Genomic DNA, 110,913 nt, shown 5'->3' with positions numbered 1-110,913 from the left:
TTGACCAGGAAGAGCCAGCTGCGGTCGCCGGCCGGGGAGTGGCGGCGGACGGCCTCGACACCCGGGGGGACGGGGGCCTCGGGCCGCACGCCGGACTCGCTGAGCAGACGGGCGGTGAGGGCCGCGTACGAGGGGTCGTCGAGGCGGGTGGAGGCGTACCAGGCGGTGCCGGCGCCGTACGCGTGGCGGGTCAGGGCGGGCTCGCCCGCCAGTGCCCCCTCGGTGTAGCGGGCGACGGCCTCGGCGGGGTCGGTGAGGCGCAGCAGCTCGCTCCACTCGGTGCCGTGCGAGCCGTCGGAGAGGACGGCCACGGCGTCCGCGGCGAGCGGGCGGTACTCCTCGACCCGTACGCCCAGTGCGACGCGCAGCGGCTCGGCCGGGTAGCCGCCCAGGCGCGCGTGGTGGCGCTCGTCGACGACGCCCGCGAAGTGCTGGACGAGCAGTGTGCCGCCGCCGTGGACGTACGCCCGCAGGCGCTCGGCGGCCGCGTCGGAGAGCAGGAACAGCGCGGGGGCGACGAGGAGGGGGTAGCGCCCGAGGTCCGGGTCGTCGGGGTGCGCCAGGTCCGCGGTGACCCCGGCGTCCCACAACGCGCGGTGCGCGCGGCGCAGTTCGCGGTGGTAGTCGAGGGCTGCCGACGGAAGGCCCTGGCCGTCGAGCGCCCACCAGCAGTCGGAGTCGTGCAGCACGGCGGCGCGCGGCCGTACGACGGAGCCGGCCAGCTCGCCGAGCCGGGACACCACCGCGCCCGCGTCGGTGACCTCGCGGAAGACACGGGAGTCGGGCCCGGCGTGCGGGACCATCGCGGAGTGCCAGATCTCCGCCCCCGCGCGGGACTGGCGCCACTGGAAGAAGAGCGCGCCCTCCGAACCGCGGGCGATGTGCGCCAGGGTGTGCCGCAGCAGGTCGCCGGGCTCCTTCGGCAGCGTGCGGCCCTCGGTGTAGACGGTGTTGGCGCCCTGCTCGATCAGCAGCCACGGCCTGCCGCCGCCGAAGGAGCGGGCGCGGTCCGCGCCGAAGGCGGTGTCGGCGGCGGCGTCGACACCGGGAGCCGCCGGGTAGTGGTCGATGCCGACGACGTCGACCTCGCGGCCGAACGCCCACAGGTCCAGGACCTGGTAGCCGGGCAGCATGAGGTTGGTGGTGACGGGGCGGTCGGCCGGGGTGTGCGCACGGATCGCGTCGCGCTGCTCGCGGTAGGCGTCGAGGGCGAGGTCGGACCAGAACCGGCGGTAGTCCAGGGCGAGTGCGGGGTTGCGGTGCCACTGGGTGGCGCGCGGCGGCTCGATCTGCTCCCAGGAGCCGTAGCGCTGGCTCCAGAAGGCCGTGCCCCAGGCGTCGTTGAGGGCGTCCAGGGTGCCGTGCCGGGCGCGCAGCCAGACCCGGAAGGCGGCAGCGGCGTGGTCGCAGTGGCAGACGGTGGCGTATTCGTTGTGGACGTGCCACATGGCGACGGCCGGGTGGTCGCCGTACCGCTGCGCGAGCGCCGTCGCGATGCGCACGCAGGCCTGCCGGTAGGCGGGCGCGGCCAGGCAGTACGTGTCCCGGCTGCCGTGCGTGAGGCGTACGCCCTCGGCGGTGACGGGCATCGCGTCGGGGTGCGCGAGGGTGAACCACGGCGGGGGCGACGCGGTCGGGGTGGCGAGGTCGACGGCGACGCCCCCGGCGTGCAGCCGGTCGAGGTGGGCGTCGAGCCACCCGAAGTCGTAGCGGCCCTCCTCGGGTTCGAGCAGCGCCCAGGAGAAGACCCCGACGGTGACGAGGTTGACGTGCGCCCAGCGCATCAGGAGGTCGTCCTCCTTCCACACGGCCTCGTCCCACTGCTCGGGGTTGTAGTCGCCGCCGAAGGCGAGCCGCCCGCCGAGCCGGCGCACGAGGCCGGTCACGGGGCTTTCCGCCGTGCTGTCCTTGCCGCGCTTCACGGCCTCGGCTCCCTCACGGCGGCGTGCGGTTCGGCGCCGGGCGGACGGCAGGTGGGCATGGCGGAGCCTTTCGGGGACGGAGTCCATCGGGGGCGGGAGGAGGCGGGCGGGAAGGGATCAGCGCAACGGTGCGGGGCCCGTGCTCTCGCGCGCGGTGAGCACCGGCGTCAGCAGGCTGACCTCGGCGGTGGCCCGGTCCTCCAGCCGGTTCATCACCAACTGCACCGCCTGGCGTCCGAGTTCGTGCGCGGGGCCGGTCACGGCGGTCAGCCGCGGCGAGTACTGCTCGGCCAGCGGCTCGGGGCACAGCGCCACCACCGACGCGTCCTCCGGCACGACCCGGCCGCTGGTGCGCAGCAGACTCAGCAGCGGGCCGATGGCGCCCTCGTTCTGCACCACGAAGCCCGTGGTGTCGGGGCGGTCGGCGAGGATACGGGACAGCGCGCCCGCGGTGGATTCGTAACTGCCCTCGCAGGGGCGGTGCAGCACCCGCAGACCGCGCTCGGCGGCGCGCTCGCGGAAGCCGCTGAGGGTGCGCTCGGCGTAGCCGGCATGCCGCTGGTAGACGGCCGGGGCGTAGCCGATGAAGGCGATGTCCTGGTGCCCGAGGTCGGCGAGGTGCTCGGCGCACAGCGCGCCCGCCCCCGCGAAGTCGTGGTCCACGCACGCCAGTCCGGTGGTGTCGGCGGGCAGTCCGATGAGCGCGGCGTGCGTGCCGGTCTCGCGCAGCACGGGGATGCGTGCGTCGTCGAGTTCGACGTCCATCAGGATCACCCCGTCCGCGAGCCCGCTCGCGGCGACCCGGCGCAGCCCCTCGGGACCCTCGTCGTTGGTGATCAGCAGCACGTCGTAGCCGAAGCTGCGGGCCGCGACGGTCACGGAGATCGCTATCTCCATCATGACCGGCACGTAGACGTCGGTGCGCAGCGGGACGACCAGGGCGATGATGTGCGAGCGCTTGCCGGCCAGCGCCCGGGCACCCGCGTTGGGGTGGTACCCCAGGTCGCTGATCGCCTTCTCCACCCGCGCCCTGGTCGGGGTCGAGATGGAGCGCTTGCCGCTGAGGACGTAGCTGACGGTGCTCGCGGAGACGCCCGCGTGCTTGGCCACCTCGGCCAAAGTCACCATGCTGGTGGACCCTTCGTGTCGTGCCGCTGGTTGTCCATGGTGTCGCCCGGGGGCCGGTCCCGTCACGCAGCGGGGGATGGGCGCGCGGGACCGGCCCTGTCTGGGGTGGGCGGCGTCAGCCCTTGATCGCGCCGGTGAGCATGCCCTTGGCGAAGTGCTTCTGCATGAACGGGAAGACGATGGTGATGGGGAGCAGAGTGAGGACCACCACCGCCATCTGGAGGGACAGCGGGGCCGTCTGCGAGTGGCCGGCGACACCGAAGCCGCTGTTCACCTGACCTGGCATGTTCATACCCCGGTTGACGTACTCGTAGAGGACCATCTGCAGCGGCCACTTCTGGTTGTCGGCCGGCATGTACAGCATGGCGTTGAAGAAGGTGTTCCAGTAGCCGACCGCGTAGAAGAGGGAGATCACGGCGGTGACGGCGCGCGAGGTGGGCAGCACGACCGACCACAGGATGCGCCACTCGTTCGCGCCGTCCATCCGCGCCGCGTCGATGAGCTCGCCGGCGGTGTTGGAGTAGAAGCTGCGCAGCACCAGGATGTTGAAGACGCTCACCGCGCTCGGCAGGATCAGCGACCAGTACTGGCCGAGCCCGCCGAGGCCGTTGATGACCAGGAAGGTCGGGATCAGGCCGCCGTTGACGAACATGGTGACGACGAGCAGCAGCAGCAGGAAGCGGTGGCCGAGCGAGCGCGCGCGGGACAGGCCGTAGGCGCACAGGATCGACACGGCCATCGAGATCGCGGTGCCGACGACGGTGATGCCCAGCGTCACGAACAGCGACCGGCGTACCGTGCCGTCGCTGAGCATCGTGGTGTAGGCGTCGAACGTGAGGCCGTCCGGCACGATGACCAGGCCGCCCGCCCGGTTGATCGCACCGGGCGTGGAGAAGCTGGTGAGGATCACGCAGTAGAGCGGCAGCAGGATGAGCAGCACCACGGCGCCGAGGGTGAGGCCCTTGGCGCCCTGGCCGGCCGCGGACGGGGCCTCCTCCCAGGCGGGGCGGTTCGGGTTGCGCCGGCGGGCGGGCACCCGCGCGGGGGGTGCGGTGAGAGTCGTCATTTCCGGTACAGTCCGTCCTCGCCGAAGCGGTGGGCCAGCTTGTTGGCGCCCCAGATCAGCAGCAGCGAGATGACGCTCTTGAAGATGCCCGCGGCAGCGCCGTAGCTGTAGTTCTGGGTCCCGATGCCGTAGTAGAAGGAGAAGGTGTCGAGGACGTCGGCCGCGTCGTGGCCCACGGCGAAGCGCTGGACGAGCAGCTGCTCGAAGCCGACCGACAGCGTGTTGCCGAGCCGCAGGACGAGCATCAGCACGATGACGCTGCGCATGCCGGGCAGCGTGATGTGCCACATCCGCCGCCAGCGGCCCGCGCCGTCGGACGCGGCGGCCTCGTACAGGTTCTGGTCGATGGCCGACAGCGCCGCGAGGAAGACGATGATGCCCCAGCCCGCGTCCTTCCACACCACCTGCGAGGTCACCAGCAGCGAGAACGTGTGGGGGTTGGTCATCACGTCCCACGTGCCCAGGTCGTGCTGGCGCAGGAAGTGGTTGAGCAGGCCGGCGCCGCCCAGCATCTGCTGGAAGAGCGTGACGACCAGCACCCACGAGTAGAAGTGCGGCAGGAAGGTGATGGCCTGGATGACCGAGCGCAGGCGGGAGTTGAGGACGGAGTTGAGCAGCAGCGCCAGCAGGATCGGGATCGGGAAGAACAGCACGAGCTGCACGGCGCTGATGTAGAGGGTGTTCTCCAGCGCGTGCCAGAACAGCGGGTCGCCGAAGAGCTGGCGGAACTGGTAGAGCCCCACCCACTCGCTGTTCCGGATGCCGTCCAGCGGGTCGTAGTACTGGAAGGCGGTGATGGTGCCGAACAGCGGCAGGTAGTTGAAGACGAGCAGCAGCGCGATCGCCGGCAGCGTCATCAGGATCAGCGACTTGTCGCGGCGCAGCCGGATGCGCCAGGTCAGCCGGTTCTGGTCGGGCAGGGCCGCGAGGGCCTGCCGGGCCTGCCGCCGGGCGGCGCGCCGGGAGGGCTTCCCGGCGCCGCCGCCCTCGGGACCGTCGCCCGGGTGCTGCTGTTCGTCCTCGCCCTGGTCGGCGACGGTCGAGGCCATGGTCCGACTCCCCTTACTGGCCCGTGCCGAGCTTGTCGAGGACGTTCGACTGGTACCAGGCGACCATCGCGTCGCCGCCGCCGCTGCCCTTCCAGGTGCTGACGGCGTCCTGGAAGGCCGAGACCGGCTTGATGCCGTGGTAGACGTCCTTGATGGTGTCCTCGACGGCCTGCCCGGCGTCCGCGGTGGCGTAGCGCTGCGGCACGGTGATGTTCATGTTCCAGAACACCGGCTTGTAGGCGTACTTGGCCGCCTCGGCGTTCCACGCGCAGCGGTCCTTGGTGACCTGCGGGAAGTCAGGGTTGTTGATGACGTTCACGCCGGTGGCCAGGAAGGGGTACGTCTGCGCCTGGACGTTGGCGAGACCCGACTTGGTGGGTGTCGGGCCGTTGGCGCCCTTCGTGAAGTCGGTGCCCTCGACGCCGAAGTTCACCAGCTGGTACTCCAGCGTGCCGTACGGCGCCGCCAGGTAGTTGGCGATCCGCAGGCACTCCTCGATCTGCGCCGGCTTGAGCTTGATGTTGAGGTAGCTGAACTCGCCCGCCGAGGGGCTGAGGAAGAGCCGCGGTGCCTTGGTGCCGTCCGCCGAGAAGGGCTTGAAGGAGCCCCGGCGGTAGGTCTTGTTCGCCGCGACGCCCGCCTGCGCGTCGCCCTCGTTCCAGGCGCCGGTGCCGTCACCGTTGATGAGGGCCTTGCCCGCGTAGAAGCGGGTCTTGGCGTCGTTGTTGTTGCCGGCCAGCGCGTCCGGGTGCATGTAGCCCGACTTGGCGAGCTTGTAGCACCAGTTGAGGGCCTCCAGCAGCTCCGGCTGCTCGTACTTGTGCACCAGCTTGCCGTCGGTGACGGTGAACTTCCACGAGAAGTCGAAGATCTGGAACATGTACTGCCACACGTCGTCGAACGCCCACACGTTGCTCTTGGCGTGGGTGAGCTCCTTGCCGAGGGCCATGAAGTCGTCCGCCGACTTCACGTCGTCGGGGTTGATGCCCTTGGCCTCGAAGATGTCCGCCCGGTAGTAGTACTGGCCGGGCAGGCCGAAGCCGGTGGAGAAGCTCGGTATGCCGTAGAGCTTGTCCTGCCACATGCCGGCCGTCCACGCGCCGGTCGGCAGCGCCGCGAGGTTGGGGTACTTCTTGACCTTGTCGCCGGCGAGGTAGGGGGTGAGGTCCGCGAGCTGGGTGCCGCACAGCTCGCCGACCTTGAAGTTGGAGTTCCACCAGCCCGGCAGCTGCACCCAGTCCGGCAGCTTGCTGGCGGCGGTGAGCGTCGTGATCGTGGTGTCGTACGTGACGCCGTTGGCCGGCTTCATGGTGAGGGTGGCGCCGAGCGCCTTGTTCATGGCCTTGTAGAAGGAGTTGCTCGCCGACGGGATGGTGCCCCACAGCGGCGTCAGCGTGGTGTACGAGCCGCCCGCGCCGGGCACCTCGGCGACCGACTTCGTGGGGCTGGCCGGGTACTTGAGGAAGCCGGGGTCGGTGACGGCCCCGGCGGCGCCGGTCACCGAGGGGATGTCGGCCTGGACGGCGTTGCTCGGCACGTACGCCGGGAGGGCCGCGGCGGCGCCCTTCTTGGTGTTCGTGCCGCCCTTGCGCTTGGTCTCGCTGTTCTTGCCGCCGCCGCCGCACGCGGCCAGCAGCGGGGAGAGTGCGGCGGTTCCGGCGACGGCGACCGCGCCGTTCACAAAGGATCTGCGGTTCAACTCGATGCTCATGATGGGGCGGCCCTTCGCCTGAGAGGTTCCGTGACGAGCGTCGTGCAAGGCAGGTGGGAGAAATCCTGGGCGTCGCAGCGAGAGGGGATGCCGTCCGCATCAATCGAAGCGCTTCGACGTTGCGGTGAGAGTAACGACGGCATACACGTTCGACAAGTGGTTGCGCAAAAACTTTTCTGCGTTCGGCTCTTCATCCACGTCAGGACAATTGGCACTGGTCAGGGCCGGTGAACCGGGCACAGTAACGGCTTTCCCGGCCCCTCGTGATCATTCGCGGTGACATGGTTGACACGGCACCGACCCGCATGTCAGCGTCGAAGCGTTTCACCTCGGGTGTGTGTCCGCGTGCCGCCGGGCGCGTCCGCGACGCCCGGTGGCCCGCCCGTCCCGGAGCCGCCCTGGACCGCGCACCCGCGGGCTCCTTCCCCCCGCCGTCCACGTGCTGCCCGGCCCGCCGACGGCACCCGCACCGCTTACGTACGGCCTGCCCTCTCCTCCTCCAGACGCGGCCCAACGCCGCACTTCTCAAGGGGTTTTCCGCTGTGAGTACCGTCTCCGTGCCCGCCGAGCTGCCCGCCGAGCCGCCCGCGGACCCGCCCGTGGACCCCGCTGTGCGGCAACTGCCCTTCCGCGACCCGTCGCTGCCGATCGGCGAGCGCGTCGACGACCTGCTCGGCCGGCTCACCCCCGGCGAGCGCGTCGCGATGCTGCACCAGTACGCCCCCGGCGTCCCGCGGCTGGGCGTCGGCGCCTTCCGGACCGGCACCGAGGCGCTCCACGGCGTCGGCTGGCTCGGCCCCGCGACCGTCTTCCCGCAGGCCGTCGGCCTCGGCGCCACCTGGGACGACGAGCTGCTGCACGCGGTCGCCACCGCGACCGGCACCGAGCTGCGCGCCTACCACCACCACCGCGCCCCCTCCATCGGCGAGGGCCGCACCAGCCTCCAGGCCTGGGCGCCCGTCGTGAACCTGCTGCGCGACCCGCGCTGGGGCCGCAACGAGGAGGGCTACTCCGAGGACCCGCTGCTGTCCGCGCGGCTCGGCCACGCCTTCTGCCGCGGCCTGGCCGGCGACGACCCGCAGCGGCTGCGCACCGCGCCCGTCCTCAAGCACTTCCTCGCCTACAACAACGAGGACGGCCGCACCACCACCTCCTCCGGCGTGCGCCCGCGCGTGCTGCACGAGTACGACCTCGCGGCCTTCCGGCAGCCGGTCGCCGAAGGGTCGGCGACCGGCGTGATGGCCGCGTACAACCTGGTCAACGGCCGCCCCTGCCACGTCACTCCGCTGCTGGAGAACGAGCTGCGGCGATGGGCCGAGCCGACGGGGCGGGAACTGTACGTCGTCAGCGACGCCGAGGCGCCCTCCAACCTCGTCGAGGACGAGCACTACTTCGACGACCACGCCGTCTCGCACGCCGCCGCGCTGCTCGCGGGCATCGACAGCTTCACCGACCACGCCGACGACTCCTCCGTGACCGTCGCCCGCATCACCGAGGCCCTCGACCGCGGGCTGCTCACCGCGTCAGACGTCGACCGCGCCGTGCGCCGGCAGCTGTCGATCCGCTTCCGGCTCGGCGAGTTCGACCCGGACGGCGGCCCGTACGCGGACACGCCCTGGGAGGTCGTCGACTCCGCCGAGCACCGGGCGCTCGCCCTGCGGGCGGCCACGGAGGCGGTCGTGCTGCTCAAGAACGCCGCGGCCGAGGGGGACGCGGGCGCGCTGCTGCCGCTGGCCGCGGAGGGCCGGCGCGTCGCCGTCGTCGGGCCGCTCGCGGACAGCCTCTTCGAGGACTGGTACAGCGGCACGATGCCGTACCGGGTGACGGCCGCGGACGGACTGCGCGAGGCCGTCGAGGCGGTCGGCGGCAGCACCGAGGCGGTCGAGGGCGTCGACCGTGTCGTGCTGCGGTCCGCCTCGACGGGCGGTCTGCTCGGCGCCTTCGGCGCGGACGCCCGGCTGTCGGTGGGGGCGGCCGGAAACGATGACGAGGCGGCTCCCGCCGAAGAGGCGGCGCTCTTCGACCTCTTCGACTGGGACCTCGGCGTGCTCACCCTGCGGAACGTGCGCACCGGGCGCTACGCCGGGCTCGTCGACGCGGACGCCTCGCTCGCCGCCGACCGCGTGCAGCCCGCGGGATGGGACGTGCACGAGACCTTCCGGCTCGAACCGGCCGGCGACGGCGGGGCGCTGGCGCTGCGCGCGGTGCACGGCGGGCGGTACGCGGTCGTGGACCCGGCCACCGGCGAGGTCACCATGACCGCCGAACACGCGCAGGACGCCGAGCACTTCACGCTCACCGTCGTCCGGGACGGCGTCGGGCAGGCGGTCGCCGCGGCGGCCCGGGCGGACGTGGCCGTCGTCGTCCTCGGCAACGACCCCATCATCAACGGCCGCGAGACCCAGGACCGCGCCGGTATCACCCTCCCGCCCGCGCAGGAGCGGCTGCTGAAGGCCGTCGCCGCCGTGCGCCCCGAGACGGTGCTCGTCGTCATGAGCAGCTACCCCTACGCCGTGGACTGGGCCGAGGCCCGCGTCCCCGCGGTGCTGTGGACCTCGCACGCCGGGCAGGAGACCGGGCACGCCCTCGCCGCCGTCCTGCTCGGCGCGGCCGACCCCGCCGGGCGCCTCCCGCAGACCTGGTACCGCGCGGACGACCCGCTGCCCGAGCGCCTCGACTACGACATCATCAAGGCCGGCTGGACGTACCAGTACCACCGGGCCGCGCCGCTCTACCCGTTCGGGCACGGGCTGTCCTACACGGACTTCACGCTCTCCGGGCTCAGCCTGTCCGCGGACACCGTCGGCCCCGACGGCACCCTCACCGCGAGCGTCACCGTCACCAACTCCGGCACGCGCGCGGGCGTCGAGACCGTGCAGCTGTACGTACGGGCGTGCGCCGCCGGGACGTACGAGGCGCCGCGGCTCAGGCTCGCCGCCTACGCCAAGGCCCGGCTCGCCGCGGGCGGGTCCACGCGGCTCACCTTCCCGCTGGCCGCGGCGGAGGCACTCGCGCACTGGTCGGTACGGGAGGGCCGCTTCACCGTCGAGCCCGGCGCGTACGAGGTGCTCGCCGGGCGGTCGGCGGGCTCGCTCCCGCTGGCCGCGCCGCTCACCGTCGCCGGACCCGCACCGGCGCCCCGCGCCGTCGTCGGCCGCCGGATCGCGGCGGTGGACTTCGACGACCACGAGGGGGTGCAGCTCGTGGACGCGACACGGTCCGCGGGCGACGCGGTCTGCCCCGCCGGGGAAGCGGCCGAACTCCTCTACCGCGCCGCGGACCTGGACGGCGCCCGCCGCTTCTCCGCGGAGGTCGCCCGCGAGGCGCCCGGCGACGCGGCCCTGGAGGTACGCGCCGGCGGCTCGCTCCTCGCGGCCCTCGCGATCCCCTCGACCGGCTCCCGCTACCACTGGACCTCGGTCTCGGCAGACCTCCCCGCCCTGCCGGGCGGCGTCCACGACCTGACCCTCACCGTGCGCGGCGCGGCCCGTCTGCGGGCCTTCACCTTCGAGGGCTGACCGTTCGGAGCCCGCCCCGCCGGGCGGGCCTGCCCAGGGGCGCGGGGACCGGCCGTCCGCGCGCGGGGCGTCACCGGCCCGAGGGGGCGGCTCGCTCCGTGCCGGACCACCGGCCGGCGGGCCGTCGCCCGCGCGGTGCCCCGCGCCGCCGTGAACGCTCGCCCCCCGCGCGGGGGGCGAGCCCGGATCCCCCGGGCGCGAGGGGAAACCGACCGCACCTGGTCAGGACGTGTTCACGTCATGGACAGGGAGTGCCATGATGCTGGCGCACGGAGACTACCCGCCGGTAAGCGGGGGGTGAGGACGACATTCCGACCGCGTCAGGAGAGTTCGGCATGGCCTCTTACAGCAGGCGCAGGTTCCTCGGTGGTGCCGCGGCGGTGGCCGCGGGACTGGGGCTCGCGGACAGCCCGTACGCCTCCGCCGCCGCGTACGACCGCGCGCTCGCCACCACGGCGGCGCGGGCCGTGCAGGTGGCGGGCACCACGCTGGAGCAGGTGGCGGCCCCGGTGGGGACGGGGCCCTACGTGCGGCTGGGCGCCGGGCCGGGGTGGCCGGTCGTCGTGCGGACCGAGCTGGCCGCGGGCGCCGCGGGCCGGGACGACCGCCGCACCGGCCTCGCCTCCTTCGTGCAGTTCACCGACCTGCACCTCGCGGACACCGAGTCACCGGTGCGGTTCGAGTACCTGGCGCCCTTCATCGACTCGGCCCACCGCCCGCACGAGACGCTGACGGTACGCGGCGCCGCGTCCCTCGTGGAGCGGGTGAACGCGCTGGCGGGCGGCCCGTACACGGGCCGGCCCTTCTCGCTCGTGATGGCCACCGGCGACAACACCGACAACCACGAACTCGTCGAGCTGGACTGGTACCTGTCGGTGATGAGCGGCGGCGCCGTCACCCCGTCCACCGGCGACACCAGCCGCTACGAGGGCGTGCAGAACTCCGGCTCCTCCGCCTACTGGAACCCCGAGTCGGGATTCCGGGACGACTACAAGGCCAAGGGCTTCCCGCAGGTGCCCGGCTTCCTGAGCGCCGCGGGGCGCCCGTTCACCGCCACCGGCCTGCGCACCCCCTGGTACACGACGGTCGGCAACCACGACGACAGCATCGAGGGCACCCTCCCGGACCTCGGCCTGCTGGGCTCGCTCTACACCGGCGGCAACAAGATCGAGGGCCTGGACTCCGCGACCGCCGCCAAGCTCGCCGACGCCATCCAGCACGACCCGGCGAGCGCCGTCGTGCTGCTCGGCCAACTGCTCGCCACCGGCCCCGTCCGCAAGGTCACCCCGGACGCGCGCCGCGCACCCTTCACCCCCAAGCAGTTCGCGGCCGCGCACCTCAACTCCGCCTACACCGGTGCGGGCCCGTACGGCCACGGCTTCACGCAGTCGGCGGCCGACAGCGGCAAGCTCTACTACACCTTCCCCGTCGCCCCCGGCGTGCTGGGCATCAGCCTGGACACCACCAACCGGGCGGGCTGGGCGGACGGTTCGATCGGCACCGCGCAGCTGAAGTGGCTGGAGTCGGTGCTCCAGAGCGTCGCCACCCACTGGTACGACACGGACGGCAACGTGGTGCGGCGCGGCTCGCAGGACCAGTACGTGCTGGTCTTCAGCCACCACACGAGCACGACGATGGGCAACACGCTGCCCGACCCGTACAACCTCTTCGAGGCCCGGCACAGCGGCGCCGAGCTGGTGTCCCTGCTCCAGCGCTACCCGAACGTGCTCGCGTGGATCAACGGCCACACGCACGCCAACCAGATCACCCCGCACGCGCACGCGGTCGCGGAGCGGTCCTTCTGGGAGATCAACACCGCCTCGCACGTGGACTTCCCGCAGCACGCCCGCGTCATCGAGGTGGCCGACAACGGCGACGGCACGCTGTCGCTCTTCACCACCCTCATCGAGTCCGCCGCGCCCTACACCACCGACTTCGGCGACACCTCCGAGCGCGGCCTCGCGGCCCTCTACCGCGAGCTGTCCTACAACGACCCCTACGCGACGCCCGCCGCCAAGCTCGGCGCCGCCGGGGACCACAACACCGAGCTGCTGCTCGCCCGTCCGGGCGCCTGAGCAGCGCGCCGCCGGTCCCGGCGGGGGTTCCGCCATGGCCCCCGCCGGGACCGCGGAGGTAGGCTCACCCGCGGCTGGGGAGCTGACGTGAGCAGGGGTTTGCCGTGTACGTGACGCCGGAGCCGTCCTCGCCGGTCTGGTACGACCGCCCCGCCGCGCGCTGGGTCGACGGGCTGCCCGTCGGCAACGGGCGGCTGGGCGCGATGGTCTGGGGTCCGCCGGAGGACCAGCGGCTCTCCCTCAACGAGGACACCTTCTGGTCGGGGCCGCCGCCCGCGGGGCGTCCCGCCGTGCCCGCGGGGCTGCTCGACGACGTCCGCGCCGACCTGCGCGCCGGGCGCCACACCGCCGCGGGGGAGCGGCTCAAGGCCGCGCAGGGCCGGGGCGCGGAGGCGTACCAGCCCGTCGGCGACCTGGTGCTGCGCGTCACCGGGCAGGACGGCGCGGCCCTGCCCTTCCGCTTCCGCGAACTGGACCTCGGCACGGGCGTGGCCCGGTACGTCGCGGACGGCGCCGAGCAGACCGTCTTCGCCGACACCGCCACCGGGCTCCTCGTCATCGGCCTGCGCGCCCCCGGCGGCGGCCGCCTGTCCGCCGAGCTGAGCTGGCGCACACCGCACCTGCGGCACTCCGTACGGACGGTGGGAGGCGACGGGATCGCACTGCTGCTGCACGCCCCCTCGCACGTCGGCGACGACGAAGGGCACCGCCCGGTCGTCGAGCACGGCGACGGCGGCATGGCCGCGGCCGCGCTCGCCCGCGTGCACTGCCACCGCGAAGGCGGCGGCCAGGACGGCGGCGGTGGCGACGGCGGCACGGTCGAGGCCGCGGACGGCTGCCTGCGGGTGCGCGACGCCCCGGGGTGCACCATCCTCGTCGACGTCCGCACCGGCTTCACCGCCTGGAACCGCGCCCCGCGCACGGACCCGGAGGAGTGCCTCGCCCGCGCCGCCGAAGCCGTCGCCCTCGCCCGCGGCCGGGCGGCGGACCTGCTGCCCGCGCACGCCGCCGGGCACGCGGCCGCGATGGGCCGGGTACGGCTGCGGATCGGATCCGGCGAGCACGCGCCCGCCCCGCTCGACGTACGGCTGCGCGCCTCGCAGGCCGGGCCGAGGGACGAGCAACTCGCCGCCGTCCTCTTCGACTTCGGCCGCTACCTGCTGCTGGCGAGCTCCCGCCCCGGCACGCAGGCCGCGCACCTCCAGGGGCTGTGGAACGACTCCGTCACCCCGCCCTGGCACTGCGACTACACCGTCAACATCAACACCCAGATGAACTACTGGCCCGCGGAGTCCACCGCGCTCCCCGAATGCCACGGCCCGCTGCTCGACCTGGTCGCCGACCTCGCGGACGCCGGACAGGGCGTCGCCCGCGAGCTGTACGGGACGGACGGCTGGACGTGCCACCACAACACCGACCTGTGGCGGGCCACCTGGCCGGTCGGCGACGGCAACGACGACCCCGTGTGGTCCAGCTGGCCACTCGGCGGTGCCTGGCTCAGCCTCCACCTCGCCGAGCACTGGCGCTACGGCCGCGACCGCCGCTTCCTGCGCGAGCACGCCTGGCCCGTCGCCGCCGGAGCCGCCCGCTTCCTGCTCGGGCTGCTGCACGAGGACCCCGACGACCCCGCGGGGCACCTGGTCACGGCGCCCGCCACCTCACCCGAGAACCGCTTCGCGACCCCGGACGGACCCGCGTCCGTGGACCGCTCCACCACAATGGACCTCACCCTCGCCCGCGAACTCTTCGGCTTCCTCACCGAATCCGCCGCCGAGGCCGGACCCGCCGCCGATCCCGGACTGGTCGCCGAGATCGCCGCCGCCCTGCCCCGGCTGCGGCCGCCCGGCGTGGGCAGCCGCGGCGAACTGCTCGAATGGCACACCGAACGCCCCGAGACCGAGCCGCACCACCGGCACGTCTCGCACCTCGTCGGCCTCCACCCCGGCCGCACCCTCACCGACCCCCGGCTGCGCGCCGCCGCCCGCCGCAGCCTGGAGCTGCGCGGTGACGAGGGCACCGGCTGGTCCACCGCGTGGAAGACCGCCCTGTGGGCGCGGCTCGGCGACGGGGCCGCCGCGCACCGGCTGCTCGGCGTGATGCTGCGGCCCGTCGGGGACGACACGGACGGCGGCGGGGTCTACCCCTCGCTGCTGTGCGCGCACCCGCCCTTCCAGATCGACGGCAACCTCGGGGCGGCGGCGGCGATCGCCGAGATGCTCGTCCAGAACCGCGGCCCCGAACTGCTGCTGCTCCCCGCGCTGCCGCCCGCGTGGCCGGAGGGCGCGGTCAGCGGGCTGCGCGCGCACGGCGCGGTCACCGTCGAGCGGCTGACGTGGGCGGACGGCGTGCTGGCGGCGGCGACGCTGCGGGCCGCGCGCGACACCACCCTCACCGTCCGCTGGCCCGGCGCCCACCGCACCCTCGGCCTGCGCGCGGGCACCGCCCACCACCTCACCCCGTGAACGTCAGGCAGCATCGGCGTTGTTGCCCACCCGGCCCTGACGGCGGCGCCAACTCGCGTACGGTGGTGGCGATGTGACGGCTCAGCAGTGACGGCGGCGCCGCCGTTCAGCGCGGCCCTCCCGGATCAGGCCGGGAGGGGCGGGCGGTGCCCGGCAGCGAAGGGATGCAACGCATGTCCGAGGACCTGGCCCGGCCCGACGCCGACGCAGCGGACGGCGAACCGCCCCTGATCGACACGAGCGTCGCCCACTCCGCGCGCGTCTACGACTTCATCCTCGGCGGCAAGGACAACTACCAGGTCGACCGCGAGGCGGCCGAGCAGATGCTCGCCGGCTGGCCGAACCTGCGCACCTCGATGCGGGAGAACCGCAGGTTCATGCACCGCTCGGTGCGGTACGCCGCCGAGCAGGGCATCGACCAGTTCCTCGACATCGGCACCGGCATCCCGACGTCGCCCAACCTGCACGAGATCGCCCAGGAGGTGAACCCGGCCGCACGCGTCGTCTACGTCGACAAGGACCCGATCGTCTTCGTGCACGCCGCGGCCCGGCTCACCGGCACCCCCGAGGGGAGGATCGCCTACCTGCGGGCGGACATGCACGACCCCGAGGCGATCCTCTCCTCGCCCGAGGTGACCGGCACGCTCGACCTCGGCCGCCCGGTGTCGCTGTCGCTCATCGCCGTCCTCCAGTTCGTGCTGGACAAGGAGGAGGCGTACGCGCTCGTCCGCGGCTACCTCGACCGGCTCGCCCCCGGCAGCATGCTCACCATCACCACGGTGACCACCCACACCGACCCGGAGGACGCGAGCACCGTCACCGCCGAGTACACCAAGCGCGGCCTCCCGGTCCGCGACAGCACCCGCGCCGACGTCGAACCGTTCTTCGAGGGCCTGGAGCTGACCGAGCCGGGCGTCACCCTCATCCACCGCTGGCGCCCCGAGCCCGGCACGGAGGACTCCGTCAGGGACGACGAGGTCGCGATGTACGCGGGCGTGGCCCGCAAGCCCTGACCCGCCCTCGCGCCGGCCGCCCCGCGTTCCGTGCGCGGGGCGGGCGCGTCCCTACCGGCCCGGGACGATCTCGGCGCTCACGACCCGCCCCCCGCACGGCGCCTCGGCGACACCCCACCGCGCGCAGAGCGCGTCCACGAGCAGCAGACCCCGCCCGTCCACGTCCCCCGGCCCCGGCTCCCGCCGCTCCGGCCGGTCCGGCGTCCCGCCCTGGTCCTCGATCTCCAGCCGCACCCTGACCCCGTCGAAGTGCACCCGGCACTCGAAGACCGGACTCGCGGTGTGCCGCACGGCGTTCGTCGTCAGCTCACTCACCAGCAGCGCCGCCGTCTCCACGGTGTCGGAGTCGCACCCCGCCCCGCCCAGGTACGCCCGCACCCGCCGCCGCGCCACGGCGATCGCCTCCCCGCGCGCGGGAAGCGCGAACCCCAGCCCCGCCGTCATCGCGCCCCCCGGCCGGAAAGCGGACGCCGTCGCCGTACCGGACGATCCGATACCGGACCGCCGTGGGATGTCGTTGCTCGGTAAGGCCACGGTGTGCGTTCCTCTCAACGGGAGGCGTACGTGCCAGGCGTTCAGGCGGACCGCGGTGACGCCACGTCACAATATGCCCATGGGCAACGCAAGTTGGCAAGGAACACTGTGTAATTTGCAGATCCGGAAGTCCAGGATGTGTCCCGGCAGGCGGCCGCGTGACCGTTTCCGCCCGGAGTGGGCGGACCCGGCGCCCGCCGCCCGGGCCGGGTCACCTGCCGGCGGGGTGTCCCGGGGCCCGCGGGCGGGCCGGTGGGCGGCCCGTCCCGCGGGAGCTGCCGTCGTTCTCAGGCCGTGAGGATGAGCATGATGCATTTGTCCTCGTGCATCGTCGGCGCGGCGTGCGGCACCTCCTTGGGTGTCCGGCTCCGGTCGGACGGGGGGGAAAGGGGGGAAAGCGCGGAAAGGGACGCCTCCGGGATTTGACGTGCCGCTGGCATATGCTCCATGCTTGCCGTTGCCGGGGTGGAGAGCCCGGGAGTCGCTGCTTCCGCGGTGCCGATTGCGGCCGCCCATGCCAGGCAGCCGACGAAGGCCGCGATGGTTATGTGCGTACGTGTCTTGCGCATGTATTTCCTGAGGGCTGGTGATCCATGGGAGTGGATCACGGTACCCCTGTGCTATTCCGGCGTGCAAAACCGCTGCCGCCGCCGTTCGTTATGGCCGAATTGCCCTCGGCCAGTGACCGCCGGAAGCGTTTACGCGCGTGGCGGTCAGGTGGGCCGTCGGCCCCGCAGTTCCGCCAGGCGATGGCCAATGCTCTGCGTCTCGCGGTGCTTGTGCGCACGCGCGACATCGAAAGCACGTTGCAATAGCGCGGCCGCCTCGGACAGCGCCCCCGAGGCGCGGTGGACGTCGGCGAGCAGGACGTGCGTCTCGACGACCTCGTCCGAATCCTGCGTCCTGACGGCCGTTGCGAGGGCCGCCCGCGCGTGGTGCGCGGCGGTGCCGAGCCGGCCCGCTTCCAGCTCCAGTTGGGCGAGACCCCGCAGGGCCTGCGTCTCCTGGTGCGCTGCGCCGATGTCCTGCGCGAGGCGGAGGGCCTCGGCGAAGCTCTCCGCGGCCGGGCCGTGCTCGCCCTGGGCGCGGAATGCTCCGCCCATGCTGATGAGGGTGTCCGCCTCGCCTTTGCTGTCTATCAGGGACCGGAAGACGGAAAGTGCTTCCCGGCACAATTCCATGGCGGCCGAGGGCTGCCCCAGCTCCGTGAGGACATCCGCCAGACTGCAGCGCACGGTCGCCTGGGCGTGGCGGTTTCCCGAGTCGTCCAGCCGGCGCACCGATTCCTGGAACGCGCGCCGGGCCTTCTCGAATTCCCCCTTTCGCTGGAACAGGTCCCCGACGTTGTTCTGTGCCACCGCCGCGAATTCCATGTCGCCGGTCTCGGTGAATCCGTCCGTGGCACTCTGGAAGTGCTCCAGCGCCATGTCGTAGTCGCCCAGATAGAGGTGTGTGACCCCGGCGTTGTTGTGCAGGCGGGAAATCAGCCTCCTGTCGCCGGACTTCGCTGCGGCGGTGAAGGCCCGCTCGAAGCTCCGGAGGGCCAGGTGGTGATCCCCCCTGTGCCAGCACAGGGTCCCCGCCACGCGAAGCGCCTCCGCCTCGGCGGTGGGGTCGGCGAGGGCGACCGCCAGGTCGAGGGCACGGGAGGCGGTGTCGGCCGCGCGGTCGTACCGGCCCATGCTGGCCAGGGCGTCGGACAGGCGGACGAGGGCGTGGGGCAGGCGCGGGGTGGGGGTACCGGTGTCCCAGTGGGACACCGCCCGGGTGAGGAGGTCGACGGCGGGCGGCCAGAAGCACTCGGCGTTGAGGTATCCCGATACGGCGAAGGCGAGTTGGGCTGCAAGCCCGGTGTGGCCGCGGGCGTGCGCCATGCGTTCCACCGCGAGCACGTTTTCGCGCTCCGCCGCCAGCCAGGCAATTGCTGAGGGTGCGTCAGTAAACGGTGCCGGGGTCGCGTCGGCGTCGCCGGAATCGCGGGGCCGGCGACGATAGGCCACGCGATCTGCCTGGTCCACGGTGTGGACGTAGTAGTGGATCAGCCGCAGGGTGATGTGCTCGCGCAGCGCCTCGCCGTCCTCGCCCGTCGCCAATTGCACGGCGTATTCGTGCAGAAGATCATGAAACGTGCAGCGATCCGCCACCGGCTCGCGCAGCATATGCGCCGCCAGAAGCTGCTCCAGTATTTCCTCCGCCGCCCCCGGCGTGATGTTCAGGATCGCCGCGGCCGCGGGGGCGGTGATGTCGGGGCCGGGGTGGAGGCTCAGGCGGCGGAAGGCCTGGCGCTGGGGGAGAGGGAGGCCCAGGTAGGAGAGCTGGAAGGCCGTGCGCAGGGCGGTGCCGCTGGTGTCGCGGATCTGGTCCAGGCGGTCGGGGCCGGTGAGGCGGTCGTGGAGGGCGGCCAGGGTCCAGGCGGGGCGTGCCTGGAAGCGGTTGGCCACCAGCTCTATCGCGAGGGGCAGGTATCCGACGAGGTGGACGATCCGGGCGACCCCCTCCTCGTCGGCGGTGCGGTCGTCGCCTGCGAAGCGGCGGAAGAGGGCGCTCGCGTCGGCGGCGGGGAGGACGTCGAGGTGGAGGGCGCGCGCGGCGGGCAGGCCGGTGAGGTGGCGGCGGCTGGTCAGGATGACGAGGGAGGGCGTGCCGTGCGGCAGCAGCGGGCGGACCTGCTCGGCGTCGGCGACGTCGTCGAGGACGATGACCGCCCGCCGCCGTGCGAGCGTCGTGCGCCACAGCTCGGCGAGTTCGCCCGCGTCGAGGGGTAACTCCGCGGAGGGTGTGCCGAACTCCCGCAGTAGCCGGGTGAGCGCGTCCGCGGGCGTCATGGGCTCCTGCACGGCGGAGTGGCCGCGCAGGTCGAGGCACACGCAGCCGTCCGGGTAGCTCGCGGCGAGAGCCGCCGCGCTCTGGACCGCGAGCGCGGTTTTGCCGATTCCGCCCATCCCGCTCACGGACTCCAGCGCCACCACCGCGCCGGTCGCAGGGTCGGCCGGGGTGGCGAACGCGGCGGTGAGAAGGCGGAGTTCGTCGTGCCGGCCGATGAGCGGCAGTTGGTTCGGGAGACTGCGGGGCGCGTGCCGTGCCGCGGTCTCCGGGGGCGGGGCGGGAGGTGCGGTGGCCGGCGCCGCGGGGCGGGGTGCGACCGTCTCGCGGATCAGCTCGTCCACCGGCTGCTGGCGCAGCACGCCCGTGTAGATGCGCCTGAGGGCGTCTCCCGGCCGCGTCCCGTACTGCTCCATCAGCAGCCGCCGCGCCCGGTCGTAGACGCGCAGGGCGTCGGTGTACCGCTCGCTGCCGTAGTAGGCGAGGGTGAGGAGGCCGAGGAGGGTCTCGTCGTCCGGGTGCTCGGCGACGAGGAGGTCGAGGTCCGGCACGAGTTCGCGGTAGTGGCCCAGGCGCAGCTCCAGGGAGATGCGGGAGACGGCGGCGGCCAGCCGGCGTTCGGCGAGGGAGCGCCGTACGGTCTCGGCCCACAGGCCCGTCAGCCCGGTGAGGGCCTCGCCCTGCCAGAGGCCTTCGGCCTCACGGAAGAGGCGCAGCGCGGTGGTGTCGTCGGCCTGCGCGGCCAGGCGCAGCAGCTGCTGGAAACGGTGCCAGTCGACGGCGCCGGGGTCGGCTTCGAGGACGTACGCGTGGTCCTGGCGGGTGATGCGCGGGGCGTCCGGGGTGCGGGCGGCCCTGCGGAGCCGGCCGCGCAGCCGGGAGACGTACGTGTGGGTGCTCTCCCGGGCGTGGCCGGGGGCCGCACCGTCCCAGAGACGGCCGATGAGGGTGTGCATCGGGACCGGGCGGCCGACGTCGAGCGCCAGCGCGGCGAGGACGGTGCGCTCCTTGGGTGAGCCGAGCGCGAGGCGTTGACCGCCGGCGTGCACCGCCACCGGACCGAGCAGTCGGAAATCCACCAGCGCCCGCCTTCCCCCGGCTGGCCGTCCTTCATTCCCCGCTGGTCTTCCTTGATGATGAGCATGACACGAACGTGCGAATGGTCACCAGGGACCGTGGACGGGCTGGCCGATTCGGTGCGGGGGGCCGCCCGGCGTGCGTCTCCCGTGCGCCGTACGCGCGTTTGGCATATGCGTGCGGCACGGGCCGCGCGGGCCGGATCCCCGGCGGGCCGACTAGGGGGCGCAGATGGACCGTTCGCCGTACGAGAGCCATCGCAACAGCATCGCGGGAGACGCGCACCTCGCCGGCCCCACGATCCAGGCCAGGGACATCCACGGCGGGGTGCACCTGCACGCGCCGGCGCCGCGCACGGTGCCGCAGCAGCTACCACCTGTTCCCGGCCATTTCGTGAACCGGCGAGCAGAACTCGCCGACCTGGACGCTCTGGCCGGCCGTCGTGGTGACGCGGCCGCGGGGGCCGTCCCGCTGATCGTCGTCAACGGGCCCGCGGGCATCGGCAAGACCACCCTCGTCGCCCGTTGGCTCCGCGGGCGGGCCGCGGACTTCCCGGACGGGCTGCTCTACGCCGACCTGCGCGGCCACACCCCGGACGGGGCGGCGGCGCCCGGCGAGGTCCTGGGCCGTTTCCTGCGGGCGCTGGGCGCCGTGTCCGTACCGGCGGATCTCGCCGAGCAGACGTCCGAGTGGCGCACGCGCTCGGCGGGCCTGAAGGTCGCCGTGCTGCTCGACAACGCCTTCACCGCGGCGCAGGTCCGCCCGCTGCTACCCGTGGGGCCGGGCAGCGTCACCGTCGTCACCAGCCGCAGCCGGCTCACCGGACTCGTTCTGGACGGCGCCGCCTTCCACCGCCTGCACGGCATCGGTCCGGCGGACGCCGTGGAGCTGCTCTCCCACGGCATCGGGGCCGCGCGTGTCAGCGGCGAACTGGCTGACGCGCGAAGAATCGTGGACCTGTGTGCGGGCCTGCCGCTCGCCGTCTGCCTCGCGGCCGCACGGCTCGCCTCGCGCCCGCGGCAGCGCGTCGCGGCGCTCGCCGAGGCGCTCGCGCCCGACGCGGACGGGCTCGCGGCCCTCGACATCGAAGGAGAGACCACCGTGCGCAAGGCCCTGGACGCCACCTACGCAACCCTCGCCCCGGACGCCGCGCTCCTCTACCGCCGGCTCGGCCCGCTCCCGCTCACCGCCTTCGACCCGCTCACCGCCGCTGCCGCCTGCGCCCGCCCGGCGCGCTGGGCCGAGGACCGCCTCGACCAGCTCACGGAGGCCAACCTGCTGGAGGCCACCGGGCCCGACAACGGCGGCCGTGGTCCCGGCTACCGCTTCCACGACCTCGTCCGCGTCCACGCCCGCGCCCTGGGGGACGCCGACACCTCGGACGGCGGTGCGGACACGACGCTGCGCCGGGTCTGCGACTGGTTCCTGCACTGCGCCACCGCCGCCCAGGCGCGCCTGACCGCCGCGCAGTTGGTCCTCGCACGCGACTACCTCCACCCGCCCGTCGACCTGCCGCCGCCCTTCACGGACGACGCCGGCGCGATCCGCTGGCTCGACACGCGCCGCCACGACCTCATGACCCTGCTGCGGGCCGCCGCCGACCGCGGCTGGCACGCCCTCGCCTGGCAGACCGCCGACGCGATGTGGCCGCTGTTCCTGCGCATGCGCCACTACGACCTGTGGATCGAGGCGTACGACATCGGCCTCGCCGCCGCCCGCGCGGACGGCGATCCGCGGGCCGAGCGGCAGATGCTCAACTCCGGCGCCATCGGCCTCACCGCGGCCCGCCGCTTCGACGCCGCCGTCGTGCGCTACGAGGAGTCCCGGCGCGCCGCGCGCGCCGCCGGGGACGTCCGGGACGAGGGGCAGGCGCTGCTCGGCATCGGCCGCAGCCACCGGGAGGCGGGGCGGCCAGAGGCGGCCGTGCCCTACCTCGAGCGGGCGATCGCGCTGTGGGATGCCTGCGGCTACCGGCGGGGCACGGCCCTGGCCCGCACCGTCCTCGGCGAGATCGCCCTCGCCGCGCGGGACGCCGAGGGCGCTGCCGAGCGCTTCGCGCAGGCACGCGCGGTGCACGCCGAGGTGGGCGACACCCACGACGCGGCCCGCAACCAGGCCCTGCTGGGACGGGCCCGGGCGATGGGCGGCGACCACCGGGGCGGCGCGGCCGAGATGGACGGCGCGCTTGCCGTCTTCACCTCGTCCGGTGCGGTGCTGTGGCAGGCCCGCACCCTGGAGATGCTCGGCGACAGCGCCCACGAGCGGGGCGACCACCGGGCGGCGGCCGCCCTGCACACGCGGGCGCTGGCCTGCTACGAGCTCACCAGCCCGGCGGACGCCGGCCGGCTGCGGGACGCCACGGGCGCGCCGCCTCCGCCCACGGGGTCCGAGGCAGCGGACGCGCCCGGGAGTGCGCCGCCCGGCACGGACGCGGCTGGGCAGGCACCGCCGGATGCGCCGCGACGGTGACCGCGGCGTCGGCGATTCCGCGCAGGGTGGCCTCGGGTACGAGAACGAGGCAGGCGTGCAGGCACGACGGCACCAGCGGGTGCCGGCCGGTACCCGGCGCGGGGCCGAGGGGCGGCGCGCCCAGGACGAGCACGCCGGGGCGGGCCGCCCCGGCGACCGCCCATCCGCCCTCTGCGAGGGGCACGGCGGCGAGCGCGGCGCCCGGGTACCGGAGCAGCGCCGCCGCGAGCCACCCGCGCGCCTCGTCCGCCGCCCGGACCCGGCTGCCGGTGAGGACGTCGGCGCAGGCGGCGGCGTGCTCGTCCGGGCAGGTGTCGGTGTCGACGGCGACATGCTCGTCGACCGCGGCGGGCCGCCCGGGCACCGTCCCGAGCGGGCCGGGCGCTCCCGGCACGGCGGTGAGCGCCACGCGCCGCACCCCCCACCGCAGCGTCACCGTGACCCCGGCCGCGCCCGCCGGGCCGGCGTCTCCCGGGACAGCACCCGGCTCGTGGCGGCGTACCGTCACCAGGCCGCTCACGCCGATCGCCGGTCCGGGCCGCCCACCAGCACCTGCCACGGGGGCGGCACCGGCAGGGGTTCGGTCAGCGCGGCGTGGGCGGGCTCGCCGAGGCCCAGGAACTGGTAGAGCAGCGTGCGCATGTTGCGCCGGAAGCGGCCCGGCTCCGACGTGATCCGGGCCGCGATCGCCGCCCGCTCGGCGTCCCGCCGCTCGGCGGCGGCGTAGGCGAGCTGGTCCACCAGCGGGTGGCCCGGCGACAGCGCCGGTACGGTACGGGCCAGTGCCGCAGCCGGTGAGGCCGGGTTGATCTCCTCGGCGGCGGGTCCGGCGAGCAGCAGCGCGGCCTTCGTCAGCGTCCCGTACACGGTGACCGATCCGTGGTCGCCGATGACGACGTCGGCGGCGACGAGCACGCTGCGCCAGTCCACCTCGGGCGGCACCAGGGCGATGCCCGCCTGCCGGCAGCGGGCCATCCAGGAGCGCACCTGGTAGGCGCCGTGCCCCGCGTACACGTTCGGATGCACGAGGATCGCCACGCGGTGCGACTCGCGCGGCAGTTCGCCGAGCAGCCGCGGCAGCAGCGCCTCGAAGCGGCTGAAGGACGACCACGGCCCCCACGTGGAGGCGGCCACCACGAGTTTGCGCCGTCCCGTGAGCCCGAGCGCGCGGCGGAAGCGCGGGCGCAGCGGCAGGCTCGCGACGATCCGGTCGTGCACCGGGTCGCCGACCACCCGTGCGAGCGGTACCGCCTCCGGGCACTGCCGCCGCAGGTCGCGCAGGTCCGCGCGATGTGGGAGGACGACGGCCGCGGGCAGTTTCCCCGCGGCCACCAGGTCCACCCGGCGCAGCCCCGCCACCCCCGGATCGCTCGTTCCGAGTACGCGTTTGAGGTAAGCGGCGCCGTGCGGCATCGTCACCAGCGGCGCGCGTATCGCCCCGGCGCCGATCCGGCCCGCGGCGAGCGCGAGGTCGAAGTCCATCGCCATGGCCTCTTCCCACGGGATGACGGCGCATCCCATGCGGGCGAGGAGGGCCGGTACCTCGTCCCCGAACGTGTGCGGTGGCACGGTGAACACCACCTGCACCCGGAAGTCCCCGTCGACCACGGACAGCACGTCCGTGAGCCGCTTGACGTAGGTGACGGTCTGGGCCACCACCAGGATCCTCTTGCACCCGACAACCGTCAGGTACTGGCGCGTTGACGCGCCCGGTACCCTTCCGACCGGTCGTAACGCTGACACGCAATCCCCCAGGATTTCGTCTGACTGCCGCGGACGGTCCGCCGCCCGCACCTGGTGACGGGATGCCCGGGCGGGGGGACGGAAGTCTGGCGGGACGCTTGCAGGAAGCTTGCAGAAGCCTGGAGGTCCGGCCGGAGCCTTCCGTTCCGTGAGCGGCGACGCGCCCGGTGGCCGGATTCGCACACCCGAACGGCCTGATCCCCCGTTCGTGAGTTTCCGTCCCGGGGCCGGACACCGCGGGCTGACGCTCGTGAGGGCGGCATCCGGCATGTGCCGCCCGGAAGTTGCGAGCCCAGGGGGTTGCGATGGCGGAGCGGGCGGCAATGCGGGCGGGGCTGGACGGGCAGGCGGTGCTGGTGGCCGTCGGGGTGGCCGACGCGGCGCTCGGCGCGCTGGGGGCGGCCGTCGGGGCGGTGCGCGAGCTGCTGGGGCGGGCGGACGGGGCCGAGCTCGCCGAGCAGGCGGGGCAGGACCTCGCCGCCCGCGGGCGGCTGGCGCTGGACCGGCACGTGCATCTGCCGCCCGCGTATCTGGAGGTGCTGGCCCGGCGTTCGCAGGCCGCGCGGGAGGCCGGTGGCGGCGGTGCCTGAGGGGTGGGCGCAGGAGTGGGAGCCCGCGGCCTTCAAGGGCCGGGTGGACGGGGTGCTGCGCGAGTTCGTGGGCGGCGAGGCCGCGCAACTGGCCGCGGTCGACACGCAGTTGGCGCCCGTCGCCGAGCAGCTCGCGGCCGCCGCGGTGGACGGCAAGCGGCTGCGCGCCGCCTTCTGCTACTGGGGCTGGCGCGCCGCCGGACAGCCGGAGAGCGACGCGCTGCTGCGGGCGGCGGCGTCCATGGAGCTGGTGCACGCCGCCGCCGTCGTGCACGACGACCTCATCGACGACAGCCCGCTGCGGCACGGCCGCCCCACGGCGCACATCGCGCTGCGCCCCGCCGTCCGCGGGCGGCCCGCCGCCCCCGCCGCCGCGCGCTCGCTCGCGATGCTGGTCGGTGATCTGCTCATGGCCCTGGCCGGGCAGCTGTTCGCCACCAGTGGGCTGCCCGCCGCCTACCTCGCGCGGGCCCGCCCGCTGTGGGCGGTGATGGCGCGCGAGCTGATCGCGGGCGAGTGCCTGGAGATCCTGCGGACGGGCGCCGCCGCGGACACCGAGGCGTCGCTGAAGGTCGTGCGCTACAAGACCGCCAAGTACACGGTCGAGCACCCGCTGCTGATCGGCGGCGCGCTGGCCGGCGCGGGCGGGCGGCTGCGCGCGGGCTACTCCGCCTACGCGCTGCCGCTCGGCGAGGCGTTCCAGCTGCGCGACGACCTGCTCGGCATCTTCGGCGACCCGGAGCGTACGGGCAAGAACGGCGCCGACGACATACGCGGCAGCCGCCCCACCGCGCTGCTCGCGCAGACCTGGCAGCTCGCCGGGACCGCCGACCGGGCCAGGCTGCGCGCCGCGCTCGGCAGACGCGGGCGCGACGCGGGCGGCGCCGCGCTGGACGCCGTGCGCGAGGTCATGCGGCGGCTGCGGGCGCCCGAACGCGTCGAGGACATGATCACGGCGCGGGTCACCGCGTCGCTGGACGCGCTGCGCGGGCTGGACGTCCCGGCGCACGCGGCGCGTGCGCTGACCGTCCTGGCCCACTCCGCGACCGAACGCACGGCCTGAGCGCCCCGGGGGCCACCCCGCCGCCCTTCCCCCGCCCGGACGGCCGGCCCGGCCGGCCCGGTCCCGCCCCCCTGCGCACCCGCCCGCAGGGACCCGCCCGCGTGCCCGCCGCCCCGCGCAGGGCCCCAGCCGCCGTACCCGCCCACGACGCTGCCGCGTAGGACCCCGCGCGTGCGATCCGCGCGCCGAGCCGAGGAGCCCCGCCATGACCGCCACCGACGACGCCTCCATGGACGCCCTGCTGCACGCCGGCGACGAACTCGCCGACGCCACCGTCGCCGCGCTCTTCGCCCGCGGCGAGGTCGGCACCTTCAACACCCTCATGCGCTACATGTCCACCGCCGGTTCCCCGCTGCCCGAGGGGCTCCCGGACGTCGCGCGCGACTACCTGGAGGCCACCCGCGTACCGCCGTCGTGGGTGGACTGGGAGGAGATGGAGCGGGCGCGGCTCTTCTTCATCGACAACAACGTCCACATCTCCACCGCCCTCTCCTTCGCCTCCATGCCCGCCTGCTACCTCGTGCCGCGCGTCGCCCGGCTGCTGTCCACGACGCACGGGCTCAGCTACCCGTCCAAGCGCATGGCGGAGACGGGCCAGTTCACCGTCCACCTGATGCAGCCGGACGCCTTCGAGGCCGGCGGCCGGTTCGTTCCCGCCGCACAGAAGGTGCGGCTGCTGCACGCGTCCATCCGCCACCACCTCGCGCGCGACGGCCACTGGGACACCGCCGCGCTCGGAACCCCCATCTGCCAGCAGGACATGATCGGCGGGCAGATGTTCTTCTCCCTGCTCGTGCTCGACAGCCTGCACCGGCTCGGCGTCCACATGACGCAGGAGGGCGCCGAGGCGTACTACTACGCGTGGCGTGTCGTCGGCGCGATGCTCGGCGTCGACCAGGACGCCGTGCCCCGGACCCTGGACGACGCGCGGCGGTTCCTCGACCGCTACATGCTGGCGACCATGGGCCCCTCGAAGGAGGGCGCCCACCTGACCCGGCAACTCATCGACCTCTACGAGGAAGTGGTGCCCGGCACCTTCCTCGACCCCGCCGTCTCCGCCCTCATCCGCTACCTCGTCGGCGACACGTGCGGCGACTGGCTGGGCGTGCCCCGCACCCCCTGGGACACCGTCGTACGCACCGTCCCGCACCTGCTGAACGTCCTGGAGACGATCGAGGACCGGTCACCCCTCGGCGCCTGGGCGCTGGACCGCCTCGGCCACCTCACGACCGCCCTGGAGCTCTCCTCCCTCACCCGCGGCCGCGTCATGCACTACGCCATCCCCGAGCAGCTCCGGAAGGACTACGGCGTCCCCGACCCCCTTCCGCGCACGCGCCGCTGGACGCCGCCGCCCCCGTCCGCGGACTGAAGCGGCGGGGGCGCGGGCGGGGCGGGTCAGCAGCCGTCGTGCTCCGGTGAGAACGTCATGCGGTCGCCGCTGTCGAGGTTCTGGGCGTCGAGGTAGACGCTCTTCCCGACGCGGTACCAGACGTCGTCGCGGGACTTCCTGCCCACGTCGTCCAGGCGCACGCACCAGCGTGCCGGGGAGTCGACCCGGCGGTAGGTCTCCGTGCCCTTCTGCACGCTGGAGCACACGCTGGTGTTCTCGGTGGTGTACCAGGTGCGCTTGCTGCTTCCGCGCCCCGAGGTGTGCTTGACCCGCTTGGTGCCGGGACGGCAGCTCCGCACCATGTGGGGGCGCTTCCCGAGGCTGGTCACCTCCGCGACGTGCCGGGTGGTGTCGAGCCGGCCCGACACCTTCTGCGCCCCGCCGCAGGCCGCGAGCCCCGCCGCGACGGCCAGGACCGTCACCGTGAGCGCCGCCCGGCGTGTCGCGCGTATGTGGTGCCGCATGTCTCCCCCTCGCCCCCGCGCCCGTTCACCCGCCGGCGGCGGGCACGGCCGCGCGGCCCCCCCAACAGGCGCGGAAATCCCCTGGATTATGCCGGACGGCCGCCCGCGTGCCGCAACGGTGTGCGCATGCGGGCGGCTGGTGCGCGGGCCCGGCACCGGTCCGGCGCCGGGCCCGCGTCGACCGCCGGTCCGCGGGGGTCAGCGGACGGGCGGGGCCGAGGGGCCGGGGGTCATCCCGCCTGCTGCCGCCCGGGGACGTTGACGCAGCAGCCGCTTGCCTGCGTGTCCTCGCTGAACGCGACGTCCACCGGCGGGGCCTCGGTCCGGAACTCGCGCGCCGCGTCCTGCCCCAGCACACCGACGTCGAGGGTGCACGCCTCCAGCAGGGTCACGTCCTTCACCCCGGCCTGGCGGCAGAGGGTGAGGGCCTTGTCGTGCAGCTCCTGCGGGAGCTGCTTCTCCCAGAAGGGCGCGGACGGGTCGGCCGCCTGCGTCTTGTCGCCGCAGACCGCGACCAGGGACTGGGCGTCCGGCACCCGCCAGCTGTCCCCGTAGACGCTGTAGAGCGTCTTGAAGTCCAGCGGGATGGGCAGCACCGTGCCCGTGCTCGTCCGCAGCTTGTCGTTCGTCCCGGGCGCGTTGGCCAGCAGGCCGACCACGGGCTGCGGGTAGGAGCCGAGGCCGACGTGGACGTCCACGTAACCGGGGTTGACGGTCGCGGCCATCGAGTCGCCCTGCGGGTCGGTCACGACGTACTGGCTGCCGGTGCGCACGATGCGGTCGCCGGACGGGAGGGTGACCGAGGCGCCGTCGGCGAGGGAGGCGCCGGAACCGTTCACGACCAGGCCGCGCTGGGCGCACACCGCCACCGTGTCCGCGCCCATCTGCGTCGCCACACCGCTGTTGACGGACGCGCCGGGCCAGCCGAGCGGGGCGCCGGAGACCTGGTGGGACTGCACGGTCATCGCCGAGGAGCGGGCGAGGGTGAAGGTGCCCTCGGCCTGGAAGTCGTAGTACGTCCCGCCGAAGGTCTGCAGGTGCGTGTCACCGGTGCCCTGCGCCGAGGCACAGGAGGGCGGCGAGGTCGTGAGGTTGCTCTGGTTGCTGCGCAGCGAGGGCGAGGCGCCGACCCCGTACGCGGGCGTGCCGACGAGGTTGAGGTTGTTGGTCTCGCCGGTGTAGCCGGTCATCAGGCAACTCGGCGCGTTCGTCGTGCCGTTGTGCGTCACGGTCTGGACGGTGAGCGAGGAGCCGGCGTTGAAGTTCGCCGACGAGCCGCCGCCGTTGCCGCCGACCATGAACTCCACGGCGTTCCAGCCCGCCGACAGGCCCAGCATGCTGTCGGCCGTCGACGCGCTCACGGTGCCCGCGCCGGTGTCCATCACCACGGTGTCGAGCGTGCTCGTGACGTTGCCGGACAGCTTCAGGCCGCCCAGGCCGGTGATCGGCTGCGAGGGGACCGCGACGGCGGAGCCGTTGGTGTAGCAGTGGACGGAGTACGTCCACCAGCCCGCCGGGCAGGCGGCGGCGTAGTTCAGGATCCAGAACTGGATGAAGGCCGAGCCGGATCCGGTACCGGGGTTGGCGAAGACGAACTGCTCCCAGCCCTGGCAGCCGGGGTGCCCCGTGCACACCGGGCTGGTGAAGGGCGCGCTGTTGAGCTGGAGCGAGTACGCGTTGGCCACGCCGCCGCTGCTCTCGCTCGTCACGCCGCTCACGGTCGGGAAGGAGCCGGTCGCCCCGGTGAGCAGGCCGCTCACCCCGGCGGAGAAGTCGATGCCGTTGCCGACGGTGTACGGCGTGCCGCCCGTGCCGCCCGTGCCCGCGGGTGCGTTCGCGGCGGCGGGCAGGTGCGGCCCCGCGCCTCCCGCGGCCGGCACGTTCGGGACGTACGGGCGCGGGGGCGCCGTGGTGCAGCCGGTGCTGTGCCAGGACAGCGCCGGGTAGTCCGCGGTGTAGCAGCCCCGGGACGGCGTCGTGAGCTGCGCCATGGCGCTGTGCCACTGCTGCGCGGTCAGCGGGCCGGGGGACGCGGATCCCGCGGCCGTGCCGGACGGGACGAGGAACACCGCGACGAGCGTGGCGACCGCGGTGACGAGGGCCCCGGCGATCCGGCGCGGCCGTGGGGGCGCGGATAAGGAGCGTCTGTCGGACGGGGGTCTGGCAACGGGCATGTTCACGCCTCACCTTCCTGCGGGGCCTGTCCCCGCATTTCGGCGCATCGTAGGCACGTGCCCATGCGTCGTCGATGTCATAAACAGGGCAATCCCGGGTGCGAATGTCTGGAATCTGGTCACTCGCCGGACCCACACGAGTGGTTCACACGTCGCGGCGCCGTCCCGTACCCGCGAGCGGCCCGGACGCGGCCGCGCGCGGACGGGCGGTCGTCAGCTCCCCGGGGTGTACGGCCGCTGCCCGGGCTCCTGGTGCGGCACGGTCTGGCCGCCGCCCGGCAGGGCCGGTGCGGGCAGCCGCGACGCCTCGTAGCCCGCGAGCGTCAGCGGGCCCGCCGTGTCCGGCAGGACGGGCGCCCCGGCGGGGTCGCCGGTCATCCGCAGTGCCGACGTCAGGTCGCCGAAGGTCGCGCGGCGCCAGTCGCCGATGTTGGGCTCCGCCACCCCCGTCCACCTCTCCAGCAGCCGGATGCAGGAGGTGTGGTCGAACCGCTCGCCGGCGACCCAGCCGCCCGCCGTCCAGGGCGAGACGAGGATGCACGGCACGCGGAAGCCGCCGCCGACGGGCTGGCCCGCGACGTACTCGCCGGGCGTACCGGGCGGGGCGGTCGGCGGCACGACGTGGTCGAAGAGCCCGTCGTTCTCGTCGTAGGTGAGGATGAAGAGGGTCTTGGCCCACACCTCGGGGTTGGCGGCGATCGCGCCGATCTTCGAGGCGACGTACGCGGCACCGGCCGCGGGTGTCCCGTCCGGGTGCTCGGATTCGGTGCTGGTGCAGATGATCCAGCTCACCTGCGGCAGGCGGTCGTTGACGGCGTCGTACTCGAAGCTGCCGCGCGGGCCGGGCGCGAGGCCCTTCCGGTGGAGCGGCGATTCCGCCGGGGCCTGCTGGAAACTCCTGAAGTTCTTGAGCATGTTGCAGCCGTAGTCGTCCTGTTCGGCGTAGACCTTCCAGGACACCCCGGCCGCTTCGAGGCGCTCGGCGTACGTCGTCCACGTGAAGCCGCCGGGCGGCGCGGCGTTGCCGGTGACGGGGCCGCCGTTCCTCCCGTCCGGGTCGCAGGTGCCGGTCATCCAGTACAGCCGGTTGGGCCACGTCGGGCCCATCACCGAGCAGTGGTAGTTGTCGCAGATCGTGAACGCGTCCGCGAGCGCGTAGTGGAAGGGGATGTCCCGGCGCGTGTAGTACCCCATGACGTACGGCCCGTTGGCGGCGTCCGCCTCCCGGTGCGCGGCCAGCCAGCCGTCCATCCTTCCGCCGTTCCACGCCTGGTGGTGCACCGACCACGTGTGGCTCGTCGACGGGATCGCCTGCGCCGAACTCGACAGGGTGTCCAGGTGGAAGGGCAGCAGGTAGCCGTCCGGGTGGACGGCGTCGGGCTGGTGGAAGACCGAGCGGCCGGTGCCCAGGGTGACGGCGGCGGGGTCGTCGAAGCCGCGCACACCGGACAGCGTGCCGAAGTAGTGGTCGAACGACCGGTTCTCCTGCATCAGCATCACGATGTGCCCGATGTCGCCGAGCCGCCCGGGACGCCCCGGCGCGGGCGCGTCGGCGAGCGCCTTCTGCACGCTCCGCGGCAGCAGCGACGCCCCGACGCCCGCGGCGCCGGCGGCCGCGGCACGTCCGAGCAGTCTGCGGCGGGTCAGTTCGGCCACGGGTTCTCCTCACGGGTGGTACGCGGCCCGCAGCGGGATCCGCCGCTCAAGGAGACGCCGGGCAGGGGGCGGAAACGCCGGGAACGGGACCGCGGCGCACCGATGATCACCCGCTTGGCACACGGGGCCGCCCGGAGCGGCCGGGGAGGGATCAGCTGCCGAGGACGGCCCGCTGGTAGGCGCGCAGGGCGTCCGGATCGTCGATGCTGCCGTGGTGGTGGTACTGCCGCCAGTGGCCGTCCTCGTAGCGGAAGTACCGGCTGGTGCGGATCTCCAGCGGCGTCCGCGTGCCGTCGGCGGTGGTGTAGCTGCCGCTCTCCCGGCCGGCGAACACGGCGTGGTGCTCGCCCAGGTAGGCGACCACGTCGCCGAAGGTGACCTCCACGGTCACGGACCCGTCGGCGATCCTCGCGTAGAGCCCGGCGATCGCGTCGCCGCCGCGCAGGATGCCGCCCACCGGGTTGTCGAGCTGCGCGAGGGGGTCCGTGGACCAGTTCGCGCGCAGGGCGTCGAGGTCGCGGTTGTTGAGGCCGTGGTAGAAGGTCTCCAGGGCGGCCTCGGCGCCCTTGGCGGAGGGGTCGCCCGTCTCGGAGAGCCGGTCGGCGGCCGAGGACGGGCCGAAGGAGAGGCTGGTCATCTCGATCATGACGCTTTCAACTCCCCTGCCAGCGGGGCCATTCCGTACCCCCGCCCCGCGCGCCGCGCCCGCCGCCGCCGTCCTAGGGTGTGTCCGCAAAGTCCCGTCGTCCGCCCGGAGGGCGGGGCAGACGGTGTCTGGTGCGTGCGATCGCAAGGCGGAGGGTCGTCCTCGTAGTGGGCCTACTCGGACGAGCCCGACAACGTAGCGAGCGTGCGTGCCAGGCGCCGTGTGCCAGGCGGGACTTTGCGGACACGCCCTAGGGTGTGGGCCGTGACGACAGAACGCTTTGCACTGGGTGGGGACCTGCCCGTCGCCAGGATCGGCTACGGCGCGATGAAGCTGACCGGCTGGCCGCGGGGCGACCGGCCCGACCGGGAGACGGCACTCGCCGTGCTGCGCCGGGCCGTGGAGCTCGGGGTGAACCACATCGACACCTCGCACTACTACGCGCGTGACGGGGTGGCGGCCAACGAACTGATCCGGGAGGCGCTGCACCCCTACCCGGACGACCTGGTCGTCGTGACCAAGGTGGGCGCCCTGGTCGAGGGCTCCGACCTGGCCCTGCCCGCCGCGGAGAAGACCGGACTGACCCCCGACAACCTGCGCCGCGGCGTCGAGGCGAACCTGCGCACGCTCGGCGTGGACCGCCTGGACGTGGTGAACCTCCGGATGGGCGACCTCGACCGGACGGGGACGCCCCTGGCCGGGCCGCTGGAGACCCTCCTCGCGCTGCGGGAGGAGGGCCTGATCCGCCATCTCGGCGTCTCCAACGTCACCGCCGCGGAATTCGCCGAGGCGCGCAGGATCGCGCCGATCGCCTGCGTGCAGAACCTCTACAACCTCGCCCGGCGCGACGACGACCCGATCGTCGACGCCTGCGCGCAGGCCGGGATCGCCTTCGTCCCGTTCTTCCCGGTCGGCGGCTTCGAGCCGGTCACGGCCGAGCACCTGGACACCGTCGCCGCCCGCCACGGTGTGACGGCGCCGCAGGTGGCCCTGGCCTGGCTGCTCCAGCGCTCGCCGAACATCCTGCTCATCCCCGGCACGGGCTCGCCGGCCCACCTGGAGCAGAACGTCGCCGCCGGCGCGCTGGAGCTGAGCGCGCAGGACCTCGCCGAACTCGGCTGAGCACCGGGGCGCCCGGCGGGGAGTGCCGCTTGGTGCGGGCGCCCCGCTCCGGCGTTCCGGGACGGCGCGGCGGCGGGGTGTCAGGGCGCCGGCTCCGCGAGGGGGACCGGGCGGCCCTCGGCCCGTGAGCGGGCCGCCGCGTCGGCGACGGCGAGGGCGGCACGGGCGTCCTGCGCGGTGCAGGGGCTGGGGCGGGTGCCCGCGACGACTTCGGTGAAGGCGGTCAGCTCGGCGCGGTAGGCGTCGCGGAAGCGCTCCATGAAGCCCGGGTAGGGGGTGCCGTCGGGCCAGCGGGCGCCCTCGGCGGAAGCGAGCGGGCTGTCGCCGGTCAGCCCGGCGACCAGGGTCCCCTTGGAGCCGCACACCTCCAGGCGCACGTCGTAGCCCGCGCCGTTGTAGCGGGTCGCGGTGCAGGTGGCCAGGGTGCCGTCGTCCAGGGTGAGGACGGTGACGCCGGTGTCGACGTCGCCGGCCGCCGCGAAGAAGTCGTCGCCGCGGTTGCTGCCGGTCGCGTAGACCTCGGTGACCTCGCGGCCGGTGACCCACCGGATGATGTCGTAGTCGTGCACGGCGCAGTCGCGGAAGATGCCGCCGGAGCCGGGGATGTAGCCCGCGTGCGGGGGCGTGGGGTCGGAGGTGCAGGCACGCAGGGTGTGCGTCCAGCCCAGCCGCCCGCTCGCGACGGCTTCGCGCAGGGTCTGGTAGCCGGTGTCGAAGCGGCGCTGGAAGCCGATGTGCAGCGGCACCCCGGAGCCCTCCACGGCCGCGAGGACCGCGTCGGTCTCCGCCAGGGACGAGGCGACGGGCTTCTCGCAGAAGGCGGGGAGCCCCGCGTGCTGTGCTGCGAGGATCAGCTCCGCGTGCGAGGCGGTGGGCGTGGTGATGACGACGCCGTCCAGGCCGGCGCCGAGCAGCCCGTCCAGGTCGCCCGCGACGGTGCCGCCGATGCGTTCGGCGGTGGCGCGGGCGGAGTCGGCGTTCGCGTCGTACACCACGACACCGTCGACGGACGGGAGGCCGGCGAGGGTCGCGGCGTGGAACGCGCCGATGCGGCCGGTGCCGATGAGTCCTATGCGCATGTGCGGGAGCCTTTCGTGAGGAGCGTCCCAGGGCGTCCAAGGGCTTTCTATCCGGCGGTGGACGCTCAGGGCAAGTATTTGTTAAGACATACGGACGTACGGAGATAATGCGCGAGTGCGTCATACTGACGTTCGTTCGCAGCAGCCCGGGAGGGTGACGTGGAGTCGTTCGCGAAACTGATCACGATTGATCGCAGCAGCCCTGTTCCGCTGTACTTCCAGTTCGCCCAGCAACTGCAGAAGCTGATCGAGACCGGTGTGCTGCCGCCCGGGACCCGGCTGAGCAACGAGGTGGCCCTGGCCGACCAGTTCGGTCTGTCCCGGCCGACCATGCGCCAGGCCATGCAGCACCTGGTCGACAAGGGGCTGCTGGCCCGCAAGCGCGGGGTGGGCACCCAGGTGGTCACCAACCGCATACGACGGCAGGTCGAGTTCACCAGCCTCTACGACGACCTGGAGCGCGAGGAGCGGCGGCCGCGAACGGAGGTGCTGTCCCTCGGCACCCTCCCGGCCGGCGCCGAGGTCGCCGCGGCGCTGCGGCTGGACGAGGGCACCGAGGTGCTCGCGCTGGAGCGGCTGCGGTTCGCCGACGACGAGCCGATCGCGCTCATGCGCAACCACCTGCCCGCCAGCCTGATCGAGCTGAGCTCCCAGACGCTGGCCGAGGCGGGGCTCTACCAGCTCCTGCGCCGGTCGGGGATCGGGCTGAGCACCGCCCGGCAGACCATCGGGGCGCGGCGGGCCACCGCCGCGGAGGCCCAGCTGCTCGGCGAGAGCCGCGGGGCCACACTGCTGACCATGGCCCGTACCGCCTACGACGGGTCGGGCGAGCCGGTCGAGTACGGCGTCCACGTCTACCGGGCGTCGCGGTACTCGTTCGAGATGACCGTGGCCGCGCACTGACCGCACGGTCCGGCCCCGCGCGCCGGACGCCCGCCCGGACGGGCGGCCGTCCACCGCCGGCGTCCGGACGGAGGCCTTGCGGATGACGACGCGGCGGATCCCGCACCGACCCGAGGAGAACACCGCGACATGGGCCAGCTGACCCGTCCCACCGCCCTGCTGCTGGACTTCGGGGGAGTGGTGGTGTCCACCACCAGCCGGCCGACGTGGGCGCAGGACCTGGCCGCCGAACTGCACGCCTCGCTCACCGCGGCCGGCTGCGCCGACCTGACCGCCCAGCACATCGAGGCCGACCTGACGGCGGGTGCCACCGCCGAATCGCACTGGAAGAACGCGATGAGCCGCCCCGCGGCCCCCGTGGAGATGACCTACGGGCGCTTCTGGACCGAGTTCGTCGCCGCCGACTGGCCGCCGACCGCGCTGGCCTGGGTGGCCGCCCACGCCGGGCCGCTGTGCCACCGGATGGGCGAGCTCAAGCAGGAGCGCGCCACCCGCGACGGTATGACGGAACTCCTCGACAGCTGCGACGAGCTGGGCATCCCGGTCGCGATCGTGTCCAACGCGCTGGCCGGCTCCGTGCACCGCGACTACATGGCCGCGCACGGCCTGGACAGGCGGGTGGCGCTGCAGGTCTACAGCGACGAGGTCGCCGTCCGCAAACCCAACCCCGAGATGATCCGGATCGCCGCGCGCGCCCTCGGCGCCGATCCGGGCGCCTGCTGGTACGTCGGTGACAACTTCGACCGCGACGTGCTGTGCGGGCGGCGCGCCAAGGCCGGCGGGACCATCCTCATGGAGGCCCGCGGGACGTACGACCGGCCCTACGTCGTCCAGGCCGAGCCCGACGCGGTCGTCGCCGACCCGTACGGGCTGCGCGACCTGCTGCTCGGCGCGCAGCCGCCCGCGGCCGGATGAGCCGCCGGAACGTCCACGGCCCCCGCGCGCCCCGGCCCGGTGGGGCCCTGCCGGAGCTGCCCGGCAGCGGCGCGCAGGCCGAACTGGTACCGCGCCTGCCGGAACGGGAAGGGATACCGCAGGCGGCCCTGCCGGAGGAGGAGAAGGGGGCCGGGCGGTACGGGCGTGCGTGGAGCCCGAAGGCAGGTGTGGTCACTACGACAGAATGTCCTGACAAACGCTGGACACGCCGGTGTGGGAGAGGGCACGCTCAAGGCACGTGAGCGGGGCGCCCGCCCGGCCCACGACTCGAACAGGCGGAAACGACAAGGGGGCTTGGAATGCCGATCACGTGGGCCCGCACCGGGCGGACCGCTGAGGGAGGCCTGCTGTGACCGCACCCCTTGCCCGGCGCGTGGCAGGGGCGCCCATATCCTGGGGCGTCTGCGAGGTCCCCGGCTGGGGCCACCAGCTGGAGCCGGAGCTGGTCCTGCGCCAGATGCGCGAGGCCGGGCTGGCGGCGACCGAGTTCGGCCCCGACGGCTTCCTCCCCGACGCACCGCACGACAAGGCGGCCGTCCTGGCCGCGCACGGCCTGCGGGCGGTCGGCCAGTTCGTGCCGGTCGTGCTGCACGACCCGGGGCACGACCCCCTCCCGGAGGTCCGTGCGGCCGTCGCCGGCCTCGTCGCCGCCGGCGCGGGCACCGTCGTCCTCGCCGCCGCGACCGGCGCGGACGGCTACGACACCCGTCCCGAACTCGACGCGGCGGGCTGGTCGGTCCTGCTCGCCAATCTCGACCGGGTCTCCGCCGTCGCGGCCGCCGGCGGTCTGGTGGCGACGCTGCACCCGCACGTCGGCACCATGATCGAGTCGGGTGAGGAGACCCAGCGCGTCCTGGACGGCTCGGGCATCGGCCTCTGCCTGGACACCGGCCACCTGCTCATCGGCGGCGGCGACCCCGTCGCGGTCGCCGCCCGCAGCCCGGAGCGCGTCGCGCACGTCCACCTCAAGGACGTCCGCGCGGATCTCGCCGCGCAGGTGCGCGCCGGCCGTTCCCCGTACGCCGAGGCCGTCGCCAAGGGCATGTACGTGCCGCTCGGCGCCGGGGACGTGGACGTCGCCGCGATCGTCGGGTCGCTGGAGGCCGCCGGTTACGACGGCTGGTACGTCCTGGAGCAGGACACCGTCCTCACCGGACCGCCCGCCGGGGGCAGCGGCCCGCTCGACGACGTACGGGCCTCGGCCGCCCACCTGCTGTCGCTCGGCGGCGGCACCGAGGAGGGCTGACCCTTGGCCCACGACCTCGTCACCATCGGGCGGACCGGCGTCGACCTCTACCCGCTCGACCACGGCGTCGGGCTGGAGGAGGTGCGCACGTTCGAGAAGTTCCTCGGCGGCAGCGCCACGAACGTCGCCGTCGCGGCGGCGCGCCACGGCCGCAGCGCCGCGCTGATCAGCCGGGTCGGCCGCGACCCCTTCGGCCGCTACGTCCGGCAGGAGGCCGCGCGGCTGGGGGTGGACGTCACGCACGTCACGCCGATCACCGCACCGGACGGCCCGCCCACCCCCGTCACCTTCTGCGAGGTCTTCCCGCCCGACGACTTCCCGCTGTACTTCTACCGGTATTCCGCCGCGCCCGACCTGATGATCGAGCCCGCCGCACTGCCGCTCGACGACATCCGGCAGGCGGCCGTCTTCTGGGCCACCGTCACCGGCCTGTCCGCCGAGCCCAGCAGGGCCGCGCACTTCGCGGCCTGGCGGGCCCGCGGGCGGCGCGGCACCACGGTCCTCGACCTCGACTACCGGCCGATGTTCTGGGACGGTCCGCAGGAGGCCCGGCAGCAGGTGGAACGGGCCCTGGAGCACGTCACCGCCGCGGTGGGCAACCGCGAGGAGTGCGAGGTCGCGGTGGGCGAGACCGAACCGGGGCGGGCGGCCGACGCGCTGCTCGACCGCGGCCTGGAACTCGCCGTCGTCAAGCAGGGCCCCAAGGGCGTGCTCGCGGCCACCCGTGAGGAGCGGGTCGAGGTGGGACCCTTTCCCGTCGAGGTCGTCAACGGGCTGGGGGCCGGTGACGCGTTCGGCGGAGCACTCGTGCACGGACTGCTCAGCGGCTGGCCGCTGCGCCGCGTGATCGAGTTCGCCAACGCGGCGGGCGCCATCGTCGCCTCCCGCCTCGCCTGCTCCACCGCCATGCCCACCAGCGCCGAGGTCGAGTCCGTCCTCACCTCGGCGCCACCGGTCCACTCCGAAGGGACCCCCTGATGCACGCCGCCCACCTGACGGAGATCCGGGCCCGCGACCCCGAGGCCGTCGGCCGGTCCTGGCAGAAGCGCTCCCGCCGGCCGCTGGTCCGGGGCGACGGACGGCTGCTCGTCGTCGCGGCCGACCACCCCGCCCGCGGCGCGCTCGGCGTCCGCGAGGACGGCGGCGCCATGGCCGACCGGGCCGCCCTGCTGGAGCGGCTGGCCACCGCGCTGTCCCGGCCCGGCGTCGACGGCGTGCTCGGTACACCGGACCTGCTCGACGACCTCGCCCTCATGGGAGCGCTGGAGGACCGGGTCGCGATCGGCTCGATGAACCGCGGCGGGCTCCAGGGCGCCGCCTTCGAGTTCGACGACCGCTTCACCGCCTACACGCCCGCGGCGATCGCCGCCCAGGGCCTGGAGGGAGGCAAGGCGCTCGCCCGGATATGCCTCGACGACCCGGGCACCGTGGCCACCATGGAGGCGACCGCGGCAGCCGTCAACGGCCTGGCCGCGCACGGCCTCATGGCCATGGTCGAGCCGTTCCTGAGCGTCCGTGAGGAGGGACGGGTGCGCAATCTCCTGGATCCCGGCAGCGTCGTGAAGTCGATCCACATCGCGAGCGCGCTGGGCGCGACGAGCGCCCACACCTGGCTCAAGCTGCCCGTCGTCGACGACCTCGAACGCGTCCTCGCGGCCACCACGCTGCCGACCCTGCTGCTCGGCGGGGACCCCCAGGGCGACCCGCACGACACCTACGCGTCGTGGGAGGCGGCCATGTCCCTCCCCGCGGTGCGCGGGCTGGTGGTCGGGCGCACTTTGCTCTACCCCCCCGACGGGGATGTCGCGGCCGCCGTGGACATCGCGGCCGAACTCGTCCACGGGAGCCCGCGATGAGCGGCGACGCGCGCTGGGTACGGCCCCGCGGCAGCTCCGCGGACGCGAACTGGGAAGTCTCCGTCAACGTTTCCGGCCAGGACTGGCGGCACACCACCCTGCGGGTCGCCGACCTCGCCGCGGGGGAGAGCCGCACGCTGCGGGCGGGGGAGTGGGAGCACGTCGTCGTACCGCTGTCCGGCGGCGTGCACGTCACCGCCGTCACGGCGGACGGCGGCACCCACGCGGTGGACCTCGCCGGAAGGGCCGGCGTCTTCGCCGGGCCCACCGACACCGCGTACGTGCCCGCGGGCGCGCGGATCACCCTGCGGGCCGAGCGCGGCGCCGCCCGAGTCGCCCTCGCCGGCGGCCTCGTCCCGGGGGGCGGCACGGGCTCGCCGGGCGGCCACCGCTTCCGCCGCCTGGCCGCGGACGAGGTGCCCGTCGAACGCCGGGGCGCGGGCACCGCCTCCCGGCAGGTGCGCAACTTCGGCGTCCCCGGCGTGCTGGACGCCGACGCGCTCATCGCCTGCGAGGTCGTCACCCCGGCGGGCAACTGGAGCTCCTGGCCGCCGCACAAGCACGACACCGAGCGCCCCGGGGAGGAGACCGCACTGGAGGAGATCTACTACTTCGAGACCCGGTCCACCGGCCCCCGCGGCACCGATCCCGTCGGGTACCAGCGGGTGTACGCCTCGGACGGCGGCCGCCCGATCGACGTGCTGGCCGAGGTGCGCACCGGCGACGTCGTCCTCGTCCCGTACGGCTGGCACGGGCCGTCGATCGCGGCGCCGGACGCCGACCTGTACTACCTCAACGTCATGGCCGGCCCCGGCCCGCAGCGCGCCTGGCTCATCTGCGACGACCCCGCCCACGCCTGGGTCCGCGACACCTGGGCGGGCCGGCCCTTCGACGCCCGGCTCGCCCCGCCCGGAGCGCTCCCCACGATCCCCCCGACCCCAGGAGGTGCGGCATGAACACGGCCCGGCCGGCGGACCCGCGGCCCACGACGGTACGGCTGACGGTGGCGCAGGCGACGGTGCGTTTCCTCGCCGCCCAGTGGTCCGAGCGCGACGGCGAGCACCGCCGCTTCTTCGCCGGCGTCCTCGGCATCTTCGGCCACGGCAACGTCGCCGGCGTCGGCCAGGCGCTGTTCCAGGCCGAGCAGGACGGCGACGGCCACCCGGACCTGCCGTACGTCCTCGCCCGCAACGAGCAGGCGATGGTGCACACCGCCGTCGGCTACGCCCGGCAGCGGGACCGGCGGGAGACCTGGGCCTGCACCGCCTCGGTGGGCCCCGGCTCGACGAACATGCTGACCGGTGCCGCGCTCGCCACGATCAACCGCGTCCCCGTCCTGCTGCTGCCGTCCGACACGTTCGCCACCCGGGTGTCCGCACCGGTGCTCCAGGAGCTGGAGCAGCCCGGTGCCGCGGACGTCACCGTCAACGACGCCTTCCGCCCGCTGTCCCGGTTCTTCGACCGTGTGACGCGGCCCGAGCAGCTGCCCGCCGCGCTGCTGGGGGCGATGCGCGTGCTCACCGACCCCGCGGAGACGGGGGCGGCGACGATCGCCCTGCCGCAGGACGTCCAGGCCGAGGCCCACGACTGGCCCGCGGAGCTGTTCGCGCCGCGCACCTGGCACATCGCCCGGCCCCCGGCCGAGGCCGCGCGGATCGCCGCGGCGGCCGCCGTGATCCGCTCCGCCCGGCGGCCGCTGGCCGTCGTGGGCGGCGGGGTCCACTACTCCGGCGCGGAGGACGCGCTGCGCGCCTTCGCCGAGGCCACCGGCATCCCGGTCGGCGAGACGCAGGCCGGCAAGGGCTCGCTGCCGCACGGCCACCCCCGCGCGATGGGCGGCATCGGCGCGACGGGCACCACGGCGGCGAACGCCCTGGCCCGCGACGCCGACGTCGTGATCGGGATCGGCACCCGGTGGTCGGACTTCACCACCGCCTCGCGGACGGCCTTCCAGGAGCGGGGGGTCCGCTTCGTCAACGTCAACGTCGCGAACCTCGACGCGGGCAAGCACGCCGGCCTGTCCGTGGTCGCCGACGCCCGCGAGGCACTCACCGCCCTCACCGGGGCCCTGCGCGGCCACCGCGTGGCGGACGCGTACGAGGAGGAGCAGGCGGCCCTGTGGCAGGCGTGGGACCGCGAGGTCGAGGCCGCCTACAACCCGCCCGGCTCCGTCACCGCGAAGCTGCCCGACGGTGTGCTCACCCAGGGCACGGTCCTCGGCTGCGTCAACGAGCTGACCGACCCGCGGGACGTCGTCCTGTGCGCGGCCGGGTCGATGCCCGGGGACCTCCACAAGCTCTGGCGGGTCCGCGACCGCAAGGCCTACCACGTCGAGTACGGCTACTCCTGCATGGGCTACGAGATCCCCGCCGCCCTCGGCGTCCGGCTCGCCGACGACACGCGGGACGTCTTCGCCATGGTCGGCGACGGCGGCTACCTGATGATGCCGGCGGAACTGTCCACCGCGGTCCAGGAGCGCATCAAGATCGTCGTGGTGCTCGTGCAGAACAACGGCTTCCACTCGATCGGCTCGCTCTCGCAGTCGCTCGGCTCCCAGCGGTACGGCACGTCCTACCGCTACCGGTCCGCCGCCGGGCGGCTCGACGGGCCCCCTCTGCCGACCGACCTCGCCGCCAACGCCCGCAGCCTGGGCGCCCACGTCATCGAGGTGCACTCGCGCGCGGAGCTGGAGGCGGCCGTCGCGGAGGCGAAGGCCTGGCCGTCCGACGGCGGCCCGGTCGTCATCCACGTCGAGACCGACCCGCTCGTCCACGCCCCCGGCAGCGACAGCTGGTGGGACGTGCCCGTCAGCGAGGTCTCGACGCTGGCGACGACACAGGACGCCCGCGCGGACTACACCCGCCACAAGGCCGCCCAGCGCCCGCTGCTGGACCCCGCGCTCCGGCCGGAGCACGGCCCGGCGGACGAGGGCGGCACGGCCGGCCCGAACGGAAGGAAGCAGCCTTGACCGCGACACCGAAGGAGCCCGTCGTGAGCACGCCGGCCCGGATCACCCACTTCATCGACGGCAAGCCCTGGCATGGCCCGGCCGGGCGCACCGGCCCCGTCCACAACCCGGCCACCGGAGAGCAGACCGGCACCGTCGACCTCGCCCCGGCCGAAGTGGTCTCGGCCGCCGTCCGTTCGGCCCGTACCGCGTGGCGGGAGTGGAGCGGCCTCTCCCTGGCCCGGCGCTCGCAGGTGCTCTTCGCGTTCCGGGAGCTGCTCAACGCCCGCAGGCACGAGGTCGCGGCCCTCGTCACCGCCGAGCACGGCAAGGTCCTCTCCGACGCGCTGGGCGAGGTGACCCGCGGCCTGGAGGTGGCGGAGTTCGCGTGCGGGATCCCGCACCTGCTCAAGGGCGGCTACACGGAGAACGCCGCCACCGGGGTCGACGTCCACTCCGTCCGCCAGAGCCTCGGTGTCGTCGCGGTGATCTCCCCCTTCAACTTCCCCGCCATGGTGCCGATGTGGTTCGTCCCCCTCGCACTGGCCTGCGGCAACGCCGTCGTGCTCAAGCCGAGCGAGAAGGACCCGAGCGCGGCCCTGGCCCTCGCGGCGCTGTGGAAGGAGGCCGGCCTGCCCGACGGTGTGCTCCAGGTGGTCAACGGCGACAAGGAGGCGGTCGACACCCTGCTGACCCACGAGGACGTCAGGGCCGTCTCGTTCGTCGGCTCCACACCGGTCGCGCGGTACGTCTACGAGACCGCGACCGCCCACGGCAAGCGCGTGCAGGCCCTCGGAGGCGCCAAGAACCACATGCTCGTGCTGCCCGACGCCGATCTCGACCTCGCCGCGGACGCGGCCGTCAACGCCGGATTCGGCTCCGCCGGCGAGCGGTGCATGGCCGTCTCGGCGCTCGTCGCCGTCGAGCCGGTCGCCGACGACCTCGTGGCCCGCATCGCCGCCCGGATGGCGAAGCTGCGCGTCGGGGACGGCACGCGCGGCTGCGACATGGGCCCCCTCGTGACCCGGCAGCACCGGGACAAGGTCGCCTCCTACCTCGACGCGGGAGTCGCGGCCGGCGCGGCCCTCGTCGTGGACGGCCGCGACACCGCCGTCGACGCCGACGGCGAGGGCTTCTTCCTCGGGCCGACGCTCTTCGACCGCGTCGAGCCGCACATGTCCCTGTACACCGACGAGATCTTCGGCCCGGTGCTCTCCGTGCTGCGCGTGCGGTCCTACGACGAGGGCCTGGCGCTGGTCAACGCCAACCCGTACGGCAACGGCACGGCGATCTTCACCAACGACGGCGGCGCGGCCCGCCGGTTCCAGAACGAGGTGGAGGTCGGCATGGTCGGCGTCAACGTGCCCATCCCCGTCCCCGTCTCCCACTACTCCTTCGGCGGCTGGAAGCAGAGCCTCTTCGGCGACACCCACGCGCACGGCACCGAAGGCGTCCACTTCTTCACCCGCGGCAAGGTCGTCACCTCCCGCTGGGCGGATCCCTCCCACGGCGGCCTGAACCTCGGCTTCCCGCAGAACGACTGACGCCGCTGCGGGGGCACCCGCCGCGACCGGGGGCGCGGGTGCCCCCGGCGTACGTCAGGGTTCCGGCGCGGTCAGGTAGCGCTGGAGCGTGGGTCCGAGCCAGTCGACGATCTCCTCGCGGCTGAGCGCCACGCTCGCCGGGAACCTCAGCACGTAGCGCGTCAGCGCGAGCCCCAGCACGGTCGAGGCGCACAGGGCCGCCCGGGCCGGCGCCTGGTCCGGCTCGGGGCACACCCGGCGGGCCAGCGGGATCAGCTGGTCGCGCAGCACGGCCTGCATGCGTTCGGCGGCGGCCGGGTCGGTGGCCCCGACCCGTATGAGCGCGGTGAGCTCCCCGTTCTCCTCCCACAGGTGGAGGAAGTGGCGCACCATGGTGCGGCCGATCTCCTCGCGCGGTTCGACGGGCAGGCCGGGCAGTCCGGGATCGATGGCGACGGCCGCCGCGAACAGGCCCGCCTTGTTGCCGTAGTAGCGCATCACCATCGACGGGTCGATCTCCGCGTCCCGTGCGATGGCCCGGATGGTCGCCCTCTCGTAGCCCTCCGCGGCGAACCGCTCGCGGGCCGCGGCCAGGATCGCCGCGCGGGTGGCGTCGGACCGCCGTCCGGCCTGCTGGTTGTCCGTACTCCCGGTCACGCCAACGATCGTAGGCCAACACGTGTTGACAGTCCAGGGCGCCGGGTTCCCGGACGACGTCCGGTCGTACCCGCACCTCTTCGAGCCGATCGACGGAGGACACGGGACCGGCCGGCCGCCGCACACCCGGAAGGAGCGGAGACCGGCCGGTCCCGTGCCGACGTCAGCCGATCGCCAGCGCCGTCACCGATCCGTGCCCGCCGGTCACACCGTAACGCTGGTAGTCCCCGGTGCAGTTGGTGCTGGAGGCGTAGGCGTCGACCGAGGCGCCCCCCCACCACCAGTTGGCGGCCAGGGTGTCCCAGCCGGGGGTGGCCCAGCACTGGGACACCCAGATGTCGTCCTGGTTGAAGCCCATGATCCTGATCGAGTTGATGCGGTGGTTGTTGTCGTAGACCTCGACCTGCTGCGTCGCGGTCGTGGACACGCGGGGATTGTTCGTCACCGCGTACCAGTCCCCGGAGACGTTCGGCGAGATGTAGACGTGCGACTCCCCGACGATGTCGCTCCCGTCGCAGCCGCCCACCGGGTAGGAGTACACGTCGACGTTGCCGGTCCACCACCAGCCGGACAGTTCGTTCTTGAAGTACGGGGTGTTCCAGCAGTGCGAGACGCGTGAGCCGTACTGGTTGGAGCCGACCACCAGGACGGAGTAGGCGTTGTTGGCGTTGTCGAGGAGCAGGATCTGCCGGTTCCCGCCCCCCGCGTACGCCGTCCCCTGGAGCATCGGGAGTCCGAGGACGGCCAGGGCGGAACAGAAGAGAACCGCAAGCTTCTTGCGCAGTGTCACCGATTCTCCCACTCGGGTTTCAGTTCGCGGGCCCGTGAGGATTCTCCCCGCGTGACCGTTGCGACGACCGCCACCGTAGCCAGCGGCGTACCGCGGAAGGTGTGCCCTGCGTGCAGGGTTCCTTGACGGAGCGTGCGCCGCGGAGCCGGGGGCCGGCCCGCCGGCGCCGGAGCACGATGGCCCCCCGAGCGTCCTGATTCGGTAACGGCGTCCCCGCTGGTGGGATGTGTCCCTACTCTGGGCGATCTGCCGGGCAAGGGGGCCCGGTCACGAACCAGGGGAAACGCATGCACTCCACCCGTACCACCGCCGCCGTGCTGGCCGTCTGCGGCGCCGCCGCCCTCGCGCTGGCCGCCGCGCCCGCGCAGGCCGCGTCCGGCTCGGTCCACCTGTACAAGATCTACTACAACAGCCCCGGCACGGACACCCGGTCGGCTTCGAGCCTGAACGCCGAGTACGTGCAGATAAAGAACACCACCACCAGGAACGTGTCGCTCAGGGGCTGGAGCGTCACCGACGCCTCCGCCCACAAGTACACCTTCCCCGCCTTCACGCTCGGCGCCGGCAAGACGGTCACGATACACACGGGCAAGGGCACCAACACCGCCGCCAACAGGTACTGGGGCAGCGGCAACTACATCTGGAACAACGACAGGGACACCGCCACCCTCAAGAACTTCGTGGGAACGAGGATCGGCGCCTGCTCCTACAACAGCACCAGCTCCAGCTACAAGATCTGCTGACCGGCACCCGCAGGCCCCGCCACCTCGCGGGGCCTGCCCGGACGCCGGGCCGTGCCGGGCCCGCCGTTCTTCCCCCGCCGCCCGCGGAGCGCGTTCCCGGCCCTGTGCCTCGACCGGGGGCGGGTGATTCCACTGAGCACGCCGGCGGTCGAAGGGCCCTGCTGGTTCCGTGTCGAGCCACGCTCGACGTCCCGCACGAGCTCGCCGGGCCCCACGCGCGCGGGGCGCGTCAGGGCGGTCCACGGAAGGTGAGTCAGGCACTCCAGCCGTGGATCGCGGTCTTCACGGCAACAGCGGCCGGCCGACGGTGAGGGCAGTCCCGTACTCGGGCTCGAGGCCGGCGTCGCCGGGCCGACGGGCGGAGTGGCATCCGCGTGCCCCCCGTTCCGGTGCCGACGCCTGCGGCCCGGAAGCGGGGTTGTGCAAGGATGAGGCCAGTGTCGATGGTGATATTGAAGCTCCTTCTCGCGCCGGCGCTCGTCGTCCTGTCGTCCCTGGCCGGCCGGCGCTGGGGGCCCTCTTTGGCCGGCACACTGGTCGCTCTGCCGATCGTGGCCGGACCCATCCTCGCCATCATCTGCCTGGAGCACGGCCGGGCGTTTGCCGCACGGGCCGCTTCGGCCTCGCTGCTGGGCCTGGTCTCGCTCGCCCTGTTCGCGGTCGTCTTCGCCCTGCTGTCCAGGGCGTCCCGCACCGGCCACTGGGCCGCCACGCTGGCGCTTGCCTGGCTCGTCTGCCTGATCGCGGATCTCGGGCTCTCACGCTTTTCGGTCACGCCCGTCGTCGCGTTGGGCCTGTCCTTCGTCGCGACAGCCTGCGGCGCGAAGATCCTCGCGCGCGGGGAGAGTGAGACCGAGGCAGGCCCACTGCGGCTGACGCCGCCCCCGTGGTGGGACCTGCCGGCACGAGCTGCGGCCACAGCGGTGCTCGTCACCGCGGTGACCACGGCGGCGGCGCACCTCGGCCCCGGCCTGACCGGTGTGCTTGCGCCTTTCCCTATCGGCACCAGCGTGGTGGCCACCTTCTCCCTGGCCCAGGGCGGAGCAGGCCTCGCCACGGCGACACTGCGTGGCGTGCTCCGGGGCCTGTGGGGCTTCGCCGCCTTCTGCTTCCTGGTGGCCGTCCTCGCCGAACCACTCGGTGGCGGCCCCGCCTTCGGGACCGCCGTGGTGGGCACAGTTGCTCTCCAGGCCGTCATCGGCCGCGTCGAGGCGGTGACCACAGCGCGCCGGCTTCTTGCTTCCCAGGCGGCCCGGCTCCAGCCGTAGCCCGGTGATCGCGCAAGGCGGACAGCGGAGGCGAGACGGCCGAAGCCACCGTTCGTCATCGGCGTGTGGCAGCAGAGATCAGACGGCGGTCGCACCTTGCGGCGCGGACCCTGTCCGCCGGCGGGATGCCTTCGAGGGTTCGATGAGCCGAATCGCCGGCCGGTTGAGCCGAGTTGAACCCCGCAGCCGAGTGCGGCGACCGGTCTCCGCGTTGCCGGATCGATCCGCGCTGCTGGACCGAGGAGAACATGCCCGCACCCGGACGAGGCGCCGGACATGCAGGGTTTGTGGTGCCCCCAACGGGATTCGAACCCGTGCTACCGCCTTGAAAGGGCGGCGTCCTGGGCCACTAGACGATGAGGGCAGAGGGCCTGCCGGCGGGGGCCTCGCGGCGCACGTCGGGGACGTCAGAAGCTTAGGGGATGGGCGGGGCGTTAGCCAAAACCCTTTCGGTGCGGCGGGGAGGGAGCGCGCGGGAGAATGGGGGCGTGCTGGAGATGAGCCGCGAGGAGTTCGAGGAGCTGGTCGGGGAAGCCCTGGACCGCATCCCCGTCGAGCTGACACGTCTGATGGACAACGTCGCCGTCTTCGTCGAGGACGAGCCGCCCGCCGGGGATCCGGACCTGCTGGGGCTGTACGAGGGCACGCCGCTCACCGAGCGCGGCGAGTGGTACGCCGGGGTCCTCCCGGACCGCATCACCGTCTACCGCGGGCCGACACTGCGGATGTGCGAGTCGCGGGAGGAGGTCGTGGAGGAGACGGAGATCACCGTCGTCCACGAGATCGCCCACCACTTCGGCATCGACGACCGGCGGCTGCACGAACTGGGGTACGGGTGACGGCCCGGGCCGCGCGGGCCCCGGCCCGCACGCTGACGTAGCAGGCCAGGGCCCCCGTGCGACGCCCGCGCCGGCGCGGGGACGCCCGCGTGCGTGTCCTGGCGGGCGGCCGTGGCGTTGGACACGGTGTCGTACGCCCGCAGCGCGCGTGTGCTTCCCGCACCCGAGCCGAGCCAGAGGTCCGTGCCCGATGCCCGCAGCGCCCCCGCCCCCGCCCCCGTCCCTGGTCCCGTCCCCGTCCCGGCCCGGGGTCCCGCCCCGCCGGGGCGCCGCGTCCGTGCGGTCCGCCGTGCTGGTGGCGCTGCTCGCCGCCGGGGTCGCGGCGTGCGTGAGCGCGGGGAGTGAGCAGGGTCACCCCGCGCCGCTCACCGCGACCGGGAGCGTGGCGGCCTCGGGCGGCGGGGGCCATGACGCACCGGCGGAGGAGGCACCCGCGCGCGGGCCCGTCGCGGCGGCGCCGGCCCGGGCGGCGGGGGAGGGCTCGCCGTCCGCCGCCGCGGAGCCCGGCGGCTCCCGCACACCCGCGCACCGCCCCGTACCGCCCCGGGAGGGCACGCCCGTACCGCAGCCGACCGCCGGGACGCCGCCCACCGCGGAGCCGCAGACGAGCGCCCCGCCCCCGGTGGACGAGACGACGTCCGCGCCGCCGCCGGACGACACGCCGTCCACCACCGCGCCGCCGGGCGACGGGTCCGGCGAGTCGACGGATGAGCCCTGAGCCCCCGAAGCCTGTGCCGTAACCGCAGGTCAGGGGCCCTCCGGGGAGGGGATTCGCCAATGCGGTGCGGGATGCGTATGCTGGTAGATCGTTTGATCCCCTGATCCCATTGCCCGGCGCCTGATCCGTAACGCGCCGCGTGGCGCGTTCCTCATCTCCTGTGGCTGACCGCATCGAGGCGGTCGTAAGCAAACCCTTGGAGCTGGCGCGTGCCGTAAGTCTCCGAGAGGTTTTGCTTTCGCATGTCCCTTGACAATGCCAGCCGTTCCGCCCTGCCCGAGTACGCCGCCGACGCGGCCGAAGCCGTGGACACCGCCGAGGCCGCGGTGACCGCCGAGACCGCGGTGACCGCAGAGACCGCGGCGACCGAGGTGACCGCCGAGCCGGAGCCCGGCATCACCTTCGCCGACCTCGGGCTGGCCGACGAGATCGTCCGCAAGCTCACGCAGAACGGCGTCGTCACCCCCTTCCCGATCCAGGCCGCGACCATCCCGGACGCCCTGGCCGGCCGCGACATCCTGGGCCGCGGCCGCACCGGCTCCGGCAAGACGCTGTCCTTCGGCCTGCCGCTGCTGACCCAGCTGGCCGGCGGCCGCACCGAGAAGCGCCACCCGCGCGGCGTCATCCTCACCCCGACCCGCGAGCTGGCCATGCAGGTCGCCGACGCCCTCCAGCCGTACGGCGACGTCCTCGGCCTGAAGATGAAGGTCGTCTGCGGCGGCACGTCCATGCAGAACCAGATCTACGCCCTCGAGCGCGGCGTCGACATCCTCGTCGCCACGCCCGGCCGTCTGCGCGACCTGATCAACCGCGGTGCCGCGATCCTCGACCAGGTGCAGATCGCCGTCCTGGACGAGGCCGACCAGATGTCCGACATGGGCTTCCTGCCCGAGGTCACCGAGATCCTCGACCTCATCCCGGCCGGCGGCCAGCGGCTGCTGTTCTCCGCGACGCTGGAGAACGAGATCGACAGCCTCGTCAAGCGCTACCTGGTGAGCCCGGTCACGCACGAGGTCGACGCCGCCCAGGGCGCGGTCACCACCATGACCCACCACGTGCTCGTGGTGAAGCCCAAGGACAAGGCCCCCGTCACCGCCGCGATCGCCGCCCGCAAGGGCCGCACGATCATCTTCGTCCGCACCCAGATGGGCGCCGACCGCGTCGCCGAGCAGCTCGTCGAGTCCGGCGTGCGCGCCGACGCGCTGCACGGCGGCATGACCCAGGGCGCGCGCACCCGCACCCTGGAGGACTTCAAGCACGGGCAGGTCAACGTCCTGGTCGCCACCGACGTCGCCGCGCGCGGCATCCACGTCGACGGCATCGACCTCGTGCTGAACGTCGACCCGGCCGGCGACCACAAGGACTACCTGCACCGCAGCGGCCGCACCGCGCGCGCCGGGCGCTCCGGCACCGTCGTCTCGCTGGCCCTGCCGCACCAGCGCAAGCAGATCTTCCGGCTCATGGAGGACGCGGGCGTCGACGCCTCGCGCCACATCATCGGCGGCGCCGGCGTCTTCGACGAGGACGTCGCCCGCATCACCGGCGCCCGCTCGCTCACCGACGTCCAGGCCGACGCCGTGCAGAACGCCGCCGCCCAGGCCGAGCGCGAGGTCGCCGACCTCACCCGGCAGCTCGAACGCCTCCAGCGCCGCGCCGCGGAACTGCGCGAGGAGGCCGACCGCCTCACCGCCCGCTCCGCCCGCGAGCGCGGCGAGGACCCGGACGAGGCGATCGCGGCGAAGGCCGCCGAGGCCGCGGAGGCGCTGGCCGCCGCGACCGTCCCCGAGCCGCAGCCCGCCGCCTCGACGTACCAGCGCCGCGACGACCGCGGCAACTTCGACCGCCGCCGCGACGAGCGCCGCCCGTCCTCGTACGACCGCGGCTCCTCCTACGACCGCCGCGACTCGCGCCCGTCGTCCTCGTACGAGCGCCGTGACTCGCGCCCGTCGTCCTCGTACGAGCGCCGTGACGCGCGGCCGTCGTCCTCGTACGAGCGCCGTGACTCGCGGCCGTCGTCCTCGTACGAGCGCCGCGACACCCGCCCGTCCTACGACCGCGACACCCGCCCCTCCTTCGACCGCGACCGCCGCGACGACCGCCGCCCGGCCCCGTCCTCGTCCTCCTACGAGCGCCGCGACACCCGGCCCTCGTACGGCGCCCGCGACGACCGCCGCGACGACCGCCGCCCCGCGTACGGCCGCCGCGACGACTCCCGCCCGTCGTACGAGCGCCGCGACTCGCGCCCGTCGTCCTTCGACCGCGACCGCCGCGACGACCGCCGCCCCACCTCCTACGAGCGCCGCGACGACACCCGCCCCACCTCCACCCGCGACGAGCGCAAGCCGCGCTGGAAGCGCAACGGCTGACCCACCCGCACCACCGGGTGCCGGGGCCCCGCCCCGACACCCGGTAACCCTGCTGAGCTGCCTCCGCGACCCGGTTATGCTGTCGGGTGCGGGCCGTTAGCTCAATTGGCAGAGCAGTGGACTTTTAATCCATTGGTTGTGGGTTCGAGTCCCACACGGCCTACCAGAGAAGCCCCAGGTCAGTGACCAACTGACCTGGGGCTTCTGGCGTTTGACGGCCCTTCAAGATCACACGCTCGCACGGCGCTCGCACGAGCGACAGGCTCCACGTCGCTTCACAGCGCTGCGTCTCGATGCACATGGATGCACGTGAGTCCACCTTGCTGTCATCCGTGCGAGTGAAGATCTGCCGTTTCCTGTGGACAAGATGGGCTCGTCGGGTGTGGGATCGATGTTGCCGTCGCCACATATCGCTACGGTGTTCGATTGCAGGGGGGATGCATGCGGTGCAACCGGTGGTTACCGAGGCGCTGAGACGCGCCCTGCCCGCTCCCTTGCCCATCTCCTCTACGCGCGTCGTCCCCCCACTGCTCGCGAGCGCCACGCCCGCCCGCTGGACGACCTGATCATGGAAGGAGGACCCGCAGGCTCATCCCCCCACGCAGGGCGCGACCGACGCCGCCGACCTCATCACTTGGAGGACCCTTGGGTACTCGGGCCTTGACCGGCCTCGCCGGCATCACCTACGCCGCTGGCTGCGCTCTCAGCGTGGCCGGCATACCTCGCGCCGCCAATGATCCGGCGCTCTTCCGACTGGGCGCGCTGCTGACCCTCGCCTCCGTCCCGGCCTGGATCGCGGCGTCCACGCGGACGTCGGCGCGGCTGACCGAGGATCAGCTGATCGACGCGCACCAGGCCGGATACCAGGAATGCCTCGCTCAGCTCGGAGCCGCTGCCGGTAGCTGTGCGCCCCGCCGAGAGGTGGGGACGGGCGTGAAGGAGCGGCACGGCCGCTAGGCCGTGCCGCCCGTGGGCCGCCGACGGCTACTTGGCCGTCCCCGCCGGCGGCCCGGCATCGGGGTGTGGGGCGCCGCAGGTGCCGAGCAAGATCTAAAAAAGCCCGCAGGTGCGTGCTGACATTATTGCCCCATACACGCAGCGTCTGTCGAGTGCCGCGTGATCCACAGCCTGACCCGATGTCCGACGTCCGCCAGGCCGTAGGGGACCGCATCCGCCGCCACCGCGAGTGGCGCGGCCTGACGCAGTGGCAGCTCTGCGAGGCCGCCGAAATCCCGCGCAGCACGCTCCAGGAGATCGAGCGCGGCAGCACCGACGCTCGCCTGTCCTGGCTCGCCCGCATCGCACATGCGCTCGGCCTCACTCCCGGGCAGCTGCTCGACGAGGACCCGCCGCGGCGGCCGCCAGTACCGCAGTAGGCCTGCTACCGGATTTGGGCGTTGGGCCACCTCTCGTTGAACCGTCTGTGGTCCTCGGCCACCTCGGCCGGTGTCGGCGTAGGGGCCTCGGGTTCCTCGGGTTCGCTGGACTCCGGCTGCGTGGGCGTGGGCATGCTCGTCTCCTCGTAGTGAGTGTGGGTGGTGGGTGCCTGCGCGGCCCGGCATGGGGGCGCTGGGCCGCGCAGGCGAGGGGCCCGGCGGCCACCGTTGCGCCGGACCCCCGTATCAGGGGGTGCGCCGGACGGACGGCGCGGGCCCGCAGTCGGCCTGGTCGCGGTGCCACAGCACGTCCGGGCTCGCGCTCGTCCCGTGATCGACCGGGATCAGCAGCGCGCCGCCGGACTCGACCGGCCGGCCGCACCGGTGGCACCGACCGCGCGCCGCGACGGACTGCTCGGCGGCCATCAGGGGCGTCCCAGGGCAGCCGTCTCCGCGGCCTCGTGAGCGAGCATGCAGTCCTCCGGGTCGCGGCACCACGTCACCGTGATCTCCCCGTCGTCGCTATCCGGGTCCGGGTCCGGCTCCACGGAGATCGTCCAGTCGTCCGTGGCGCACCCGCACAGCTCGCAGCGGCGCACCTCCCGGGTCATGACCTGGCCCCCGACAGCAGCCGCACCAGGTGCTCGACCAGCGCGGCCGGCAGCGGCGGCACGTAGACGTACGGGAGCGTCTCGCTGATGTCCGTCCACCCCTGCACCCGACCGGCGAGGTCCGGCTCCGCGCCGAGGCCACACAGCAGACGCCGTAAGCCGTCGGCTGCCTGCTGAGCAGTCGAGGTCTCCGTTGGTGCGGTCACGTCCTCCATCGGCACTCCCGCGCAGCGATCCATCAGGGTTGATCCCAGCGTGACCGCGACGGAAGGCCGGAACGCTCACAGAACTGTGAGCACGGTGAGCGTGACCTACAGGCCCACCCAGGTAGCCATCCCGGACAGCGTCTCGGGCGCCCGGCGCGCGGCGTGCACCAGCCCGCTGATCGTCTCCCGGGTGGACGGGTGGTAGCGCGTCTGCTCCGGTGCGACCCGGCGGGCCTCGACGAGCGACGCGAGCGAGGCATCCGTACGGCCGGTCTCCAGCTCGGCGCGAGCCCGGTCGACGAGGAAGCGGGCACGGCGCGACGCGGGCATAGTGGCTGGCCGCACAGTCCGGGCCAGCCGCAGGACGGCGTCGTACCGGCGCATCTCGATGTCCGTGCTCATCGTGTGCAGCGCGACGTTCGCCTCCCCGAAGGAGAGCCAGTGCACTGCCTCCGAGCCGGTGCCTGCTCGTCCGGTGAGCGCCCCAGCCTGTTCCAGGTGTGCGGTGACCAGGCTGGCGTCCCGGGCGCGTGCGGCGATGACGGCGGCGCCGAGGTGGAGCTGGCCGCGCACGGCCGCGGTCTCCCGGCCTGGGTCGGCCTGGTCGAGCATCCTGTGGCCGGACGCAACCAGGCGAAGGCCGATCGTCGTCGCGCCTTCGCGCCGGTAGGCCAGGGCCCGCCGGTACTGGCGGATCGCGCCGAGCTGGGCGTCCGAGGCGCGGTCGGCGGCCCAGCCCAGCCGGTCCAGGGCGATCGAGCTGAGGTCGTGATAGCCCAACTTCAGGGTGATGTCGTGCGCACTGCGGTACGCCGACGCGAGGGCCCGCCACAGCTCGGTGGACGGGGTGGTGTGCGCGGCGGCGGTCAGCTCGGCGATTAGGTCCGGCGCCGCGTTGGCCGCGGCGCGGAGCCGCGTGGCCCGGACCGTGCGGCACAGTTGGTCCGCGGCAGCCACCAGCTGCTCTGCGGGCCGTGCCGTGACAACGGCGTCGACATCGAGGTCGTAGAGATCGAGGGCCTCACGGATCGGCCGGACCAGGGCGGCCAGGCGGTCCTGCTGGAGCTCGGTCACGTAGGGCTGTCCTGTGAGTACGGCGGCGTCGATGCGCAGCGCCTGGGCCACGGCGGCGACGAAGTCGGCGGTCGCCGGCCGCGCGCCGCACTCGACCTGGTTGAGCAGGCTGTAGGAGTACGGGATCCGGGCGGCGAGCTGCCGCTGCGTGAGCCGCGCGAGGCGGCGCTGCTCCCGGATTCGAGTACCTGTGTGGTCGTCGTCCCGTGCGGGCATAATGGTCCTCTGTTCCTGACTCGTCATCTGGAACGGTACCCGCGCCGCCCCCTCCATCACCTGGTGTTGGGGGCGGTTGCATGCCCGGGGGCAGAAGCGGTTCGCTGAGCCCCATGACGACGACGCGCACGCTGTACCTCTTCGGGTCCGCCGCCCCGCCCCTCTTCGACGTGGCCGACGTCATCGCGGCAGCGCAGGCAGTCGGGTGGGACGTCTGCCTCGGGCTGACGCCGACCGCGGCCCGGTGGCTCGCCGACCGCCTCCCCGCCCTGGAGGCCCTGACCGGGCACCCGGTGCGATCGGAGTACAAGCTCCCGGGCGAGCCCGACGTCTGGCCGAAGGCAGACGTCATCGCGGTGGCGCCGGCCACCTTCAACACCATCAATGCCTGGGCGCTGGGGATCACGGACAAGTTCGTGGTGGGGGTCGTCGCCGAGGGCATCGGCAAGGGGATCCCGCTGGTGGCGATGCCGTGCGTGAACGCCGCCTACGTGCAGCACCCCGCCTTCGGGCGGTCCGTCGAGAGGCTTCGGGGCGCGGGGGTTCAGGTGCTGTACGGCGAGGGTGGATTCGTGCCCAACCCCCCAGGGTCGGGCAAACCGCGGGACTACCCGTGGATGGCTCTCCTGGCTGCGGTCCGCGCCGCCGCAGAGTCGTAGGAACGACAAAGCGCCCCCGCTCCGGAGAGCGGGGGCGCCTTCGTCGTCATGCTCAGTCACCGGCGCCGTTGCGCCCGGATCACCATCCATGTCCGCTGCACCAGCAGTCCTGCCAGGCCGAGGACCACCACCACCCGGGCCACCCGCAGCACTGTCGCGGCCGTCCCGTCCGGCCACAGCGTCACCGCCACCGTGTACGCCCCCAGCGCGCCCACCGCCGCACTGAACGTCATCACGTGCCGACCCGTCGCGCTGGCACGCCACGGCGCGAGCACGTTGTACGTCACGACGAACACCGCCGCGGCCAGCGCCACCGCCCCCGACGCCGCGGCGTTGGCCACCTCTGCCCAGCTCATCCCTGCCCCCCACGTAGTGCAGCGGAGATCATTTCCGCGAAGTGGTTCCGCTCCCGCAACTCCCGCAGCCTCCCCGTGACCGCGGCCACCTCCGGCCGCCGCTCCCGCGCCTCCTGCCGTGCAACCTGCGTCCGCGCGAGCGCGAACTCCGCCTGGGCCGTCCGCGCCGCCCGCCTACCGCGCCGCGTCCGCATCCGCGCCAGCCACCCCATGACCCACCTCCCCCGGTCGGGGCAGAGACGTCAGCACGTGATCGGCGACCCGGGCCACCTCGAGCAGCTCGCGCGTCTGCGCCCGCTCCTCCGCGCGCGCCGCCTCCGACTCGCGGTGCGCCTCCTGCCAGGTGTCCCGCTGGTGCTGCACGTCCCGCAGGACGGACAGGGGCACGAGGCGGCCGGTGAGGACGAGCATCACGGCGGCTGCGAGGATCCCGGCGGCGCCGCCCTGGATGGCTATCAGCCCGTCCATGCGCTCACCTCCAGCCCGCTTCGTGCCCTTCCCATCAGGCCCCCGGCATCGCGGACGGCGGGACCACCGTGGCGGTCGGGGCCGTCTTCGCCGCGGGGTACTGGGGCGGCCGGGCCAGCCCGAGCAGCCAGCCCCACCGGCTGGAGACGTGGGCCTCCAGGACGCGGAAGAGGGCGTAGTAGGCGGCGGAGAAGGCTCCGCCGAGCCACACCGTGGCGGTCGCGGAGTCGACGCCGATCCCGGCGTGCGCGAGGGCCGCGACGAGCGCGCCCACGATCATCGGCACCACGGTGCGCCAGAGCGACGCGAGCGTGTCGTACAGGGTCATGGGTCAGCTCTCCTTCACCGCGGCGAGCAGGGCCGCCGCGAGCTTGGCGTAGTCGATCTCCGGCGCGGCCGTGGCCGCGAGCTTGTCGACCTTCGCGGCGAGCGCCGAGAGGCCGGAGCCGTTCTGGCGGGCCTGCGCGAGCGCCGCACTGGCGTTCGCGGCGGCGTCCTGCCAGGTCTGGTGTACGTCGGGCTTGTCGCCGTGGCTGTACGCCGCGATGGCGTGGGCGACCTTCGCGGCGTCCTGGTCGGTCAGGGGCATGTCGTCGTCCTCCTGGACGGTCGGAGCGGGGGTCGGCTTGGTGGCCGGGGTGGGCGTGGTCTTGGCCGCCCAGGCGCGCAGGGCGGCGCGGTCGGTGAAGTTGCCGAGGTTGTGGTCGATGCCGCCGGTTTCGCTGTACTGGTGGAACAGCCACGGGTGCTCGACCCGCGGCTGGCCCTTCGGGGCGGACGGGTCGGCGATCCACAGCCCGTCGGCGCAGTAGGAGGTGTGGTCGCGGTGCAGCCAGAAGTCGCGGTTGCAGTACAGGATCGTCCGCAGGCCAGGCGCCTTGCCCAGCACGTACCGCAGCCACGCGTCCTTGTCCGCACCGGACACTGCGGCGTCCTCCCAGTCGAAGGCGAGGAAGTCCCCGGGCCGCGGCTGGGCGTGTGTGAGGAAGTAGTCGGCCTGGCCGCTGACGGATCCGGGCCGGGCGAAGTGGTAGTGGCCGACGATCAGGCCGTGCGCGCGGGCGTGCTCGACCTGGTCGTCGTGCCGGGGGTTGACGTAGCCGGTGCCCTCGGTGGCCTTGACGACCACGAAGTCCAAGCCCGTCGTGCTGTAGTTGGTCGGCTGGTATTTGGCGACGTCCACGCCGGTGACGGTCATGAGGGTGCCCTCCGGGCGGTCAGACGAAGGTGGTGTCGGGGAGATCGCCCTCGGTGACGATCTCGGTGATCTGGTGTTTGGTGACCCACGCCTGGACGTCGATGCCCTGCGGCAGGGTGAGGTTGGCGAACGCTGCCGCGAGCGCGAGCGCCACCTCGTCGGTCATGCCGCAGGCGGTCGTGAAGACGAACCCGACGTTCTCGTACACCGCTTCCTGGCCCTGCGTGGCGGCGCGGTGCATGGTCAGCGTGTAGTTGTAGGTGGTGGAGTCGTTGTTCTGCATGGGGTGCCCTTCCGGTGGGCTAGGGGTGCGGTGTCAGGCGGCGATCCACAGGCAGCTCATCTGCGTCTGGGTGCCGCCGCCTCCGCCGCCCACGGCGATGGGTGAGCCGGAGGTCTGCAGCGCGAGGATCTGCACGTAGTCGCCGACGGCGAGGCGGATGTAGGTCGGCGGCAGCACGATGGTCAGGGTCTGGCTCGCGGACGGCGGCAGCAGGGACTCGCCGCCGGGCGGGACCGACGCCGAGCCGCCGGCGGTGGTGACGCGCCATTCCGCCAACCTCAAGCCGGTGGTGTTCAGGGCGGCGAAGTTGACCTGCCCGGTGAGCAGGTACACGCCGGGGACCTGGCAGGTGTAGCGGTCGGTGTTGGTGAGGGTGGAGTGCCCGCCGTCGGTGTCCTCGACCTCGGTGTCGAAGGTGAGGGTCGCGGAGATGTTGTGCGCGAGCGACTGCTGCACGGACGAGTAGAGGTTGCAGCGCGGCGGGTTCATCAGGAAGTCGCCGAGCGCCTTCAGGTTGGCGTTCCACAGTGCGCCGGTCAGGTAGTTGCCGGGTGCCTCGCTGGCCAGGACGGGCACGGTGCGGGCCATCAGGGGCTCCGATCAGTAGGTGAAGGCGACGGCGTCGAAGGCGCTGGCGGCGTCGTAGGCGGTGGGGTCGGTGACGCCGGCCGGGAGCGGCTCGCACACCACGTCGCCGGCCGCGTGGGCTTTGGTGGTGGCTGCGGTCAGGGTGATGACGGCGGACGTCCACCCGGCCGTGGTGGTGCCGACCGACTGCACGGTCACGGTCTCGGCGTTCGCGGTGCCCTGGCCGAGGACCAGGGACTGCCCCTGAGCGAGCTGGGCGGCGAGCGGGTTGACGGTGTCCTGGCTGGCGTTGACGGTGATCGTGGTCGCGCCGACGGCGGCCGCCACCTTCAGGGTGGTGTGCCAGGCGGCGAAGCGGCCGTAGACCAGGGTGTCGGCCCGGGACGCCTGGACGATGAGGACAGCCTCGCCCCGGTCGTCCATCGTCCAGTCGAGCTTCTCGACGAAGCAGTCGATCGAGATGGGCGGCGCCCCCAGGGGCCGGCGCATGACCCGGATGCGGGTGCCCTGCTCCAGCTGGAGGCAGATCGGCCACAGCGCCGGCACCGCGGAGGGGTGGAGCTTGAGGGACGCCACGCGGGTGGAGGGCTGCGCGAACCGGGACTTGAGGTAGTTCGCGGCGTCCTGGCACTCCAGCGGGTCGGAGGCGTTGACGGTGCGGGCGAGGCTCCGGGGAAAGTAGGCCTGGACGCTGGCGTCGTCGATCGCGGTGAAGATCTGCCCGGTGGTGGCCTGGGTGACCTCGACGATGCCGCCCAGGTGGGTGCTGTCGAAGTCGGGCTGGCAGTCCTCGTAGGGCCACTCGCCGAGGTCGGTGCGCTCCCCGAAGGTGAACGCCGGGGTGAGCTGGTTGTAGCGGGCGGTGCGGGGCCGGAAGGTGAGGGTGCCGGCGCCGGTGATCCAGTGCGCGCCGCCTTCGGTGTCGACGACGGCCTGCAGCGCGGAGAAGGCGTCGATGCCGTCGAGCTGGGCTGGGCCCATGGAGGTGGTGGCGCCGGCGGCGACGTCGTAGTACCCGAGGTAGCCGGCGTAGGTGAGGATGCGCTTGTAGCGGGTGTCGGTGCTGTCGCCGGTGCAGGCGTCGCGCCATGCGTCCTGCAGGTCGAAGATCGCCTGGTCGGGCAGGTAGCTGTCCCATTCGGCGGCGTAGGCGAGGTCGCCCTTGAAGTTCCACGCGGTCGCGTTGCCCCGGGCGGGGTCGGCTTCGGCGCCGATGGAGTCGGAGACCAGGCCGGTGGGGACCCGGGTGGCCGCGAGGATGGAGCCGGTGCCGGTGCCGTCGACGTTGACGGTCAGCGCCCTGGTCGCGCCCCGGTACGAGGCGATGGCCAGATGCCAGTTCCCGTCGTCGACGGTGACCGCGTTGATGGTGACGCCGCCGCGGTCGCCGGTGGGACCCGAAGCGATCAGCGCGAAGTGACCGTTCGAGTCGATCATGAATTCGAGTGCGGACCCGCCGTAGAGCACGGGGTTGCGGTCCAGTGAGCACCACAGGGACGCGAAGTTCCCGGCGGTGGGGCGCGGCCCGGTGTAGCGGAAGGCGATCATTCGCGCCCAGTCCCCGGCGCTGTTGGCGGGCCCGCGGATGCCCGCCGTGGTGAGGTCGATGAAGCTGGCGCTGGCGTAGAGGTTCGTGCCGGGTGAGGAGTTGGAGACCGTGCACACCGTGCCGGAGCCCGCGAAGATGCCGCTGACCGGGTCTGTCGCGGTGATGGTGGTGCCGAAGGTCACCGATCCCTTGCCGTACTTGCTGGAGTTGATGCTGGCGGGCCCGTAGGTGCCGCTGGCGTCGGTGACCTGGCCTGAGCCTTGCGGGTCGCCCAGTGCGTAGAGGAATCGCAGGCCGTGGCTGTAGATCTCCTCGGTGAGCACGTCGCGCAGGGTGCGCTGGGACAGCAGCGCGAAGGCGTCCACGCTGCTGGGCTGGACCACGCCGCGGGTGCCGCCGTCGAGCCACGCGGCCGGCCACCTCTCGGTGAACTGGGAGGTGATCCAGTACCAGGTGCCGGGCTGCACCCACGCGGTCGCGGCGGGGCCCTTCTCCAGCTGCCACCCGTCGATCTGCACGGTGGCGGTGGCGCCGGGCGCGGTGACCAGCTGCACGCCGACGGCGAGGGCCGCGGAGGTGGCGGCGGCGGTCGCGGTGACCGTGACCTGCGTCCACGCGGCGGTCGCCGACCCGGCGAGCGTGACAGTGCTGCCCGCCGCGGTGGTGGCCGCCGTCCCGGTCGCGGTCAGCGTGCGGATCCCCGCAGCGACCTGCACGGATGTGCTCGGGGTGACGTTGCGGACGCGCAGCTGCACCGTGTACGTCGTGCCGGGGCGGACCGCGGGCTGCTCGGTGTAGCAGATCCACTGCCCGGCGGCCGCGCTGGCGGGCACGGCCATGGCGATGACTGTGCTGCCCTGCCACGCGGTGCCGGAGGCGACCAGGGCGCCGCCGGCCGGGTCGGTGCCGGTGAGGATCCGCGGGCCGTCGGTGCCCTGCGACAGGGTTCCGAGCGGGTATCCGCCGCTGTCCCCGCCGGTCGCCTGCACGCCCCGCAGCAGGTTGGGGGTGGGCGGCCACTGGGCGCGCCACCTGACCGGCTGAAAGGGGCGGATCCGGCCCGCGAACGGGCCGGTGGTGTTGTCGGGGTCGTAGCGGCCGTCGGTGTTGGGCAGCGTCATCGAGCCGGTCCCGGCCTGGACCTGGTCCAGTGCGTACTGGCGGCCGCGGCCGGTGGCCAGCGACCCGATCGGGACGACCTCGCACCACCGGTCGACGGGGACCAGGCCGCCGCCGGCGTCCCACATCGGCCCCCACGCGGTCTCCAGGACCGGCCAGTTCGGATTCAGGACCACTCGTGCCTCCTCAGCGCCGGTAGGGCTGGTAGCTGCTGCTGTTCTGCGCGCCCAACTCCAGGAAGCCCTCCTGGACGACCGCGACGAGCTGCTTGTCGGTCATGACGTGGCCGGAGACCTGCACCGTCAGGTGCTTGTGCACGACCGTGCCGCCCCCACCGGCACCGCCGAGCCCCGCCCCGACCCCGGTCCCGCTGACGGCACCGGCCATCGCGGCGACCGCGTTCGTGGCGTGGTGGGTGCCGGCCTCGATGCCCTGCGCCAGGCCCTGCGGGATGTACGCGCCGAGCGCGGCGAACACCCGGGACGGGCTGTGGATGCCGAGCGCGACTTTGATTGCCTTCTGCATGGACTTGGCGATGCGCAGCATCTGCGCCTCGATCGCCGCTTCCTGCGACTGCAGCCCCTTCACCAGGCCCTGCGCGGAGCGGATGCCCGCCCCGTACATGCTGTCGGCGACGGCCGCCCCGGTGCTGTTCGCGGCGGTCTGCAGGCTGGCCTGCATCTGGTTCATCGCCGCGAGCTGGCTGCTGCTGCCGCTGTCCAGGGCCCGGGCGGTTGCCCCGGCCTGGTCGACGCCTGCCGATGCCAGCTGCTGGATCAGATCCGTGCGCAGGCCCCGGCGCCGCAGATCCTGCAGCTCCGCGGCGAACTCGGCTGCGGCCTGGACGCGCTGGCGCATCTGCGCGAGCACGTCGGTGGCGTTGACCGCCCGCCCCTCGTCCGGAGAGGCGGTGATGATGCTCGCGGACTGCATGATGCCCTGCGCCACGGAGGCCTTCTCCGAGGCCCAGTCCTTCTGCAGGTCCGCCAGCTTCTTCTGCGCGGCCTTCAGCTGCCCGGCGACAGCGTCACGGTGCCGGGCCAGCGCGGACAGCTGGGTGTTGTCCCGGGCGACCGCGGCCTGCAGCGCCTTGTGGTGCGTCCCGAAGTCGGAGTAGAGCGCTTCGGCGATCCGCCGTCCGGCGGCCTTGACCTGCGCCTGGGTGCCGGTTAGCCCATCGACCAGGCCCGCGGTGACGTAGGCGCCCAGCGTCCGGAACTTCCTGGACGGGGAGTTGATCTCCAGGGCCGCCCCGAACGCGTCCACGGTGCCGCCGGCCATGTCGGTGACCGCGGCGTGCGCAAGGTGGGCGTGGTCGGCCACGCCCAGCGCGATGCCCGCGGGGATCCACTGCCCGACCTCGGAGGCGAACACCCGGGACGGGGAGTTGATGCCCAGGAACGACTTCGCCGACGACAGGGCCCCGTTGGCCAGGCCCTTGAGCTTGTCGGTGATGATGCTGCCCGCGCTGGTGATGCCGCGGGCGATGCCGTCGACGATGCCCTTGCCGATCGACTCGAACCGCGTGCCGATGCTGGCGACGTTCTTCCACGCCCTGTTCAGGCCGTCGCTGATCGAGGACTTGATGTGCCCGACCGTGGTGGTGATCGCCGACCAGGCCGCCGACAGCGGCCCGGTCATCGCGGTGCGGATCCGCCCCCAGGCGGCGGACGCGGTGCCGTGGATGGAGCTCCAGCGGGCCGACAGCCACCCGGTGGCGGCCGTCCACACCGCCTGGATGGCGTGCCAGGTGGCCAGGACCGGGTTGACGATCGTGATGCGGATCGCTTCCCAGGCCACGGCCGCCACCGCGGTGACGACGCCCCAGATGGCCCGCAGCACCCCGAGCACCTGGTTCCAGGCGGCGACGGCGATGGCGATGATCTGGGTGTGGAAGTGGTTCCAGATCGCGACGAGCACGGCGATCGGGAACGCGAAGATCACGAAGAGCAGCGGCCACCACTTCTTGAACCACCCAGCGATGAAGTCCCAGGCCTGCACCGTCACGTCGGCGACCGCGTGCCAGGCGGCGACGATCGGGTCGACGACGGTGTGCCAGGCACCGGTCAGCCACGCCGCGGTGGCCGCCCATGCGTCCTTCACGGCGCCGGTGATCGAGTGCCAGATGTCCTCGGTCTTGCCTGCGACGGCGTCCCAGACGCCGGCGATGTAGGCGCCCGCGGACTTGGCGGTGGCCTTGATCGACGCCCAGATCTGGTCCCAGTAGACGACCAGCAGGACGATCGCGGCGATCAGCGCCATCACACCCAGCACGATCCACGTCATCGGGTTGACCGCCGCGGCCGCCGCCAGGTCGATCATCGCGGCCGTGGCCGCCGCCAGGGCGAAGACGAGGACCCCGCCGATGATGATCGCCAGCGTCTTCGCGGCGGTCTGGTGCTGGGTCAGCCACGTCACGGACTGGGCGACCCACGACACCAGCGTCTGCACGTAGGGCATCAGGATCGTGCCGACCTGGATCCCGAGGGCCTGCGCGGACGCCTTGGCCTGGTCCAGGCGCTGGTTGAAGTTCTTCTGGACCTCCGACCAGCCCTCGACCTCCTTGCCGCCCTCCCGCACGTGGTCGGCGATGCCGGCCGTGTTCTTCTGGAAGTCGGCCATGTGGGGGCCGGTGAGCTGGAGGGCGCCCATCATCGACTTGGTGCCGCCGACCATGGTGGCCAGCGCGCCGATGTAGGTCTGCTGGGTGGGCGGCAGGTTCGCCAGGATCTTCTGGTAGGCGGTGGTGCTGCCGGCGGCGTCCCGCAGCTGGTTGATGAGCACGGTGCCGGCCGGGCCCATGTGCGACTCGATCGCGTCGGTCAGCATCGTCAGCGTGGACGCGAGCCCGTTCGTGCCGAGGTTCTTGCTGACCTCGACCGCGTCCAGGCCGAGGTTCTTCATCTCCGCCCGCGCCTTCGCGGTCGGGTTCGACAGCATGCCGATCGTCATGCGCAGGTAGGTCGCGGCGACCCGGGCCGGGGTGCCCTGCGCGGTCATCGTCGCCATCGCGCCGAGCACCTCTTGCAGCCCCACCTTGGCGGCGGCCGCGGTCGGCAGGATGCCCGACATCGACCCGGCGAGGTCTTCCAGGTTGGTCTTGCCCTCGGCCTCCGTCGCGATGAGCGCGTTCATCGTCGGCACGACCGAGTCGACGCCGGACTTGTACGCGTTCATCGCCGTGGTGACGGCGTCGGTGGTGGTGTGCAGGTCCGCGGCGCCGACCTTCGCGCCCTCCGCGCTGACCTCCAGCACCTTCAGCGCGTCCGAGCCGTGGTAGCTGGCGGACTCCACCATGTACAGGCCGGACGTCAGCTCGGACGTGGACTGCCCGACCCGGCCGGCCATCTGCAGCACGCCGTCCGAGACGAGCTTCATGTTGGCGGCGGCCTCGCCCGCGCCGGTGCGCACGCGGGTCATCTGGAACTGGAAGTCGCCCGCCATCTCGACGCTCTTCTTCGCCGCCTCGGCCGCGGCCAGGCCCAGGCCGAGCATCGCGGCCTTGCCCATCATCCCGGTCTTGGCGAAAGCACCGGCGCCCTCGGCGTCGACCGTCGCCAGCTCGGCCTGGACACCGCGGATCGCGGTCTTCACGCCGGTCGAGCGGCCCAGGAACTCGATGAACACCGGAGGCAGGGCGCCCACAAGATCACCCCCTGCCCCTGGTGTGTGCTGGTCAGGTGGTCACGCGGCCCCGGCTACCGGGTGGCCTTGGCCCATGCGGCGTTCCACACGGCGGTGATCTTCGGCTCGGCCTTGCGCACCCCGGGCCGGAAGTACGGGTACTGCGCCTCCAGGCGCTTCTTGTACAGGTTGCGGACGCCGCCGCCGACCCCCACACCCCCGGCGAACCCGCCGCCCGGGAGCGGCTTGGGGGTGCGCACCCCGCCGACACCGCGCGACAGGGTGCCCGTCAGCCGGCCAGGACCGCCGCCCTTGCTGACGTGGTGCGGCGACAGGTTCAGGCTGACGGCGGCGCCGGTGCGGGTGGATGCGCCGCGGTGGTCCCACCGCGGCCGCCCCCGCAGCCCCGACCGGATGCTGGTCTTCGCCAGCTGCTGGGACGCCTTGAGCGCCTTCAGTGTTGCCAGGTCGATGCGCTTGTCCATCGCGCGCACCGCGCCCTGGGCCTCGCGCACCCCCCGCACGCGCACCGTGATACCGCCGGACCCGGTCACCCTGCCCATGCCGCCCCCTTCACTTCATGCTGCGCATCTCGCGCTTCTCGCGGTTGGCGCGGGCCCGCGCGACGGTGTCATCGACCGCGAGCAGCCAGTCGAGCCGCACCGCGGACTCGCCGTCCAGGGAGGACGGCGGGCAGTGCAGCAGCGTGCACAGCCGCCACTCCCGCAGCTCCTCGGTGGGCAGCTCACCCGGCTCGTACTCGAACAACCCCTCCAGGTGGCCCCTCAGGCGCTGGAGGGCCCGGTAGGGGACCCGGCGTCCGGGGTCGGCTCGAAGTTGGGGTTCATCGCCTGCTGCCACGGCGCGACGGCCTGCCGCAGCGCGTCCAGCGCCGGGGTCGGCAGGTCCAGGACCCCGTCGGCGCTGACCGGGTGCTCCCACGACCAGCCCCGGGTCACCGCGACGACCAGGGCGTCCTGGAGCTCCTCCAGGACGTCGAAGGCGTCGCCCATCGAGGCGGCGATCGCCAGCTGCTGCTCACTGCTCAGCTCCCCGCCGGCGGCCTCGCCCTGCTGCACCGCTTCCATGAAGCTGGGGTAGCTGGTGAGGCGGGTGGACAGGCGCTTGATCGGGCGCCGCATTCGCTCGGTGATGTCGCTGACCGGGCGCAGGTCCGCCCAGCCGCCGGGCAGCTCGACCCGGTGCGCCTGGGTCGGGTCCAGGGCCGCCTTCTTCGGCGGGTCCACCGGTCGTGGGGCGCGGGCGCCGGGGTCGATGTCGAGGGTGTCGGGCATGGCCGTCCTTACGCGTAGGTGCCGGTGGCGACGGCGTTCTGCAGCGTCGCCTTGATCGGGGAGTAGCCGCCGGACGTCCCGGCGTCGGTGGTGTTCGCCAGCGCGTCGAAGTCCACGCCCAGCTCGATGTAGTCCTTGCCGCGGCCGATCTCCGCCGCCGAGTACGACGCCTTGGACATGTGGAGCTTGACCTGCACCCCGGTGGCCCCGGCGCCCTGCTGGAGGTTGATGTCCAAGCTGGGCCGGGAGTTGTTGAGGTAGTTCAGGTACTGGGTGTCGTCCTCCATCACCAGCGTCAGCTTCCCGCTGACCTCCAGCGGGCCCGCCCACAGCGCGTAGGGCGCCTGCGTGCCGTCGCTCGTGTTGACGATGGTCACGTCCCGCTTGAGGGTGACCTCGCCGTCGGTCACGAACGTCACGGCGGTGCCGCCGATGGTCACCGCGAGCGCCCACCCGGCCAGCGGCGGCACGGAGGTGTAGGACGGGGTCGGCGCCGTCGTCGTCGCTGACGCCAGGCTCAGCGCCTTCGCCGAGTACGTCAGCAGCCCGTCACCGGAGAACTTGATCCCGACCTCGCTGAACCGCAGGCCCGCGAACTGGCGGGTGGCGATCGTGTAGAAGTCCGACAGCGTGTAGCTGGGCGGTTGACCGGTGCCGGAGTTGAGCAGGGACATCACGTGCGTGTACGGCGCGCTGGCGCCGGTCGTGGTGACGTCGCCGAGGATCCCGGCCAGGCACCAGCCGAAGGTGTCGGGGAAGACGTCGCCGTCGAAGCCGTACTCGGCGCTGACCGGTCCGGCGATCTTGTCGTAGGTCTTGACCATGCTGCCGCGCATGCCCTCGTCGGCCAGCAGCGTCAGCTTGTCGCTGGGCGACATGGTCTTGACCGGGATGAACGCGGTCGCAGCGACCGGGGTCCCGAAGACGGTCTCCTTGGCGATGCCGAGGAACGACCGGAATGTCGGCTGAGGCATGTCAGCCCTCCTTCTGGCCGCTGTCGGCCGGCGCGGGCGCCGGGGAGGGCGCGGGGGCGGTGGTCTTCTTCTTGGCGGCCGGGACGGGCTCCCACCGGCCGTCGTCCGGCGCGTAGCGGGCGCCGTCCGCGACCGGTGCGGGTGCTATGCCGTCCGCCGCCGCCGGGCGCTCGTCGAACGTGGCGACGGTCGGGCCGCCCTCGGCCCCGTCCGGGACGGCGGACAGGCCCAGGCTCGGGTAGTAGCGGGCGTCGTCGCCCGTGTAGCGGTAGTCGGGCACGACGGCCCCTCCTTGTGCTGGTCTGGGCTGGTCAGATGCGGGCGTAGCACTCCACGCCGAGGTTGACGACGCTCTGGCGGCCGGTGTGGTCGTCCAGCGCCAGGCCCTCGGTCTGCGAGGACACCGGCCGGCCGACGAGGACGGCGCCGCCGAGCGTGGGGTCGGCGCGGATGATCGCGACGACCTGGTCGAGCAGCGTGCATGCGCGGTCGAACACGCCCGCGGCGTCGTCGCCACCGCGGGCCACGTCGATGATCAGGGCGATGGTGTAGCGCTCCTCCAGCCACCCGGCGCCGCCGGAGCCCACCATGGCGCTGATGGCGATCTCGCGGGTGACGCCGCCGACGGAGATGATGTCGCTGGGCTGGTCGGTGCTCGGCTCGTCGTAGCAGATCAGCAGCGACGCGCGGGTGTTGTCCGGGTCGGGCTGGATCTGCGCGGTCAGCTGCTCGTACAGCCACCGGCGGGCCGCCGGGGCGGTCGAGGCCGGGATGGTGCTCATGCCACCCCCGGAGGTCGGCGGTACGGCTTCCACAGCTCCATCACCCGGTTGGGGACGGCGAACCCGGCCGGGACCGGCCCGCCGCTGTCGCCGTCCAGGGCGCCGCCGCCGAACTGGCGGCGGCCGGGCTGCTGGGTGAGCTGCCACAGGTGCCGGATCAGTTCCAGCGTCCCCAGGCGCACGCTGTACGGCACCACCCCGGCCCGGCCGGCGGTGTACACCACCTTCACGTTCCGGGAGCCGGGCGCGAAGAGGATCGCACCGCCGACGGCCCGGCGGGTGATGGTGCCGCGCTCCAGGTCGGTGGTGTAGCCGTAGGCGTCCATCCCGCCCGTGCCGAGCGGCTGCTCGGTCAGCAGATACGTGCTGGCGGCGATGTACTCGGTCACCGACGCGACCGACGCGACCGGTTGCCAGTCCAGGGCGATCGTGGTGCGGCCGCCGTCGTGCCACTCGGTGTGGACCTCCGGCAGCACCGGCCCGACCACGTCCCGCGCGAGGTCGGCGGCAGCCAACACGAATCCGATCAGCTCGTCGTCCTGCCGCGTGTCACTGGTGGGGATGTTCAGGTGGGCCTTGACCGAGGCGAGGTCGACGAGCTGCTCAACGCCGGGCGGGCGGACCTGGAACTGCCCCTCATCCGCCCAGTTGACGCCGGTGCCGGTGGCCTGCCAGCGGTACAGCCACACCCCGGGAATGGTGACGGCGGGCACCACCGCGGTGTAGACGCCGCCGCCGGCCGCCGTGGCGGCCGGTGTGGAGGTGGCGCCGGCCGGGTCGGTGACCGTGAGCGTCACGACCAGGTCGCCAGCTGGCGGTGCGCCGGTGGCGTCGACCACCGCGGCCCGCAGGCCGACGTCCTGCCCCGTCACGTACACCAGCACGCCGCCACCCCCTCATCAGGTCTGCTCGGGCGCCTTGGGCGCGGCCGCGGTCCGCTTGCTGGCGCCGCGACCGCGGGCGGGCTTGGGCTTGTCGTCGCTGTCGTCGCTGTCGTCGCCGAGGACACCGCGGAGCCGGTGCTGCTCGTCGCGCTGCCGCAGCTCGTTCGCCGCGCCCAGGGCGCGGCCGCGGGCCTCGGCGAGCGCGACCCGGGCGCGCGGGTCCTCCGGGTCACCGGCGGACGCCCCGGAGGCCTCGTCGGCGTCCAGCGCGGTCCGGATGACCCGGGCGGCCACCGCGGCGTCACCGGCGCGACCGTCCTGCCCCTGCTCGGCCAGGTCCGCGGACTCCGCTTCCAGGCGGTCGGCGTCGTCGGCCAGCTCGCCGCGCAGCCGCTCGATTGCGGCCTCGATGTCGGGGACGGAGCCCTTGCGCTGCTCGCGCCGGGGCCCGTTGGTGGCGGTCTGGAGCTCGGCGCGTAGGCCGGCCAGCTCCGCGATGCGGTCGTGCATGTGTCCTCCCGGACGGTTGGGGCCCGGCCCGCCGCACCCTCGAACGGCGGGCCGGGAGCAGGCGGCCGGTCAGAAGCCGGTCGGGGCGACCAGGCCGGTGCCGGAGATCACGGAGATCGTCTCCGGGCGCCGGTCGGGCATGAACGCGGCGTAGTTGTAGACCTGGAGGCGGACCTGGAGGGTGCCGGACAGCACCTCGGCGAGGACGCGCGAGCGCATCGAGCCCTCCCACAGGAAGACGTCGGACGTGCGGAGGGTGACCACGCGGTCCTCGTTGGTGCCGGCGCCGAGGTTGGCCGGGATGTTGCCGTCGGCCAGCAGCGGGAAGTTCAGCACCCTGCCCACCGGGCCCTCGACGTCGCCGCCGGTCTGGAGCGCCAGCGGGTTGAAGGGCGCGTTGGTCTCCGGGAGGATGAACGGCCGGTTCTGGGCGTCCAGCTGGGACGCCATCCAGAACCACCGCGCCGGCGTGAGGAACACCGCCGACGGCATCATCTTCCGCTTGGTCGCGGACTGAGACAGCGCCTGCATCATCGGCGCGTACATCTCCGGCAGCGTCGGCGTGGAGTCCGTCCACGTCACGGAGTTGATCCCGGAGACGTTCAGCAGGCCCTTGAGCTGCCCGTTCGACCCGGTGCCGTTCCAGCACTGGATGTCCAGCTTCTGGTTGTAGTCGGCGATCAGGTCGGTGAAGACGATCTCGTCGAAGCCCACGGGGCTCTGGTCGAGCAGCTGGAGCGCGATGTCCTGCTGCCCGGCCAGGGTCCGCACCGGCGCCGTGACGTAGGTGTCCGTCAGGTCCTGGGAGGTGACCGCGCCGGCGTCCGCGGTCTGCACACCGACCGCCGTGCCGGTGGCGACCTTCGGGACGTTGATGCTGTCCGTGCCGGACGGCAGCGCGAGTGGCCGTACCGCGTTGGCCAGGGTGCGGCCGAAGCGCGGCAGGTCGACGTAGTCGTCGACCAGCCACAGCGGCGGCACGAAGTAGCCGCCCTGCCCGTCGGTGCGGTTGGGGTTGACACGCTTCTCGAAGATGGTCTCCCGGCCGCCGCTGGAGCGCCGCAGGTCGCGGTCCAGGGACGTGCGGTCGCGCTCGGCCGCCGCGTCGCGGGCCTTGGCCCGCTTGACCATCTCGACGTCCATCTCAGCCGCGTGGCGCTGGAGCCGGGCCGCCGCGGAAGCCACGCCACCGTCGGCGTCGCCGCGGTTGAGCTGCACGCGCGCCAGGTCGAGGAAGTAGGAGTGGCCGTTGCCGTTCTGGTAGGTCAGCGGCTCGCTGCGGACCTCGATCTCGGGCTTGAGGTCGTAGCGCTTGCGGGTCGCCTCGGCGGCCTCGTCGGCGCGGATCTGCTCGTCCAGCTCGGCGACCCGGGCGTCGATCTCCTTGATCTCGCCCTCGCCGGCGGTGAAGCGCGAGCGCTCGTCCTCGGTGAGCTTGGTGCGGTTGTCCTTCTGGACGGCCTCCAGGATCGCGTCCAGCGCGGTGCGCTGCTGGGCACGCTTCTCCTGGAGGCTCTTGATCATTTCCCGTGGGTCCACGGGGGCCTCCTTCATGGGGATGGGGATGGGCGTGCCTGACGTGCTCGGGTGGTGGCCCGGGTGGTGCCCCGTGCGGGGTCCGGCGCGGGCTCCGGCGCAAGGCCGGCCAGGCGAGAGGGTGGGTCAGCGGTACCAGCCCAGACGCTCGAACAGCAGCGTCAGGGCGTACACGGCGGCGCCTCCGACCGCCCAGAAGGCGACCGAGGCGATGATGCGGTTCACAGGCCCAGCACGGTGGCGCGGGCCCGGAAGAAGTCGAGGTCTTCGTCGACCTCGACCAGCTCGGGAGCGGGGGTGAATTCGGCGGCCAGGCGGTCGAAGACCTCGCGCCGCTGCTCCGCACTGAGTCGATCCAGTTGGCTGGCGACCTCGCGCGCGTTGAGCTGCGCGCCGGCCGTCGCCGGGTTGGCCCCGTAGTTGACGATGCTGACGTCGCCTTTGTGGAGGGAGACCTCCAGGATGTCCCGCTGGTCGAAGTCGGGGCTCCACTGCTGGCGGGTGATCCAGAAGCCGAAGCTCATCTCGTCGACGTCGCCGCGGTCCATCGCGGATCGCAGGGCGGCCACGTGCGGGCTCGCCGGGTCGAGGCGGGCCTCGACGTGCAGGCCGGTGGTGTCCTCGTCGAGCTGCATGGTGCCCGACTTGGTGCGGGCGAGCGTGAGGCCGCCGTGGTTGACCAGGAAGGGCACGTCGGCGCCCTCGTTGAGGGTCTTGGCGAAGGCGCCCTGGCGGACGACCTCGGTGAAGTCTCCAAGCCAGTCGGACATCTCGTAGCCGGTCTCGGTCACGCACGCGTACCCGGTGAACGTCAGCTCGCTGCCGCCGGTGGCCGCGGCGCGCAGCTCCACGTCCCGGAACGGGACGGCCCGGCGCTGCAGGGTGGTGGGCCGCTCGGCGCGGATGGACAGATCAGACATGAGCAGGCCCCTCCGGATCCCCCTCCGGCGCCTTGCCGGTGTTGGTGTGCGCGCTGTTCAGCGGCGCATGGATGTCGTCGCCGCCATCGACCGGCGGTCTGTTCTCCTCGGCGCGCAGCTCGTTGATGGTCAGGACGTTCGCGGTACGGGCCTGCACCGCGGCGGACATCCGGCCGGCGGTGTCGGTGCGGGACAGCTTGCGGGTGTCGCAGACGGCGACCTGGCCGCGCGGCAGCATCCCGGTCCAGGCGTCCTCGAACATCCCCAGCCAGTCGCCCATGGTGTACGCCAGGAAGGACAGGGCCTGCTGCTCGATGCCGGTGCCCCACGACGTGGTGCGGTCGACCTGGCCGAGCATGTGCGGCGGGATCCCGTACAGCATCGCCATGTCGATGTTCGCCGCGGCGCGGGTGCCGAGGAACTGCGCGTCCTCCGGCGCTACCGTGATCGATTTCCAGGTGGCGCCGCCGGACAGGATGCCAGCAGCGTGGGCGTTCTTCAGACCCGTGTGGGACGCCTCCCACGCCTCCTTCATCTGCCGGGCCTGCTCGCGGTTCATGTCCTCCTTGACCTCGATCACGCCGGACAGGTGGGCGCCGTCGCCGAAGAAGCGGGCGCCGAACTCCTCCGCGGCGAGACCGAGGCCGATGGCCTGCCGGGCGTAGGCGACCGGTGACATGCCCGTGGCGGCGCCGGGCATCGACAGGCCCATCAGGTGCACCATGTCGGCCGTGTCGACCTTGACCCGGTTGACCTCGTACTCGCGGGCGCCGCTGTCGTCGACATCGACCCGGACGGTGTCGGGGTGGCAGACCGCCAGGCGCGACGGCCGGAACAGGTAGTCCCGAGCGGTCACCACCCCGTACCCGTCACCTCGCAGCGCCGCCGAGACGGCCATCTGCTTGATGCCGTCCCGTCGGGTCAACCAACTCGCCGAAGACGCCCCGCCGAACGGGTCCACCACGATCGTGGGCTGCCGCTCGACCGGCACCAGGATCTGGCCCTGCTGCTGCATGGCCCGGATCGGCAGCGACGCCAGGGTGTTGGAGATGATCCGCACGCACGCCTGGAGCGCAATCAGCTTCATGGCCTGCTGGTCGTTGACCGGCACGCCGGCCGCGGTCATGTGCGCGAGCGACCCGTTCGTCGGGATCGACGAGTCGCCGAACTGCTGCACCGCGTTGGCACCGCGCGCGGCCCGCCGGAGGATGCTCACCGGTCCATCACCCACCCGACCAGCAGCAGCATGCCGCCGAGCACGATCAGGCCCGCCGGGGGCCACAGCCACCACGCCGCGGCGTCCAGACACCCCAGCCCGGCCACGTCGACCAGGTCCGACAGCACCCGGCGCGATCCCGGCCGACGGAGGCGAGAGAAGATCCCCACGGCGCACCTCCTACAGGTCGGCCCAGCTCCAGAACTGCGGGGTGGGCGGGCGTTCGGGCGGCGTGCAAGCGCGGTCCAGGGCGATGATCGAAGCGACTGCGAGGTCGATCTTCCGCGGGCTGCCCTTGGTCTCCTTGAAGATCATGAAGCCCTTCGCGGTGTTGCGGACCACGGCGTTCGCCATGTGCCGGGCCAGCCGCGGGTCACCGGAGTGCGTCAGGCCGCGGTTCATCACGGCCTCGAAGAGTCGCTGGGTGGCCGGCACCATCCGCTGCGGCGACTGGGGGTACTCAACGACCGGCAGGCCCTCGTCCTCCAGCACCTGGTACGTGCGCGCCCACCGCGCCGGGTCGCACACGATCTCCCGCACCTGCCACTTCTTGCAGGCTGCGCGGATCGCGTCCTCCACCTCGGCGATCGGCACTGCCCAGTCCGGGGGCGCCTTCGCCGGGCGCTCCCAGGCCTGGACGACATCGAGGTGCGGCAGGCGCAGCCCGGCGTTCAGCTCGGCGGCCAGGCGCGCGCGCTCGTCCTCGTCGAGGTCGGCGTGCTCGGGCGCGGCCGGGTCGAAGACCAGCTCCTCGCCGGGCCGGGCCACGACCAGCGCGGTGCTGTCGTTGTTGAAGGACCCGTCGAAGCCGAGGCACACCTCGGCGCCGTCCGGGATGACCTGGTCGGCGTCCTCACACCGCTCCCACACCCCGTCCGGCAGCCACACCTTGGCCTGATTGACCCAGATGTTCAGGCGCTTCGTCTTGAAGTCCGGCTCGCTGATCTTCCGGGTGACCGCGGCCATCTTCTCCGGGTCGAGGAAATCGCCGTAGGCGGGGTTCGCCTGCTCCCACACCGCGCGGTCCAGGTAGTTGAAGCCCCGGACGCGGTCGTTGGTCTCGTAGATCCGCGCGCCGTACCGCGGGTCGTCGACCTCGCCCTTCATGACCTGCTTGGCGTACTGGTACTGCTGGTAGCAGACGGTGTCCTCGCCATCGGTCTGCGTCCGCTTCCCGAACGTGCTGATGGCGATGATGAGCGGCTGGGCCCTGGTGTCGCTGCCCTGGTTCATCACGTTCCACAGCTCGTCGTTGGGCTGCGCGTGCAGCTCGTCGAACAGCACCCGCGACGGGTTCAGGCCCTCCTTGGTGAACGCGTCGGACGACAGCGCCCGGTACACCGCACCCGTCGCCGGGTACTCGATCGCGTCGCGGTAGACCTTGAGCAGGCCGCCCTTCTTCGCGTCCAGCTCCGGCGACATCTCCACCGCGGCGCGGACCTCGCCGAAAATGAGCTTCGCCTGATCCTTATCGGCCGCGCAGGAGTAGACCTCGGCGCCGGGCTCATCGAGGATCCCGTCGATCGCCAGGCCGGCCCCCAGCAGACTCTTGCTGTTCTTGCGGGGCACCAGCAGCAGGTACGTCCAATACTGCCGCTGCTGGGTACCGGGGATCAGCCGCAGAATGTCGCAGATGAGGTCCGCCTGCCACATCCGCAGCCGCACCAGCTGACCGCGCTGCACGCCCTTGGTCAGCCGCAGGTACGACTCGATCAGCTCGCATGCGAAGATGCCGTCGGTGTTGTCCTCGGTCCAGTGCGAGGCCTCTGGGGTCCACAGCTGCGGCCCGCGCGGCAGCACCTTCGGGAACCGCGGCGGCACCGCCGCCCTACGCGCCACCGGTACGCTCCGCCCGGCGCTTGAGCAGCGCCTCCAGCGCGGTCTCCTTCTTCACCTCCGCCACGCCCAGCCGGGCCCGGTCGGTCGGCGTCAGCCCCAGCTGCGAGAGCAGCTTGGCCAGCTCCGTCTCCAGCGTGGAGAGCATCCCGACCAGCGGGTTGGCGTAGGCGTAGCCCTTGTCGGTGTAGAGCACCGGGTCGGCCGCCTCCAGGCGGGCCATGAAGTCCTGGCGGCGGTCGAACTTCTCGCACAGCATCACCAGGGTCGGCCGGTCGGACTCCGCCAGCCACTTGCACTGGTCGGTGACCAGGTCCCAGACCGCCTTCCCGGCCGGGCCGAGCTGGGCGGGCGCGTCGTCGGCGACCGGCGGCAGCGCGACCACGTTGGAGGTGTCCGGGAGCGCGCGCTTCCCGGGGTTGCCGGTCCGTCGCTTACGTTCCGTAGGCGTAGGCGGGCGACCTGCGGTCAAGATCGTCACCCCCTCAGACCCCCCGGGGTCAAATTTCGCGGTCGTGTGTGGGGGCTGGGGGGCCGGGTCCCTGGATGATCATGATCCGAAGATCGACCCACCCCCCGGTGGCCGTGGCACACTGCGACATTCGTCACGCAGTGTCACTTGATGAGGGCCGTGGTCAGCACCGCGATGGTGAGCTGCATGGCCTGGTCCTCGGTGAAACCGGCACGCACGTAGGCCTCGTACATCTCGTGCGTCTGCGCTGCGCCTTCAGCCAGCGCGCTCATGGGGTCGGCAGGCATCTCGGGCATGAGGGTGTCCTTCACCTGGTCATCTGTGTGCGTGCTTGCGGCTGTTGCAGGGACGGCAGAGCACGGCCACGTTGGACGGCTCGTTCGTGCCGCCGTGCGCGAGCGGTGTGACGTGGTCCGCGGTCAGGTCAGTGGCGTGGTGGGGCTGGACTCCCCAGCCTGGGCACCAGTCGCCGTACTCCTGCCGCCACCGGTCGATGGCGGCGGCTGCCACCTTCCGCCACTCGCTGTCGTACCCGCGCTGTGTGGCGCTGCCTCGCTGCTGGTCTCGGCGCTGCTGCCACGCGGCCTGGTGCTCGTCGCACCTGCTGGCGTTGCGGGTGAGCACACTGCAATCGAGGCAGGGTCGGGGTCGGCGGGGGGCGGGCATCGTCGTCCACCCCCTTGCCGTGAGATCGAGGAAGGCCAGGATCAGACCTGCTCGGGCCAGTGCCAGGTCTCGCCGTCGCTGCGCTCCCCGTCGTACTTCACAGCGCCGTCGAGGAGCTGGCCGTTCGGGGTGAACACGGTCAAGTCGACGTAGGCGTCCGGCGCGCCCGGTTCGATGACGTTGGTGACGATGGCTGCTTGGCACGGGCCAGGACGGAAGGTCCCATCTCCGTATTCGACGAGGGGGCCCACGTAGTGGACGATGCGGCCGACGCTGGGCTGCGGCATGGTCAGTCCTCCGGGTAGTTGGGCCCGCGCAGCGAGGCGGGGATCGCGGGAGGCTCGTGCTGGGTCAGCGGAACCGGGCGTGCGAGGCGGTGTACGAGCGAGGGGTGCACGCCGATGGGCGCCTGCTCGACCCAGGCCTCGAAGTCGGCGGCGGTGAGTTCCACGGGATGACTCCCTCCGGAAATGCCGCAGGCCCCGGACCGTGGTGGTCTCGGGGCCTGCGGTGAGCGTCTGTGCCCGGACATGCCGGACGTGGGGTCAGTGTTACAGCGGCTCAGAGTGATCGTCAAGCGGCTGCCCGACGCTGGGCGTAGGCGGTGACGTCCTCCAGTGCGACGAGGGTTCGGCCGGTGTGGTCGTGGCCGTGGGCGGCGAGCTTGCCGCGGTGGAGGAGAACGCGGATCGTGCCAGGCCGGATGCCGGTGGCGACCGCGGCGGCGTAGGTGTCGACGAGGGTCAGCGCGGGGGCGGCGGTGCTCATGGCCCCATGATGCCGCGGTTGCCCGCCGGGGTGTGCCCGGCGGGCCCACAGCTACGGGTGGCTGGTGCCGAGTTCCTCCGCCCAGAGGCGGTGGTACTCCTCTTCCACGGCGCCGAGGTCGGGGCCGATGACGGTGAGCCAGCGGTCGCCGCCGTCGCGGGTGGTCCAGTAGTGGCGGAGGTCGGTGGTCTCCACTCCGTCGGGGCTTTCGGTGAGGCCGGTGCGGAAGGTCGGCTGTCGGCGCTGGTGTGGTGTGCCGCCGCCGGTGAGGGTGGCGTAGGTGGCGCTCATGGTCGGATTGTCCTCTCGGGCTAGTCGGTGTGTCCGCACATCGGCCGGGACCACCACCCGCACGTGGCGCAGTAGACGTAGCCGAGGATATGGGCGATACGGCGGATCATCGGCGGGCCTCCTGGCGGATCGCGGGGCCGTGTCGGACGAGCAGGCCCCCCTCTCCGTACTCTTCGGTCGTGGGCTTGTTGGTGTTGTTGTTGGGGTGTTGACCTGCGTCAACAACGCCAACAGGGGTCGCCGAGCGGGCCGGGGGAGATGGCGGGATGTCGTCGCGGTGGATGCCGGTGGTGACGGCGGGGGTGGCGCCGGGGACGCGGACGCCGGGGCGGACGCGGATGCCGGCGGCGTCGCACAGGGCGGTGACGGCGGGGCCGGACCAGTCGGTGCCGGGGAGTTCGAGTGCGAGCTGGCGGCGCACGGTGACGAGGTGGACGTTGCCGCCGTCGGCGAGGTCGCGCACCAGCTCGGTGAAGGCGTCGGCGTCGAGCAGCTGCTCGTGGTCCGACTCGCTGTCGTCCTCGGTGGGCTCGTCGTCCTCGTCGTCCTGGTCCTCGTCGTCCGGCTCGGGCTCGGGGGCTCCGGCGACGAGGACGGACAGGACGGCGAGCGCGCCGGCGCTCCCCCAGGCGATCGGGCCCAGTTCGTAGGCCACTCCCCCGACGACCCATGCGGCGATGCCGCCGCCGAGGGCGCGGCCGAGCGCGGTACGGGTGCGGTGCTCGTCGACATCGGCGGCGCCGAGCCAGGCCGCGGCGGAGCGGGCGAGCTGGTCGATGCCGCGGGCGATGCGGGTTTCGGCGGGGCTGAGGTCGGTGTCGGTCATCAGGCCATCGCCTTGGTGAACACGACGCCGAGCGCGTCGACTCCGGAGCCGAGCGGGACGGCGGCGGCGCCGGCCATGGTCCCGGAGAGGGCCAGGCAGATGCCGCAGAGGATGCCGAGTGCGATCTTCCAGTTGCGGACCTTCGGCGCCCAGCGCCACAGGGCGACGAGGGCGACGGTGAGGAGCAGGACGACGACGTGGCCGCCGGGGTCGAGGACCAACTGGCGGACGCGGGTGACGTCCATGGTGGTGCCGCCGACGCCGTAGTGGAGGGCGCCGTCTCCGAGTCCGTTGGCGCCCCACAGGGCGATGCCTGCGCTGCCGCCGAGGAGTCCGCCGCCGGAGAGGATGAGGAGCATGCCGTAGGCGATGGACAGGGCGAACGGTACGAGGTGGGCGGCCTTGTGTTTCTCCTGGAAGTACCAGCGGATGAGGACGCCGACGAGGATGGCGGAGCCGACGGTGACGCCGCCCAGGCTGACGTATTGCGTGGTCATGGGTGTCCTTCAGAGCGCGAAGAGGATCGCCACGTATCCGCCCGCGGCGACGACCAGTGCGGCCGTGGCGAGCACGGGCGTGAGGGCGTGCCGGTCGACGGCGAGCAGCCCGAGGGCGGCTCCGGCCATGAGGGCGAGGAAGAAGCCCAGGCACAGCGCGGTGCGCATGGTGGTCTCCGGGGTGGTGTGGCGGGGTGACGCTCGCGGTCTGCTCGCCGGGTCTGCACGTGGTGCTCGCCGGGTCTGCTCGCGGTCTGCGGGCTGCTCGGGCAGCCTCGGCCGACGCCGCGCCGGTGGGGGCGGCGGCGACCGGGGCGGTCCGTCAGCGGGCGGCGGTGCCGTCTTCCTCGCGGGACATCAGGTCGCCCCAGGCCCGCCGTACACGCTCCTCGGACCCGACGTACCCGGCGTCACGAAAGGCCGTGACGGCGGCGCGGTACGAGCGGGGCGGGTCCTCCTGGTACCGCAGCCATCGCAGCACTACGACGAGCTGCTCGGCGGCGAGCTGGTCGCCGGGGGCGGGCGTGGGCACGCCCGCGACCACGGCCAGTTCGGCGAGGTCGGCGGCGGGCGGCTCGGGGCTGGTGGCCTGCGTGACGTCGCCCGGCACGGGCGTGACGGCCTCGTCCTCGACGGCCTGCTCGATGTCCAGCTCGGGCCCGGCGGGGAGGGCGGGCGGCACGGGGGCCGTCACGGCGTCACGCTCGACCGTGCCGGGTGTGACGGCGGGCGCGAACATCTGGCTGAGCGCGGCGTCCGCGCCCTCGACCAGCCGGGCGCGCTGGACGGCGAGCAGCTGCTCGCCGAGCTGGGCGTCATCGCGGCCGACCTGTCCGGCGAGGCGCCAGGCCCGGAGCTGGGCGACCCACCGGGCGGCGGTGAGCGGGTGCCGGGCGGCGCGCGCCTGCTGGTAGGCGAGGGCGCGGACGGCGGCGGCGGCGCGGCGCTCGGCCTCCGCGTCGACACCGCTGGTGCGGACGACGATCCGCCGGGCGAGCAGCCCGACGCCCTCGGCGGCCGCGACCATGGCGAGCGGTGTGGCGGCGTAGACGACGGTGGTGCGCGTGCCGTGGGCGGCGACGGCGCCGAGGGCGGAGCCGACGGCGGGCAGCATCCAGAGGCCGGCGCGGACGGTGCGGGGGGCGCCCTGGCCCAGCATCACCAGCCCGACGTAGGCGAGGGCGAGGATCAGCGTCGCGCCCTCACCCGCGGCGACAGCGCCGAGGGCGGTGGGGCCGCTGTACAGGCTGGTCAAGTTCGAGTAGGTGCCGCGGGCGCCGGCGGCGCCGATGGCGAGCATGCCGAGCATCGCCGCGCCGAGGACGCAGCCCTGCGGGAGGGTGAGGCGGCGGCCGGTCACAGTGCACCCCTCGCGCAGATGGGGCAGCGGTGGTCGGCGATCTCGTTGTCGTGGCAGCGGTCGACGCAGGCCCGGCAGTACGGGGTGTCGCGGTGGCGGGCGTGGCCGTCGAACCGGGTGTCGGCCGGGTCGAACGGGCGACGGCAAGCGGCGCAGGCGGTGCCGGCTGGTGCCTCCGGGTCCTCGCGCACCTCGAACTCGACGGGGTGGGCGGCGGTGTTGTCCCGGATGGTCTGAGTCAGGGCGGTGAGGTGGGTCTGGAGGTTGCCGGGGTCGAGGTCGACGGCCAGCTGTGCGGCGATACGCACGGCGGTGGCGCGGTCGGCGATCAGCTCCTCGCGGCGGTGGCGCCGCTCCACCATCTCGGCGAAGTCGGCGACGCGGGCGGGGCGCGGGACGGTGAGGGCGTCACGGACCGCGGCGAGGAAGGCCAGGACGTCGCTGGACAACGTGGACTCGCCCGCGGTGCGGGTGTCCTTCGCGGCGGCGTCGGTGGTCGGGGCGGGCTGGCAGCCGCGGGAGCAGATGAGCTTGCCGTTCCCGGCGATAGGGTCCGGGAGCAGGGGGCCGGTGGTGCTGCCGCAGAGGTGGCACCCGGCGGGGTGGGGCTCGACGGCCGGCGGGCCGGAGCGCGTGGGAAGATCCATGGAGCCGGTCTCCTGTTGGTAGCAGGTGGTCGGTCAGGCCCGCGGTTGGTGTTGGTAGCACCGTCCGTGGGCCGTTCTGTTGGGCCGTAGCCCCGGTGTCATGACACCTACCGTAGCCCTGGTGTCATGACACCGCAAGCACTACGCTCAACCCATGCCGAACGTAGAGAAGACGCCGCGCAAGACGGTCCGGGTCGATAAGGACCTGTGGGACCGCGCGGGGCGCGCGGTCGGCGAGCGTGGTCGAGGCGAGGCGATCCGCGACTTCCTGCGGTGGCTCACGCACGAGACAGACACGCTGCCGGCCCGCCCCCCGAAACCGAAGGGCTGAGCGCCCGCTGCGCGACCCGCAGCGCGGCCCAGATGCCGGGCGGGTACGTGGCCCCGCACCAGGCGCAGCGCAGCACCTGCACGCCCGCGGGCAGCAGCAGCTCGGCTCCGCACGGCTGGCCGCCTACGAGCTGCGGGCAACGGCCCATCCGCGCAGGGAGATCGGCCGCGCCGGTGACGGACCGCGCGCCGTCGTACAGGTCGCGCACCTCGCGCGCGCAGTCTCCGGCGGCCGGCCACTGCGCCGCGATCCACGGCACGGCGGCCCCCAGAGCGGCGCTGGCGGCCCGGACGCGGTCGCCAAGGTCGTCCCTGACCCGGCGGCGGACGGGGGACACCTGCCAGTCGGCGGCGAGGGCCCGCGCCCACCCCTCCAACAGCACGAACTCGCCGCGCGCGTTCACGACGTCCACGCGCACGGGCAGCGGCGCCTCGGTCGCGGTCGCCGACCGGCCGCCGCCGTCCGCTGACTGCGCCGGGGCGAGCATGTCGCCGAGCGCGGCGTACAGCCCGGGGAGTTGCTCCAGGCGCTCGGTGAGGTCGGCCGCGCAGCGGCGGCACAGGTAGTCGGTACCGGCCGGGCGGTCGCACAGTTCGCAGGTGGTCGGCATGGGGGTTCCTCCGGGTGGTGCTCCCGGGGCGGCGGGCGCGAGGCCGGCGCCGCCCCGGGGCGATCTGGGTGGGTCAGGGCTGGCGGTCGGCGGCGTCGATGAGGCTGAGCGCGTGGAGCAGCAGGCCGCGAGCGAGGGCCCGTTCGCGGGCGGTGCCGGGGGCGCGCTCGTCGACCACGACCTCGTCGCCGGTGGTGGTGCGGTAGGTGAGCGTCGGGGCGGTGCTCACCTCCGGCTCGGCGGGCCCGCGGAGCGGGAGGCCGAACCCCATCACTCGCCGTCCGTAGCGGTGGCCCAGTCGTCGAGCAGGTCGGCGGCACGCAGGACGCCATCGGCGGTGTGGCGGCCAGCGTCGGCGTAGACGGCGGCGTGCTCCCGGCGAAGGCGCTCGGCCGCCCGCCGGAGGTGCGCGGGGGCCTGCATGCCGGTGACGCAGCTGCGCAGGGTCCGCAGCTCGGTGCCGGTCAGCGTCTTGCCGCGGTCGAGCCGGTCGAGGATGAACGAGATGGTGACCGCCGGGTCCGGCGCAGTGCGCGGCTGCGCGTCTTCGGCCTGGCGGGCGTTGTACGCCTTCGTCCGGCCCTGGTGGACGTTGTTCCGACGGACGCGGGTGCCGGAGTGCGAGGTGCACAGAGCGCCCGGAGCCGAGCCGCAGTCCGGGCAGGCCACGACGAGCGCGGGCAGGGCGTAGGAGTCGGTGGTGTCGGTGGTGGTGTGCCCGAGCGCGGCGGCGATGTCGGCGGGCTGCGGGGTGAGGGGCTGCTCGGTCATGGGTGGTCGTCTCCTTCGGTCAGGCATGGGCGGTGGTGCCGAGCAGCGCGGCGTCGGCCGCTGCTCCTTGGGTGAACAGGCCGACGCCGAGCGGGCGGTTCGCCCACAGGACTTCGGTGCGACGCTTGGCCGAGCGGGCGTTGCCGGTCATGGTGGCCAGTTCGAAGCGGTGCCAGTTGGCGTACAGCGAGGCGTACAGCGGGCTGTCGTAGCCGGAGAGGACCACGGCCGCGCGGCAGTCAGCGAGGGCGGCGGCCAGCTCACGGTGTTCGCCCTCGGTGCGCATCTCGACGCCGTACCGGGAGTTCGAGTCGGTACGGGTGGCGCCGAGGTACGGCGGGTCCACGTACAGCAGCACGTCGGCAGCCGCCCCGTACTTCCCGATGACCGTGAGCGCGGGCAGGCACTCCAGGGAGACATCGCGCAGGCGCTCGGCGGCTGGCAGCAGGCGCTCGCGGTAGGCCTCCAGGTAGCCGGGCATGCCGATGCTGGAACCGGAGGTGGTGGCGTAGTGGCGCCAGCCGGTGCGGCGCATCATGCCGCCGCGGCCCTGCGACAGCCGTACCCACACGCGGCGGGCCCGCTCGACCTCGTCGGCGGTGGGCTCCCACGCGGCGGCGAGTTCGGCGCGGGCGTGCGGTGTCAGCTCGCAGGCGCGCACCATGTCTTCCGGCCGCTCGCGCAGGACGCGCCAGAAACACATCAGGTCGCCGTCGAGGTCATTGACGGTCTCCATGCGGCTCGGGGCCTTGGCCAGGAGCACGGCGAGGCTGCCGCAGTAGGGCTCGACGTAGTGCCCGTGCTCGGGGAGCAGGTCGACGATCTGGTCGGCGATGCGTGCCTTGCTGCCGAAATATGGCGCGGGAGGCTTCACGATCTCCGTCTCCTTCGTGGTGAGATGGGGTCGCGGCCGGGCCTGGTACGAACAGGCCCGGCCGATCACGTAGTGGTCTGGGCGGAGCAGCGACCGGCGTGGACGGCGCGGACATGCTCGACGAACGAGGCGACCGGGCGGGGCCCGGTGACGGGGCCCTCGGTGGTGCCGCAGCGGTGGCAGTCGTAGCGGGCTGCCGGGCTATCGCCGAAGACGACGTGGAGCAGGCCCGTGATCTGCTGCGGTCGGCTGGTCATGCGGCACCTACCAGGGCCGTGTCGAGCCGGGCCGACGCGCGGTGGACGTCTTGGAGGTCGGAGACGTCGCCCGCAGTGGCGCCGGGCGGGACCGGGATACGGTGGAAGCGGCAGAACTTCACCTGCCGCTCGGTCGGGCGCCCGGAGCGCCAGTTGGCGGCGCGCGCGAGCAGCGCCGAGCTGACGACGCGCCGGGCGTGCTCCTCCATCCAATGCATGGCGTCCGTGAGGTCGAATGCCTGGTCGCGCTGGGGGGCGATGTGGCGGCCGTCCGACCACTTCCGCAGCCTGTATCCGCCCGCGGTGTGGTCGGGGATGAGGTACAGCAGTAGCTCGCCGGCCGGGATGAACCACGTGCCGCGGTAGGTGCGCAGCCACCGGATCCGCGAGCCGCCGAAGACGTCGATGTCCTCGACGCGCAGGACGGGGAGCACGGTCGGGGTGACGGCACGGGCCATCTCGGCGGCGGCGCGCAGTGACTGCCCCTCGCGCACCTCCGCCACGGCGTCGCTCGACAGGTCGACGAGCGACGCGAGCTTGTGGCGGGTACTCGCGCCGACCACGTCGAGGATCAGCGCGTCCGTCTTGCCGGTCTCGGGGCTCAGGCGCAGTGCGCGGCCAGCCATCTGCACGTAGAGGCTGGCGGACTTGGTCGGGCGGGCGATCACGGCGCAGCTGGTGTGCGGCGCGTCGAAGCCCTCGGTAAGCACCATGCAGTTGGCCACCGCTTGGAGGTCGCCCGCGGCGTACCGGGCGAGGACGGCCCGGCGGTCCTCGCGAGGCATCTCGCCCCACACCACACCGGTCGGGATGCCGGCGCCGGTCATCACCTCGGCCATCACCTGGGCGCTGCTGACGGTGGGCGTGAAGATGACGCCGGGCCGGTCGGCGGCGTGCTCGCGGTACGCCTGGGCGACCACGGCCGCGGCGTTGGAGGCCTCCAAGGCCTGGCCGAGCTGCCCGTCCTGGAGGTCGCCGCCGCGGCTCTTCACGTTGTCCAGGTCGAGGCCGTCGACCACGACGCGCTTCCCGCGGACGTCGACCAGGTGTCCGGCCTCGATGAGGTCGAGGATGTCGAGCTGGTAGACGACGTCGGTCCACACGTCGCCGAGGCCACCGTCGCCGCGGGTGAGGGTCGCGGTGAACCCTGCGGTCGGTACGTCGCGCCAGGCGCCGAAGTGCCTGAGGACGTCGAGGTAGGTCTGGGCGGCGGCGTGGTGGCACTCGTCCACGACGATCAGGCCGACATCGCGCAGGGCCTCGCGCCGCTTCGGCACGGCGAGGGTCTGAACGCTGGCCACGACGACGTCGGCGTAGGTCTCGTCCCGCTCCGCCTTGACGATGCCGACGGTGCGGTCCGGGACGACCGCCCGGATCTTCTCGGCGGCCTGGTGCAGCAGCTCCTCGCGGTGGGCGATGACGAGCGCGCGGCCGGGCAGCTGCCCGGCGCGGTCGCGGGCGGCGATGAGGCCGGCGAAGGTCACGGTCTTGCCCGCCCCGGTGGGCAGCACGACCGCGAGCCGGTTACGGCCCTCGGCCCATGCGCTCTCCAGGGCGCTGATGGTGTCGGCCTGGTACGGCCGGAGTTGGAAGGTCACGGTCACCTCGGATCGGGGGTGAGGGGTGGGGCGGTACGCGCTGCGTACCGGCTGCGTACCGGCTGCGTACCGGGGCGAAATGGCCGTTGACCTGCTGTTCTCTCTCTCAAGGAGGTGAGTGGTACGCAGGTACGCAGGAAGACAGGGGCGTACATGTGCGCGCACACGCCCACGCACGCGCACACGCGGGCGGGCGCACGCACATGCCCGAGGGGTGCCATTTCCAGGCCCGCGCGTACCGCCCCCGTGTGGGGCGTCAGGGAGTGCCTGACCTGGGGCGATGAACGGGCCCGGGTGGTACGCAGCCGGTGCGTACCACCCCCGCGACGCGCTCACGCGACCTCGTCCTGGTCGCCGAAGCTGATGCCCGCCGGGGTGAAGGCGAGGCACTTGGCCCGGGCGCCGTCGAAGCGCCGGGGGACGAGGTGGGGAGGGCGCTGGCTCTTGAGCGTCTCCAGGTAGCCGGAGTCGACCCAGCTGCCGACCACCGCGTCGAGGGAGTACCCGGCGTCCGCGAGGATCCGGCGCACGCGTTCCGGGAGGAGGGCGACCTTGAGCGTGCCCTTGTCGCTCGACAGCGCGCCCAGCCAGCCGGAGTACGGCGGACGCTGCTCCTGGAGCGCCGCCATCGCGGGCGAGTACAGCTCGTGTGCGTGACCGGCGACGTACTCGCGGAGGACGTCCAGGGCCATCTCGGGCCGGTTGTCGGTGGGGTTGTGGGCGGTGAACAGGCCGCGCCACACGTCGTGGGCCAACGGCGCGTAGGGCAGCAGTCCGATGCCGGACGCCAGGGTCTCGGCCAGGACGAGCGCGGCGACCATGGGCGCCCTGCGGTTGGTCATGTCGCCGCCGCCGCGGAACTCCTCCACCAGCTGGCGGTGGCGCTGCTTGAGCGCGTCCTGTCCCTTGGGCTGGGCGAGGCCGCTGAGGATGTACCGCACGAAGGCAGGTCCGGCGTGGCCGTGGTTGGCGAGCACTCCCTCGCGGGCCGCGGCGGCGACGGGGCCGCCGCCGTCTCCGAAGGGCGCGATGGTGGTGCCGAGGATGCGCGCCGCGGCGCCCTGGCTGGTGGTGAAGCTGAGGGCGGGCCGCTCGCCGGAGGACAGGAGGATCGTCTCCCAGGGCAGCATGTTGCCGAAGGCGCCGCCGCTGCGCGCCTTCCCGTGGTTCATCGGCAGCTGGTACAGCACCTCATCGATGAGGCTGTCGTCTGTGACGGCCATGGTCTCGTCGAAGACCGTCACGATGCCGCGGACGAGGTTCAGCCGCTTCTCGATCGCGTACAGGGTGGTGCGCCAGTTGGACATCGCCGAGGCGTGTTCGGACGGGTCAGCCCAGACGCTGAGCGCGCACTGGAGCGCGGTGGTCTTGCCCTTGGTCGAGCGGCTGGAGATGTCCAGCGTGAACGAGTTGAGGCCGAGCGGTCGCAGCAGCGGCGCGGCGAGCGCGGCCGCGACAGCGACTCGCGGCACCGGGTAGCCGGCCAGCTGCCCGATCGTCTCCTTCCAGGCGTCCAGGCTGCCCTTGGCGGCGTGCGCGCGGGCCGGGCCGCGCTGCTCCTCGAAGGGGACGTCGACCTTGATGCCGTCCTCGGGCGACGACACGAACGTGCCGTCGTCCTGCCAGCCGAGCCACCGGGCCAGCTGCTCGGAAGGGATGCGGGCCACGTTCTCAGCCTCGAACTCCGCCAGCCACTTCTCGACGGCCCGGGCGTCGCCCTCGACGGCCGGGAGCCCGGCGGCGCCGAGGGTCTCGATCAGCTTGCGGCCGCGCTTGGCCGTCTCGCGGCTGACGATGCGCGAGATGCGGCGCGGCCGGCCGAGGCTCTTGTCGATCCAGGACAGCTCGACGTACTGGTCGCCCTCGGGGTCCTCGAACGTAGCGGTGACGGCGAGGGGCGCGAAGGTGACCCGGTTCCAGCTCTCGGCGTTAGTGCTCAGCACCTCGACGCCGCGGCCGGTGACGCGGTACCCGAACGGCGTTCGGACGGAGCGCGGCAGGCCGAACGTGGTGTCGTAGCCGAAGCCCTTGTCGTCGCCCTCGTCGTCGCCCTCGTCGTCGTCCGGCACATCGGGGGCGGCGGCCGGTGCGTCCGGGGACGAACTGGGGGCGGCGTCCGGCGCGGCCGAGGCGGGGCGCGTGCCGACCGAGGACAGGTGACGGCTGCCGTACCCGGCATGAGCCAGGGCCCGGGCGGCGGCCTTGTGGTCCCCCCCGTGCTCAAGCACGGCGAACGCGCCGAACTTCGAGTAGGGCACCTCCGGCTGGAACTCGGATCCCGTGGCAAAGACAAACAGCCGGTCGTGCTCGTCGCGGCCCGTCGTCGCCTTCACGCCGCCGATGCCGTCCGCCCACCCCCAGTACGTCGTGCTCCCGCGGGTCACCAGCGGGCGGAAGGTGCCGCGCAGGATCTCTTCCCAGTTCGCGCGGGCCTCGAAGTCGTCGCCGGGTCGCAGGCTCCCGTCCGGGCGCGGCGGGGCAGGGCGGGGAGCGGTCTTCGCGGTCTCGGCGACGGGGAGCTTGCAGACCATCCGGCAGACGCTGTGGATGGCGTCCAGGACATCCGGGGCGAGCACGGGCACGGTCCCCGGCCCGCCGGCCAGCCGGACGTACGGCTTGCCGGACGGGTGCACGGTGCCGCTGGACGGCTCCACGAGGCCGTAGCCGCCCTCGCCGCGCGTCTCGATGAGGACGCGCACGATCTTCGTATTGGGCCGCTCGGCGACCCGCTGGCGCTCGTCGGCGGTGTACTCGTCCGGGTTCGCCAGGCGCGAGGCGAGCTTGCGGTTCGGCGGGACGGCGGCGCCGCCGGCGAGGCGCACGCGGTAGTGGCGGCCGCCGCTGGGGGACTCGGTTACCCAGCCGGTGAGGATGGCCGACCAGGGCTCGCCGAGGCCTGAGCCCTCCATGATCTCGGTGACCTCGGCGAGCAGGCCCTCGCGAATCGCGAGCCCCTCGAACTCGATCAGCTCGACTCCGCCGGAGACTGCGCCGTAGACGACCGCGATCCCACGCGGCCGGTCACCGGCGAACCAGGTGTCGTGCTGCTCGGGGGTGCTGCGGTCCACCTTGTACGGCATCCACGAGCCGATGGGGGCCTTGCTGCCGTCCGCCTTGATCGGGAGGACGCAGAAGCCCGCATCGTGCAGCTCCGCAGCGGCAGCCCGTAGATCGGGTGCGTCAGTGTTCACGGAAGTCCTTGGGGTTGCGCTGGTGGTGGTCCGTGAAGGCGGGCCCGGCGCCGGGGAAGGGACGCCGGGCCCGCGGGCCTGTCACCCGGGGGCCGTACTGGCGACGTAGATGGCGATGAGGTGGCGAGCGTCGTCGAGGTGGCCGGCGCACACCGGCCAGACGTCGGTCTCGGCCTGATCGCGGTAAAGCCGCAGGACGGTGCTGGCCGGCCGCGCGCAGCCGCCGCAGGCCACGGTGTCGGGAGCAGCTGCCGGGCAGTTGCACCAGCAGCACCTCTCACCCGTGGAGAAGTCCGCAAAGAGGACCGGCTGGCCGTTTGTAGCGAGGTCACGTACGAGCGCCTGGGCTTGGTCGCGTGCGGCGACAAGATCCGCACTCAGCGCGGTCATGCCCGCACCTGCTCGCCCGTGCCAGCCTCGGCGCTGTCGCTCTGCTCAGCGCCGTCCTCGCCGAGCGCGGAGAGGATGTCCGAGCGGTAGACGAGCCGCTTGCGACCGAGCTGATGCGTCGGCACCGGCAGCTGGTTGGCGCGCAACAGCTTGTAGTAGAGGGACGGTTTGATCCCCCACACTGCGCAGATGGTCGACTCGGCGGGGGTGACAGCGGGAAGCGCGCGGATTTCCTCCGGCGTGAGTGTCACGGGCTCCTCGACGGCGGCCGTCATGCCGAGTCCTTGACCGGGTCGGAGGCCTCGGCCTGCCGCTCGACCAACTCTTCGACCGGGACGCCGTAGGCGCGGGCGAAGGCCATGAGCGAACTGACCGAGGGCGTGGCCACCCCCTTACGGAGGCGCCCGACGGCGGTCTGCGACAGGCCGGTGCGCTTGGCGATCGCGTAGCTGGTGTGGTCGCCGCACTCGGCGGCGGCTTGGCGGAGTCGCTCCGCCCGGAGTCGGTACGTGGACATGCAGTCTCCTAGCTCTCGCCGGAGCAACCCGAGGTGCTGCTAGCTCCGGCGAGAGCTACTTAACTACGACTCTTAGTCTCGCGCAAGCGAGTACGCCCCCCCGTGTGTCCGAATCGCACCCCATGCGCCCCTGCTTGCTCTCGCGGGAGCGACTACTCTCGCGCTAGCGTGTAGTCATGACCGACAAGGAGAAGCCCGCCGGCCCCACCCAGGCGGAGCGGTTCGGCCAGTTCGCCATGGCTGCGGCCAGGGAGGCTGGCTACGACGTCGACTCCCCGCGGGGTGGTGGGCGGAAGGCCATCGCGGAGGCGTCCGGCATGGGGCAGACCGCCGTGGGTCGGATGCTCGCTGGGCAGTCCGTTCCTGATCCGAAGTTTTTCCCCGGGCTGGCGACTGCCTTGCGTATCGACCTGAGGACACTGCTGATTCGCTCCGGACTCGCGACGGAGGACATGCTCCCTCTCGAATCCGTCCCGCCGACCAGGCCGCACCTAACCGCAGAAGCTGCCGCGCGCGAGTTGGGAATTCATAGCGAGCGCGGAATTCGACTCTTTGAAAGCCTCGTCGATGGCATCCTCGCGCAGGAACCTAAGGGTGACGAGCGTAGTGGAAGACGCGGTGTTGCCTGATGGGTGAGGGGGCATCAAAAGGGCGGCACATATCTACTGATTTTAGCGAGCGTCGAATGAAGGGACGACTGCATAGGTTTATGTATTACGGATACCCTGGACTCTTCCTTTTGTTTTCTATGTATCTCATTTTTTACGGTAAAGATGGAATACAGAAACTCACCGGGGTCTTGGCGGCGCTAATCAGCCTCATGATGTACCAAATAACAGCCGAACGAATAAAATACTACAAATATCGACGCCTTTACAATCATGAATTGAATCGCCGTGTGGCTACCGATAAGGCATTTAATCAACTCCGCAGTCAATTCGACGCAGAGATAATCCAGTCCCGGGCGGAGTTGCAGGAATCGGAGACCGCGGAGGGACACTCCGGGCGTGAAGAGCCGTCGGACGACTACATGCGCGGCTACGTGCAGGGTCTCGTGCACGGGCGCGATCTGATCCCCACGAAGTCCCCGGCTGAGCAGGAGGATACTGGGGACGGGCGTTCGGGCTGGCGTGCCCGGCGTCACCTGAGATTGGTGAAAAGCAGTCACGAGGCCGAGTAGGGGGGCGCATGGCAAGTTCTCGCCGTGCAGGCGGCGTCACGAAGCGATGCGAGTGCCGAGAGGGCGGCACGCGCACCGGCCGCCGCCTCGGCGACGCCTGCCCTCTGCTGAGCAAGTCCAACCACGGCACCTACGCGCTCGCCCAGGAACTGCCGCGCGACGAGGAAGGGAAGCGCCGGACCTTCCGCCGCACCGGCTACGCCAAGGCGGCGGCGGCGAACAAAGATCTCGCCCGGGTCCAGTCCATCCTCGAACTCGGCGAGGGCGATGAGGCCGACCTTCAGCGCCTGGGTGACTTCCTCGCCGGCCTGATGCGGGAGCGCGCTGACATCCCGGCGCCGGCCGATGTCGCGGCGAAGCTGGGCGTGGGGATCCCGCTCGACGGCCGGATGACCGTGGGCCAGTGGCTGACGAAGTGGCTGGCCAACAAGAAGACCCGCGGGACGACGACCGCGAGCTACCGAAGTCACGTCAGCTACCACCTGATTCCCCGCATCGGCCATATCCGACTCGACCGCCTGGGGGTCGCCCACCTCGACGCCATGTTCGCCGATATCGCCGAGGCCGCCGAGACGATCGCGGCCGAGAACGCAGCCAGGCGCGAACAGGAAGCGCGCTGCCGGTGGGACAAGCCCGGCCGGCCGCCGGCCGCCGCGCGCGAGCAGCTGGCGAAGGAGCGCGCCAAGCTCGCCGAGATGAAGCCGTACCGGAAGGTCACCGGGCTCGGCACGCTGCACGCGATCCGGCGCACGCTGCGCACCGCCTTGAACACCGCGATCGGCCAGAAGCTCATCACCTTCAATGCGGCCGCGCACGTCGAGCTGACGTCCCACCGGCGGCCCCAGGGGCTGCTCTGGACCGCGGCCCGCGTGAAGCGCTGGGAGGAGACAGGCGAGGTGCCGTCGCCGGTGATGGTCTGGACGCCCGCGCAGCTCGGTCGATTTCTTGACGCGGCCGAAGGCGACCGGCTCTACGCCTTCTTCCATCTGATCACCCACCACGGCCTGCGCCGTGGCGAGGCTGTGGGCCAGGATTGGGCGGGGGTCGACTGGGAGGCCGGGACGATCGCCGTGCAGAAGGAGATCGTGGTCGACGGCGGCCGGCCGATCGAGACCGCGCCGAAGACCGCGGGCAGCCAGGACTACGTCAAGGTCGACGCCGAGACCCTGGCCGTCCTCCGCGAGCACCGCGAGTACCAGCTGGCCGAGCGCGACGCCTGGAACGCTCGCGCCGCCGAGCTGCGCGCGAAGGGCGAGAAAGGCGAGGGCTGGGTGGACACAGGGAAGGTCTTCACGGCACCGGACGGCCGCTGGCTCCACCCGGACGTCGTCTCGGCCGCCTTCGTCCGTATCCGGGACGCGGCCGGCCTGCCGCCGGTGACCCTGCGGGACACCCGGCACGGCGCGGCTGGGTTGGTGAAGGCCGGCGGCGGGGATATGGACGACGCGAAGCGGAAGCTGCGGCACTCCACCATCACTCTGACGATCGACACTTACATGCCGCTCTGGGCTGAGTATGACGCCGAGCTGGCGGAGCGTTCCGCGGCGGCCGTCCCGCGCGCCCGCCGACGTGCTCAGCCAGCGTCAGCGCCTGCCGAGTGACGGACTCTGGCGGTACGATGGAGGGGCTTGAGGGACGCTGCGCACGGCCCCTGACCTGCGGGTCAGGGGCCGTTGTGCTCGCACCGCGCTCGCACGAGCGGCGCGAAGTGGCATGCAGCGGGGTGGAGTGAGACGGAGCCCACGAGTGCCCGAACGCCCTCTCACCAGCGGCTTAGCAAGCCACGCGAAGCGGCGTGAAGTGAGGCGGAGCGGGGGAGCCGGTAGGGGTCCAGACTTTTAATCCATTGGTTGTGGGTTCGAGTCCCACACGGCCTACCGCATCAGCCCTCTTCGCAGGGTGCTGACCTGCGGTTTCTGTGCCCCGACCGTCCCCGGACGGCCGGGGCACAGGCGTGTCCGGGGGCGTGCGTGAGCGATGCGTGAGTGGCTGTCCGGTGCCAGTGCGAACGGGCGCCGACACTGGCCAGGCACGGGCGCGGAGCCCGACCGCTACGGCGAGTGGTGGGCGTCCTGCCGTATGGGGCATAGCCTTCGCCGGTGGCCGTAAGACCTGATCACCAGGGCAACCCCGACTCCGCCCGACCGCTCGCGTCCGAGGTGCTGCTCGCCGAGACGAACTGGCGGGAGCTGAGCCACGCACGGGGAGGCGCGGAGGAGATCCCGGCCGTTCTGCGCGCGCTCCTCGACCCCGATCCGGCGACCAGTGCCTGCGCGCTGGAGCAGGGACTGGAGCCCGTGCGTCACCAGAACTCCATCTATGCGGCAACGCTGCCCGCTGCTCTGTATGTCGCGGCAATCCTCCCCGACCCACGAACCGCAGTTGTCGGCAGCTATGTGCTGGAAATGCGGCATCAGCCGAAACGTCAGCAAATACCGCTGCGTGCAGCGCTGCTGGACTGGCTGCACCTGCTGGCCCTGGACGCCGACGACAGTTGTCTGGCAACCGCCGAACAACTCGGCTTCGAAGATCCACACATGGAGGCCTTGCGCGCCCATCGTCCTGCGTTCTTCCACGCCGTGTTCGAACATCTCGCTGACACAAACCAGACCGTCCGCCACGCTGCCCTGGCCGCAGCCACCTCCTTCGCGGAGGACACCGGGCTCATCGGCTACCGCGTAGGCCTTCTCCCCTTTGCGGAGCAACTTCTCGCCACCAGCGCCGACCACCGGTTCAGGACTGCGGCACTCGCCGCTCTCGACAGGTGGGGCGAGGTTCGGGACAACGACCAGGAGGCGGGGCTGCCCACCCGGCTGCCGGCCGACATCCGCGCGGTGTTCGCCGCGTGCGGCGACCCGGAGGCTCTGGCCACCGAGCAGATCCTCGCCGGGCTGAGGGCCGACAGCGAGGCCCCGTGGGGCGAGTACGGCACGGGCGGGCTGACCGCGCGGGCCGTGCAACTGCTGCTCAAGGACTTCGGGATCAGCTCGTCCAACCGCCGCTTCCATGACGGCAGCCAGCGCCGGGGGTTCGCCCGGAACCAGTTCACCGACGCCTGGACCCGCTACTGCCCCCAGCCCGAACAGCCCGCAGCCACCGGCGGGTGACCCTCCTCGACCCGCATCACCCGTCCCGTCGCAGGTCGGCGCGGGACGAATGATGCGCCCGTGACGCGTCGACCCGCAACGCCGCGGTGACTCGTACCTGAGGTGAGCAGGCACGCAGGGGGTGGGACAGGTCGCGTACGGTCCCAGTTGACGCGGGGCGCCGGGCGGGACCGATGGTGGCCGGGGCGGGGGAGCGGCGAGCAAGTTGGGGGGGCAAGGAGTCCTTACCCGGCGGAGCAAGCTGTCGCGTAGGACGATCCTTCGGGCCGTTCTACGCACGTGTCCTCGCCGGGGGACGAGGACAGGGGTACCTGAGCGACGGCGCCCGGGTACAGGGGAAGAAGACGCAGCGCGGCCGTAGAGCAGCTGTTCGACGTGTGATGCCGATGCTCGCTACTCCGGTACCGGCTTTCGCCGGGCCGTCCTCGGCTACAGGTTCGTGCTGAGGGCGTGTGCCAGCGCCATCGCTCGCTCCGCCATCGCCCTTTTCCACGGGGTATGGTCCTGCTCGGCGATCTCCCGCCACAGGGACGCCGTCGCCGTACCGAACGCCGCAAGTGCTTCGGGCGCTGCACTGCGCCATGACGGGAAGCGGCTGGCGAACTCGATCGCGGCCGAGGCCGGGTGTCCGGCGTCCATGAGGCGCAGCGCCAGGGCGCCCGGGTCGATCCATGCCGCGCCGCGTGTCGGCCACGCCCAGTCGATGAGCCGTGCCCGACCTTGGTCGATCAGGACGTTGTCCGGGGCGAAGTCCGTGTGCAGCAGTGCGTCACCGTCGAAGTGCTGCAACGTGCCAGGTGGCGCGTACTGCGTCCACCGGTCCACGGCCTGCTTGATGCCGACGTCGGCCGGTGCCGTGATCCCTTGCAGTTCGGTGAGCGCTACTTCCACGAGGGGCAGGTCTGGGGAGCCGGGCGTGTAGTCGGCGTGTCGGCCGTCGACCACCTCGTAGCCGAGGAGGCTCCAGTTGCCGAGCTCCAGGTGCCAGTACAGGCGCGGGCAGGAGGAGGGTAGGTGCGGGGCCACCGCAGCCTCACGGCGCTGGGCTCTCACCTGGGGATGGTCGGTCGGGATGCCCTTGACGAAGACGGGGCCGCTGTCTGTGTCGAGGACGGAGGCGATGCCGGAGTTCATTCCGCCGGGCGCGGTCATCGCCTGGTGCACAGAGCCGGTCTTGTCGGCGACGGCACGGCGGACGACGGCGGGAAGCTGCTCGAAGGGGATACGGGACATGGACACGACGCGCGGTTCCTTGGCTGCTGGGGAATGGGGGTGCCGCCCCGGCCAGAGTAAGGCCGGAGCGGCACTGTGCACGCTTCGCTGGAGTTAGTACGGCTGGTCGTCGCCCGCCGAGCAGGAGCACTCGGCTCCCTCGGCGGCTTCGTCCAGGTCGGCGACGATCTGGAACTCGTCGTCGCCGATCGCAGCGACGGTCAGAGGCACCGGCAGGATGGCGGTCGGCTCGGCGGGCGGGCGCAAGCCGATGGTGACCGGAACGGGCTGACGCGGCGGGGCCAATGCCGCGGTGGGTGGTGTCATGATCCGTAACCTCCGTGTTGGCAGTAGAGATCTCTGCGGTCCCCCGCCTCCTGGTAGAGCTTGGCCAGCGGTCGGCACGTACGGCACGTGCCGACCTTGGTGCAGCCGGAGCATCCACCGGTGCGGAGTTGTAGGGACTCGGCGATCGCGCCGAGCCGGGGAAGAGCGTCGATGCCCTCGGCGATGAGGTTCACGCTCGGGTCGCGGCCGACCTTGCAGATCGACGCGATCCCGTGCGGGTCGACGTGGAAGAAGGTGTGGCCGGCGTTGCAACCGGTGAAGACGCTCCGGGGCCGCAGGTGCTCGTACGCCTGCGTCGCCAGCGGGTTCGCCTCGCCGTCGATCGTGGGCGACATGCTGCTGTACACCTGGTGTGGGAAGCCGTACGTCTCGGCGAGGCGGACCATGGCGTCGACCTCGTGGGCGTTGTCGTCCGAGACGATCACGTTGAGCCGGATCGGCAGCCCGTCTTCCCGAGCGGCGTCCAAGCCAGCCATGAACCGGCCGAAGGCGCCGCGGTTCTTCGCGACCTTGTCGTACGTTTCGGCGGTCGCGCCGTAGAGGCTCACGGTCAGGCGGTACGGGCGAAGGCGGGCGAACAGCTCCCGGATCGGCGGCTTCCGCAGCGAGCTGCCGTTGGACGAGACCTGGACCATCATGCCGAGCTGGTGGGCGTACTCGTACGCCGCGCCGAACTCGCGGTCGATCAGCGCCTCCCCGCCGGTGATCTGCAACCACAGGACCCCGGCGTCCCGCATCACATGGAGGAGCTGCTGCTTGCCGTCCCAGTCCAGGCCGCCGAAGCGCTTCTGGCCGAGGTAGCAGAACTCGCAGTCGTAGTCGCAGCCGAGGTTGATCTCCCACGACGCCTTGGCGTAGCCCCACCGGGACTGCTCCCGCACGAGGAGGACATCACGGAGACGGGCGCGGGGAAGCTCGGTGCCCCACGCCTTCGCGGCCGCGTCGACCAGCCAGGCAGGGGCCTGCTGGTTGCTTGCGACGGCGCTCCGCAGCTGCTCATAACGGGCTTCGGGGATCCGTACGCCTGCGGCCCGACCGGGCTGGACGAGTAGGTACTGGCCGAGGAAGGGGCTGGCGACGAGGCGTGGTGTCACGGGAGGCTCCAAGTGTCCGGTGGGGTCGTCTGAGTCAGTCCCGGTGGCGGGCGGCCCAGTCGTCGCGGGCGGCGACGAGGGCGGGGCGGATCTTCTGGTCGAGGAGGTCGGCGTGCTCGCGGAGCTTGGCGGCGATCTCGGTGAGCTGGTGGGGGTCGAGTCCGAGGATCCAGCGGCCTTCGGCGAGTTGGAGGTTGGCGACGGGGATGCGCTTACGGGGGTCGGGGTCGTGGGGGTTGCAGTCGATGCTGCCTTCGAGGACCGGCTCGTCCTGGGGGCCGTCCCAGAGGTCGGGTGCGGTGACGGGCATCAACGGCCCCTCGAAGAAGGTGCGGTGGTTGACGAGGGCCAGCCGCTGGGCCAGCTCGTCGGGTGGGACGTCGACCTCGGTGGGGTCGTCCTCGGCCCAGTCGGGCAGGTAGCCCTCGTTGACGGTGCCGTCGGTGGTGGTGAATCGTCCACGTCCCCGGCGTGCTCCAGGGCGGCGGCTGCTCGCGGGCCCCGACCTCGAACCAGACAACCTTCCCGGCGGGGTCCTCGGCGCTGCCCCAGTCCGCGGCGAGCGCGTCGACGAGCAGCAGCCCCCGTCCACCCTCGGCGTCGAGCGAACCGTGCCGCGGCTTCGGCCGGACCGGGCTGGCGTCCGTGACCTCCACTCGCACCCGGGCGCCGGTCCATCGCACGGCCACGACGCACGGGGCTTCGGTGTACCGGATTGCGTTGGTGACGATCTCGCCGGTCAGCAGGCCCAGATCGTCGAACATCGCGTTGGTGAACGGCACGCGCCATCCGCGCACCACGTTGAGCACTTCACGCCGGGCCGCCGTGACAGCCGCCTCGTCTGCCGACACGCGGAAGCCACGGCTGCGGGCACGACACGGGGCGCTCGCGTTCGGCCGGGCTGGGGGAGCAGCGGAGGTCGTCATACCCGGCGCGGTGCTGTGTGACATGTCAGGGAGACCCTTCGGGGATGGGGCGGAGCACGCCGGTGACGGGGTGATGAGAAGAGGCTCCGCCGACCGCCCGCCTGGCGCGAGTGTGTGCGGGGTCCGGCTGCGGGGTCCGCGAACACACACTGTGTGAACGCGGATTGGATACGCTCGGCTGCACTGAGTGATGCGAGGACTACATGGAGCCGAACACACTGCTCGACGCCCTGCTCGATGAAGCCGGCATGTCCCGTGTCGGTCTGGCCGCGCGGGTGAACGCCGCAGGCAGGTCTCGGGGCAGGCAGATGCGCTACGACCACTCCTCGGTGATCCGCTGGCTGCGCGGGCAACGTCCACGCGGTATCGCACCCGACCTGATTTGCGACGTTCTCTCCGCGCGCCTGGGTCGGCCGGTCAGCCTCGACGACATCGGCATGGGCCTTCCCGGGACGGGCGGGCACACCTCGCCGCTCGCGGGTTTCATCGAGCGGTCCACCGCGCTGTGGCGGGGAGACGGGCAGCAGCGCGAGGAACTCGTGCGTGCCCCGCTTCTCACCGGCATGGCCGCGATCGGACCGGTCTGGGAGTGGGAGAACCCGCCGGAGGACTTGGACGTCTCGCGTGCCGGCAGCCTTCACGTGGGACGCGCCGACGTGGAAGTGCTACGCCTCGCCCGTACGCACTACGAGGCGATGTACCGGCAGACGGGCGGCCTCGCCACGCGAGGCCGGGTCGTACGGTTCCTCGCCGAGCACACGGCCCCGCTCGTCAGGGGCGCCTACACCGATGCCACTGGGCGTGAACTCCACCGTGCAGTAGGTGGGTTGGTGGCCGTTGCCGGTATCTGTGCGTACGATTCGGACGCCCAGGGACTCGCTCAGCGCTACTTCCACCAGGCGCTACGCCTTGCCAAGGCGTCCGGTGACCGCGCCTTCGGCGGCTACGTCATAGCGCTGCTGGTCAACCAGGCCGTGTTCGTACGGGATTTCCGGCAGGCAGTGGCCTTCGCCGAGGCCGGTATTCGTACCGCGGGTGCTCACATGTCCCCGGCGCTGGCCACCGACCTGTACGCCATGCAGGCCAAGGCGTTCTCCCGCATGGGGGACCAGGCTGCCGCCCACCGCTGCATGTTGCTCGCCGAATCTGCTGCCGCGCGCATCCGGCCCGCTGACGAGCCGGCCGAGCTGGGTTATGTACAGCCTGGCCTGGTTGAAGCGCAGTTGGCGGAGGCCCTCATCAGCCTGGGTGACTGGGTTCCGGCTCAGACGTATGCCACCGAGGCCGTGCGCGCCCGCGCGCATGCCCGCGGCTCGGTACACCGTCTGGCCACCCTCGCCACGGCCGACCTCGGCCGTGGCAGTCCCGAACAGGCCGCCGTACACAGCCTGGACGCACTGGAACTGGCCAAGGGGCAGGAGTCGCGGCGGCTACGGGACCGCTTCGCCAAACTCCGTGGTCTGCTCGCCGACCACGGCTCTGCGGCCGGTCGCGACGCGGTCGAGCAGATCGACGCCTCCCTTGCACTACCGCTGTGACGGGCACGGCGGCTGTTCGGTGCGATAGCGTCCCAGGCACCGAGGCAGGCGATCAGGTACGGAGCGGGCACGTGTCGGTCTGGAAGAACCACGGCGAGAAGACCGTCTACGAGAATCCGTGGCTCACCCTCAACCTCGCAGATGTCGAACTGCCGGACGGCCGTCACCTCGACCACTACGTCATCCGGCAACGCCCGGTCGCCCTCGCCACTACCGTCAATGCGGCTGGCGAGGCCCTGTTGCTGTGGCGGCACCGGTTCATCACCGACTCGTGGGGCTGGGAGTTGGCCGCCGGGGTCGTCGAGCACGGTGAGGACATCGAAGCCGCAGCCGCTCGCGAAATGCTGGAGGAGACCGGCTGGCGCCCCGGCCCGCTCCAGCATCTGCTGACCGTCGAGCCTTCCAACGGCCTCGCCGACGGCCGCCACCACGTCTACTGGTCCACCACCGCCGAATACGTCGGCCACCCCGAGGACGACTTCGAATCCGACCGCCGGGAGTGGGTCCCGCTGGCCTCCGTCCCGTCCCTTATCGAGCGCGGCGAGATCAGGTCCGCCAATGCGGTGGCCGCGCTTCTCCTGCTGCATCGGATGCACGCCGGAAGGTAGGGAGCCGCCAGGGCGCTGCTCGAATCCGCGGTCTTCGGGACGGAGTTCTAACGCTGTATGCGCGAGCGATGCATGAGCGGATGTGCCGGCACCGGGCGGAACGGTACGGACAGTGCGGCAAACTCGGTCCGTCTGACCTGCGGGTTTCGGATGGCTGCCGACCGTCCACCACCGCCCGGCATGCCCTGGCCTGGACTTTTAATCCATTGGTTGTGGGTTCGAGTCCCACACGGCCTACCGCGTCCGCTCTCCTCGCAGGGGGCTGACCTGCGGGTTTCGCGCCCCGACCGTCCCCGGACGGCCGGGGCACAGCTGTGTTCGGGGGGTGTGCCGCTTTCTACGGGTGCGCGCCGAGGGCACTGGCCAACTCGGCGGCGTGGTCCGCCATCGCCCTTTTCCCTTCGGTGCCGTCCTGTTCGGCGATCTCCCGCCACACGGAAGCCGTCGCCGTAGCGAACGCCGCGAGCGCTTCGGGCGCCGCGTCGCGCCACGACGGGAAGCGGCCGGCGTATCCGATCGCGGCCGAGGCCGGGTGTCCGGCGTTTATAAGGCGCAGCGCGAGGGCACCGGGGTCGATCCACGCGGCCCCGCGTGTCGGCCATGCCCAGTCGACGAGCCGTCCCCGGCCTTCGTCGATCAGGACGTTGTCCGGGGCGACGTCCGTGTGCAGCAGCGCGTCACCGTCGAAGTGCTGAGCCGTGCCCAGGTGGCGCATGGCAGGTGCGGGGCCACCGCGGCCTCACGGTGCTGGGCACTCGCCTGGGGATTGTCAAGGCCACTGTCCGTGTCGAGGACGGATGCGAGGGCGGATTCCATGCCGCCGGGCGCGGTCACCGCCTGGTGCACGGCGCCGGTCCTGTGGGAAACGGCCCGACGGGCTTCGGCGGGAAGCTGCTCGAAGGGGACAGGGGACATGGACACGACGCGCGGTTTCTCGACTGTCGGGGGAGGGGGGTGCCGCCCCGGCCAGGTAACTCGCGGAGCTTCGCGGCGACCTCGGCAAGCTGCTCCGGTCTGAGCCCGAGGCTCCAGCGGCCGTCGGCGAGCTGGAGGTTGACGACGGGGACGCGGCGGCGGGGGGGCGGGTCGCGGGGGTTGCAGCCGATGCTGCCTACGACGACGGGCTCGTCCTGTGGGCCGTCCCAGAGGTCGGGGGCGGTGACGGGCATGAGCGGGCCCTCGAAGGTGCGGTGGTTGACGAGGGTGAGCCCGGGTGGGTTCGCGCGGCGCGACTCTGCGTGCGGGGCGGCTCCGGCATCACCGGGAGTGCGACCGGAACGCGGTACGTCATCACTACATGACTGGACGTGTGCGAGATGTCCCGCCTATTGTTGGGCCGTCTCGTGACGTCTTGAGGTCGATGAATGCCGAATGAGCGCCTGCGTGCCGCGTTGCTCGAACGCGGGCTCACACTTGACGAGTTGGCCAACTCGATCGATGTCGACCCGAAGACCGTCGAGCGGTGGGTGACGACCGGACGCACCCCGTACCGCCGTCACCGGTACGCCGTCGCCGCGCAACTCGGCGTCGACGAGACCTACCTCTGGCCGGACGCACTCACGCCCGACCAGATCGCGGGCGCGTCGGAGAGCGAGATCCTCACCGTCTACCCGCACCGCTGGTCCGTGCCGTCCGATCTGTGGCGGCGCATGTTCGATACCGCGGAGCACGAGATCGGCGTCCTGGTCTACAGCGGGCTGTTCCTGTCCGAGGACGCCGGGACCCACCAGGTCTTCCGCGCCAAGGCGGACGCCGGCGTGCGCGTCCGGATCCTGCTCGGTGACCCGCAGAGCGCGGCCGTGGCCCAGCGTGGCGCGGACGAGGGGCTCGACGACGCCATGGCGGCCAAGATCCGCAACGCCCTGCTGATGTACCGGCCCCTGCAAGGGGTGGAGGGCATCGACTTCCGGCTCCACGACACGATCCTCTACAACTCGATCTACCGCGCGGACGACCAGCTCCTCGTGAACACCCACATCTACGGGTTCAACGCGGCCCAGGCCCCGGTGCTCCACCTGCGGAAGGTGGCCGGGGGCGGCATGGTCAACCACTACCTGGACAGCTTCGAACGGGTCTGGGACCGCGCCCGGGAACTGGACTGACGACGGCAATGGCCACTCGTATCGACTACTTCGACGACCCGCGTGCCCCGAAGGCCAACAGCATCGTGCCTTCTGCCAACGTCATCGTCACCGACGACGAGGGCCGGATCCTGATGATCCGCCGCAGTGACAACGGAAACTGGGCCGTTCCCGGCGGGGCGATGGACATGGGGGAGTCCCTCGCGCAGACCGGGGTGCGCGAGACCCTCGAAGAGACCGGAATCCACTGCGAGATCACCGGCCTCGTCGGGATCTACACCGACCCCCGCCACGTCATCCACTACACCAGCAACGACGAGGTCCGGCAGGAATTCTCGGTCGTCTACACCGCGCGGTACGTCAGCGGTGAACCGACCCCGAGCGACGAGTCCCGGGAAGTGGTCTGGGTGCCCAGGGACGAGGTCGGCGACCTGAAGATGCACCGCTCCATGCGGCAGCGGGTCGAGGCGTACCTCCGGGGCGAAGGGCTGCCCCAGCTTGGACAGTGACTGGGTCAGCGCTGCGGCGGACGTCTTCAGCGCCGTCGGCACGGTAGGCGCTTTCGGCACCGGCTTCGTCCTCCTCCGCCGCGAGCACCGCCGTGACGCCGACCGCGAGGAGGAGGCCCTCCGCGCCCAGGCGGCGCGCGTCAGCGCGTGGGTCGAGGCGTACAGCCGCCCTGACGGTGTACGGGAACTCGCCCTGCACGTCCACAACGCCAGCGACATGCCCATATACGAGGTCGAACTCCCGCTGCCCGCTCCGGTGGGCGAGGAGTCGCGCACCGAATTCATCGGGCTCGTCCCGCCCAGCCAGACGGTCCGCCGTGCCGCGCCCCGCGAATGGCTGCGCTCCTACGTCGAGCCCGAGCCCGTCGAGATCGGTTTCCTCGACAGTGCGGGGCACCAGTGGAGCCGCGACGAACAGGGCAAGCTCGTGCGGGCGAACCGCTGAGCTACGTGCCGAGCAGCTGCTCGATGCGCTGCACTGAGCCCTTGATGTGCGGAGCCGCTTCGGTGATGGACTCGGTGACGACGTCCCCCGGGCCGTACCGCGACAGGATCTCGGCGAGACGCGCGTCGACGTCCGTGGGTTCGCCGACCGGGGTCGTCGTCATGTCGCAGTAGGTCAGGGCGTCGGAGAGCAGGCCGCCCACCGGCGGGAATTCGGCGGCGAGTTCGGCATCAAGGCCGCGGTTGCGGGCTTCGACGTGGGCGCAGGAGTGGTGGGCGACCAGGGCGCACAGGCGCGGGTCGGCGTGCTCGACGTCCCGGAGGTAGCGGGCGCCGTCGAGGGCGTGAAGCCCGGTGTCGACGAGTTTCGGGGCGTAGCCGACGTCGTGCAGCCACGCGGCGCAGGCCAGCAGATCCGCGTCGTCGCCGAGAATGCGGCCGAGGGACTCCGCTTTGCGGCCGACACCCTGGCTGTGCGCCCAGCGACGCGGAAGCGCCTCGGCCAGGAGATCGCCGGCAAGCTGTTGGGCCCACGAAACGGAATGCACGTATCGAGGCTATCGCCGTTGGCCGTCACTTCACGAAGCGGCCTTTGCCGTGCCGCGTCTCGATGAGCCCCGCGGTCTCCAACTCGGTGAGCGCCTGCCGCGCGGTCCAGCGGGAGACACCGTACCGCTCCGTCAGCGTGGCCTCACTGGGGAGCACGTCCCCGTGGTGCAGCTCGCCGCCCTCGATCGCGGCCCGCAGCTCCACCGAGATCCGTCGGAAGGCCGGTGCCGGAGCGCTGCGGGTCTCTCCGGCTGCGGCGACCACGCGCCCCCGGCCTGGCATCGAGACGAGCAGGCCCTCGTTCTCCAGATCGGCGAGCGCACGGCGGATCGTGTTCCGGGCGACGCCGAACTCGGCCCGCAATGCTGCCTCGCTGGGAAGCCGTGCCTCGGACGGGAAGCCACCCTCGGCGATACGGCGACGCAGTACATCCGTGATCGTCTTGTACGCGCCCCACGGCGTCGCGCGCGAGCCCACTCGTCCTCCCTCCTCGTCGGGCGCCCGGCCCGACACTGATCGTCGCCCTGGGGGCGGTCCCAGGCCGACCGGTCGATGGCGCGCCCCGGGTGTCACTGGCCATCGTCGAGCACGGGGCACCCTTCGAGCAGGAGAAGGCCCCCCGCGTGAGCACGACCCCGCGCCGGCCCCAGCTCGGTCGGCGCGGGGCGCTCAGGTGCTGCCCTTACCCGGATACGGCAGCCATCGGTTGGTTGCCAGCAGCAGAGTGCTACGGCTTGGGAAGGCAGTCCGCGGTTCGGGCCCCCGTGAAGCCACACCGTCCCGGGCCGCCCAGCTCTCGCAGGCTCACCGAGAGGCCTCGGCGATGGGGCCGGTCGGCGCATACGGCCCACACCACCTTGCCCGGCCCCTGCCGGGCACTCACACCCCACCGGCCATCGGTGAGGGCGTCCACCAGCGCCAGCCCCCTCCCGGACTCGTCGTCCGCGGAGGCTCGCTGAAGCTCCGGCTTCCACTCGCTCGCGTCGTGGACCTCGATACGGACACCGTGCTCAAGGCGCTCGAAACGCGTCCCGATCCGCCGGCCGTGGGGCGGGCGAGCGTGGTTCACCGCGTTGGTGACCAGCTCGGAAAGCACCAGCTCGGCGGTCTCAGCGAGATGGGCCAGACCCCGTTCGTCGAGGACTCGTGCCAGTGCATGCCGCGTCCTGCCGACGGTGCGTGCGCTCCGTGGCCAGGTCTTCAGCACAGGGGTTGGGACGTCGTTGCTGTTCGGCTCCGGGGCAGTCGTCATCGCTCTGCCCTCGTCCGTCCGATCGGGTGATGGACAGGCTCGTGCACGTCATCGCCTCTCACGCGGTGGCCATGCCCCCGGACCGGTCGCACGGTCGCGGGGGTCTCTCGCAAGAGGTTGGACGTGACGTCTCGGCACGGACACCACGTCTTGAGGGACGTCTAGGGATTTCTTGGCTACGCTGAAGCCGTCCACACCCCGAACAAGGGGGAAGCGTGAACGACGCGCTCCGCCGTGCCCTCATCTCCGCCGGCCTCGACTTCGCCGACGTCGCGGCGCGCCTCGGCGTCGATCCGAAGACCGTCGAGCAGTGGTGCGCGGGCCGCACGCCCTACGCACGCAACCGTGCCGCGCTGGCCGAACTCGTCGGCCGCGCCGAGCGTGAACTGTGGCCCGGCGTCGGCCACATGCGTCCCCGTATTCAGCCCGGCGGCGAGATCGTGTCGATCTACCCGCACCGCTGGGCGGTCCCCCGTGAGACGTGGCTCCGCCATTTCTCAAGCGCGGAGCACGAGATCGGCATCCTCGCCTACAGTGCGCTGTTCCTCATCGAGGACCCGGGAATCCTGCGCACCCTGGCGGACAAGGCACGGGCAGGCGTCAAGGTCCGCCTCCTGCTCGGCGACCCGGACAGCCCCGAAGTCGCAGAGCGAGGCGAGTCCGAGGGCATCGGCGACGCCATGTCGGCCCGCATCCGCAACGCTCTCGCGTTGCTCCCGCCGCTGACAGGGCTGCCCACGGTCGAGATCCGCGTCCACCGCACGGCGCTCTACAACTCCATCTACCGCTCCGACGACGATCTCCTCGTCAATCCCCACATCTATGGCCAGCCCGCCGAGACCGCGCCAGTCCTCCACGCGCGCCTGATGAAAGCCGGCATGCTCGCCGCCACTTACCTGGAAAGCTTCGAAGGAGTCTGGAACGTGGCCCTGGGTTCGGAGCCTTGAGGCTAGCCGCGCGGAACCAAGGCGCGCGGATGACGGAGCGGGTGGCGGCTGCCGGAAGGGGGCCGGTGGGCGTCGGGGGTGGGGGCCGTGGGCCGGTCCGTTGTCACAGGGGGCTCGTATGGTGCGTCGCAGTGCGATGGGGCGAATTCTGAGGTGCCGTTCATGGGGACCAGCTACGAGGGCGTGCTCGTGGTGGCCGGAGTCGGGCCGGTGCGCACGGCGCTGGCCGAGGCCGGCGTGCGGGCGATCGTCGCCCCCGTCGGGGTGGGGCGCACCGCGATACTGCCGCGCGAGGGCGCGCACAATGTCGCGGACGTCGACGAATTGGGGTGCCACCTCAGCGGCACCTGCGGGTTCGACGTGCTGGTCCACAGTGTGTACGACTCCGACCTGCTGAGTTTGTACGTCTACCGCGGCGGGGAGTGCGTTCACGAATACCACTCGGACACGGCTTTCCTGGGAACCGCTTTCGAGGACGACGACGGCGAGATGAAGCTCTTGTCGGAGGGTGTCCTCCACGATCTCGACGACCCGGCTCTTCCGAGCGGTCCCCGCGGCGCCGAGCCCGACGTCTTCGCGCCTTTCGGCACCGGGGACGTGGACCTGGACCGGCTCGGCGGGCTGCTCAGGGGGTGAGGGTCTGGACGAGGACGAGCAGGTGTTCGCCGAGGCGCGCCACTGGGCTGTCGCGGAGGCGCTGAACCTTCGGCCCGCCGCGCTGACCACGGCGTACCGTCATGCCCAGGTGGGCGACCACCCGGACGTCGTGGCGGTCTGACGCCTGCGCGTCCGGCTCCGCGCCGGCCGCGGCCCAGGCCCGGTACGGCTCCGGAGCCGGCCACGACCGGCGCGGAGCGGCGCGGTGGCGGAGGCGCTCCCGGTCCGGTGGGGGCGCCCGTGCGGGACGGCGGGTGCCGCCTCGCGCGGTGAAGGGTCAGTCCCCGGGGGCCGTCGGGTCCCACAGCCCCGCGGCCGTGCCGCGGGCGACGTGTTCGGCGTAGACGCCGACCTTGCGGGCGATGACGGAGCGGCACTCCTCCAGGGCGCGGATCTGGTCCTCGACGCGGCGCTGGTGCGTGTCGAGGAGCCGCAGCCGCTCGGGCTCGTTGCCCGGGCCCTGCCGCACCAGCTCGGCGAACCGTTTCAGTTCGCCGAGGGGCATCCCGGACTCGCGCAGCCGGACGCAGATGTCCAGCCAGTCGACGTCGGTGGGGCTGTAACGGCGGCGGCCGCCCGCGGTGCGGTGGACGGGGCCGACGAGCAGGCCCTCGCGCTCGTAGAAGCGCAGGGCGTGGACGCTCAGACCGGTGCGGTCGGCGACCTCGCCGATGCCGAGTGATTCGGTGGGGGTTTCGATCGTCGCCATGGGATCACCCTAGGACTTGATCTAGACCTTCCTCTAGATCGTAGCGTTCCCGGCATGAGCACTCGGACCGCTACCGCACAGCATCCCCTCAACTCCCCGTTCTCCGCTGCCTCCACCGCCGAGGAGGTCATGGCCGGGATCGACCTCTCCGGCAGGACCGCCGTCGTCACCGGCGGCTACGCCGGCCTCGGCCTGGAGACCACCCGGGCCCTCGTGGGCGCCGGCGCCCGGGTCATCGTTCCCGCGCGCCGGCCCGAAGCCGCCCGGGAGGCACTCGCCGGGCTCGGAGGGGCCCCCTGCGAGATCGTCCCCATGGACCTCACCGACCTCGGCAGTGTCCGCGCCGCCGCCGCGCGCATCCGGGAGTCGGCCGGGCGGCTGGATCTCCTCATGGCGGTCGCCGGGGTGATGGCCACACCGGAGCAGCGCGTCGGGCCCGGCTGGGAGTACCAGCTGGCCGCCAACCACTTCGGGCACTTCGCCCTGGTGAGCGAGCTGTATCCGCTCCTGCGCGGGGCGCAGGGCGCACGCGTCGTGGTCTACAGCTCCGGCGGCCACGGCATCACCGACTTCCGCTGGCACGACCCGCACTTCCGTACCGGCTACGACCGCTGGCAGGCGTACGGGCAGGCCAAGACGGCCAACGCACTGTTCGCCGTCCACCTGGACGCCCTCGGCCGCGGCGACGGGGTCCGGGCGTTCGCCCTCCACCCCGGGAAGATCATCACCGGCCTCCAGCGGGAGCTGACGCGCCGTGAGCAGGTGGAGCTGGGATGGGTGGACGAGGACGGCACCGTGATCGGCGAGGGCTTCAAGAGCCCCTCGCAGGGCGCCGCCACCGGCCTGTGGGCGGCAACCTCCCCTCTGCTGGCCGGACTCGGCGGGCTCTACCTGGAGGACTGCGAGGTGGCACGGGTCACGGACGAGGACGGGCCGATGGACGACGGCTGGGTCCGCGGCTACGCCGTCGACCAGGCCTCGGCCGCGCGGCTGTGGGAGCTCTCCGTCGCGGCAACGGGGGCCGGGCCGCTCGGCTGACGTGACGCCGCGCCGGCCGCCGGCGCCTCCGGGCGGCGGCCGCCCTGCGGGGCACCGCGGGCCCGCGGTGCCGTCAGCCCCACCTCCCGGGCGTGGACCGCGGCGGCGTCAGCCCCCCATGTCCCCGGCGTGGCCCGCGGCGCCGTCAGCCGCCCACGTCCCCGGCGTGGCCCGCGGCGCCGTCAGCCCCCCACCTCCCGGGCGTGGCCCGGGGCGCCGTCAGCCGCCCACGTCCCCGGCGTGGTCCGGGGCGCCGTCAGCCCCCCACCTCCCCGGCGTGGTCCGGGGGGCGGCGGCGCGGGCCCGCCCCCCCCGGCCGGGCGGCCGGCTCCCGGCCGGGGTCAGTACCAGAGGGTGAGTCCGACCGCGCCGGCGCCCGTGCGGGCGGCGTGGCGCAGTACCCGGAGCGGGCCGTCGATCAGCTCGTCGATGTCGCAGTTCGGGTCGTCCGCCGTCTCGTCCAGCCACAGCCGGATCCGGGCGGCCGTGCGGCTCCGGCGTGGCGGGGAGAGGACGAGCGCCCGTTCGGCCGCGGGGAGCGCGGCCCGTACGCTGGCGGCGTCGCACAGGAACTGCCCGCAGCAGCCCGGGAGCCCGAACACCGCGTCGGGGCCGAGCCCCCACAGGAGCGCGGCCGCGCCGTCGCCCCTGGGCACGGCGGAGCAGAAGAGGCCGTCGCCCTCCTGCTGCGGTACGGCGCGCAGCAGGTGTTCCTGGAGCTCGTCCGCCTCGGCCGCACCGGTGCGGGCCCTGTCGACCGCGTCGGCGAAACGCGCGATGTCGCCGCCGGTGAGCGGGCTGTGCGACGGCTGCCCGGGCGTGCCGTCACGCGTTCCCGCGGGAGGCGCGCCGTCACGCGTCCCCGCGGGTCCGAACCGCTCGCGCCACCGCCTCGCGCCGGCGGGGGGCTCCGGCCACACCCCGTGGGCGCGTGCCGCGTCCGGGAACCGGCGGTGCGCCTCCTCGACGGCACCGTCCGCCACGGCGCCGACCACCCAGACCCCCATCACGCTCATCCGTGCTCTTCCCGCCGCTCGTGACCGACGGGGAAAAGGTAGTGGCGCGGCCGGGCGGCCGTCCCCGCTCCGGCCCGAACGGGCGGGCGCGGGCCGGGCGCGGTGATCTCTGCCGGCGGCCGTGAGCGCGGTGGGGACGACGTCGGGGGGTGGGCCCGTACGGGTGGATCAGCTCCCCGCCTGGAGGCGGAGGCCCGCCAGGGTGAGGTCGAGGGCGGCGCGGAACTGGTCGAGGTCGTCGTGGCCGTCGAACTCGTCGACGATCTCGTGGACGAAGGGGTATTCCGCGGGATCGAGCTCGCGCCAGGTCTGGGCGTAGCGGCCGAGGTACTCCTCGCGGGTCGTGGCGCCGTTGAGGACTTCCTGCGGGGGCTCCTGGCCCATGTCGACGGCGCTGCCGACGACGACTCCGACGACCGCGGAGACGGCGTGGAAGCGCTGGCGGGCGGTGAGGTCGAGGCGGAGGGTCTGGCGGCCGAGCTCCTCGTAGAGGCGCAGGGAGTTGCCCTGGACGTCGGTGTTGCGCATGAAGTACGCGCCGAGCCAGGGGCGGTCCACGATCGCGTCGAAGAGCGTGAGAGCCATCGCGCGCAGGTCGTCGACGGGGTCGTCGCCGGCCGGGAGCTTCTGGATGTCGGTCAGCACCTGGCCGATCACGTGGTCGGTGGCCCGGTCGAGCAGCTCCTCCTTGTTCGCGACGTACCAGTAGATGCTGGCGACGCCGCCGCCGAGGCGCTGGGCGAGGGCGCGGAAGGTCAGGGCGTGCGCACCGGCCTCGTCGAGGAGGGCCACCGCCTCGGTGAGGACGGCCTCCATCGAGTGCGACGCCCGCCGGCGTCCGTCGACCGAACGGTTCTGCAGGCGTGCCATGGCTCACATCCCAACCTGTCTTGCGTCGTATCGAACGTTGTTCTATCGTACCGTATCGTACGCTGTTCGATACCCGAACGGTGTTCGATAGGAGGACGCCATGACCACCGCCACGCTCGAAACCTCCCCGTCCCGCACCTACCCGTCCCTGCGCGCGGCGTGGATCCCGCTGGCAGCCCTCTGCCTGGCCTTCTTCGTCGAGATGGTCGACAACACCCTGCTGTCGATCGCACTGCCCACCATCGGCCGCGACCTCGGCAGCGGGACGACCGCGCTGCAGTGGGTCACCGGGGCGTATTCGCTGACCTTCGGCGGCCTGCTGCTCACGGCCGGGTCGACGGCCGACAGATTCGGCCGCCGCCGGGTGCTGCTGACCGGACTCGCCGTCTTCGGCTCGCTCAGCCTGTGCGTGGTGCTCGTCAGCACGGCGGGTGAGCTGATCGCCCTGCGGGCCGCGCTCGGCGTGGCCGCCGCGGCGATGGCGCCGATCACGAACTCGCTGGTCTTCCGGCTGTTCGACGACAAGGCGCTGCGGATGCGCGCGATGACGGTGATGATCGTCGTCGGCATGTCCGGCTTCGTCCTCGGGCCGCTGCTCGGCGGCACCGCGCTGGCGCACGTGCGCTGGGAGTGGCTGCTCGTCGTGAACGCCCCGATCGCGCTGCTCGCGTGCATCGGCGTACGGCTCGGGGTCCCGGCCGACCGGCGGGAGGACCTGACCGAGGACCGGCTCGACCTGCCGGGTGCCGCCCTGAGCGTCACCGCCATCGGGCTCGCCTGCTACTCGCTGACCAGCGGCGTCGACCACGGCTGGCTCTCCGCGCCCACCCTCGCGTCGATCGCCGGCGCCCTCGTGGCCGGCTTCGCGTTCGTACGGCACGAGCGGCGCAGCCCGGCGCCCATGCTCGACCTGCGCCTGTTCTCCAGCGGCACCGTCCGCGGCGCCGCCCTCGCGCAGACGGGGACGGCCATCGCGATGGCCAGCGTGATGTTCGGGCTCATCCTGCACTTCCAGTACGCGTACGGATGGAGCCCGGTACGGGCCGGCCTGGCGAACCTGCCGATCATCGTGACGATGATCGTCGCGACCCCGCTGTCCGAGGGGCTCGCGCGCCGCTTCGGCCACCGTGTCGCCTGCCTGGTCGGCGCGGCCTGCCTGGCCGGCTCGCTGGCGGGTCTGGCCTGGGGGGTCTACCACGGCTACCTCGCCATCGCCGTCTGCATGGTGGTGATGACGGTGGGGCTGCGCACCGTGATGACGATCTGCGCGGTCGCGCTGGTCGACGCGATGCCCGGCAACCGCACCTCCATCGCGGCGGCGCTCAACGACACCGCCCAGGAGGTCGGCACCAGCGTCGGCACCGCCGTCGTCGGCACCCTGATCGCCGCGCTGGTCACCAACGAGCTCCCGGCCGGGGTCTGGAGCAGCGGCCTCGTCTCGTCCTTCTTCCACGGGGAGCGGATCTCCTACGCCGTGCTCGCCGCCGTCGTCGGCCTGGTCGCCACGCTCGGCGCGCTGACCCTCACCGACTCGCACTCGACCGACGAGCACGGCGGCGAGGAGGCGGAGGCGGAGGCCGGGGGCGGGACCGGCGGGGAAGCTGCCGCGGAGGTGGTCGGGGAGGCCGCGGGGGAGCGCGTCTGACCGGCCCCTTCCGTCGCTCGGGTGCGCCGGCGGCCCGCTTTTCCCAGGGCTTTGCGGAATTCGCCGGCCACCGAATATCTGTCGACAAATCGGCTCGGTAACACCGCCGGAGCAAAATGCGTCCGTGACGTTTGATTTCGCCGCGGGGTGTGCGGGCAGGGGCAACACCCCGTGTTTGCGACTGTACAGAAAGCGGGTTTGCGGGGCATAATCGCCGCCTGGGCCAACTGGCCCCGGATCACAGGACTTTTCGGCGGCGAGACGCCTCGCA

Annotated in this window: 114 protein-coding genes, 2 tRNA genes and 1 pseudogene (1 of these 117 only partly in view); 39 read left to right on the top strand and 78 right to left on the bottom strand. The window is 72.7% G+C overall.

The features are described 5' to 3' along the window. The 5 genes from ACH4SE_RS00585 to ACH4SE_RS00565 all read right to left on the bottom strand — a co-directional run. Positions 1-1,922 carry the 5' portion of a beta-galactosidase gene (locus ACH4SE_RS00585; protein WP_398541057.1) on the bottom strand. 136 nt of this gene lie to the left of the window's left edge, so 1,922 of the gene's 2,058 nt are visible here — the first part of the coding sequence; the start codon lies at positions 1,920-1,922; the stop codon falls past the left edge of the window. 117 nt (positions 1,923-2,039) lie between these two features. Beyond that, positions 2,040-3,050 (bottom strand): LacI family DNA-binding transcriptional regulator, encoded by a 1,011-nt coding sequence (locus tag ACH4SE_RS00580; RefSeq protein WP_398541056.1) that lies wholly within the window; start codon positions 3,048-3,050, stop codon positions 2,040-2,042. A gap of 115 nt (positions 3,051-3,165) precedes the next feature. Then, positions 3,166-4,116, bottom strand: coding sequence for a carbohydrate ABC transporter permease (locus ACH4SE_RS00575; protein WP_398541055.1), 951 nt, complete (start codon positions 4,114-4,116; stop codon positions 3,166-3,168). Next, complete coding sequence (locus ACH4SE_RS00570) at positions 4,113-5,165, bottom strand: ABC transporter permease (RefSeq protein ID WP_398541054.1); 1,053 nt, start codon at positions 5,163-5,165, stop codon at positions 4,113-4,115. Before ACH4SE_RS00570 ends, ACH4SE_RS00575 begins: the two co-directional genes overlap by 4 nt. Before the next feature lie 13 nt (positions 5,166-5,178). Then, positions 5,179-6,876, bottom strand: coding sequence for an ABC transporter substrate-binding protein (locus ACH4SE_RS00565; RefSeq protein ID WP_398541053.1), 1,698 nt, complete (start codon positions 6,874-6,876; stop codon positions 5,179-5,181). 542 nt (positions 6,877-7,418) lie between these two features. On the opposite strand from ACH4SE_RS00565, the gene ACH4SE_RS00560 reads away from it, so the two are divergent. From ACH4SE_RS00560 to ACH4SE_RS00545, 4 genes are all read left to right on the top strand, one after another. Then, positions 7,419-10,394, top strand: coding sequence for a glycoside hydrolase family 3 C-terminal domain-containing protein (locus ACH4SE_RS00560; protein ID WP_398541052.1), 2,976 nt, complete (start codon positions 7,419-7,421; stop codon positions 10,392-10,394). A gap of 335 nt (positions 10,395-10,729) precedes the next feature. Continuing rightward, positions 10,730-12,469, top strand: coding sequence for a TIGR03767 family metallophosphoesterase (locus ACH4SE_RS00555; protein ID WP_398541051.1), 1,740 nt, complete (start codon positions 10,730-10,732; stop codon positions 12,467-12,469). Between the two features lie 104 nt (positions 12,470-12,573). Continuing rightward, positions 12,574-14,931, top strand: coding sequence for a glycosyl hydrolase family 95 catalytic domain-containing protein (locus ACH4SE_RS00550; protein ID WP_398541050.1), 2,358 nt, complete (start codon positions 12,574-12,576; stop codon positions 14,929-14,931). Positions 14,932-15,104: 173 nt separating this feature from the next. After that, the gene (locus ACH4SE_RS00545; protein WP_398541049.1) at positions 15,105-15,944 is read left to right on the top strand and encodes an SAM-dependent methyltransferase; all 840 of its coding nucleotides are present in this window, start codon (positions 15,105-15,107) and stop codon (positions 15,942-15,944) included. A 51-nt stretch (positions 15,945-15,995) separates the two neighbouring features. Here the strand turns inward: ACH4SE_RS00545 and ACH4SE_RS00540 are convergent, their stop codons facing one another. From ACH4SE_RS00540 to ACH4SE_RS00530, 3 genes are all read right to left on the bottom strand, one after another. Then, on the bottom strand, positions 15,996-16,478 hold the full coding sequence (locus ACH4SE_RS00540; protein WP_398541048.1) for an ATP-binding protein: 483 nt from the start codon (positions 16,476-16,478) through the stop codon (positions 15,996-15,998). Between the two features lie 287 nt (positions 16,479-16,765). Beyond that, positions 16,766-17,047: a hypothetical protein gene (locus tag ACH4SE_RS00535; RefSeq protein ID WP_398541047.1), complete on the bottom strand. Its 282-nt coding sequence runs from the start codon at positions 17,045-17,047 to the stop codon at positions 16,766-16,768. Between the two features lie 144 nt (positions 17,048-17,191). Further along, entirely contained in the window at positions 17,192-20,380 is a 3,189-nt protein-coding gene (locus ACH4SE_RS00530; RefSeq protein WP_398541046.1) for an AfsR/SARP family transcriptional regulator, read from the bottom strand. 229 nt (positions 20,381-20,609) lie between these two features. Here ACH4SE_RS00530 and ACH4SE_RS00525 point away from each other — a divergent pair, with 229 nt between their 5' ends. Then, a complete protein-coding gene (locus tag ACH4SE_RS00525) occupies positions 20,610-22,847 on the top strand; it encodes an ATP-binding protein (RefSeq protein WP_398541045.1) in 2,238 nt (745 codons plus the stop codon). 516 nt (positions 22,848-23,363) lie between these two features. Here the strand turns inward: ACH4SE_RS00525 and ACH4SE_RS00520 are convergent. After that, on the bottom strand, positions 23,364-24,503 hold the full coding sequence (locus ACH4SE_RS00520; RefSeq protein WP_398541044.1) for a hypothetical protein: 1,140 nt from the start codon (positions 24,501-24,503) through the stop codon (positions 23,364-23,366). A 392-nt stretch (positions 24,504-24,895) separates the two neighbouring features. On the opposite strand from ACH4SE_RS00520, the gene ACH4SE_RS00515 reads away from it, so the two are divergent. The 3 genes from ACH4SE_RS00515 to ACH4SE_RS00505 all read left to right on the top strand — a co-directional run bounded on the left by ACH4SE_RS00515 (position 24,896) and on the right by ACH4SE_RS00505 (position 27,612). Continuing rightward, a complete protein-coding gene (locus ACH4SE_RS00515) occupies positions 24,896-25,180 on the top strand; it encodes a polyprenyl synthetase (RefSeq protein WP_398541043.1) in 285 nt (94 codons plus the stop codon). Continuing rightward, the gene (locus tag ACH4SE_RS00510) at positions 25,173-26,243 is read left to right on the top strand and encodes a polyprenyl synthetase family protein (protein ID WP_398541042.1); all 1,071 of its coding nucleotides are present in this window, start codon (positions 25,173-25,175) and stop codon (positions 26,241-26,243) included. Before ACH4SE_RS00515 ends, ACH4SE_RS00510 begins: the two co-directional genes overlap by 8 nt. Positions 26,244-26,448: 205 nt before the next feature. Then, entirely contained in the window at positions 26,449-27,612 is a 1,164-nt protein-coding gene (locus tag ACH4SE_RS00505) for an oxygenase MpaB family protein (protein WP_398541041.1), read from the top strand. 26 nt (positions 27,613-27,638) lie between these two features. On the opposite strand, the gene ACH4SE_RS00500 is transcribed toward ACH4SE_RS00505, so the two are convergent. The 4 genes from ACH4SE_RS00500 to ACH4SE_RS00485 form a co-directional block, all read right to left on the bottom strand. Beyond that, positions 27,639-28,097 carry a hypothetical protein gene (locus ACH4SE_RS00500; RefSeq protein WP_398541040.1) on the bottom strand — a complete coding sequence of 153 codons (459 nt, stop codon included), beginning with the start codon at positions 28,095-28,097 and terminating at the stop codon, positions 27,639-27,641. A 230-nt stretch (positions 28,098-28,327) separates the two neighbouring features. Further along, the gene (locus tag ACH4SE_RS00495; protein WP_398541039.1) at positions 28,328-30,166 is read right to left on the bottom strand and encodes a hypothetical protein; all 1,839 of its coding nucleotides are present in this window, start codon (positions 30,164-30,166) and stop codon (positions 28,328-28,330) included. 318 nt (positions 30,167-30,484) lie between these two features. After that, the gene (locus ACH4SE_RS00490) at positions 30,485-31,927 is read right to left on the bottom strand and encodes an alkaline phosphatase family protein (RefSeq protein ID WP_398541038.1); all 1,443 of its coding nucleotides are present in this window, start codon (positions 31,925-31,927) and stop codon (positions 30,485-30,487) included. 151 nt (positions 31,928-32,078) lie between these two features. Then, the gene (locus tag ACH4SE_RS00485) at positions 32,079-32,573 is read right to left on the bottom strand and encodes a YybH family protein (RefSeq protein ID WP_398541037.1); all 495 of its coding nucleotides are present in this window, start codon (positions 32,571-32,573) and stop codon (positions 32,079-32,081) included. Between the two features lie 264 nt (positions 32,574-32,837). On the opposite strand from ACH4SE_RS00485, the gene ACH4SE_RS00480 reads away from it, so the two are divergent. Next, the gene (locus ACH4SE_RS00480; protein ID WP_398541036.1) at positions 32,838-33,695 is read left to right on the top strand and encodes an oxidoreductase; all 858 of its coding nucleotides are present in this window, start codon (positions 32,838-32,840) and stop codon (positions 33,693-33,695) included. 80 nt (positions 33,696-33,775) lie between these two features. Here ACH4SE_RS00480 and ACH4SE_RS00475 read toward each other — a convergent pair whose 3' ends face one another. Further along, positions 33,776-34,774: a Gfo/Idh/MocA family oxidoreductase gene (locus ACH4SE_RS00475; protein ID WP_398541035.1), complete on the bottom strand. Its 999-nt coding sequence runs from the start codon at positions 34,772-34,774 to the stop codon at positions 33,776-33,778. A gap of 159 nt (positions 34,775-34,933) precedes the next feature. On the opposite strand from ACH4SE_RS00475, the gene ACH4SE_RS00470 reads away from it, so the two are divergent. The 8 genes from ACH4SE_RS00470 to ACH4SE_RS00435 all read left to right on the top strand — a co-directional run bounded on the left by ACH4SE_RS00470 (position 34,934) and on the right by ACH4SE_RS00435 (position 44,206). Further along, entirely contained in the window at positions 34,934-35,677 is a 744-nt protein-coding gene (locus tag ACH4SE_RS00470; protein ID WP_398541034.1) for a GntR family transcriptional regulator, read from the top strand. A gap of 129 nt (positions 35,678-35,806) precedes the next feature. Then, entirely contained in the window at positions 35,807-36,592 is a 786-nt protein-coding gene (locus tag ACH4SE_RS00465; protein WP_398541033.1) for an HAD family hydrolase, read from the top strand. 370 nt (positions 36,593-36,962) lie between these two features. Then, positions 36,963-37,859, top strand: coding sequence for a TIM barrel protein (locus tag ACH4SE_RS00460; RefSeq protein ID WP_398541032.1), 897 nt, complete (start codon positions 36,963-36,965; stop codon positions 37,857-37,859). 3 nt (positions 37,860-37,862) lie between these two features. Then, a complete protein-coding gene (iolC, locus tag ACH4SE_RS00455) occupies positions 37,863-38,837 on the top strand; it encodes a 5-dehydro-2-deoxygluconokinase (protein WP_398541031.1) in 975 nt (324 codons plus the stop codon). After that, positions 38,837-39,715: a deoxyribose-phosphate aldolase gene (locus ACH4SE_RS00450; RefSeq protein ID WP_398541030.1), complete on the top strand. Its 879-nt coding sequence runs from the start codon at positions 38,837-38,839 to the stop codon at positions 39,713-39,715. The genes iolC and ACH4SE_RS00450 overlap by 1 nt, the downstream gene beginning before the upstream one ends. Continuing rightward, the gene (gene iolB / locus ACH4SE_RS00445) at positions 39,712-40,671 is read left to right on the top strand and encodes a 5-deoxy-glucuronate isomerase (protein WP_398541029.1); all 960 of its coding nucleotides are present in this window, start codon (positions 39,712-39,714) and stop codon (positions 40,669-40,671) included. Before ACH4SE_RS00450 ends, iolB begins: the two co-directional genes overlap by 4 nt. Beyond that, complete coding sequence (gene iolD / locus ACH4SE_RS00440; protein WP_398541028.1) at positions 40,668-42,683, top strand: 3D-(3,5/4)-trihydroxycyclohexane-1,2-dione acylhydrolase (decyclizing); 2,016 nt, start codon at positions 40,668-40,670, stop codon at positions 42,681-42,683. Before iolB ends, iolD begins: the two co-directional genes overlap by 4 nt. A gap of 23 nt (positions 42,684-42,706) precedes the next feature. Next, positions 42,707-44,206, top strand: coding sequence for a CoA-acylating methylmalonate-semialdehyde dehydrogenase (locus ACH4SE_RS00435; protein WP_398541027.1), 1,500 nt, complete (start codon positions 42,707-42,709; stop codon positions 44,204-44,206). Between the two features lie 54 nt (positions 44,207-44,260). On the opposite strand, the gene ACH4SE_RS00430 is transcribed toward ACH4SE_RS00435, so the two are convergent. Together ACH4SE_RS00430 and ACH4SE_RS00425 are read right to left on the bottom strand one after the other, a co-directional pair. After that, positions 44,261-44,842: a TetR family transcriptional regulator gene (locus ACH4SE_RS00430; protein WP_398541026.1), complete on the bottom strand. Its 582-nt coding sequence runs from the start codon at positions 44,840-44,842 to the stop codon at positions 44,261-44,263. Between the two features lie 163 nt (positions 44,843-45,005). Beyond that, a complete protein-coding gene (locus ACH4SE_RS00425; RefSeq protein ID WP_398541025.1) occupies positions 45,006-45,632 on the bottom strand; it encodes a hypothetical protein in 627 nt (208 codons plus the stop codon). A 287-nt stretch (positions 45,633-45,919) separates the two neighbouring features. Here ACH4SE_RS00425 and ACH4SE_RS00420 point away from each other — a divergent pair, with 287 nt between their 5' ends. Together ACH4SE_RS00420 and ACH4SE_RS00415 are read left to right on the top strand one after the other, a co-directional pair. Continuing rightward, on the top strand, positions 45,920-46,375 hold the full coding sequence (locus tag ACH4SE_RS00420) for a lamin tail domain-containing protein (protein ID WP_398541024.1): 456 nt from the start codon (positions 45,920-45,922) through the stop codon (positions 46,373-46,375). A 437-nt stretch (positions 46,376-46,812) separates the two neighbouring features. Further along, positions 46,813-47,643 (top strand): hypothetical protein, encoded by an 831-nt coding sequence (locus tag ACH4SE_RS00415; protein ID WP_398541023.1) that lies wholly within the window; start codon positions 46,813-46,815, stop codon positions 47,641-47,643. A gap of 288 nt (positions 47,644-47,931) precedes the next feature. Here the strand turns inward: ACH4SE_RS00415 and ACH4SE_RS00410 are convergent. Further along, positions 47,932-48,007, bottom strand: a tRNA-Glu gene (locus ACH4SE_RS00410). A gap of 124 nt (positions 48,008-48,131) precedes the next feature. On the opposite strand from ACH4SE_RS00410, the gene ACH4SE_RS00405 reads away from it, so the two are divergent. The 6 genes from ACH4SE_RS00405 to ACH4SE_RS00380 all read left to right on the top strand — a co-directional run bounded on the left by ACH4SE_RS00405 (position 48,132) and on the right by ACH4SE_RS00380 (position 52,942). After that, positions 48,132-48,482, top strand: a complete 351-nt coding sequence (locus ACH4SE_RS00405; RefSeq protein ID WP_398541022.1) for a metallopeptidase family protein — start codon at positions 48,132-48,134, stop codon at positions 48,480-48,482. 277 nt (positions 48,483-48,759) lie between these two features. Beyond that, a complete protein-coding gene (locus ACH4SE_RS00400; protein WP_398541021.1) occupies positions 48,760-49,200 on the top strand; it encodes a hypothetical protein in 441 nt (146 codons plus the stop codon). Positions 49,201-49,442: 242 nt separating this feature from the next. Continuing rightward, positions 49,443-51,566: a DEAD/DEAH box helicase gene (locus ACH4SE_RS00395; RefSeq protein WP_398541020.1), complete on the top strand. Its 2,124-nt coding sequence runs from the start codon at positions 49,443-49,445 to the stop codon at positions 51,564-51,566. A 90-nt stretch (positions 51,567-51,656) separates the two neighbouring features. Further along, positions 51,657-51,732 (top strand) — tRNA-Lys (locus ACH4SE_RS00390). 542 nt (positions 51,733-52,274) lie between these two features. After that, a complete protein-coding gene (locus ACH4SE_RS00385; protein ID WP_398541019.1) occupies positions 52,275-52,523 on the top strand; it encodes a hypothetical protein in 249 nt (82 codons plus the stop codon). A gap of 179 nt (positions 52,524-52,702) precedes the next feature. Then, positions 52,703-52,942 carry a helix-turn-helix domain-containing protein gene (locus tag ACH4SE_RS00380; RefSeq protein ID WP_398541018.1) on the top strand — a complete coding sequence of 80 codons (240 nt, stop codon included), beginning with the start codon at positions 52,703-52,705 and terminating at the stop codon, positions 52,940-52,942. A 5-nt stretch (positions 52,943-52,947) separates the two neighbouring features. Here the strand turns inward: ACH4SE_RS00380 and ACH4SE_RS00375 are convergent, their stop codons facing one another. From ACH4SE_RS00375 to ACH4SE_RS00355, 5 genes are all read right to left on the bottom strand, one after another. Next, positions 52,948-53,076 (bottom strand): hypothetical protein, encoded by a 129-nt coding sequence (locus tag ACH4SE_RS00375; RefSeq protein ID WP_398541017.1) that lies wholly within the window; start codon positions 53,074-53,076, stop codon positions 52,948-52,950. A 112-nt stretch (positions 53,077-53,188) separates the two neighbouring features. Further along, positions 53,189-53,368: a hypothetical protein gene (locus tag ACH4SE_RS00370; protein ID WP_398541016.1), complete on the bottom strand. Its 180-nt coding sequence runs from the start codon at positions 53,366-53,368 to the stop codon at positions 53,189-53,191. After that, positions 53,368-53,553: a hypothetical protein gene (locus tag ACH4SE_RS00365; RefSeq protein WP_398541015.1), complete on the bottom strand. Its 186-nt coding sequence runs from the start codon at positions 53,551-53,553 to the stop codon at positions 53,368-53,370. The genes ACH4SE_RS00370 and ACH4SE_RS00365 overlap by 1 nt, the downstream gene beginning before the upstream one ends. Further along, complete coding sequence (locus ACH4SE_RS00360; protein ID WP_398541014.1) at positions 53,550-53,759, bottom strand: hypothetical protein; 210 nt, start codon at positions 53,757-53,759, stop codon at positions 53,550-53,552. The genes ACH4SE_RS00365 and ACH4SE_RS00360 overlap by 4 nt, the downstream gene beginning before the upstream one ends. Positions 53,760-53,864: 105 nt before the next feature. Next, a complete protein-coding gene (locus tag ACH4SE_RS00355) occupies positions 53,865-55,049 on the bottom strand; it encodes a helix-turn-helix domain-containing protein (RefSeq protein WP_398541013.1) in 1,185 nt (394 codons plus the stop codon). 113 nt (positions 55,050-55,162) lie between these two features. On the opposite strand from ACH4SE_RS00355, the gene ACH4SE_RS00350 reads away from it, so the two are divergent. Beyond that, a complete protein-coding gene (locus ACH4SE_RS00350) occupies positions 55,163-55,708 on the top strand; it encodes a flavoprotein (RefSeq protein WP_398541012.1) in 546 nt (181 codons plus the stop codon). 56 nt (positions 55,709-55,764) lie between these two features. Here the strand turns inward: ACH4SE_RS00350 and ACH4SE_RS00345 are convergent, their stop codons facing one another. The 43 genes from ACH4SE_RS00345 to ACH4SE_RS00135 all read right to left on the bottom strand — a co-directional run bounded on the left by ACH4SE_RS00345 (position 55,765) and on the right by ACH4SE_RS00135 (position 88,912). Continuing rightward, positions 55,765-56,064 carry a hypothetical protein gene (locus ACH4SE_RS00345; protein ID WP_398541011.1) on the bottom strand — a complete coding sequence of 100 codons (300 nt, stop codon included), beginning with the start codon at positions 56,062-56,064 and terminating at the stop codon, positions 55,765-55,767. Between the two features lie 174 nt (positions 56,065-56,238). Continuing rightward, positions 56,239-56,532 carry a hypothetical protein gene (locus ACH4SE_RS00340; protein ID WP_398541010.1) on the bottom strand — a complete coding sequence of 98 codons (294 nt, stop codon included), beginning with the start codon at positions 56,530-56,532 and terminating at the stop codon, positions 56,239-56,241. Positions 56,533-56,566: 34 nt separating this feature from the next. After that, on the bottom strand, positions 56,567-56,860 hold the full coding sequence (locus tag ACH4SE_RS00335; protein WP_398541009.1) for a hypothetical protein: 294 nt from the start codon (positions 56,858-56,860) through the stop codon (positions 56,567-56,569). Between the two features lie 3 nt (positions 56,861-56,863). Continuing rightward, positions 56,864-57,730 carry a glycoside hydrolase family 25 protein gene (locus ACH4SE_RS00330; RefSeq protein ID WP_398541008.1) on the bottom strand — a complete coding sequence of 289 codons (867 nt, stop codon included), beginning with the start codon at positions 57,728-57,730 and terminating at the stop codon, positions 56,864-56,866. Between the two features lie 19 nt (positions 57,731-57,749). Continuing rightward, positions 57,750-58,013, bottom strand: coding sequence for a hypothetical protein (locus ACH4SE_RS00325; RefSeq protein ID WP_398541007.1), 264 nt, complete (start codon positions 58,011-58,013; stop codon positions 57,750-57,752). Between the two features lie 33 nt (positions 58,014-58,046). Continuing rightward, positions 58,047-58,601: a hypothetical protein gene (locus ACH4SE_RS00320; protein ID WP_398541006.1), complete on the bottom strand. Its 555-nt coding sequence runs from the start codon at positions 58,599-58,601 to the stop codon at positions 58,047-58,049. Positions 58,602-58,613: 12 nt separating this feature from the next. After that, on the bottom strand, positions 58,614-61,445 hold the full coding sequence (locus tag ACH4SE_RS00315; RefSeq protein WP_398541005.1) for a hypothetical protein: 2,832 nt from the start codon (positions 61,443-61,445) through the stop codon (positions 58,614-58,616). Between the two features lie 10 nt (positions 61,446-61,455). After that, positions 61,456-64,914, bottom strand: a complete 3,459-nt coding sequence (locus tag ACH4SE_RS00310; protein ID WP_398541004.1) for a phage tail tape measure protein — start codon at positions 64,912-64,914, stop codon at positions 61,456-61,458. Between the two features lie 53 nt (positions 64,915-64,967). Beyond that, complete coding sequence (locus ACH4SE_RS00305) at positions 64,968-65,456, bottom strand: hypothetical protein (protein ID WP_398541003.1); 489 nt, start codon at positions 65,454-65,456, stop codon at positions 64,968-64,970. A 10-nt stretch (positions 65,457-65,466) separates the two neighbouring features. Beyond that, on the bottom strand, positions 65,467-65,661 hold the full coding sequence (locus tag ACH4SE_RS00300; protein ID WP_398541002.1) for a hypothetical protein: 195 nt from the start codon (positions 65,659-65,661) through the stop codon (positions 65,467-65,469). A 17-nt stretch (positions 65,662-65,678) separates the two neighbouring features. Beyond that, on the bottom strand, positions 65,679-66,188 hold the full coding sequence (locus ACH4SE_RS00295) for a hypothetical protein (protein WP_398541001.1): 510 nt from the start codon (positions 66,186-66,188) through the stop codon (positions 65,679-65,681). A gap of 8 nt (positions 66,189-66,196) precedes the next feature. After that, positions 66,197-67,162, bottom strand: coding sequence for a phage tail tube protein (locus tag ACH4SE_RS00290; protein ID WP_398541000.1), 966 nt, complete (start codon positions 67,160-67,162; stop codon positions 66,197-66,199). 1 nt (position 67,163) lies between these two features. Beyond that, positions 67,164-67,442, bottom strand: coding sequence for a hypothetical protein (locus ACH4SE_RS00285; protein ID WP_398540999.1), 279 nt, complete (start codon positions 67,440-67,442; stop codon positions 67,164-67,166). 31 nt (positions 67,443-67,473) lie between these two features. After that, positions 67,474-67,944 carry a hypothetical protein gene (locus tag ACH4SE_RS00280; protein WP_398540998.1) on the bottom strand — a complete coding sequence of 157 codons (471 nt, stop codon included), beginning with the start codon at positions 67,942-67,944 and terminating at the stop codon, positions 67,474-67,476. Continuing rightward, a complete protein-coding gene (locus ACH4SE_RS00275) occupies positions 67,941-68,828 on the bottom strand; it encodes a hypothetical protein (protein WP_398540997.1) in 888 nt (295 codons plus the stop codon). The genes ACH4SE_RS00280 and ACH4SE_RS00275 overlap by 4 nt, the downstream gene beginning before the upstream one ends. A gap of 15 nt (positions 68,829-68,843) precedes the next feature. Continuing rightward, positions 68,844-69,338, bottom strand: coding sequence for a hypothetical protein (locus ACH4SE_RS00270; RefSeq protein WP_398540996.1), 495 nt, complete (start codon positions 69,336-69,338; stop codon positions 68,844-68,846). Between the two features lie 69 nt (positions 69,339-69,407). Next, entirely contained in the window at positions 69,408-70,877 is a 1,470-nt protein-coding gene (locus ACH4SE_RS00265; RefSeq protein WP_398540995.1) for a phage major capsid protein, read from the bottom strand. Between the two features lie 218 nt (positions 70,878-71,095). Continuing rightward, positions 71,096-71,794: an HK97 family phage prohead protease gene (locus ACH4SE_RS00260; RefSeq protein WP_398540994.1), complete on the bottom strand. Its 699-nt coding sequence runs from the start codon at positions 71,792-71,794 to the stop codon at positions 71,096-71,098. After that, complete coding sequence (locus tag ACH4SE_RS00255) at positions 71,787-73,010, bottom strand: phage portal protein (RefSeq protein ID WP_398540993.1); 1,224 nt, start codon at positions 73,008-73,010, stop codon at positions 71,787-71,789. Before ACH4SE_RS00255 ends, ACH4SE_RS00260 begins: the two co-directional genes overlap by 8 nt. Beyond that, a complete protein-coding gene (locus tag ACH4SE_RS00250; protein ID WP_398540992.1) occupies positions 73,007-73,180 on the bottom strand; it encodes a hypothetical protein in 174 nt (57 codons plus the stop codon). Before ACH4SE_RS00250 ends, ACH4SE_RS00255 begins: the two co-directional genes overlap by 4 nt. Before the next feature lie 10 nt (positions 73,181-73,190). After that, on the bottom strand, positions 73,191-74,849 hold the full coding sequence (locus ACH4SE_RS00245) for a terminase large subunit domain-containing protein (RefSeq protein WP_398540991.1): 1,659 nt from the start codon (positions 74,847-74,849) through the stop codon (positions 73,191-73,193). After that, positions 74,839-75,231, bottom strand: coding sequence for a phage terminase small subunit P27 family (locus tag ACH4SE_RS00240; protein ID WP_398540990.1), 393 nt, complete (start codon positions 75,229-75,231; stop codon positions 74,839-74,841). The genes ACH4SE_RS00245 and ACH4SE_RS00240 overlap by 11 nt, the downstream gene beginning before the upstream one ends. 230 nt (positions 75,232-75,461) lie before the next feature. Then, positions 75,462-75,614 (bottom strand): hypothetical protein, encoded by a 153-nt coding sequence (locus ACH4SE_RS00235; protein WP_398540989.1) that lies wholly within the window; start codon positions 75,612-75,614, stop codon positions 75,462-75,464. A 19-nt stretch (positions 75,615-75,633) separates the two neighbouring features. Then, positions 75,634-75,942, bottom strand: coding sequence for an HNH endonuclease (locus ACH4SE_RS00230; RefSeq protein WP_398540988.1), 309 nt, complete (start codon positions 75,940-75,942; stop codon positions 75,634-75,636). An 83-nt stretch (positions 75,943-76,025) separates the two neighbouring features. After that, positions 76,026-76,271 carry a hypothetical protein gene (locus tag ACH4SE_RS00225; protein WP_398540987.1) on the bottom strand — a complete coding sequence of 82 codons (246 nt, stop codon included), beginning with the start codon at positions 76,269-76,271 and terminating at the stop codon, positions 76,026-76,028. A 2-nt stretch (positions 76,272-76,273) separates the two neighbouring features. Further along, positions 76,274-76,435, bottom strand: coding sequence for a hypothetical protein (locus tag ACH4SE_RS00220; RefSeq protein ID WP_398540986.1), 162 nt, complete (start codon positions 76,433-76,435; stop codon positions 76,274-76,276). Positions 76,436-76,557: 122 nt separating this feature from the next. Beyond that, a complete protein-coding gene (locus tag ACH4SE_RS00215) occupies positions 76,558-76,752 on the bottom strand; it encodes a hypothetical protein (protein WP_398540985.1) in 195 nt (64 codons plus the stop codon). A gap of 51 nt (positions 76,753-76,803) precedes the next feature. Continuing rightward, the gene (locus ACH4SE_RS00210; RefSeq protein ID WP_398540984.1) at positions 76,804-77,043 is read right to left on the bottom strand and encodes a hypothetical protein; all 240 of its coding nucleotides are present in this window, start codon (positions 77,041-77,043) and stop codon (positions 76,804-76,806) included. Positions 77,044-77,149: 106 nt separating this feature from the next. Beyond that, entirely contained in the window at positions 77,150-77,869 is a 720-nt protein-coding gene (locus ACH4SE_RS00205) for a hypothetical protein (RefSeq protein WP_398540983.1), read from the bottom strand. Next, positions 77,869-78,366, bottom strand: coding sequence for a hypothetical protein (locus tag ACH4SE_RS00200; protein WP_398540982.1), 498 nt, complete (start codon positions 78,364-78,366; stop codon positions 77,869-77,871). The genes ACH4SE_RS00205 and ACH4SE_RS00200 overlap by 1 nt, the downstream gene beginning before the upstream one ends. 9 nt (positions 78,367-78,375) lie before the next feature. After that, positions 78,376-78,534 carry a hypothetical protein gene (locus ACH4SE_RS00195; protein WP_398540981.1) on the bottom strand — a complete coding sequence of 53 codons (159 nt, stop codon included), beginning with the start codon at positions 78,532-78,534 and terminating at the stop codon, positions 78,376-78,378. Between the two features lie 154 nt (positions 78,535-78,688). Beyond that, positions 78,689-79,726, bottom strand: coding sequence for a hypothetical protein (locus tag ACH4SE_RS00190; RefSeq protein WP_398540980.1), 1,038 nt, complete (start codon positions 79,724-79,726; stop codon positions 78,689-78,691). Further along, a complete protein-coding gene (locus ACH4SE_RS00185) occupies positions 79,723-80,373 on the bottom strand; it encodes a hypothetical protein (RefSeq protein ID WP_398540979.1) in 651 nt (216 codons plus the stop codon). Before ACH4SE_RS00185 ends, ACH4SE_RS00190 begins: the two co-directional genes overlap by 4 nt. A gap of 278 nt (positions 80,374-80,651) precedes the next feature. Further along, positions 80,652-81,314 carry a hypothetical protein gene (locus ACH4SE_RS00180; RefSeq protein ID WP_398540978.1) on the bottom strand — a complete coding sequence of 221 codons (663 nt, stop codon included), beginning with the start codon at positions 81,312-81,314 and terminating at the stop codon, positions 80,652-80,654. Positions 81,315-81,387: 73 nt separating this feature from the next. Then, positions 81,388-81,585, bottom strand: a complete 198-nt coding sequence (locus ACH4SE_RS00175; RefSeq protein WP_398540977.1) for a hypothetical protein — start codon at positions 81,583-81,585, stop codon at positions 81,388-81,390. Further along, entirely contained in the window at positions 81,585-82,085 is a 501-nt protein-coding gene (locus ACH4SE_RS00170) for a hypothetical protein (RefSeq protein WP_398540976.1), read from the bottom strand. Before ACH4SE_RS00170 ends, ACH4SE_RS00175 begins: the two co-directional genes overlap by 1 nt. 19 nt (positions 82,086-82,104) lie before the next feature. Then, complete coding sequence (locus ACH4SE_RS00165; RefSeq protein ID WP_398540975.1) at positions 82,105-82,959, bottom strand: DNA adenine methylase; 855 nt, start codon at positions 82,957-82,959, stop codon at positions 82,105-82,107. Positions 82,960-83,024: 65 nt separating this feature from the next. Continuing rightward, complete coding sequence (locus tag ACH4SE_RS00160; RefSeq protein ID WP_398540974.1) at positions 83,025-83,216, bottom strand: hypothetical protein; 192 nt, start codon at positions 83,214-83,216, stop codon at positions 83,025-83,027. Further along, positions 83,213-84,814, bottom strand: coding sequence for a DEAD/DEAH box helicase (locus ACH4SE_RS00155; protein WP_398540973.1), 1,602 nt, complete (start codon positions 84,812-84,814; stop codon positions 83,213-83,215). Before ACH4SE_RS00155 ends, ACH4SE_RS00160 begins: the two co-directional genes overlap by 4 nt. A gap of 332 nt (positions 84,815-85,146) precedes the next feature. Next, complete coding sequence (locus tag ACH4SE_RS00150) at positions 85,147-88,005, bottom strand: DUF927 domain-containing protein (protein ID WP_398540972.1); 2,859 nt, start codon at positions 88,003-88,005, stop codon at positions 85,147-85,149. An 81-nt stretch (positions 88,006-88,086) separates the two neighbouring features. Continuing rightward, positions 88,087-88,395: a hypothetical protein gene (locus tag ACH4SE_RS00145; RefSeq protein WP_398540971.1), complete on the bottom strand. Its 309-nt coding sequence runs from the start codon at positions 88,393-88,395 to the stop codon at positions 88,087-88,089. Next, complete coding sequence (locus ACH4SE_RS00140) at positions 88,392-88,670, bottom strand: hypothetical protein (protein WP_398540970.1); 279 nt, start codon at positions 88,668-88,670, stop codon at positions 88,392-88,394. The genes ACH4SE_RS00145 and ACH4SE_RS00140 overlap by 4 nt, the downstream gene beginning before the upstream one ends. Continuing rightward, positions 88,667-88,912: a helix-turn-helix domain-containing protein gene (locus ACH4SE_RS00135; RefSeq protein ID WP_398540969.1), complete on the bottom strand. Its 246-nt coding sequence runs from the start codon at positions 88,910-88,912 to the stop codon at positions 88,667-88,669. Before ACH4SE_RS00135 ends, ACH4SE_RS00140 begins: the two co-directional genes overlap by 4 nt. Before the next feature lie 176 nt (positions 88,913-89,088). On the opposite strand from ACH4SE_RS00135, the gene ACH4SE_RS00130 reads away from it, so the two are divergent. The 4 genes from ACH4SE_RS00130 to ACH4SE_RS00115 all read left to right on the top strand — a co-directional run bounded on the left by ACH4SE_RS00130 (position 89,089) and on the right by ACH4SE_RS00115 (position 93,199). Continuing rightward, on the top strand, positions 89,089-89,541 hold the full coding sequence (locus ACH4SE_RS00130; protein ID WP_398540968.1) for an XRE family transcriptional regulator: 453 nt from the start codon (positions 89,089-89,091) through the stop codon (positions 89,539-89,541). 56 nt (positions 89,542-89,597) lie between these two features. Next, a complete protein-coding gene (locus tag ACH4SE_RS00125) occupies positions 89,598-90,092 on the top strand; it encodes a hypothetical protein (protein WP_398540967.1) in 495 nt (164 codons plus the stop codon). Between the two features lie 8 nt (positions 90,093-90,100). Next, entirely contained in the window at positions 90,101-91,693 is a 1,593-nt protein-coding gene (gene xerC / locus ACH4SE_RS00120; RefSeq protein ID WP_398540966.1) for a tyrosine recombinase XerC, read from the top strand. A 498-nt stretch (positions 91,694-92,191) separates the two neighbouring features. Further along, complete coding sequence (locus ACH4SE_RS00115) at positions 92,192-93,199, top strand: DUF3631 domain-containing protein (RefSeq protein ID WP_398540965.1); 1,008 nt, start codon at positions 92,192-92,194, stop codon at positions 93,197-93,199. 429 nt (positions 93,200-93,628) lie between these two features. On the opposite strand, the gene ACH4SE_RS00110 is transcribed toward ACH4SE_RS00115, so the two are convergent. From ACH4SE_RS00110 to ACH4SE_RS00090, 5 genes and pseudogenes are all read right to left on the bottom strand, one after another. Continuing rightward, entirely contained in the window at positions 93,629-94,432 is an 804-nt protein-coding gene (locus ACH4SE_RS00110) for an aminoglycoside phosphotransferase (protein ID WP_398541600.1), read from the bottom strand. 93 nt (positions 94,433-94,525) lie between these two features. Then, the gene (locus ACH4SE_RS00105) at positions 94,526-94,738 is read right to left on the bottom strand and encodes a hypothetical protein (protein WP_398540964.1); all 213 of its coding nucleotides are present in this window, start codon (positions 94,736-94,738) and stop codon (positions 94,526-94,528) included. Continuing rightward, positions 94,735-95,853, bottom strand: coding sequence for a radical SAM protein (locus ACH4SE_RS00100; RefSeq protein WP_398540963.1), 1,119 nt, complete (start codon positions 95,851-95,853; stop codon positions 94,735-94,737). Before ACH4SE_RS00100 ends, ACH4SE_RS00105 begins: the two co-directional genes overlap by 4 nt. A gap of 34 nt (positions 95,854-95,887) precedes the next feature. Further along, complete coding sequence (locus ACH4SE_RS00095) at positions 95,888-96,373, bottom strand: DUF6907 domain-containing protein (RefSeq protein ID WP_398540962.1); 486 nt, start codon at positions 96,371-96,373, stop codon at positions 95,888-95,890. A 49-nt stretch (positions 96,374-96,422) separates the two neighbouring features. After that, positions 96,423-96,779: pseudogene (locus ACH4SE_RS00090) on the bottom strand (ATP-binding protein); the annotation flags it as partial. A gap of 203 nt (positions 96,780-96,982) precedes the next feature. Here ACH4SE_RS00090 and ACH4SE_RS00085 point away from each other — a divergent pair. Both ACH4SE_RS00085 and ACH4SE_RS00080 read left to right on the top strand, forming a co-directional pair. Next, the gene (locus ACH4SE_RS00085; protein ID WP_398540961.1) at positions 96,983-98,317 is read left to right on the top strand and encodes a transcriptional regulator; all 1,335 of its coding nucleotides are present in this window, start codon (positions 96,983-96,985) and stop codon (positions 98,315-98,317) included. Positions 98,318-98,388: 71 nt separating this feature from the next. Next, positions 98,389-98,925: an NUDIX hydrolase gene (locus ACH4SE_RS00080; RefSeq protein WP_398540960.1), complete on the top strand. Its 537-nt coding sequence runs from the start codon at positions 98,389-98,391 to the stop codon at positions 98,923-98,925. A 337-nt stretch (positions 98,926-99,262) separates the two neighbouring features. Here the strand turns inward: ACH4SE_RS00080 and ACH4SE_RS00075 are convergent, their stop codons facing one another. Further along, complete coding sequence (locus ACH4SE_RS00075; RefSeq protein ID WP_398540959.1) at positions 99,263-99,640, bottom strand: hypothetical protein; 378 nt, start codon at positions 99,638-99,640, stop codon at positions 99,263-99,265. Between the two features lie 115 nt (positions 99,641-99,755). Then, positions 99,756-100,094, bottom strand: a complete 339-nt coding sequence (locus ACH4SE_RS00070; RefSeq protein ID WP_398540958.1) for a DUF6907 domain-containing protein — start codon at positions 100,092-100,094, stop codon at positions 99,756-99,758. 195 nt (positions 100,095-100,289) lie between these two features. On the opposite strand from ACH4SE_RS00070, the gene ACH4SE_RS00065 reads away from it, so the two are divergent. From ACH4SE_RS00065 to ACH4SE_RS00055, 3 genes are read left to right on the top strand one after another with little or no spacing between them, the layout of a single operon-like run. After that, a complete protein-coding gene (locus ACH4SE_RS00065; RefSeq protein WP_398540957.1) occupies positions 100,290-101,027 on the top strand; it encodes an XRE family transcriptional regulator in 738 nt (245 codons plus the stop codon). An 8-nt stretch (positions 101,028-101,035) separates the two neighbouring features. Further along, positions 101,036-101,515, top strand: a complete 480-nt coding sequence (locus ACH4SE_RS00060) for an NUDIX domain-containing protein (RefSeq protein ID WP_398540956.1) — start codon at positions 101,036-101,038, stop codon at positions 101,513-101,515. Further along, positions 101,505-101,960 (top strand): hypothetical protein, encoded by a 456-nt coding sequence (locus ACH4SE_RS00055; RefSeq protein WP_398540955.1) that lies wholly within the window; start codon positions 101,505-101,507, stop codon positions 101,958-101,960. Before ACH4SE_RS00060 ends, ACH4SE_RS00055 begins: the two co-directional genes overlap by 11 nt. A 1-nt stretch (position 101,961) precedes the next feature. Here ACH4SE_RS00055 and ACH4SE_RS00050 read toward each other — a convergent pair whose 3' ends face one another. From ACH4SE_RS00050 to ACH4SE_RS00040, 3 genes are all read right to left on the bottom strand, one after another. Next, the gene (locus ACH4SE_RS00050) at positions 101,962-102,507 is read right to left on the bottom strand and encodes an HD domain-containing protein (RefSeq protein WP_398540954.1); all 546 of its coding nucleotides are present in this window, start codon (positions 102,505-102,507) and stop codon (positions 101,962-101,964) included. Positions 102,508-102,532: 25 nt separating this feature from the next. After that, positions 102,533-102,985, bottom strand: coding sequence for a GntR family transcriptional regulator (locus ACH4SE_RS00045; protein WP_398540953.1), 453 nt, complete (start codon positions 102,983-102,985; stop codon positions 102,533-102,535). Between the two features lie 250 nt (positions 102,986-103,235). Continuing rightward, on the bottom strand, positions 103,236-103,760 hold the full coding sequence (locus tag ACH4SE_RS00040; protein ID WP_398540952.1) for an ATP-binding protein: 525 nt from the start codon (positions 103,758-103,760) through the stop codon (positions 103,236-103,238). Between the two features lie 215 nt (positions 103,761-103,975). Between ACH4SE_RS00040 and ACH4SE_RS00035 the strand changes: the two genes are divergently transcribed. Next, positions 103,976-104,707 (top strand): XRE family transcriptional regulator, encoded by a 732-nt coding sequence (locus ACH4SE_RS00035; RefSeq protein WP_398540951.1) that lies wholly within the window; start codon positions 103,976-103,978, stop codon positions 104,705-104,707. A gap of 162 nt (positions 104,708-104,869) precedes the next feature. Beyond that, on the top strand, positions 104,870-105,343 hold the full coding sequence (locus ACH4SE_RS00030; RefSeq protein WP_398540950.1) for a hypothetical protein: 474 nt from the start codon (positions 104,870-104,872) through the stop codon (positions 105,341-105,343). A gap of 298 nt (positions 105,344-105,641) precedes the next feature. Here ACH4SE_RS00030 and ACH4SE_RS00025 read toward each other — a convergent pair whose 3' ends face one another. Further along, positions 105,642-106,073 carry a MerR family transcriptional regulator gene (locus ACH4SE_RS00025; protein ID WP_398540949.1) on the bottom strand — a complete coding sequence of 144 codons (432 nt, stop codon included), beginning with the start codon at positions 106,071-106,073 and terminating at the stop codon, positions 105,642-105,644. Positions 106,074-106,127: 54 nt separating this feature from the next. Here ACH4SE_RS00025 and ACH4SE_RS00020 point away from each other — a divergent pair, with 54 nt between their 5' ends. Next, entirely contained in the window at positions 106,128-107,111 is a 984-nt protein-coding gene (locus tag ACH4SE_RS00020) for an oxidoreductase (protein ID WP_398540948.1), read from the top strand. A 341-nt stretch (positions 107,112-107,452) separates the two neighbouring features. Here the strand turns inward: ACH4SE_RS00020 and ACH4SE_RS00015 are convergent, their stop codons facing one another. Together ACH4SE_RS00015 and ACH4SE_RS00010 are read right to left on the bottom strand one after the other, a co-directional pair. Next, positions 107,453-108,127 (bottom strand): hypothetical protein, encoded by a 675-nt coding sequence (locus ACH4SE_RS00015; RefSeq protein ID WP_398540947.1) that lies wholly within the window; start codon positions 108,125-108,127, stop codon positions 107,453-107,455. Between the two features lie 168 nt (positions 108,128-108,295). Further along, a complete protein-coding gene (locus tag ACH4SE_RS00010) occupies positions 108,296-108,943 on the bottom strand; it encodes a TetR/AcrR family transcriptional regulator (protein WP_398541599.1) in 648 nt (215 codons plus the stop codon). Positions 108,944-109,097: 154 nt separating this feature from the next. On the opposite strand from ACH4SE_RS00010, the gene ACH4SE_RS00005 reads away from it, so the two are divergent. Then, on the top strand, positions 109,098-110,642 hold the full coding sequence (locus ACH4SE_RS00005) for an MFS transporter (protein ID WP_398540946.1): 1,545 nt from the start codon (positions 109,098-109,100) through the stop codon (positions 110,640-110,642). Positions 110,643-110,913 lie beyond the last annotated feature (271 nt).

Source organism: Streptomyces sp. NPDC020983 (assembly GCF_044333485.1).
Classification (GTDB): Bacteria; Actinomycetota; Actinomycetes; order Streptomycetales; family Streptomycetaceae; genus Actinacidiphila.
The sequence above is the reverse complement of the archived record's forward strand: the minus strand, read 5'-3'. Positions and strand labels throughout refer to the sequence as shown.

Excerpts from the sequence above, each read along its gene's own strand:
- ACH4SE_RS00270 (WP_398540996.1), bottom strand. The coding sequence starts at position 69,338 with ATGCACGACCGCATCGCGGAGCTGGCCGGCCTACGCGCCGAGCTCCAG.
- ACH4SE_RS00135 (WP_398540969.1), bottom strand. The coding sequence starts at position 88,912 with ATGTCCACGTACCGACTCCGGGCGGAGCGACTCCGCCAAGCCGCCGCC.
- xerC (WP_398540966.1), top strand. The coding sequence starts at position 90,101 with ATGGCAAGTTCTCGCCGTGCAGGCGGCGTCACGAAGCGATGCGAGTGC.
- iolB (WP_398541029.1), top strand. The coding sequence starts at position 39,712 with ATGAGCGGCGACGCGCGCTGGGTACGGCCCCGCGGCAGCTCCGCGGAC.
- ACH4SE_RS00535 (WP_398541047.1), bottom strand. The coding sequence starts at position 17,047 with ATGCGCAAGACACGTACGCACATAACCATCGCGGCCTTCGTCGGCTGC.
- ACH4SE_RS00545 (WP_398541049.1), top strand. The coding sequence starts at position 15,105 with ATGTCCGAGGACCTGGCCCGGCCCGACGCCGACGCAGCGGACGGCGAA.
- ACH4SE_RS00010 (WP_398541599.1), bottom strand. The coding sequence starts at position 108,943 with ATGGAGGCCGTCCTCACCGAGGCGGTGGCCCTCCTCGACGAGGCCGGT.
- ACH4SE_RS00475 (WP_398541035.1), bottom strand. The coding sequence starts at position 34,774 with ATGCGCATAGGACTCATCGGCACCGGCCGCATCGGCGCGTTCCACGCC.
- ACH4SE_RS00175 (WP_398540977.1), bottom strand. The coding sequence starts at position 81,585 with ATGGGGTTCGGCCTCCCGCTCCGCGGGCCCGCCGAGCCGGAGGTGAGC.
- ACH4SE_RS00205 (WP_398540983.1), bottom strand. The coding sequence starts at position 77,869 with ATGACCGACACCGACCTCAGCCCCGCCGAAACCCGCATCGCCCGCGGC.
- ACH4SE_RS00225 (WP_398540987.1), bottom strand. The coding sequence starts at position 76,271 with ATGCCGCAGCCCAGCGTCGGCCGCATCGTCCACTACGTGGGCCCCCTC.
- ACH4SE_RS00555 (WP_398541051.1), top strand. The coding sequence starts at position 10,730 with ATGGCCTCTTACAGCAGGCGCAGGTTCCTCGGTGGTGCCGCGGCGGTG.
- ACH4SE_RS00060 (WP_398540956.1), top strand. The coding sequence starts at position 101,036 with ATGGCCACTCGTATCGACTACTTCGACGACCCGCGTGCCCCGAAGGCC.
- ACH4SE_RS00320 (WP_398541006.1), bottom strand. The coding sequence starts at position 58,601 with ATGGCCCGCACCGTGCCCGTCCTGGCCAGCGAGGCACCCGGCAACTAC.
- ACH4SE_RS00160 (WP_398540974.1), bottom strand. The coding sequence starts at position 83,216 with ATGACCAGCCGACCGCAGCAGATCACGGGCCTGCTCCACGTCGTCTTC.
- ACH4SE_RS00280 (WP_398540998.1), bottom strand. The coding sequence starts at position 67,944 with ATGAGCACCATCCCGGCCTCGACCGCCCCGGCGGCCCGCCGGTGGCTG.
- ACH4SE_RS00125 (WP_398540967.1), top strand. The coding sequence starts at position 89,598 with ATGAAGGGACGACTGCATAGGTTTATGTATTACGGATACCCTGGACTC.
- ACH4SE_RS00145 (WP_398540971.1), bottom strand. The coding sequence starts at position 88,395 with ATGACCGCGCTGAGTGCGGATCTTGTCGCCGCACGCGACCAAGCCCAG.
- ACH4SE_RS00375 (WP_398541017.1), bottom strand. The coding sequence starts at position 53,076 with ATGCCCACGCCCACGCAGCCGGAGTCCAGCGAACCCGAGGAACCCGAG.
- ACH4SE_RS00370 (WP_398541016.1), bottom strand. The coding sequence starts at position 53,368 with ATGGCCGCCGAGCAGTCCGTCGCGGCGCGCGGTCGGTGCCACCGGTGC.
- iolD (WP_398541028.1), top strand. The coding sequence starts at position 40,668 with ATGAACACGGCCCGGCCGGCGGACCCGCGGCCCACGACGGTACGGCTG.
- ACH4SE_RS00110 (WP_398541600.1), bottom strand. The coding sequence starts at position 94,432 with ATGTCCCGTATCCCCTTCGAGCAGCTTCCCGCCGTCGTCCGCCGTGCC.
- ACH4SE_RS00130 (WP_398540968.1), top strand. The coding sequence starts at position 89,089 with ATGACCGACAAGGAGAAGCCCGCCGGCCCCACCCAGGCGGAGCGGTTC.
- ACH4SE_RS00525 (WP_398541045.1), top strand. The coding sequence starts at position 20,610 with ATGGACCGTTCGCCGTACGAGAGCCATCGCAACAGCATCGCGGGAGAC.
- ACH4SE_RS00505 (WP_398541041.1), top strand. The coding sequence starts at position 26,449 with ATGACCGCCACCGACGACGCCTCCATGGACGCCCTGCTGCACGCCGGC.
- ACH4SE_RS00015 (WP_398540947.1), bottom strand. The coding sequence starts at position 108,127 with ATGAGCGTGATGGGGGTCTGGGTGGTCGGCGCCGTGGCGGACGGTGCC.
- ACH4SE_RS00570 (WP_398541054.1), bottom strand. The coding sequence starts at position 5,165 with ATGGCCTCGACCGTCGCCGACCAGGGCGAGGACGAACAGCAGCACCCG.
- ACH4SE_RS00465 (WP_398541033.1), top strand. The coding sequence starts at position 35,807 with ATGGGCCAGCTGACCCGTCCCACCGCCCTGCTGCTGGACTTCGGGGGA.
- ACH4SE_RS00355 (WP_398541013.1), bottom strand. The coding sequence starts at position 55,049 with ATGCCCGCACGGGACGACGACCACACAGGTACTCGAATCCGGGAGCAG.
- ACH4SE_RS00330 (WP_398541008.1), bottom strand. The coding sequence starts at position 57,730 with ATGACCGTCACCGGCGTGGACGTCGCCAAATACCAGCCGACCAACTAC.
- ACH4SE_RS00195 (WP_398540981.1), bottom strand. The coding sequence starts at position 78,534 with ATGCGCACCGCGCTGTGCCTGGGCTTCTTCCTCGCCCTCATGGCCGGA.
- ACH4SE_RS00005 (WP_398540946.1), top strand. The coding sequence starts at position 109,098 with ATGACCACCGCCACGCTCGAAACCTCCCCGTCCCGCACCTACCCGTCC.
- ACH4SE_RS00030 (WP_398540950.1), top strand. The coding sequence starts at position 104,870 with ATGGGGACCAGCTACGAGGGCGTGCTCGTGGTGGCCGGAGTCGGGCCG.
- ACH4SE_RS00235 (WP_398540989.1), bottom strand. The coding sequence starts at position 75,614 with ATGCCCGAGATGCCTGCCGACCCCATGAGCGCGCTGGCTGAAGGCGCA.
- ACH4SE_RS00200 (WP_398540982.1), bottom strand. The coding sequence starts at position 78,366 with ATGACCACGCAATACGTCAGCCTGGGCGGCGTCACCGTCGGCTCCGCC.
- ACH4SE_RS00345 (WP_398541011.1), bottom strand. The coding sequence starts at position 56,064 with ATGAGCTGGGCAGAGGTGGCCAACGCCGCGGCGTCGGGGGCGGTGGCG.
- ACH4SE_RS00290 (WP_398541000.1), bottom strand. The coding sequence starts at position 67,162 with ATGCCTCAGCCGACATTCCGGTCGTTCCTCGGCATCGCCAAGGAGACC.
- ACH4SE_RS00500 (WP_398541040.1), bottom strand. The coding sequence starts at position 28,097 with ATGCGGCACCACATACGCGCGACACGCCGGGCGGCGCTCACGGTGACG.
- ACH4SE_RS00575 (WP_398541055.1), bottom strand. The coding sequence starts at position 4,116 with ATGACGACTCTCACCGCACCCCCCGCGCGGGTGCCCGCCCGCCGGCGC.
- ACH4SE_RS00020 (WP_398540948.1), top strand. The coding sequence starts at position 106,128 with ATGAGCACTCGGACCGCTACCGCACAGCATCCCCTCAACTCCCCGTTC.
- ACH4SE_RS00140 (WP_398540970.1), bottom strand. The coding sequence starts at position 88,670 with ATGACGGCCGCCGTCGAGGAGCCCGTGACACTCACGCCGGAGGAAATC.
- ACH4SE_RS00515 (WP_398541043.1), top strand. The coding sequence starts at position 24,896 with ATGGCGGAGCGGGCGGCAATGCGGGCGGGGCTGGACGGGCAGGCGGTG.
- ACH4SE_RS00305 (WP_398541003.1), bottom strand. The coding sequence starts at position 65,456 with ATGGGCAGGGTGACCGGGTCCGGCGGTATCACGGTGCGCGTGCGGGGG.
- ACH4SE_RS00065 (WP_398540957.1), top strand. The coding sequence starts at position 100,290 with ATGCCGAATGAGCGCCTGCGTGCCGCGTTGCTCGAACGCGGGCTCACA.
- ACH4SE_RS00420 (WP_398541024.1), top strand. The coding sequence starts at position 45,920 with ATGCACTCCACCCGTACCACCGCCGCCGTGCTGGCCGTCTGCGGCGCC.
- ACH4SE_RS00180 (WP_398540978.1), bottom strand. The coding sequence starts at position 81,314 with ATGCCGACCACCTGCGAACTGTGCGACCGCCCGGCCGGTACCGACTAC.
- ACH4SE_RS00565 (WP_398541053.1), bottom strand. The coding sequence starts at position 6,876 with ATGAGCATCGAGTTGAACCGCAGATCCTTTGTGAACGGCGCGGTCGCC.
- ACH4SE_RS00450 (WP_398541030.1), top strand. The coding sequence starts at position 38,837 with ATGCACGCCGCCCACCTGACGGAGATCCGGGCCCGCGACCCCGAGGCC.
- ACH4SE_RS00170 (WP_398540976.1), bottom strand. The coding sequence starts at position 82,085 with ATGACCGAGCAGCCCCTCACCCCGCAGCCCGCCGACATCGCCGCCGCG.
- ACH4SE_RS00485 (WP_398541037.1), bottom strand. The coding sequence starts at position 32,573 with ATGATCGAGATGACCAGCCTCTCCTTCGGCCCGTCCTCGGCCGCCGAC.
- ACH4SE_RS00075 (WP_398540959.1), bottom strand. The coding sequence starts at position 99,640 with ATGCGCCACCTGGGCACGGCTCAGCACTTCGACGGTGACGCGCTGCTG.
- ACH4SE_RS00580 (WP_398541056.1), bottom strand. The coding sequence starts at position 3,050 with ATGGTGACTTTGGCCGAGGTGGCCAAGCACGCGGGCGTCTCCGCGAGC.
- ACH4SE_RS00025 (WP_398540949.1), bottom strand. The coding sequence starts at position 106,073 with ATGGCGACGATCGAAACCCCCACCGAATCACTCGGCATCGGCGAGGTC.
- ACH4SE_RS00335 (WP_398541009.1), bottom strand. The coding sequence starts at position 56,860 with ATGACCCTGTACGACACGCTCGCGTCGCTCTGGCGCACCGTGGTGCCG.
- ACH4SE_RS00040 (WP_398540952.1), bottom strand. The coding sequence starts at position 103,760 with ATGACGACTGCCCCGGAGCCGAACAGCAACGACGTCCCAACCCCTGTG.
- ACH4SE_RS00105 (WP_398540964.1), bottom strand. The coding sequence starts at position 94,738 with ATGACACCACCCACCGCGGCATTGGCCCCGCCGCGTCAGCCCGTTCCG.
- ACH4SE_RS00210 (WP_398540984.1), bottom strand. The coding sequence starts at position 77,043 with ATGAGCGCCACCTACGCCACCCTCACCGGCGGCGGCACACCACACCAG.
- ACH4SE_RS00215 (WP_398540985.1), bottom strand. The coding sequence starts at position 76,752 with ATGAGCACCGCCGCCCCCGCGCTGACCCTCGTCGACACCTACGCCGCC.
- ACH4SE_RS00395 (WP_398541020.1), top strand. The coding sequence starts at position 49,443 with ATGTCCCTTGACAATGCCAGCCGTTCCGCCCTGCCCGAGTACGCCGCC.
- ACH4SE_RS00070 (WP_398540958.1), bottom strand. The coding sequence starts at position 100,094 with ATGCCCGTCACCGCCCCCGACCTCTGGGACGGCCCACAGGACGAGCCC.
- ACH4SE_RS00365 (WP_398541015.1), bottom strand. The coding sequence starts at position 53,553 with ATGACCCGGGAGGTGCGCCGCTGCGAGCTGTGCGGGTGCGCCACGGAC.
- ACH4SE_RS00350 (WP_398541012.1), top strand. The coding sequence starts at position 55,163 with ATGACGACGACGCGCACGCTGTACCTCTTCGGGTCCGCCGCCCCGCCC.
- ACH4SE_RS00325 (WP_398541007.1), bottom strand. The coding sequence starts at position 58,013 with ATGCAGAACAACGACTCCACCACCTACAACTACACGCTGACCATGCAC.
- ACH4SE_RS00085 (WP_398540961.1), top strand. The coding sequence starts at position 96,983 with ATGGAGCCGAACACACTGCTCGACGCCCTGCTCGATGAAGCCGGCATG.
- ACH4SE_RS00340 (WP_398541010.1), bottom strand. The coding sequence starts at position 56,532 with ATGGACGGGCTGATAGCCATCCAGGGCGGCGCCGCCGGGATCCTCGCA.
- ACH4SE_RS00185 (WP_398540979.1), bottom strand. The coding sequence starts at position 80,373 with ATGGATCTTCCCACGCGCTCCGGCCCGCCGGCCGTCGAGCCCCACCCC.
- ACH4SE_RS00260 (WP_398540994.1), bottom strand. The coding sequence starts at position 71,794 with ATGTCTGATCTGTCCATCCGCGCCGAGCGGCCCACCACCCTGCAGCGC.
- ACH4SE_RS00295 (WP_398541001.1), bottom strand. The coding sequence starts at position 66,188 with ATGCCCGACACCCTCGACATCGACCCCGGCGCCCGCGCCCCACGACCG.
- ACH4SE_RS00380 (WP_398541018.1), top strand. The coding sequence starts at position 52,703 with ATGTCCGACGTCCGCCAGGCCGTAGGGGACCGCATCCGCCGCCACCGC.